The organism is Vibrio hyugaensis (assembly GCF_002906655.1).
Taxonomy (GTDB): domain Bacteria; phylum Pseudomonadota; class Gammaproteobacteria; order Enterobacterales; family Vibrionaceae; genus Vibrio; species Vibrio hyugaensis.
Genome location: NZ_CP025795.1, coordinates 807,399 through 922,741, shown reverse-complemented (window position 1 = coordinate 922,741; position 115,343 = coordinate 807,399). Strand labels below are relative to the sequence as shown.

General features: G+C 45.5%; 89 protein-coding genes, 1 tRNA gene and 1 pseudogene (2 of these 91 cut by a window edge). 28 read left to right on the top strand and 63 right to left on the bottom strand.

Going from position 1 to position 115,343, the window contains the following annotated elements; translation table 11 throughout:
• Both C1S74_RS21295 and C1S74_RS21290 read right to left on the bottom strand, forming a co-directional pair.
• Positions 1-846: the 5' portion of a tetratricopeptide repeat protein gene (locus tag C1S74_RS21295; protein ID WP_045402757.1), read on the bottom strand. The gene continues 228 nt to the left of window position 1, outside the view; only the first 846 of its 1,074 coding nucleotides appear in the window; its start codon is at positions 844-846; its stop codon lies off the left edge, out of view.
• Between the two features lie 9 nt (positions 847-855).
• Positions 856-2,178: an anaerobic sulfatase maturase gene (locus C1S74_RS21290; RefSeq protein ID WP_045402756.1), complete on the bottom strand. Its 1,323-nt coding sequence runs from the start codon at positions 2,176-2,178 to the stop codon at positions 856-858.
• A gap of 176 nt (positions 2,179-2,354) precedes the next feature.
• Here C1S74_RS21290 and C1S74_RS21285 point away from each other — a divergent pair, with 176 nt between their 5' ends.
• The 4 genes from C1S74_RS21285 to C1S74_RS21270 all read left to right on the top strand — a co-directional run bounded on the left by C1S74_RS21285 (position 2,355) and on the right by C1S74_RS21270 (position 5,453).
• Positions 2,355-3,143, top strand: a complete 789-nt coding sequence (locus tag C1S74_RS21285) for a formylglycine-generating enzyme family protein (protein ID WP_045402754.1) — start codon at positions 2,355-2,357, stop codon at positions 3,141-3,143.
• Positions 3,144-3,331: 188 nt separating this feature from the next.
• Positions 3,332-4,312 carry an HAD family hydrolase gene (locus tag C1S74_RS21280; protein WP_045402752.1) on the top strand — a complete coding sequence of 327 codons (981 nt, stop codon included), beginning with the start codon at positions 3,332-3,334 and terminating at the stop codon, positions 4,310-4,312.
• A 141-nt stretch (positions 4,313-4,453) separates the two neighbouring features.
• Entirely contained in the window at positions 4,454-5,101 is a 648-nt protein-coding gene (locus tag C1S74_RS21275; protein ID WP_045402750.1) for an AcfA family outer membrane beta-barrel protein, read from the top strand.
• A gap of 16 nt (positions 5,102-5,117) precedes the next feature.
• Positions 5,118-5,453 carry a YgiW/YdeI family stress tolerance OB fold protein gene (locus C1S74_RS21270; RefSeq protein WP_045402748.1) on the top strand — a complete coding sequence of 112 codons (336 nt, stop codon included), beginning with the start codon at positions 5,118-5,120 and terminating at the stop codon, positions 5,451-5,453.
• A 63-nt stretch (positions 5,454-5,516) separates the two neighbouring features.
• Here the strand turns inward: C1S74_RS21270 and yegS are convergent, their stop codons facing one another.
• From yegS to C1S74_RS21170, 20 genes are all read right to left on the bottom strand, one after another.
• On the bottom strand, positions 5,517-6,425 hold the full coding sequence (gene yegS / locus C1S74_RS21265) for a lipid kinase YegS (RefSeq protein WP_045402747.1): 909 nt from the start codon (positions 6,423-6,425) through the stop codon (positions 5,517-5,519).
• Positions 6,426-6,438: 13 nt separating this feature from the next.
• Complete coding sequence (locus C1S74_RS21260; protein ID WP_045402745.1) at positions 6,439-7,341, bottom strand: LysR family transcriptional regulator; 903 nt, start codon at positions 7,339-7,341, stop codon at positions 6,439-6,441.
• Positions 7,342-7,483: 142 nt separating this feature from the next.
• Positions 7,484-7,909 (bottom strand): bifunctional diaminohydroxyphosphoribosylaminopyrimidine deaminase/5-amino-6-(5-phosphoribosylamino)uracil reductase RibD, encoded by a 426-nt coding sequence (locus C1S74_RS21255; protein ID WP_045402790.1) that lies wholly within the window; start codon positions 7,907-7,909, stop codon positions 7,484-7,486.
• Positions 7,910-8,116: 207 nt separating this feature from the next.
• Complete coding sequence (locus C1S74_RS21250) at positions 8,117-8,554, bottom strand: F0F1 ATP synthase subunit epsilon (protein WP_005431788.1); 438 nt, start codon at positions 8,552-8,554, stop codon at positions 8,117-8,119.
• Between the two features lie 15 nt (positions 8,555-8,569).
• Positions 8,570-9,955 carry a F0F1 ATP synthase subunit beta gene (gene atpD / locus C1S74_RS21245; protein ID WP_038878841.1) on the bottom strand — a complete coding sequence of 462 codons (1,386 nt, stop codon included), beginning with the start codon at positions 9,953-9,955 and terminating at the stop codon, positions 8,570-8,572.
• A gap of 23 nt (positions 9,956-9,978) precedes the next feature.
• The gene (atpG, locus tag C1S74_RS21240; RefSeq protein WP_039976906.1) at positions 9,979-10,839 is read right to left on the bottom strand and encodes a F0F1 ATP synthase subunit gamma; all 861 of its coding nucleotides are present in this window, start codon (positions 10,837-10,839) and stop codon (positions 9,979-9,981) included.
• A 21-nt stretch (positions 10,840-10,860) separates the two neighbouring features.
• The gene (gene atpA, locus C1S74_RS21235) at positions 10,861-12,399 is read right to left on the bottom strand and encodes a F0F1 ATP synthase subunit alpha (RefSeq protein WP_045402742.1); all 1,539 of its coding nucleotides are present in this window, start codon (positions 12,397-12,399) and stop codon (positions 10,861-10,863) included.
• A 12-nt stretch (positions 12,400-12,411) separates the two neighbouring features.
• Positions 12,412-12,954: a F0F1 ATP synthase subunit delta gene (locus C1S74_RS21230; RefSeq protein ID WP_045402739.1), complete on the bottom strand. Its 543-nt coding sequence runs from the start codon at positions 12,952-12,954 to the stop codon at positions 12,412-12,414.
• 8 nt (positions 12,955-12,962) lie between these two features.
• Positions 12,963-13,433 (bottom strand): F0F1 ATP synthase subunit B, encoded by a 471-nt coding sequence (locus C1S74_RS21225; protein ID WP_045402738.1) that lies wholly within the window; start codon positions 13,431-13,433, stop codon positions 12,963-12,965.
• 43 nt (positions 13,434-13,476) lie between these two features.
• The gene (gene atpE, locus C1S74_RS21220; RefSeq protein ID WP_004730405.1) at positions 13,477-13,713 is read right to left on the bottom strand and encodes a F0F1 ATP synthase subunit C; all 237 of its coding nucleotides are present in this window, start codon (positions 13,711-13,713) and stop codon (positions 13,477-13,479) included.
• A gap of 48 nt (positions 13,714-13,761) precedes the next feature.
• The gene (gene atpB, locus C1S74_RS21215) at positions 13,762-14,529 is read right to left on the bottom strand and encodes a F0F1 ATP synthase subunit A (protein ID WP_045402735.1); all 768 of its coding nucleotides are present in this window, start codon (positions 14,527-14,529) and stop codon (positions 13,762-13,764) included.
• Positions 14,530-14,928 (bottom strand): ATP synthase subunit I, encoded by a 399-nt coding sequence (locus C1S74_RS21210; RefSeq protein WP_045402732.1) that lies wholly within the window; start codon positions 14,926-14,928, stop codon positions 14,530-14,532.
• A gap of 605 nt (positions 14,929-15,533) precedes the next feature.
• Entirely contained in the window at positions 15,534-16,856 is a 1,323-nt protein-coding gene (locus C1S74_RS21205; RefSeq protein WP_045402729.1) for a BatD family protein, read from the bottom strand.
• A 5-nt stretch (positions 16,857-16,861) separates the two neighbouring features.
• Positions 16,862-18,598 carry a vWA domain-containing protein gene (locus C1S74_RS21200; RefSeq protein ID WP_045402728.1) on the bottom strand — a complete coding sequence of 579 codons (1,737 nt, stop codon included), beginning with the start codon at positions 18,596-18,598 and terminating at the stop codon, positions 16,862-16,864.
• The gene (locus C1S74_RS21195; protein WP_045402720.1) at positions 18,591-19,682 is read right to left on the bottom strand and encodes a vWA domain-containing protein; all 1,092 of its coding nucleotides are present in this window, start codon (positions 19,680-19,682) and stop codon (positions 18,591-18,593) included. The genes C1S74_RS21200 and C1S74_RS21195 overlap by 8 nt, the downstream gene beginning before the upstream one ends.
• Entirely contained in the window at positions 19,675-20,226 is a 552-nt protein-coding gene (locus tag C1S74_RS21190; protein ID WP_045402718.1) for a DUF4381 domain-containing protein, read from the bottom strand. The genes C1S74_RS21195 and C1S74_RS21190 overlap by 8 nt, the downstream gene beginning before the upstream one ends.
• Positions 20,227-21,189, bottom strand: coding sequence for a DUF58 domain-containing protein (locus tag C1S74_RS21185; RefSeq protein ID WP_045402716.1), 963 nt, complete (start codon positions 21,187-21,189; stop codon positions 20,227-20,229).
• Between the two features lie 12 nt (positions 21,190-21,201).
• Entirely contained in the window at positions 21,202-22,185 is a 984-nt protein-coding gene (locus C1S74_RS21180; protein WP_038867926.1) for an AAA family ATPase, read from the bottom strand.
• A 65-nt stretch (positions 22,186-22,250) separates the two neighbouring features.
• A complete protein-coding gene (locus C1S74_RS21175) occupies positions 22,251-23,567 on the bottom strand; it encodes an anaerobic sulfatase maturase (RefSeq protein WP_045402713.1) in 1,317 nt (438 codons plus the stop codon).
• Between the two features lie 360 nt (positions 23,568-23,927).
• Complete coding sequence (locus C1S74_RS21170) at positions 23,928-25,445, bottom strand: arylsulfatase (RefSeq protein ID WP_045402711.1); 1,518 nt, start codon at positions 25,443-25,445, stop codon at positions 23,928-23,930.
• 126 nt (positions 25,446-25,571) lie between these two features.
• On the opposite strand from C1S74_RS21170, the gene C1S74_RS21165 reads away from it, so the two are divergent.
• The gene (locus C1S74_RS21165) at positions 25,572-26,441 is read left to right on the top strand and encodes a LysR family transcriptional regulator (protein WP_045402710.1); all 870 of its coding nucleotides are present in this window, start codon (positions 25,572-25,574) and stop codon (positions 26,439-26,441) included.
• Here the strand turns inward: C1S74_RS21165 and C1S74_RS21160 are convergent.
• Both C1S74_RS21160 and C1S74_RS21155 read right to left on the bottom strand, forming a co-directional pair.
• Positions 26,428-28,746, bottom strand: a complete 2,319-nt coding sequence (locus tag C1S74_RS21160; RefSeq protein ID WP_045402708.1) for a multiheme c-type cytochrome — start codon at positions 28,744-28,746, stop codon at positions 26,428-26,430. The two genes, C1S74_RS21165 and C1S74_RS21160, sit on opposite strands and share 14 nt — an antisense overlap.
• Positions 28,747-28,897: 151 nt before the next feature.
• A complete protein-coding gene (locus tag C1S74_RS21155) occupies positions 28,898-30,445 on the bottom strand; it encodes an arylsulfatase (RefSeq protein WP_045402705.1) in 1,548 nt (515 codons plus the stop codon).
• Between the two features lie 466 nt (positions 30,446-30,911).
• Here C1S74_RS21155 and C1S74_RS21150 point away from each other — a divergent pair, with 466 nt between their 5' ends.
• The 6 genes from C1S74_RS21150 (at position 30,912) to C1S74_RS21125 (ending at position 39,526) form a co-directional block, all read left to right on the top strand.
• Positions 30,912-32,477 (top strand): arylsulfatase, encoded by a 1,566-nt coding sequence (locus tag C1S74_RS21150; protein WP_045402703.1) that lies wholly within the window; start codon positions 30,912-30,914, stop codon positions 32,475-32,477.
• 220 nt (positions 32,478-32,697) lie between these two features.
• Positions 32,698-33,456, top strand: coding sequence for a response regulator transcription factor (locus C1S74_RS21145; RefSeq protein ID WP_045402702.1), 759 nt, complete (start codon positions 32,698-32,700; stop codon positions 33,454-33,456).
• Complete coding sequence (locus C1S74_RS21140; protein WP_045402693.1) at positions 33,453-34,793, top strand: sensor histidine kinase; 1,341 nt, start codon at positions 33,453-33,455, stop codon at positions 34,791-34,793. Before C1S74_RS21145 ends, C1S74_RS21140 begins: the two co-directional genes overlap by 4 nt.
• 108 nt (positions 34,794-34,901) lie before the next feature.
• A complete protein-coding gene (locus C1S74_RS21135) occupies positions 34,902-36,827 on the top strand; it encodes a TonB-dependent receptor domain-containing protein (RefSeq protein ID WP_082039099.1) in 1,926 nt (641 codons plus the stop codon).
• Between the two features lie 131 nt (positions 36,828-36,958).
• Complete coding sequence (locus tag C1S74_RS21130; RefSeq protein ID WP_045402691.1) at positions 36,959-39,316, top strand: fatty acid cis/trans isomerase; 2,358 nt, start codon at positions 36,959-36,961, stop codon at positions 39,314-39,316.
• 18 nt (positions 39,317-39,334) lie between these two features.
• Positions 39,335-39,526, top strand: coding sequence for a hypothetical protein (locus C1S74_RS21125; RefSeq protein ID WP_045402688.1), 192 nt, complete (start codon positions 39,335-39,337; stop codon positions 39,524-39,526).
• Between the two features lie 82 nt (positions 39,527-39,608).
• Here the strand turns inward: C1S74_RS21125 and torS are convergent, their stop codons facing one another.
• The gene (torS, locus tag C1S74_RS21120) at positions 39,609-42,572 is read right to left on the bottom strand and encodes a TMAO reductase system sensor histidine kinase/response regulator TorS (protein ID WP_045402686.1); all 2,964 of its coding nucleotides are present in this window, start codon (positions 42,570-42,572) and stop codon (positions 39,609-39,611) included.
• 64 nt (positions 42,573-42,636) lie between these two features.
• Between torS and torT the strand changes: the two genes are divergently transcribed.
• Positions 42,637-43,665, top strand: a complete 1,029-nt coding sequence (torT, locus tag C1S74_RS21115; protein WP_269425172.1) for a TMAO reductase system periplasmic protein TorT — start codon at positions 42,637-42,639, stop codon at positions 43,663-43,665.
• A 64-nt stretch (positions 43,666-43,729) separates the two neighbouring features.
• Positions 43,730-44,185 carry a methylglyoxal synthase gene (locus C1S74_RS21110; RefSeq protein ID WP_005431754.1) on the top strand — a complete coding sequence of 152 codons (456 nt, stop codon included), beginning with the start codon at positions 43,730-43,732 and terminating at the stop codon, positions 44,183-44,185.
• Between the two features lie 102 nt (positions 44,186-44,287).
• Here C1S74_RS21110 and helD read toward each other — a convergent pair whose 3' ends face one another.
• Positions 44,288-46,357 (bottom strand): DNA helicase IV, encoded by a 2,070-nt coding sequence (gene helD / locus C1S74_RS21105; RefSeq protein WP_045402679.1) that lies wholly within the window; start codon positions 46,355-46,357, stop codon positions 44,288-44,290.
• A 293-nt stretch (positions 46,358-46,650) separates the two neighbouring features.
• Here helD and yccS point away from each other — a divergent pair, with 293 nt between their 5' ends.
• From yccS to C1S74_RS21090, 3 genes are all read left to right on the top strand, one after another.
• On the top strand, positions 46,651-48,804 hold the full coding sequence (gene yccS, locus C1S74_RS21100; protein ID WP_045402677.1) for a YccS family putative transporter: 2,154 nt from the start codon (positions 46,651-46,653) through the stop codon (positions 48,802-48,804).
• A gap of 232 nt (positions 48,805-49,036) precedes the next feature.
• Complete coding sequence (locus tag C1S74_RS26555; protein ID WP_167391154.1) at positions 49,037-49,198, top strand: hypothetical protein; 162 nt, start codon at positions 49,037-49,039, stop codon at positions 49,196-49,198.
• Between the two features lie 114 nt (positions 49,199-49,312).
• Entirely contained in the window at positions 49,313-49,579 is a 267-nt protein-coding gene (locus C1S74_RS21090; protein ID WP_045402670.1) for a hypothetical protein, read from the top strand.
• 130 nt (positions 49,580-49,709) lie between these two features.
• Here the strand turns inward: C1S74_RS21090 and C1S74_RS21085 are convergent, their stop codons facing one another.
• Together C1S74_RS21085 and C1S74_RS21080 are read right to left on the bottom strand one after the other, a co-directional pair.
• Positions 49,710-68,366 (bottom strand): retention module-containing protein, encoded by an 18,657-nt coding sequence (locus tag C1S74_RS21085; protein ID WP_103415362.1) that lies wholly within the window; start codon positions 68,364-68,366, stop codon positions 49,710-49,712.
• A gap of 288 nt (positions 68,367-68,654) precedes the next feature.
• Positions 68,655-68,918: a hypothetical protein gene (locus C1S74_RS21080; protein WP_045404126.1), complete on the bottom strand. Its 264-nt coding sequence runs from the start codon at positions 68,916-68,918 to the stop codon at positions 68,655-68,657.
• Positions 68,919-69,240: 322 nt separating this feature from the next.
• Between C1S74_RS21080 and C1S74_RS21075 the strand changes: the two genes are divergently transcribed.
• Together C1S74_RS21075 and cueR are read left to right on the top strand one after the other, a co-directional pair.
• Positions 69,241-69,489: a YgjV family protein gene (locus C1S74_RS21075; protein WP_005431786.1), complete on the top strand. Its 249-nt coding sequence runs from the start codon at positions 69,241-69,243 to the stop codon at positions 69,487-69,489.
• A 133-nt stretch (positions 69,490-69,622) separates the two neighbouring features.
• A complete protein-coding gene (gene cueR, locus C1S74_RS21070; RefSeq protein ID WP_045404124.1) occupies positions 69,623-70,009 on the top strand; it encodes a Cu(I)-responsive transcriptional regulator in 387 nt (128 codons plus the stop codon).
• 24 nt (positions 70,010-70,033) lie between these two features.
• On the opposite strand, the gene vctC is transcribed toward cueR, so the two are convergent.
• From vctC to C1S74_RS21050, 4 genes are read right to left on the bottom strand one after another with little or no spacing between them, the layout of a single operon-like run.
• Positions 70,034-70,789, bottom strand: coding sequence for an iron chelate ABC transporter ATP-binding protein VctC (gene vctC / locus C1S74_RS21065; RefSeq protein ID WP_045404122.1), 756 nt, complete (start codon positions 70,787-70,789; stop codon positions 70,034-70,036).
• 2 nt (positions 70,790-70,791) lie between these two features.
• The gene (gene vctG, locus C1S74_RS21060) at positions 70,792-71,742 is read right to left on the bottom strand and encodes an iron chelate uptake ABC transporter permease subunit VctG (protein WP_045404120.1); all 951 of its coding nucleotides are present in this window, start codon (positions 71,740-71,742) and stop codon (positions 70,792-70,794) included.
• Positions 71,735-72,670, bottom strand: coding sequence for an iron chelate uptake ABC transporter permease subunit VctD (vctD, locus tag C1S74_RS21055; RefSeq protein WP_045404118.1), 936 nt, complete (start codon positions 72,668-72,670; stop codon positions 71,735-71,737). Before vctD ends, vctG begins: the two co-directional genes overlap by 8 nt.
• A gap of 22 nt (positions 72,671-72,692) precedes the next feature.
• Positions 72,693-73,601, bottom strand: a complete 909-nt coding sequence (locus tag C1S74_RS21050; protein WP_045404116.1) for a siderophore ABC transporter substrate-binding protein — start codon at positions 73,599-73,601, stop codon at positions 72,693-72,695.
• A gap of 248 nt (positions 73,602-73,849) precedes the next feature.
• Between C1S74_RS21050 and C1S74_RS21045 the strand changes: the two genes are divergently transcribed.
• Entirely contained in the window at positions 73,850-74,005 is a 156-nt protein-coding gene (locus tag C1S74_RS21045; RefSeq protein ID WP_082037683.1) for a DUF3012 domain-containing protein, read from the top strand.
• A gap of 55 nt (positions 74,006-74,060) precedes the next feature.
• Here C1S74_RS21045 and C1S74_RS21040 read toward each other — a convergent pair whose 3' ends face one another.
• The 10 genes from C1S74_RS21040 to rbsD all read right to left on the bottom strand — a co-directional run bounded on the left by C1S74_RS21040 (position 74,061) and on the right by rbsD (position 82,987).
• Entirely contained in the window at positions 74,061-74,741 is a 681-nt protein-coding gene (locus tag C1S74_RS21040) for a Crp/Fnr family transcriptional regulator (protein WP_045404114.1), read from the bottom strand.
• A gap of 121 nt (positions 74,742-74,862) precedes the next feature.
• Positions 74,863-75,594 (bottom strand): nucleoside phosphorylase, encoded by a 732-nt coding sequence (locus tag C1S74_RS21035; protein WP_045404112.1) that lies wholly within the window; start codon positions 75,592-75,594, stop codon positions 74,863-74,865.
• Positions 75,595-75,598: 4 nt separating this feature from the next.
• Positions 75,599-76,336 (bottom strand): nicotinamide riboside transporter PnuC, encoded by a 738-nt coding sequence (gene pnuC, locus C1S74_RS21030; RefSeq protein ID WP_045404110.1) that lies wholly within the window; start codon positions 76,334-76,336, stop codon positions 75,599-75,601.
• 159 nt (positions 76,337-76,495) lie between these two features.
• Positions 76,496-76,714 carry a hypothetical protein gene (locus C1S74_RS26930; protein ID WP_045404108.1) on the bottom strand — a complete coding sequence of 73 codons (219 nt, stop codon included), beginning with the start codon at positions 76,712-76,714 and terminating at the stop codon, positions 76,496-76,498.
• A gap of 225 nt (positions 76,715-76,939) precedes the next feature.
• Positions 76,940-77,947: a substrate-binding domain-containing protein gene (locus C1S74_RS21020; RefSeq protein WP_045404106.1), complete on the bottom strand. Its 1,008-nt coding sequence runs from the start codon at positions 77,945-77,947 to the stop codon at positions 76,940-76,942.
• Between the two features lie 17 nt (positions 77,948-77,964).
• On the bottom strand, positions 77,965-78,882 hold the full coding sequence (gene rbsK, locus C1S74_RS21015; RefSeq protein WP_045404104.1) for a ribokinase: 918 nt from the start codon (positions 78,880-78,882) through the stop codon (positions 77,965-77,967).
• A 204-nt stretch (positions 78,883-79,086) separates the two neighbouring features.
• Entirely contained in the window at positions 79,087-79,965 is an 879-nt protein-coding gene (gene rbsB, locus C1S74_RS21010; protein WP_005435748.1) for a ribose ABC transporter substrate-binding protein RbsB, read from the bottom strand.
• A 92-nt stretch (positions 79,966-80,057) separates the two neighbouring features.
• On the bottom strand, positions 80,058-81,041 hold the full coding sequence (gene rbsC / locus C1S74_RS21005) for a ribose ABC transporter permease (protein WP_045404102.1): 984 nt from the start codon (positions 81,039-81,041) through the stop codon (positions 80,058-80,060).
• The gene (rbsA, locus tag C1S74_RS21000; RefSeq protein WP_045404101.1) at positions 81,038-82,543 is read right to left on the bottom strand and encodes a ribose ABC transporter ATP-binding protein RbsA; all 1,506 of its coding nucleotides are present in this window, start codon (positions 82,541-82,543) and stop codon (positions 81,038-81,040) included. Before rbsA ends, rbsC begins: the two co-directional genes overlap by 4 nt.
• A gap of 24 nt (positions 82,544-82,567) precedes the next feature.
• Positions 82,568-82,987, bottom strand: coding sequence for a D-ribose pyranase (gene rbsD, locus C1S74_RS20995; protein ID WP_045404099.1), 420 nt, complete (start codon positions 82,985-82,987; stop codon positions 82,568-82,570).
• 515 nt (positions 82,988-83,502) lie between these two features.
• Between rbsD and C1S74_RS20990 the strand changes: the two genes are divergently transcribed.
• Positions 83,503-85,839 (top strand): EAL domain-containing protein, encoded by a 2,337-nt coding sequence (locus tag C1S74_RS20990; RefSeq protein ID WP_045404098.1) that lies wholly within the window; start codon positions 83,503-83,505, stop codon positions 85,837-85,839.
• Positions 85,840-85,935: 96 nt separating this feature from the next.
• On the opposite strand, the gene C1S74_RS20985 is transcribed toward C1S74_RS20990, so the two are convergent.
• The 3 genes from C1S74_RS20985 to C1S74_RS20975 form a co-directional block, all read right to left on the bottom strand.
• Positions 85,936-86,691 (bottom strand): 5'-methylthioadenosine/adenosylhomocysteine nucleosidase, encoded by a 756-nt coding sequence (locus tag C1S74_RS20985; protein ID WP_045404097.1) that lies wholly within the window; start codon positions 86,689-86,691, stop codon positions 85,936-85,938.
• A 333-nt stretch (positions 86,692-87,024) separates the two neighbouring features.
• Entirely contained in the window at positions 87,025-87,723 is a 699-nt protein-coding gene (locus C1S74_RS20980) for an aspartate/glutamate racemase family protein (protein WP_045404096.1), read from the bottom strand.
• 259 nt (positions 87,724-87,982) lie between these two features.
• Entirely contained in the window at positions 87,983-88,393 is a 411-nt protein-coding gene (locus C1S74_RS20975; RefSeq protein ID WP_045404095.1) for an NUDIX hydrolase, read from the bottom strand.
• A gap of 563 nt (positions 88,394-88,956) precedes the next feature.
• Here C1S74_RS20975 and C1S74_RS20970 point away from each other — a divergent pair.
• The 4 genes from C1S74_RS20970 (at position 88,957) to C1S74_RS20955 (ending at position 92,191) form a co-directional block, all read left to right on the top strand.
• Complete coding sequence (locus C1S74_RS20970; RefSeq protein WP_045404094.1) at positions 88,957-89,598, top strand: murein L,D-transpeptidase catalytic domain family protein; 642 nt, start codon at positions 88,957-88,959, stop codon at positions 89,596-89,598.
• Between the two features lie 316 nt (positions 89,599-89,914).
• Complete coding sequence (locus C1S74_RS20965; RefSeq protein ID WP_231565432.1) at positions 89,915-90,214, top strand: hypothetical protein; 300 nt, start codon at positions 89,915-89,917, stop codon at positions 90,212-90,214.
• 94 nt (positions 90,215-90,308) lie between these two features.
• Positions 90,309-90,626 carry a hypothetical protein gene (locus tag C1S74_RS20960; RefSeq protein WP_045462966.1) on the top strand — a complete coding sequence of 106 codons (318 nt, stop codon included), beginning with the start codon at positions 90,309-90,311 and terminating at the stop codon, positions 90,624-90,626.
• Between the two features lie 167 nt (positions 90,627-90,793).
• On the top strand, positions 90,794-92,191 hold the full coding sequence (locus C1S74_RS20955) for an IS1182 family transposase (RefSeq protein WP_103415361.1): 1,398 nt from the start codon (positions 90,794-90,796) through the stop codon (positions 92,189-92,191).
• A gap of 124 nt (positions 92,192-92,315) precedes the next feature.
• Here C1S74_RS20955 and C1S74_RS20950 read toward each other — a convergent pair whose 3' ends face one another.
• The 3 genes from C1S74_RS20950 to C1S74_RS20940 all read right to left on the bottom strand — a co-directional run bounded on the left by C1S74_RS20950 (position 92,316) and on the right by C1S74_RS20940 (position 94,119).
• Positions 92,316-92,996, bottom strand: a complete 681-nt coding sequence (locus tag C1S74_RS20950; RefSeq protein ID WP_045399730.1) for a DedA family protein — start codon at positions 92,994-92,996, stop codon at positions 92,316-92,318.
• 49 nt (positions 92,997-93,045) lie between these two features.
• Positions 93,046-93,453, bottom strand: a complete 408-nt coding sequence (locus tag C1S74_RS20945; RefSeq protein ID WP_045399728.1) for a hypothetical protein — start codon at positions 93,451-93,453, stop codon at positions 93,046-93,048.
• Between the two features lie 147 nt (positions 93,454-93,600).
• Positions 93,601-94,119 (bottom strand): DUF4136 domain-containing protein, encoded by a 519-nt coding sequence (locus C1S74_RS20940; protein ID WP_038868008.1) that lies wholly within the window; start codon positions 94,117-94,119, stop codon positions 93,601-93,603.
• Between the two features lie 313 nt (positions 94,120-94,432).
• On the opposite strand from C1S74_RS20940, the gene C1S74_RS20935 reads away from it, so the two are divergent.
• Positions 94,433-94,507: transfer RNA gene (locus tag C1S74_RS20935), tRNA-Gly, on the top strand.
• A gap of 171 nt (positions 94,508-94,678) precedes the next feature.
• Here C1S74_RS20935 and C1S74_RS20930 read toward each other — a convergent pair.
• The 7 genes from C1S74_RS20930 to C1S74_RS20900 all read right to left on the bottom strand — a co-directional run bounded on the left by C1S74_RS20930 (position 94,679) and on the right by C1S74_RS20900 (position 102,063).
• On the bottom strand, positions 94,679-95,086 hold the full coding sequence (locus C1S74_RS20930) for a hypothetical protein (protein ID WP_045399726.1): 408 nt from the start codon (positions 95,084-95,086) through the stop codon (positions 94,679-94,681).
• A gap of 102 nt (positions 95,087-95,188) precedes the next feature.
• Entirely contained in the window at positions 95,189-96,046 is an 858-nt protein-coding gene (locus C1S74_RS20925; RefSeq protein WP_045399723.1) for a sterol desaturase family protein, read from the bottom strand.
• A 9-nt stretch (positions 96,047-96,055) separates the two neighbouring features.
• On the bottom strand, positions 96,056-97,066 hold the full coding sequence (locus C1S74_RS20920) for a DUF2804 domain-containing protein (protein ID WP_045399721.1): 1,011 nt from the start codon (positions 97,064-97,066) through the stop codon (positions 96,056-96,058).
• Between the two features lie 150 nt (positions 97,067-97,216).
• Positions 97,217-98,098 carry a LysR family transcriptional regulator gene (locus C1S74_RS20915; RefSeq protein ID WP_045399720.1) on the bottom strand — a complete coding sequence of 294 codons (882 nt, stop codon included), beginning with the start codon at positions 98,096-98,098 and terminating at the stop codon, positions 97,217-97,219.
• 86 nt (positions 98,099-98,184) lie between these two features.
• Positions 98,185-98,652 (bottom strand): OsmC family protein, encoded by a 468-nt coding sequence (locus C1S74_RS20910; protein ID WP_045399718.1) that lies wholly within the window; start codon positions 98,650-98,652, stop codon positions 98,185-98,187.
• Between the two features lie 80 nt (positions 98,653-98,732).
• Positions 98,733-101,096 carry an ATP-binding protein gene (locus C1S74_RS20905; RefSeq protein ID WP_045399716.1) on the bottom strand — a complete coding sequence of 788 codons (2,364 nt, stop codon included), beginning with the start codon at positions 101,094-101,096 and terminating at the stop codon, positions 98,733-98,735.
• Positions 101,089-102,063 (bottom strand): cytochrome-c peroxidase, encoded by a 975-nt coding sequence (locus tag C1S74_RS20900; RefSeq protein ID WP_045399713.1) that lies wholly within the window; start codon positions 102,061-102,063, stop codon positions 101,089-101,091. The genes C1S74_RS20905 and C1S74_RS20900 overlap by 8 nt, the downstream gene beginning before the upstream one ends.
• A 371-nt stretch (positions 102,064-102,434) precedes the next feature.
• Between C1S74_RS20900 and C1S74_RS20895 the strand changes: the two are divergent.
• Both C1S74_RS20895 and C1S74_RS20890 read left to right on the top strand, forming a co-directional pair.
• A pseudogene (locus tag C1S74_RS20895) lies at positions 102,435-104,250 on the top strand (hybrid sensor histidine kinase/response regulator); the annotation flags it as partial.
• 160 nt (positions 104,251-104,410) lie between these two features.
• Complete coding sequence (locus tag C1S74_RS20890) at positions 104,411-106,078, top strand: response regulator (protein WP_045399711.1); 1,668 nt, start codon at positions 104,411-104,413, stop codon at positions 106,076-106,078.
• 295 nt (positions 106,079-106,373) lie between these two features.
• Here C1S74_RS20890 and C1S74_RS20885 read toward each other — a convergent pair whose 3' ends face one another.
• Positions 106,374-106,778, bottom strand: coding sequence for a globin family protein (locus C1S74_RS20885; protein ID WP_045399709.1), 405 nt, complete (start codon positions 106,776-106,778; stop codon positions 106,374-106,376).
• A gap of 295 nt (positions 106,779-107,073) precedes the next feature.
• On the opposite strand from C1S74_RS20885, the gene C1S74_RS20880 reads away from it, so the two are divergent.
• A complete protein-coding gene (locus C1S74_RS20880) occupies positions 107,074-107,730 on the top strand; it encodes an NAD(P)H-dependent oxidoreductase (protein WP_045399707.1) in 657 nt (218 codons plus the stop codon).
• Between the two features lie 155 nt (positions 107,731-107,885).
• On the opposite strand, the gene choV is transcribed toward C1S74_RS20880, so the two are convergent.
• The 7 genes from choV to C1S74_RS20845 form a co-directional block, all read right to left on the bottom strand.
• A complete protein-coding gene (gene choV, locus C1S74_RS20875; RefSeq protein WP_045399703.1) occupies positions 107,886-109,070 on the bottom strand; it encodes a choline ABC transporter ATP-binding protein in 1,185 nt (394 codons plus the stop codon).
• Between the two features lies 1 nt (position 109,071).
• On the bottom strand, positions 109,072-109,914 hold the full coding sequence (gene choW, locus C1S74_RS20870; protein ID WP_005425967.1) for a choline ABC transporter permease subunit: 843 nt from the start codon (positions 109,912-109,914) through the stop codon (positions 109,072-109,074).
• 62 nt (positions 109,915-109,976) lie between these two features.
• The gene (locus C1S74_RS20865) at positions 109,977-110,915 is read right to left on the bottom strand and encodes a choline ABC transporter substrate-binding protein (RefSeq protein WP_045399701.1); all 939 of its coding nucleotides are present in this window, start codon (positions 110,913-110,915) and stop codon (positions 109,977-109,979) included.
• A gap of 29 nt (positions 110,916-110,944) precedes the next feature.
• Entirely contained in the window at positions 110,945-112,645 is a 1,701-nt protein-coding gene (betA, locus tag C1S74_RS20860) for a choline dehydrogenase (RefSeq protein WP_045399699.1), read from the bottom strand.
• A 19-nt stretch (positions 112,646-112,664) separates the two neighbouring features.
• Positions 112,665-114,125 carry a betaine-aldehyde dehydrogenase gene (gene betB, locus C1S74_RS20855; protein WP_045399696.1) on the bottom strand — a complete coding sequence of 487 codons (1,461 nt, stop codon included), beginning with the start codon at positions 114,123-114,125 and terminating at the stop codon, positions 112,665-112,667.
• Positions 114,126-114,141: 16 nt separating this feature from the next.
• Positions 114,142-114,741, bottom strand: coding sequence for a transcriptional regulator BetI (gene betI / locus C1S74_RS20850; RefSeq protein WP_045399693.1), 600 nt, complete (start codon positions 114,739-114,741; stop codon positions 114,142-114,144).
• Between the two features lie 403 nt (positions 114,742-115,144).
• A protein-coding gene (locus C1S74_RS20845) for a sensor domain-containing diguanylate cyclase (protein WP_231578838.1) crosses the window boundary here: on the bottom strand, positions 115,145-115,343 show its end. It continues 755 nt past the right edge of the window; only the last 199 of its 954 coding nucleotides appear in the window; its start codon lies beyond the right edge, outside the window — the gene reads right to left on this strand; its stop codon occupies positions 115,145-115,147.

Below are 115,343 nucleotides of genomic sequence, written 5' to 3'. Positions count from 1 at the left end.
GCCATTTAAATACCAGAAATAGCTGTTGTTCTTGGCCATGTCTGCAGCTTTTTCGATTTCCTGCGCTGCATTCTGTTTCTCATCTAAACGAACGAGTGTGAGTGCTTTAGAGTAGTGTAACGAAGCGTTGTCAGGATGAAGCTCAATCGCTGTCTCTAACGTTTTGACTGCATCTGCATCACGTTGTTGAGCGCGGTAATTATCTGCCAAACTCAACCAAACTTGTGGGTTCTCAGGTGTTTTTGTGACCAAAGATTGATAGATCTTATCTGCACTATCGAATTGGTGGTGCCAGCGATAAACGTCAGCAAGAAGCAACTTTGATGCGTCGTCTTTCTTCGTTTCTAAATATTTTACAAGTTCAGAAACTGGCCCTTCTAGCGTTTCTTGCTGTTCACTGCTTACGTTAGAGAAATCACGCACTAAGTTCGTTGCGGCAGTAATACGAACCATCGCTTCTGAATCACTCAATAATGGCTCAATCATGCGCCAGCGGTGTTCAATGGTATAAGGTTCAGCAGCGACAATGGCCGCTTCACGAATTGCAGGGTCTTTGTCTTGTAAGCTGCGTGCTACTGCAACCAATGCATTTTGGCTTGGATAATTTGCCAAATTCCGCAACGCCTCAATGCGTTTCTCTGTAGGCTGCTTAACGTCTTGTGCTTGATAAGAAAGCTTCGCCACCACTTGTTGCGGTGTCATTTGTGTTGAATTGGCTTCTTGTGCGCTCGTAATACTCGTAGAAGAAACTTGATCTGGTACTAATAGGGTTTCATCTTGAGCCATCACAGACTGGCTCACAGTAACACCTAGTGCGAGCGCCAATAATGTTTTTGAGAATGTCATATCAACCCCTTAAAATTTGGTTTCAAATACTGGACGCTTCGCAGCTTGCTCACGTAATACTGCATCACTATATTTTCCGTGTGCCACAGGGTTACCAGTTGCACGGAGAATGTATGCCATTGCCTTATCTGCATGAGAAAAGAACTTTTTCCAACCCGCACACAAGTAGTTCAAACCCGGCTCGCCATCTTTGGTGCGAATGAATCGGTTTTTCGGACACTCGCCGTAACAAGCGAATTGGTAATCACATTGTTGGCATTGCTTTGTCAAAGAGCGCGTTTTTGCAAAGCCAAACTTTTGTTGCTCAGGGCTGTACGCCAAATCATCTAACTTTTCGTGGTGAATGTTGCCGATCTTGTATTCAGGATAGACGTAATGGTCACAAGCAAAGACATCACCATTCGGTTCTATCGCAAGGCCTTTACCGCAGATTTCGCCGAGTGTACAAAGCGGGTTTCTGCGTCCCATCCACGCCTCTACACTCGCTTCGAAATATTGAACGAAGACGTTACCAATGTCGTTTTGTACCCACTCATCGAAAATAGCGATAAGGAAGTTGCCCCAAGCCTCGTCTGCGACACACCAAGATTCAACAACCGAATCTTTATGACCAGGAATGAGTCGCTTGTCGCCTTGCTTTAACTGCTCTTGTGGTTGCCAAGTTTGTGGAGCTGTCGTGCGGAACGTCTTTTGCTCGACAATCGGGATAAACTGCATTTGAGGAGAGCGAACTTCATCACGTAGGAATCGGTACACTTCAAGTGGGTTACGGCTCGTAAGGTTGTTTACACAAGTCAGTGTCGCGAACTTTACTTCATGAGCGTGTAAAAGCTCCACCGCGTTCATCACTTGCTTGAACGTACCTCGCCCTGCTCGGTTGGTGCGGTAAGCATTGTGCAACATCTCTGGCCCGTCGATACTCAAACCGACCAAGAAATTATTCGCTTTTAAGAATGCACACCAATCATCGTTCAGCAATGTACCGTTGGTTTGTAAATCGTTAGAAATTATCACACCTTCCGGCTTGTACTTCGCTTGAAACTCGACAATCTTTTTGAAGTAATCCAAGCCCAACATCGTTGGTTCACCACCCTGCCAAGAGAAGATGATTTCAGGCGTGTTTTGTCCTTCAATATACTGTCGGATGTAGGTTTCCAGCGTTGCCTCATCCATTACGGGTGTACAACCTTTTTTGTACTCAAGTAAGTCCTGTTTGCTGAGGTAATAACAGTATGTGCAGTCTATGTTACATGCTGCGCCAATTGGTTTCGCCATGACGTGTAAACGTTTGGACGCTTTACCGTTGAACTGAGGACCTTGAGTAATATGCATAAGTCACCTTTAGCGTTATGAAAGTAAAGGTAAAGTAGCCAGAAAAACGCCATCTTAACCTTGATGACCTAATCATAAACCCCATTAATACAAGAGGCTTGTTATACCGTTTATAACCTTTTTTCATAGCGTTTATTGCTAATATTTATCGTGACTTTTTTGGCGAGAAACTATTGATGAAATCATTTAAAAGCAAATCGTTAACTGCACTTTCCATTCTATCATTCAGCGTATTAATGAGTGGTTGTGCGACTCAATCACCGCACCCTATCGCGCTCAACATTGATCAAGACATGGTGTTGGTTGAAGGCGGTTCATTTGTCATGGGATCGGACAGCGACTCCGCCAAGAAGGCAGAAACACCAGCTCGTGAAGTCTCTGTCGATGGTTTCTACATTTCCAAATTTGAAGTCACTCAAGAATTGTTTGAATCGGTCATGGGTTCTTCAATGAGTTACTTTCAAGGTGCTAACATTCCAGTCAACAACTTGAGTTGGCAACAAGCAAACTACTTCATCGAAAAACTCAATGAACTCACGGGTGAAGAGTACCGTTTACCAACAGAAGCTGAATGGGAGTTCGCTGCAAAAGGCGGAAACAAGAGCCAAGGCTTTATTTACGCGGGATCAAACAATATTGCAGATGTGGCTTGGTATGCCGACAACTCGAAGAACCAAGCCCATCCTGTTGGTCAAAAACAACCTAACGAGCTTGGTCTTTACGACATGACGGGCAACGTCGGTGAGTTTGTGATTGATTCCTTCGATGACACCTTCTATCGCTATGGCCCAACCGACAATCCAAAAAACGCGAAAGACGAAAAAGCAGGCTTAGCACATAAGTCCGTTCGAGGCGGCAGCTTTGCCTATGATCCTGATGAGTCAGAGAATTTCCGTCGCGATTTTGCAAGTCAGTCTATAATTATGTCGGACATGGGACTTCGCCTTGCGAAAGACGCAGACTGAGCTCTATTACGCGTGTACGCATGAGAAGTAACGTTACTGCCGCTTTGCGCTTTCTTAACAAATAACTCGTCTCTTGGTTAGGGGAATGGTTAGCAAAATAGTTAGGGAAAGAGGCTAAATCCGCGTTGTTCTCATTTACGTTTAACCTCAAATGTATTGGATACATACAAACTTAGGTAAATAATAATATGAAGAAACACATCTGTGCCCTTGCAGTCTTATCTGGTCTATCGTTTTCAGCGATGGCTTTAGATTGTGACCCAAATCTGCTGCCTTCTTGGAAAGATGGTGATAGCAAAGCTGCGATTGTGAACTACGTGGATCAATCCATGGATACAACCAAATCGACGTTCATCCCTGAGAAAGACCGTATCGCAGTGTTCGACAATGACGGTACATTATGGTCAGAAAAACCTTTCTACTTCCAGCTGGCGTATGCCCTAGACGAAGTAAAAGTCATGGCAAAAGACCATCCAGAATGGAAGACGCAAGAGCCGTTCAAATCCGTATTGAATGACGATATCGAAGGCGTATTCAAAGGCGGCGAGAAAGCCCTACTTGAGATCGTTAAAGTCACTCACAGTGACATGACGGTTGAGGAATACCAAAAGAAAGTTGCAGAGTGGTTGAAAGCTGCGAAAGACCCACGTTTTGGCAAGGCTTATACAGAACTCACTTACAAGCCGATGCGTGAAATGGTGACTTACCTGCAAGAACACGGCTTTAAAACTTACATCGTATCAGGCGGTGGGGTGGACTTTATGCGTGTTTGGGCACCAGAAGTATATGGCATCCCTGAAGAACAAATCATCGGTAGTGCGTTGAAATACAAGTACGACTATAACAACGGTAATCCAACTGTCACCAAACTCGGTGAAATCCTCACCATTGATGATAAAGCGGGCAAAGTTGAGAATATCCAACACATCATCGGTAAGAAACCGGTCCTAGCGATTGGTAACTCAGACGGTGACCACGCGATGATGCAATGGGCGACCAGTCAACCAAACTCTATGGCGATGATCGTTCATCATACCGATGAAGCGCGTGAATGGAAGTACGACCGTAAATCGAGTGTGGGCCATTTAGACAAAGCAATGGACGAGGCCAACCAACGTGATAACTGGCACCTTATTGATATGAAAAATGAGTGGTGCACGGTTTATTAATCACTTCTTTGCAACTTAGAAACTCCCCCACTTTTTGTGGGGAGTTTTTTATTTATTTTCAAACGTTAGAATTTTCTTCACGAACACTTCACGACTCTTCACCCACAATGCCTCTCATCAAAACAAAGAGGTAAAACGAAAATGACAAGAACACTCCTGACAATTCTAGCGGCAAGCTCTTTCTCGGTTGCAGCAGCGCCTTATGTCGGTTTGGAATATGGATTCGGCACGACTGATCACGATTTTGAAACTTCTTTTGAAACAGACGGTGTGAATCTAAATCCAGAATTGGAAGATGGTATTTTCGGTGGTTTTGTTGGTTACTCAATCAATGATTCTTGGGCAGTAGAATTGGGTTACAGCCAGTTTGAACTGGATGATAGTCGTTCTAAAAACCTAGGCATCGTCGATATCAATGGCCAGAAATATCATCATGAGATGGATTGGGACTCTTCGGTCAAAGCCAAACAGATCACACTTGCTCCTGTGTTTAGCTATGCATTAAACGATAAATGGACAACAAAAGTAAAAGCTGGCTTGACGTACACTCAGTACGAATCAAAAACCATTAAGTCTGAAGAACACGAGCTTGTGACGAACGATGATGTAGAAATGGATACCACTCTGTTCCACAGTTCCGAGAAAAACAATGAGCTTGGCGCGATGTTATCTATCGGTGCGGAATACAAAATCTTCCCACAACTGACCATTGGCACAAACGCTAAATACCAACTTGATAGCTACGCAAACACTGCATCCATTAACATAGGTTCAACCTACTACTTTTAACTAGGAAGCCATTAGTATGAAGAAACTGATCTTTACTACAACGCTGGTTCTTTTATCAGGTTCTGCGTTAGCCGCTTTTACTGGCCCAACAACATCTGCCATTAACACCGTCAAAGAAGCGCAAAACGCTGCGGATGACAGCTTTGTATTGTTAACGGGTAATATCGTCCAAGCACTGGGCGATGAGACTTACTTATTTAAAGATGATACGGGCGAAATCCAAGTCGAAATCGACAACGAAGATTGGATGGGCCAAGACGTGTCACCACAAGATAAGGTCGCGATTCGTGGTGAAGTTGATTCAGAATGGACAACAATGCAAATCGACGTTGATACTATCCAAAAAATCTAAGCGCTCTGCGCTAAAAACAACAAAGCCACCTCACTTAGGTGGCTTTTGTGTATGGGTTTGAGTTTATTGCGAATCGACACATAAGCAAGGGCAATTCGGTGGAAGTACCAACTTGATACTTCTAGCTTGAACATCAAAACGAATTTTATTCGAGCGATAAGGCTCACCATCTAAGTTGAGCGGCAGCATTTTAGGAAAATCGATTTCTAACCAGCTTGCTCGTGTGTGTTTGACGAACTGACCGACTTCCGTTGGGTTTTGAATCTCATTGATCACTTGTGGCAGTTCATGAGGCAAGAATGGATGAACGAGTGTGATATCCATTAGGCCATCGTCAATAAAAGCGTTCGGTGCCAGTTCTTGTCCTCCACCCGCGAGACGGCTATTGCAGAAAGCCCCCACCAGGATTTCTCCTTTATAGCTGCCTTGTTCAATCACGAGCGTGCCATCATAAGGTTTGAAACCGAGCGCTTTGACTAAGCCTGTTAGGGTATATGCACCACCACCTAAAAAGTTCTTAAGCTCAACAGGTGTCTCGGCGGTGATTTCCGCACCAAAGCCCGCAGCGGCGACGTTCATAAAGTAACGGTTATTGGCCTGAACGCTATCTACTGCCACCGCGTCACCGCTAACGGCAAGCTTTAATGATTCACGAATCGTCGTAGGAATTCGCGTCGCGGTAGCAAAATCGTTCGCCGTTCCCATCGGGATGATGGCTAGCTCTGGTCGAGCATTCGCTTCAATTTGGTTAAGCGCTGTTACCGCTTCATTGACAGTGCCATCGCCACCAGCAACAACAATACGCTTTATGCCTTCATTGACCGCTTCCGCCACTAAGCGAGCCATATCTTGCGATTCCCATGTTACTCGAACTTGCAACTCCACCCCCTGCTCTCGCATTCGGAAGATTTCACTACGAAGCTCTGGGATTCCGGCTTTTTTGCCATTAAGAATGGCGCGTATTGTCTTCATGCTTGTTCCTTATCTACTTTATTAATTTACCTGCCTGCTTGATTTGTGTTCTTAACCACTGGTGGGCACTTTCGTTGTTGCGGCTAGAATGCCAAATCGCGCAAAGGTCATGAATTCGATCGCTGAACGGTAAAGGAACCGCTTTAATATTATAAGTTTTAGAAAAGTGCTCGATCGTTGAAAGCGGAAGCATAGCAATGTAGTCACTGTCATCAATCACAGGCAACATTTCCATCGCACCAGAGGCTCGGTAAACGATTTCTCGTTGAGCAAGATCCTCAATATCCTCTTCGTTGAGCAAGCTTTTTCGGGCATGCCAGCGAGACACAACAACGTGCTTTTCAGCTAGAAATTGATCAACGCTACATGTATCTTGAATACGAGGATGATCGGCACGACAGACCACCATTAAACGCTCAGAGAAAATCGGTTCTGTTTTTAACACAGTACGGCCACGCGGTGGCAAATCGATGATCAAGTCATAGCGTTGTAAACGTAAGTCGCTCTCATAATCTTCAGTAAACAGTGGATGCACTTCAAGCGTAACCTTTGGTGCTTGTTCTCTAATTTGACGCATAAGCTGTGGCATCAATTCATAACTGGCTACCGAAACACAAGCGATCGAGAAAATGCGATTTGAAACTTTTGGATCGAAACTGCTTGAGGCCGAGAGTGTAGAGGTGAAGTTTTTCAGCGCTGCTACCATGGCAGGATAAATGTCCATCGCAAAGCTAGTTGGTTCTACACCAGACGTGCTGCGATGGAATAATGGTTCATCATAAATATCGCGTAGGCGTGCCAGCGCTTTGCTAACAGCTGGTTGACTTATGTCTAATCGAGCAGCGGCCTTGGATAGGTTCTGCTCTTCATAAATTGCAACAAAAATGGGGATGAGGTTTAAATCAGTACTTTTCATTTCGCCAACACAAAACGGGAATATGTTCTCATTTTAGCTAACAGTCTGATCTGAAACGAGTCCAAGCATCGGATTTGAGCGTCCATGCATGTTTTTTCTCAAGTTTTAACCTCGCACTGACGAAGCGTCCACTGAGTTAGACTCAGGATTTACCTAAATAAGGCATGAGGAACGAGTTAGCCTCTTCACCACACAAGCCGACTTCCACTTCCACACCACCCTCTTTAAGGATTTCAATACCACGACCTGCGTTACGAGGGTCAGGATCCAGCATAGCGACCACCACTTTCTTGATGCCGCAAGTCACCAAGGTTTTAGCGCAAGCTGGCGTGCGACCAACAAACGAACATGGCTCTAGTGTTACGTACGCGGTCACGTCACTTAAATCGCCGCTGTAAGCCTTGAGAGCCTCAACTTCTGCATGATTGCCGCCTATCGCCTGTGTATGCCCCTCTGATACGATTTCACCGTCTTTGACCAGCACACAACCAACAGGTGGGTTTGGTTGACAGGCAGGCAGCGCGTTGCGTGACACTTCCAACGCACGAAGCATAAATTGTTGGCTCATTTGGATCTGATACTCGTTATTCAAAATTTGGGTGATGGATTCTAACGCCAGCATGCTTTCCTCGCTATATAAAAGTGTTTGCAAAGCTATTACGTTTGGCCTCCCCTAACAAATCAATCCCTTTCTGATTTTCACAAAAAATAAAACGGGGCGAACCGAAGTTGCCCCGTTGATTACCACTCTTCAGACCGCATTCCGAAAAAGTGACTAACGAATTCTCATCGTTAGTTCTACTGCACGAAGTTGCGCCAATGCTTTGTTCAACTCCATGTGTGCCTGTGCAAAGCTGATGTCGTCCACATGCGCGCGAATGTTTTCCTCCGCGGCTCTGCGAGCTTCTTCAGCCCTTGCTTTGTCGATGTCTTTACCATGAAGCGCAGTATCCGCTAGCACAGTAACCACATCAGGTTGGACTTCGACCAAACCACCAGAGACGTACAGAATCTCTTCAGGCTTGGACAAGTCACCGGTAATACGAGCAACACCCGGCTTGATTTTGCTGATCAGCGGTGAGTGACCCGGACGAATACCTAACTCACCATCCGCACCTGCTACCGCGATAGCATGTGCCGGACCTGAGTAAAGTGTGCCCTCTGCACTTACCACATTCAGCTGAAACGTATTTTGTGAAACCGCAATGGCCATAGTGCCTCCCGCGCTTTACAGTTTGTTCGCTTTTTCAAGCACTTCGTCAATGCTGCCGCAGTACATAAACGCTTGCTCAGGAATGTCGTCGTATTCACCCGCCAACAATCCTTTAAAGCCACGTATCGTATCCGCCAGAGAAACATAAACACCAGGGTCGCCCGTAAAGACTTCTGCTACGTGGTATGGCTGAGTAAGAAAACGTTCAATCTTACGTGCACGTGATACCACTTGTTTGTCGTCTTCAGACAGTTCATCCATGCCTAAAATGGCGATGATGTCTTTCAATTCCTTATAGCGTTGCAATGTCTGCTGCACACCACGAGCGATGTCGTAATGCTCTTGACCTACCACTAATGGGTCCAATTGACGAGACGTCGAATCTAACGGGTCAATCGCTGGGTATAGGCCCATTGCCGCGATGTTTCGGTTAAGTACCACCGTCGCATCCAAGTGTGCAAACGTGGTTGCAGGAGACGGGTCAGTCAAGTCATCCGCAGGCACATAAACCGCTTGAATAGAGGTGATAGAACCATTCTTAGTTGACGTGATACGCTCTTGAAGCACACCCATCTCTTCTGCCAGTGTTGGTTGGTAACCTACCGCAGATGGCATACGACCCAGCAACGCCGATACCTCAGTACCAGCCAACGTGTAACGGTAAATGTTATCCACGAACAACAGTACGTCACGACCTTCATCACGGAAACGTTCTGCGATGGTCAAGCCTGTTAGCGCAACTCGTAGACGGTTACCCGGTGGCTCGTTCATCTGACCATAAACCATGGCTACTTTGTCGAGAACACCCGCTTCCTTCATTTCATAGTAGAAGTCATTACCCTCACGAGTACGTTCACCAACACCGGTAAAAACCGACAAACCTGAGTGAGCTTTTGCGATGTTATTGATAAGCTCCATCATGTTTACCGTCTTACCAACACCTGCACCACCGAACAGACCGATTTTACCGCCTTTCGCGAACGGGCAAATCAAGTCGATAACTTTCACACCCGTTTCGAGCAACTCAGTGCTGCTTGATTGTTCTTCATAGCTCGGTGCTTCACGGTGAATCTCGTAAGACACTTGCTCGCCAATAGGACCACACTCATCGATTGGATGACCCAACACGTTCATGATACGACCTAGCGTTTCTTCACCCACCGGAACCGTGATTGGATGACCTGTTGACTCGACTTCCAGCCCACGTTTAAGGCCGTCGGAAGACCCCATTGCGATACAGCGAACCACACCGCCACCCAACTGTTGCTGCACTTCCAGCATCAGTGAGCCGTTGCTGCCGTCGTTTACTTTCAGTGCGTCGTAGACTTTCGGGCCTTCACCTTGTTCGAACTCTACGTCTACCACCGCACCGATGACTTTGACGATTTTGCCAATACTCATAATCTAAACCTCAAATTCTCTCTCTAAACCGCTTGTGCGCCGGATACAATTTCACTCAACTCTTGAGTAATCGCCGCTTGGCGCGCTTTGTTGTAAACCAGTTGTAGGTCTTCAATCAGTTGCGCTGCGTTATCAGTCGCGGCTGACATTGCCATCATCCGCGCGGCTTGCTCACAAGCGATACTCTCAACCACACCCTGATAAACCAGTGATTCGACATAGCGTTGAATCAGGTGGTCGAGAATGTCTTGAGGAGACTGCTCGTAGAGGTAATCCCAACGAGCCTCTTTATCACGTGAAATGTCTTCTTTCGGGAACGGCAGCATTTGCAATACCGTAGGTTTTTGCACCATGGTGTTTACAAACTGGTTGTAAACGAGGAACAAACGGTCAATTTTGCCTTCGGAGTAGTGCTCCATCATGGCGTTAACCGCGCCCAACATGTCTTCCAGTTTTGGTGCATCACCAAGGCCAGAAGTTTGCGCCATTACTTTCCCGAGAGACTGGAAAAAGCTGATTGCTTTCGAACCGATGAGCGTTGTATCTACTTCAACGCCCTTCTCTTGCCAGCCTTGCATTTCTGCCAATACTTTTTTGAACAAGTTACTGTTCAGGCCACCACACAAACCTCGATCGGATGAGATGATGATGTAAGCCACACGCTTTACTTCGCGTTCTTGAAGGAAAGGATGACTGTACTCCAGCGTACCGGATGAGACGTGACCGATAACCTTACGCATGTTCTCCGCATAAGGACGGGACGCCTGCATGTTCTCCTGCACTTTGCGCATCTTGCTGGCGGCGACCATTTGCATCGCACTCGTAATTTTTTGCGTGCTACTCACGCTAGCAATTTTGGTGCGAATCTCTTTGGTATTTGCCATAACGGACTCCTGTTAGTGGTCCTACGATTGCAGCGCAGTGAACTCTGTCAGCAAGCTGTGTAGCTCACTCTCGATCTCATCGTTGTAATCACCAGTTTGGTTGATTTTATCAAGCAACGGTTGTGCGTTAGTTCGACCAAATGCCATCAGTTCTTCTTCATAACGGGACACTTGATTCAGTGCCACATCGTTGAGGAAGCCTTTCTCCGCTGCGAATATCGCCAACGCTTGCTCTGCGACCGTCATTGGTGCGTATTGTTTTTGCTTCATCAGCTCAGTCACTTTCTCACCGTGATCGAGCTGACGACGTGTCGCTTCATCTAGGTCAGAAGAGAACTGAGCAAACGCTGCCAATTCCCGGTATTGTGCCAACGCGGTACGAATACCACCCGAAAGCTTCTTGATCACTTTGGTTTGCGCTGCACCACCAACACGAGATACCGAAATACCTGGGTCAACCGCTGGACGTAAGCCCGAGTTGAATAGCTGAGTTTGGAGGAAGATCTGACCATCAGTAATCGAAATTACGTTGGTTGGTACGAAGGCCGATACGTCACCCGCTTGCGTTTCGATAATTGGCAGTGCGGTTAGAGAACCCGTTTTGCCTTTCACTTCGCCGTTAGTGAATCGCTCAACGTATTCTTCGTTTACACGTGCAGCACGTTCTAGAAGGCGTGAGTGGAGGTAGAAAACATCACCCGGGAAGGCTTCACGACCTGGTGGGCGTTTTAGTAGTAGTGAGATTTGACGGTAAGCGACCGCCTGTTTGGATAGATCATCGTAAACAATCAAAGCATCTTCACCACGGTCACGGAAATATTCGCCCATGGTACAACCTGCGTATGGTGCAAGGTATTGTAGCGCTGCGGCTTCTGAGGCAGACGCCACGACCACGATGGTGTTTTCTAATGCGCCGTGCTCTTCCAATTTACGAACCACGTTTGCAATGGTCGATGCTTTTTGACCAATCGCGACGTAAATACACTTAACGCCCAATTCTTTTTGGTTGATGATGGCATCAATCGCCATCGCGGTTTTACCAGTCTGACGATCACCGATGATCAACTCACGTTGACCACGACCGATTGGCACCATTGAGTCGACTGCTTTATAGCCAGTTTGAATCGGTTGGTCTACCGATTTACGGTCGATTACACCAGGTGCAATCACTTCGACTGGGTCCATACGGTCAAACGATACAGTACCTTTCCCATCAATAGGCTGACCAAGCGTGTTTACCACACGACCTAGAAGTCCATTACCCACTGGTACTTCCAAAATGCGGCCAGTACCTTTTACTTTCATTCCTTCAGACAGGTCCGCATAAGGCCCCATCACTACCGCGCCGACGGAATGACGCTCTAAGTTTAGTGCCAACGCAAAGCGGTTGTCTGGCAGCTCTAACATCTCACCTTGCATAACATCTGCAAGGCCGTGAATTGTGATGATGCCGTCACTTACAGAGACAATCGTACCTTCATTTCTCGCTTCACTTTCGAGGTTGAAGTTATCAATTCGCTCTCTGATTAATTCACTGATTTCATTTGAATTTAATTGCATTTCTATACCCCGTTACACATGTAGGTTGGTCGCCAATCGGCTGAGATTGGTAAGAACACTGCCGTCATACACGGTCTGTCCTGCTGTAATTACCACACCACCTACAAGGGATGGATCCAGTTGTGTTTCTAACGTGATGGCTTTACCGTACTTTTCGGTTAACGCTTGTTTAAGCCTTGCCATTTGTTCCTCATCCAGAGGTTCTGAAGCACGCACTGTTACTGTCATGGTTCGCTCGTATTCCGCCTTCATTTCAAGGAACTGAACCGTCACTTCACCCAGCGCTTTTAAACGCTTGCTCTCTTCCATAATGCGAAGAAAGTTCTCGAAACTTTGATTTAGCCATTCGCCACCAGCGTGAAGAATCAAATCAAGTAATGGTTGTTCCGAGCCTTCTTCACTGAGATTATCCAGAATCAGAAGTGTGTTTGGTTGTTCCATAATGACTTGAGTAATGGCAAACATCTGTTGCCAGTCATTCAAGCATTCTGCGTCACGAGCGTAATCAAACGCCGCTTTCGCGTAGGGTTGAGCCACTATTGTCAAATCGGACATGTGCCCTCCTACATTTCGTTGATGAAGCGGTTCACCAAGTCGCGGTTAGCCGAGCTATCCAGATTGCGATTGATCAGCTTACTGGCACTTTCAATCACCAGATCCACCATTTCATCTTTCAGCTCTTGGCGAACTTTGCTGCGTTCGCTTTCCACTTCCGCTTTGCCTTCTGCGACAATGCGCGCTTTCTCTTGATTCGCCAGCTCAACCGCATCGGCAACCATTTGATCTTGACGTTGCTTACCTTGGTTGATGATAGCCTGAGCTTTAGAGCGAGCTTCTGTCAGTAGCGCTTCACCATTCGCTTTTGCCAATTCCAACTCTTTTGCTGCTTTTTCAGTTTGTTCAAGACCTTGAGCAATTTCAGCACGACGCTCATCAATCAGTTTTACAAGTGGTGGCCAGACGTATTTCATGCACAGCCAAACGAAAATCACGAAGGAGATCGCCTGACCAAACATTGAGGCATTTAAGTTCATAGCACCCTCTCTTCTATAACGTTATGAAATTGATTAATTCGAATTACGCTACAGCGAAGATGATGTACAAACCGATACCCACACCGATCATTGGCACCGCATCCACAAGACCCATCATGATGAAGAACTGAGTGCGAAGCATTGGGGTTAAATCAGGTTGACGAGCCACACCTTCAAGGTATTTACCTGCAAGGTTACCGATACCCGATGCAGCACCTGCCGCACCCAAACCAATCAGTAATGCACCCGCCACGTAAAGAACTGCGCTAACGATATCCATAACAACTCCTAGAATTGAATTTTTTAATTAAGAAATAAATTTTTTGATTTAGTGCTCTTCAACAGCCATTCCGAGGTAAACCACGGTCAGAACCATAAAAATAAACGCTTGAAGCACAACAATTAGAATGTGGAATAGTGCCCAAGGAACACTGAGTGCCCATTGCATCCACCATGGCATTAACGCTATTAGAATGAAGATCATTTCACCTGCGTACATGTTGCCAAATAATCGAAGACCTAAAGATATTGGTTTAGAAATTAACGTCACCAATTCAAGAACTAAGTTCACCGGGTATAACAGAGGATGAGAAAATGGTTGAGTAGTTAACTCTTTAATAAACCCTTTCACGCCTTTGTTTTTAAACGTATAACCTAACACCAAAATAAATACGCCTAATGCCATCGACATCGTAATATTGACGTCGGCTGAAGGTAAGTCACGGAAGTGTTCAACGCCTACTGAACGAGTCAGTGCAGGAATCAAATCAATCGGTAACAAATCCACGGCATTCATTAATAATACCCAAACAAATATTGTCAGTGCTAATGGGCCAATAACCTTATCTTTAGCCAAGAATATTTCTTTTACGATATTATCGACGAACTCAAATACCATCTCGATCAAACACTGGAATCGTCCCGGAACTCCTTTTGTACCTTTCGTTACCGCAAAGCGGAATGAAAGAATGAAAACGAGACCTGTCAACCAAACCATGATCATGGAATCAATATTAATTCCAAACCAACCGTTACCGGCGGTGAGAAAGGTCAGGTGGTGCTCAATATACTCATGAGCGGACTGGACAGTATCCATTTATGCCTTCCTTTCGAAGCGGTCTCTGAACAGCGGCGTTAAGAAGTGACCAAACATCGTCACACAAAAGCCTACCAGGACCACGATGTTGCGAAGAGCCATAAATCGAAACGTCAAAACAAACATTACAATGGTGTAGATGACTTTGATATTTCGACTCAGATGCATGAGGTCACGCAAACTCTCTTCTGGTTTCACCCTTGATTTAATGGACGCGAATACCATGCCGAACAGAGAAGGCAAGATCGCGATGAGCACCCCAGTAATCGCTGACTCAGCACTTAGAGAGCCACTTCGCATGTATTCATACGCGATGAATACCAAACCCAACATTGCTTGAGCAATAAGAATCCTTTTACCAGCTACCAATATTGGATCGTCGTGAATATTAGCTTCCATAAATCACCCTTTAAAATAATTTCGAATTAAACTTCTGATAATTAAACTTCACAAAATAGAGCTGCCAAGTGACGACAAATTATATTCTGATAAATTCACTCAACAGAATTAATTTAACTTGATAATTATTATTCACATATTAAAAAACCAAAACGGATTCATCCCGCATTTCCGTTTCCTAAGAAATATACACTGATAATTTTAATAATCTAAATCGAAAAACTTGCAAATTATCATTCCATTTTTGATGTGTTATTTTATTTGAACTCAACAAAAATGAAATATACATTGATTAAGCCGTCTTTATCAGGGTTAAGACGAAAAGCTTGTCACATGGAAGTGACACTCCATCAGAAAGGAATTAAAGTGATTTAAGGTTATATATTTTCAAATATAATAGTTGCAAATATATAACCGATTAATAAACCTGTTTAATATCGCAATGAAATATCTTTTAAATAAAAGCTTAAAAGATAAGAATTAAATATATTTGAAATATATTATTTCTTTACGCAGGCTGTAGCACGTTAAAATAGATATCTCATGTGCTTATTGCGATTAAAAAGAACAAAAAAAGGACGCTGAATCAGCGTCCTTTTTCGTTTTTATTTCTTATTACTTGCCTGCTTATCGAGTTGCGGCAAGGCCTTTGGTATCGCCCACTTAAGGCATTTTGGCTTCAGCGCTTGTATCCCTTTCCAAAGGGCATTCATCAAGCTTGCGTCCTCTTGCCCTTCTTGTAGGCGCTGTGAACGCTTCTGCCAAACGTCAGAGTCACTGGCTTTGCTCATTTCAAGACCACCTGTATTGCTTCTTAGCTGCTTATACAAACTTGCTCGAGCTGCGCCCCAACGGTTGGCTTTTACCATTCTTCTGAACACAAGCCATGGCGGCGTAGGACGAGAACGATAATAACGGTGAATGCTCAAGACTGCGATAGCGAGAACAAATAGCGTCACGGCGCTGCCAATCAACCAACCAGAATACGCTTTAACAAACGATTTAAAGGTATGCTTGGCTTTGAAGGCCTTCCCCTCAATAACGACCGTTTCCAACTGTTTGGTTTTGCTATTCCACCACTGGAACTTATGCTCTGGTAGTGTGAACTCACCGCCCTGTTGAATGACATACACGCTCTCTTCAATGCGACTCGATTGGTAATCGCCACGTGTTTGCTTATCATCTAAACGATTTGGTTGTGGGTAGGCTTGATAACTAGCGGTAGAATCATTGGATAGCAAGTCTGGAAGCAATACTGACAAGCTGTCTTGTGCATTGATCGTAATGGTGCGAGTGATCGCATCACCAACTTTCAACTCATCGTTAGACGTTGTCCATTTCTGATCCACACTCACCTTAGTCGCGGTAAACCAAGGAGACTCATCACTGAGCAGTCCAGAAGGCATAGACGCTTCGAACTTAATTGGCTGCGTATAAAGCGTACCAGCCACTTTCGAACCATCAGGCGCAGAGACTTGCACACCAACGGCGACAGGTGGAATCACAAACTGCCCTGAGGCTTGTGGATACAAGGTTATTTCCCAACGCTGACGAGACCACGTTTGCCCCCCTTTGCGCTCGGTATAGTTGGTCGCTAATTGGTTACGCTGCTTCGCAATCACGTTAGGGATTTCTACGCTGCCAATTCGTGTACCACCAGTGAACCAACGAGGCGTTGCGACTTCGATGTACAAGATCACCTGCTCATTCACACTGAACTTAGGCGCTTCTTTCGTATCTGCCCTTTCCCCCGGCTTGCCAACCCACGCTAATAGCTCGACGTCACTTTCTTTAGGTAGAGACGGGCGCTGCAAGTCTTGAATCTCTTGTGCGTTCGCCAAACCAGTAAAAAATAAAGTAAACACCATTAAGATAGTGCTCAGACGTCCAACCATGGAGTCAGCGCCAAGTTTGAATGCATTCATCATTGTGCTTACTCCTCTTCTTGTTGTAGTTGCGGTTGTGGCTCCGTTTTGACGGGCTCACGCAGTTGAATTTGGAATTTAGCGCGCAAGAAGTACTTAGGATCGGCCTCTACGCGTTTTAACCACTTATCCGCCAGTTCTTGGCTGCCAAGGATTTCGTTCGCATTGAGTTTCTCTTTCAACATTAATTCAGCAGCGGTTTTTTCGTCGGCTCCATCCGCCGTTTGCGGGTTGTCACCCAGTTCAAACGATTCTTCTGGTCCATCTGTGGTTCCGGCTTGGCTTTCACTGGTACGGTTAATCTCTTCGACAATGCCACCAATGACTTTTAGGTTGTGTTCGACATCTGGCCGTAATTGCTCACTTAACGTGTCTTTGTCTGCCAGTGATTGCAATAGATTACGTGCAGCCAAGTATTCACGTTGACGAGCCAACGCACTCGCGGCGTTATACAAGCCATAATCTTTCACTGCATCTGAAGGATCGTTTTGCATCTCCAAGAAAGCCGTATGAGCCAGTTTGTATTCACCTGCGTAGTAATAAGCCGCCCCTTTACGCAAAGGATCCGTAAAGTGCTTTGCTGCCTCAAGGTATTCGTTTTTGTTGAACAAACGTTGCCCTTGTTGATTTGACGTGAGCCATAAATCCCACCACCATTGAGACGCTTTATCCCAGACTGTTACCTCTTGCACCACTTCAGGTTTGTCCGCTTTGAGCGAGACCGTTTCCGCCATTGCTTTTGGCGTCATAAACAAAGACGTTGATACCATAGCCACCACACACCATTGCACTAGCCATCCTTTGCGGAACCAAAGCATCATAATGAGAGCAATTGGGAACAACAGTTGATAGCCCATGTCTTTCCAAGGCATTGATGACTCGCCATTGAGTTGCATGTTTCGCTCAACAAAACGATTCAGCTTTTCTATATCGCTGTTGTCTACCGTCACTTCAACAAGACGTCCACCAGTCGCGCTGGCAAGATTATTTAAAGAGTCCAAATCGACAGGGTTGTTAGAAACAATGTCCGAGTTACCCGCAGCTAAGATAAGCAATTGATAAGGCTTGTCAGAAAAGTAGTTTTTGTAAGCGGCAATGGTTGCAGGATTGACGCCATCCGTTACCAACAGAACCGTAGAACCCGGTTGGCCTTGTAATTGTTGGTCAATCAAAGGCAACGCCGTTTCAGCAAGTTTGCCTTCAACTGGCATGATTTCTGGTGTTATCGCCGCTAGAAACGGTTCGAATACTTTGCTGTCCTGCGTCACCGGCATCGCTACATGAGCAGAACCTGCATAGACAACCAACCCAGTGCTACCACCTTTTCTTGCTGCCAAGAGGTCGCGGATTTTTTGCTTTGAGCGTTCCAAACGGCTTGGCGGAAGGTCTTTTTGCAGCATTGAATCGTTGTTGTCTAACACCACCAGCATCGAAGCTTTATCTTCGCCAAAAGGAGAAGCTTGGCGCTCCCAAGACGGCCCTGCACAAATGATGATGGCAATTGCCACTATCACCATAAGTAGCTTGAGCGGCAGTTGCTTTCGCCAACCATAGTCGCCAATCGTTAAGGCTTTACGTAAATGCTCAGGAAGAATGTCTTTCCAACTTGGCTTGGATTCCTCTCGCCACCTTAACCAAAGCAAAAGAAACATTGGGATGAACGCCAATAGCCACATTGGACGAATGAAATGGAACTGTGTGACAAACTGTTCTAGCCCCATGCTAGAGAAAGGAGAATCAAACATGGCGCTCTCCTTTTACGTTGTCTGCTTGTGCAGAACCTTCACTGTTCACCGAAAGTCGGCGACGTTTAAATGTCGCCAACGAGAATGCGGTTAAGTACATCGCAACCACCAAAGCCATTAAGTAATGATGCAAACTTTGCTTAGGACGGTAAGTGGTACTTTCATAAAGCTGTGGCTCTAACTTACCAATCTCATCATAGGCTTTAGCAAGTTCGTCACGGTTGAGCGCTTCAAACGCCTCACCACCGGATTCTTTGGCAATACGTTTGATCGTATTCATATCTAGCGCAGTTTCACCCACAGTTTGTGGGTCACCCATGGCAATCACGTGGATACGTACATCTTTGGCTTTCGCGACTTTCGCCGCATCAATCGGCTCAACGAAGCTTCCAGTGTCATTGCCATCCGTTAGAACAATGGCGACTTTCTCTTTGCTCTCTTCTACGTCGGTACGCGACTTTTCGCTTTGCTCAAACACCTTAATCGCCAAACCAATTGCATCACCTAAGTGAGTGCTTTGCCCAGCCATCGCCACATCCGTTTGGTTAAGCAGCTCTAACCATACTTTTTGGTCTGGTGTGAATGGGGTTTGCACAAATGCCGCATCGCCGAACAAGATCAAACCTAAGCGGTCGCCTTTGCGCGTTTTGGCAAAGTCACTCAAAACTTCTTTGGCTGCATCGAGACGAGAGATCTTTTCACCGGTTTTGGACGTGAAGTCTTGCTCTGCCATTGAGCCAGACAAATCGACGACGACCATAACATCTCGGCCTAAGCTTTCACGCACCTGTGGCTCGCCAAGCACTGTCGGCTTTGCCATTGCGGTCACGACCAAAAGCCAAGAGATGATGAGCGTTGCGCGCTGCCACCAGCTAGGAGTGAGTTGGCTTGCGCCTTCTGATGGGGTTTCACCAATGGCGTCCACAAGCTGACTAAAGAACGGCACTTTGATGGCCATTTGTTTGGTACGGTAAGCAGGAACGAGAAAATACACCACCAAGGGCAAAGGCAAGATGATGAACCAAAGCGGATGCTCAAATTCAAAACTGCTCATGCCAAGCCATGATGCAAGGAGATCACCCATGGCGACCTCCTTTTAATGCCCGCGCTTTGTAAGCAAGTGTGCGCTTTTCAATGTTGTGAGCGTTCTCATCGTGCTCTTTCACCCACTCAGTTGCACGTTCAAGCAGTTGTAAACGCTCTGCTTGTTCTAGTTCAACACTTGGGTCAACGATACTTTGTAGCCATCGCTTGGAGACTTCATCATCAAACACTTTATGTTTAGGGTTGAGTTCATCTAACTTGCGCAGGAACGCGGTATCAAATAAACGAGCATGACTGCTATCGAGATGAATCAAAACGATTTTCAAAATCGAGAACAACGCTTTAGGCATACTTGCGTCAGCTGGGGTCAAACGAGAAATCGCTTCGATGGCTTCTTTTCGGTAACGGTTATCCCACCAATGGTGCGCCAGTCGGTAACCGACATACATGAGGACAATCGCACCGACGATTGCAAGGATCTTCCAACCAATGGTTTGTGGCACCCAGCTTACGCTTTCTGGCACCGCAACGTCATGCAGCTCACGCAGAATATACGTGCTTGGAGGCGTGTGTAAGTCTGTCATTTATCGACCTCCAACAAGTTTTTGGAATTGAGTAATGTGGTCACCTGTTGTATCGATTTCGATATGAGGCAGCTTTTTGATTGCCATGAGTTGTGCCAGTGATTGACGTTGTAACTGGGCTTTCTCAACCAAACTGGCGCTGGCTGCATCGACTTTGGCTTTACTGTCTAAGTTGAGTTGGTAACGACCATCACCAATCACCCATTTTACTTTCGCCAAATCTTGAGGAAGCGACTGCTCTAAAGGATCGCTTACCATCACCGCGAGGACATCGTTGTGCTGTTGAAGCTGCTTAAGGTGATCAAGGTGGTGCTCTTCGCAATCGCGCCAATCGCTAATAAAAATCAATGTGGATTGTTTTAGCTTCATCCGTTTGATGAGCTCAATCCATTTGCTGAACGTCACTTTGTCTGAATCAAGCGAGTCTACATTCAAGCGCTGGTTGGCTTGAGAGAGTCGTTTAAGTTGAGCGAGTAAATCGTTTTGCGAGCGCTGTGCTTTACTGTGGTATAAGGCGCTGTCAGAAGCGATAACAAATCCCACACGATCGCCATCTTTCAATATTCGCCAACCACACATTGCAGCAACTTCAGCAGCAACCACGGACTTCATTACCTCGGTCGAGGCGAAAAACATCGCACTGCGTTGATCAACACAGACAATCACATTGCGATCTTTCTCTTCGGTGTAACTGCGAACATGGGGTTTGCCTGTGCGCATGGTGACTTTCCAATCTAGGTTTCGGATGTCGTCACCCAGTTGGTAGTGACGCAGTTCTTCAAAGTTCAAACCACGTCCACGGAATAAGGAATTATGTCGCCCAGAGAGCACACTGCCCGCTTTGAGGTGCGGCAGTAGGCTGAAGGATTCGGCTTGAGCTTGTAAACGTACTAAGCGGGAGTAATCGCAATACAAGCGAGGGTCTAGCCCTTGGGATTGAGGAGCAAGCGTTGGCTTTGCCATAGTCCCTCCTGCTTATCCGATTTCTACACAATCAAGCAACTCTTGCACCACGCGCTGATGATCAACACCATCGGCAAGTGCATCGTAAGAAAGTGAGAAGCGATGTCCCAGCACCGATGGCACCATTGCACGCACGTCATCAGGCGTGACGTGGTCACGGCCTTGCAACCAAGCATAAGCTCGCGCACATTTGTCTAACGAGATAGATGCACGAGGACTCGCACCGATTTCGATCCATTTTTGTAGCTGGGAATCGGCGTAACGCTCTGGTTTACGTGTCGCCATTACCAACGCTACGATGTAGCTTTCGACTAATTCAGACACGGCTATAGAAGGAAGTTGGCGACGCGCTTCAATCACTAATTCAGGCTCGATGTGTTTTGGCGTCACTAGCTCATTACTGGTTTCTGAACCCAACTCTTCACTGCGTACCAGACGAATGATATCGCGCTCGGCTTCATCTTCTGGGTAATCAACAGTCACTTTCATGATAAAACGGTCCATCTGCGCTTCTGGCAATGGATACGTCCCCTCTTGCTCCACAGGGTTTTGCGTTGCAAGCACCATGAACAACTCAGGCAAGACGTGTGTCTTATCACCCACTGTGATCGTACCTTCTGCCATTGCTTCTAGCAGTGCGGCTTGTACTTTTGCTGGCGCACGGTTCACCTCATCCGCCAACACAATACTGTTGAAAATTGGACCCGGCTGGAAGTGAAGCTGAGGCTTGCCATCCAGCTCTTGGTACACTTCGGTACCTGTTACGTCAGAAGGTAATAAGTCTGGGGTAAACTGAATACGACCAAAACTGGTATTAAGTAGGTTCGCAAGCGACTTCACCGAGCGCGTTTTTGCCGTTCCCGGTAAGCCCTCTAAAAGTACGTGACCATTGGTCAGTAACCCTATCACCAAAGCCTGAACCACATGGCTTTGTCCAATGACGCTTTTTTCAGTTTGTTCGATTAATTCATTAATGGCTTGTTGTGCGTGGTTCATAGTCTACCTATTGAGTTTACGGGAGCCTGAGCGTTAAAAGTTGAGTATAAGACTGAAAGTAATAACTAAAGGTTATATTCGCTATATTCACCTGAGTTGTAAGACTTTATTAACCTTGATATGCCAACCAGAATTGGCAGCGAATGATCAAAGAACATTTTTATTCCCGGACACAAGTAGTTTAGACCAGCCTCACCATTCGGCGCGGTAAGTAGCCGATTTTTTGGGCATTCTCCCCAGCAATACTGCAAATATGGGCAATCAAGGCAGTATTGCGGCAAAGAAGACTTTTTCGCCATGCCAAAGCTGTATTGACGAGTTGAGATTGCAATTTCATTCAGAGATCGGTCATGAATGTTAGCCAGTTGGTATTCCGGATAAACGTAGTGATCACAGCTAAACACATCCCCATTGTGTTCAATCGCTAGGCCTTTGCCGCAGAACTCTGCGCTAACACACAACTGCGAAGGCATCCCCATCACTTGCGCGACAGCGGTTTCGAAAAGGTTGACCAAGACTCTGCCAAGATCGTTGTTCACCCATTCTTCAAATACAGCAATCAGAAACTCGCCCCACTCTTCTGCATCGACCGACCAGTCCGTAACCACTGACATCAAATGTCCCGGCTTTGCTAATTCGCTGCCAAGTTTTGGAGACATGTTTTCTTTCCAGAAATGCGGAGCGGTTTGAGTGAAAGAGCGTGGCTCGACACAAGGTGTGAATTGGATATAAGTAACACCGAGCTCTTGAGTAAGGAAGCGATACACTTCCAGAGGGTATTTGGCATTGAAGCGGTTTACTGTCACCAGAGCATTGAATGACACCTTATTACGCTTCATTAGATCAACGGCTTGCATGACTCGTTGAAACGTCGGTTTTCCACTTCGGGTTTTACGGTATTTGTCGTGAATAAACTCAGGACCATCTATCGATAACCCAACCAAAAACCCATGGTCGTGGAGAAACTGACACCAAGCTTCATTCAATAACAGACCATTAGTTTGAAGGTCGTTTTCGATGCGAACACCTTGTTTAGCGTGTTTGTTCTGCAGCTCTACAATCTTCTTGAAGTAATCCAAGCCCAGTAATGTTGGTTCGCCACCTTGCCAAGAAAACACAATCTCGTCACCATCTTGGCTTTCGATATAGCTCTTTATGAATGCCTCAAGTGTTGCATCATCCATTTTTGGCTGAGTACCTTGATTGAGTAATTCATCTTTGTGCAGATAAAAACAGTACTGACAATCGATATTGCATTTTGCCCCGCCCGGTTTCGCCATCACGTGAAAACGTCGTTCGACTTTATCACTATTAGATGCAAACGCCGTTTTGAGGGGTGTTAATGCCATTTGAGTAGTATGAATGTGAGTTTGTTTTTTCATAAAGAGCGATCTCGAAAGCAAAAGAAAGTCAGCGCCCAAGTTGGGCGCTGTATTTAAGGACAATAACTAGGGTCTATATACCCAAGTGACTTCAAGATGTAGGATTCAGAGCGTTGTCATTGAGTCGAGTTCAAGGAAAACAACGCAGCGTAATAGCCAGCTCTTTCCAAGTTGTTTGACGCAGCAATCGGGTCAATGACACGCTCCCGAAGGGCGAGTTGCCTTGGCTTGCATACTTTGTTGCCGATTCTTGATTTAGACCCACTAGACCTTTAAATCGGCGCCGCGTCTACAAACCAAGTCATTCTCGCTGAACCTAGCATCTCGAGGTTACTTGGGTATAGACCTATGGACAAAACGTTATTTCGGAACAAACGAGCCCGGAGCCATACGCGGTGGGTACTCTTTGAAGGTATCCATGACCTCTTTTACTTTTTCAACCGCTGGCATCATCAAGAATGAACGTTCGTACATCCAACGGTCGTAACCCATGCCAGTATCGCCACGCTCAAATGGGTCGATACTCAAATCATAGATTTGTGGTACGCGGAGTTTGGTAAATGGTTTCTTCCAGATATCCAAACCCGTTTCGTTTTCTTGAATCAAGAAGTGATATTTGTATTTACCGTAGCGTAAAGCCAGCAAATCACCGTCGTCACTCCAGTAAACAAACTCGTTACGAGCAGACTTGTCCGTTTTACCCGTTAGGTATGGCAGTTGGTTGTAACCGTCTAAGTGAACGTTGTAGTTCATGTCGCCCACTTTCTTGCCTTTCAACAGTTCTTCTTTGACGTTGCTGTTGCCTGCAGCAGCCACCAAGGTTGGTAAAAAATCTTCCAGAGACACAATGCCATTAAGCGTTGTACCCGCTTGGATATGGCCCGGCCACTTGATCACTGCAGGAACGCGGAAGCCACCTTCCCAACCGGTGTTTTTCTCACTGCGGAATGGTGTCATACCCGCGTCCGGCCACAAGTTGATCATTGGGCCATTATCTGTGGTGTAAACAATGATGGTGTTATCATCAACGCCAAGATCTTTAATCTTATTGAGCAAGTGACCAATTTGGTCATCGTGTTGCTTCACACCATCGGCATAGAAACCTGCGCCTGTTTTTCCTTTGTAGTCGTCTGGAACGTGCGTGAAGTTGTGCATGCGCGTGGTGTTAAACCACGTAAAGAATGGTTTGTCGGCTTTGACTTGTTTCTCGATAAACTTCTCAGCTTCATCTAGGAACTCGTCATCGACCGTTTCCATGCGTTTGCGCGTCAATGGGCCCGTGTCTTCAATCTTGCCATCCGCATAAGAGTGGATCACACCACGAGGACCGAACTTCTTCTTAAATTCAGGATCTTGTGGGTAGTCTACGTTCTCCGGCTCTTCTTCCGCGTTTAAGTGGTAAAGGTTACCGAAAAACTCGTCGAAACCGTGGTTGGTCGGCAAGTGTTCATCGCGATCGCCAAGGTGGTTTTTACCAAATTGACCCGTTGCGTAACCGAGGTCACGTAGCAGTGTCGCGATGGTTGGATCTTTCTCAGAAATCCCCTCTTTCGCTCCTGGCAAACCCACTTTAGACAAGCCAGTACGTTTTGGCATTTGTCCTGTGATGAACGCAGAGCGCCCAGCGGTTGAGCTTTGCTGAGCGTAGAAGTTCGTAAACTTAGCACCATCTCTTGCAATGCTATCAATATTTGGTGTGCTGTAAGCCAGCATGCCACCGTTGTATGCACTCAAGTTCCAGTAACCGACATCGTCACCAAAGATAACGAGAATGTTTGGCTGTTCTGCCGAATAAGCGGTCGCTGATGCCGCTCCGATCGCAAGCGTACAAGCGTTTAATACCAGCTTCTTGCCGCGTTTTTTATCGTGGTTTGCCATAAAGGGCTCCATAAATCCGTTGCTGCTAATCTTGGTGAAAACTCAGATACCAAGATTTGATTAAGATAAAACTTGTTATTTGACGGATAAATAGAGTTCAGATACGTTGATATATAAATTTAGTTTATGGGTAACAAGATGGACTTAAACTTGATTCAAACTTTCTTGGTGGTTGCTGAGTATCAGTCCTACACCAAAGCGGCCGACCATTTAGGCCTTACGCAACCGGCTGTGAGCGCTTCGATTAAGCGGCTTGAACAGGTGGTAGGAAAACAGCTTTTCGTCAAGCAAGGACGAGGGATCGCACCAACTTCAACCGCGTATCAACTCATGCCACAGTTTCGTCAAGCTGTGAGCATCGTAGACAACGCCATTTCTGAGCGAACTTCTTTTCAAGTTTCCTGCTCTGAAACCCTGCTCCATAGCTTAAATCCGATTGATAATGTGGTATTTCACGAATCCCCACCTGAAAAGTACTTGCTGTTTGAGCAGATCCGTCAGCAAAAAATGGACTTAGTGATCGATACAATCATTACCAAAGATTCGTCATTCGTGATTGAAACAGCCTATGACGAACCAGCCGTGATCATCTGTCGTCAAAATCACCCAAGAGTCCAAGGTTCACTGAGTAAAGAAGATTTCTATCGCGAAAGTCACTGCATGTTTTCCGGCAAGTGGAACAACACTTCTGGCTTTGAACAGTTGGCAAAAGAGCCAATTCAGGAGCGAAATGTCGAGATCGTGACATCATCGTTAGCAGGAATGGCCATGTATGTGGCTCAACGTGATTGCCTTGGCGTGGTATCGCGTTCATTTGCTATGAAATGGAGTAAGGCACTCAAGTTGCAAATCCTTGAGTGCCCGATTGAAATTGACCGAATCCCCTACAAATTCGTTTACCACAAACGCGATGAGCGTAACCCCGCTCATCAGCGCTTGAGGGAACAGATTAAGCAGCAACTAGAGTTTGCTCACGCGGCACCTATTGATTTATAGAAGCTCTCAAGCGTTGAACGACATCTGCGGGCGCAAACTCACCCAATTGCTTGACACATTGCTCGAATGCAAAGGCAACCGCACCTTCTTTGTAGTTGCGCGCTAATACTTCACACTCCGCAAACAGGTGCTGTGGGTTGCCTCCCACTTTGTAAGCGGTGTTCAACGCTTTACTGGCAGCAAGCACATCTGATTTCTCCAGAGCGAGCCCATAAACATACCAATATTGTGGGTTTTGCTCTGAGGTTTCCGCCGCTTGTTTTAAGTATTGGTTTGCTTTCACACTGTCACCCACTCGTAACCAAGCTAAACCCGCGCTGTATGGCAATGCACTCGATTTTGGCTGAGCTTCAATCCCTGCCATCAGGGTTTCTAATGCTTTTTTGTCGTTGCCCTGAGCACGATACAAGTCGGCTAAGTTGGCGTAGCTGTTCTCAAAATAAGGCTCTATTTCAATGGCTTTTTGGTAAGACGCAATGGCTTTGTCTGTTTCACCAAGGTCTCGATAGACATTCGCAAGGTTCGTTCGCCCAAAGCCTCGGTCAGTGTTAAAGCGTTGGATTGCGATGTAATCTTCCAACGGCTGTTTGATCTTGTCACGTTGCAGCGGATTCATCTCTGGATAATGGCGAACCAGTGCGCCTGCGGCTTCTGCACGTACTGATAAGACTGGGTCGCTGAGTAATGGTTCGAGGATTTGCCAGCGGTCACTGAACTCATAACCAGAAGACCCGGCAACAGCCCCTAGACGAATCATATCGCTGTCATGTTTCACAGCTCTTGCCAATGACACTAAGGTGTTTTGTCCGGTATTGCCGCCCATGCGCTCTAACGCGGAGGCACGAATAATGTCACTTAACGATGCGTCTTGAGCGGAGTAAGCTAACGCATCAGGCGCACCGCGATGACCAATAGAATCGGCGTAGAATGCTACTGCAAAGTGTTGTTGATTGCGGTATTTCGAATTCGGGAACCATTCGCCTATTTTCTGAACAGCCCACTGATTGGTTTCGTCTTCATGACATGATGTACAGACGTTTGGCGTATTGATGTGCTGGCTCAGATCCGGACGCGGCACATGCCAGCTGTGGTCACGACGCGGGTCAACTTGCATGTAGGTCGTTTCCGGCATGTGACAAGTTGTGCATTGGGACGCCTCAGTATTTGCCTCATGGAAAGTGTGATTCTCCGGCATGTAGTCAGACGCAATATGGCACTGAGCACAAACCGCTTCTTCAGGGATTTTTAGCTCTGCGGTATGAGGATCATGACAGTTGGTACAGGTTACCCCTTTCTCTGCCATGGCAGACTGCAAAAATGAACCGTAAACGTAGTCTTCATCGTAAATCTGACCATCATGATAATAGAGCTCTGGTGTAATTAGGCTGAGGCGATATTTATCTAAGAAGGAGCCTTTAACGTGGTCTGCACTTTCATTTAACTGTGTACGACGGCTATGGCACTGCGCACACGTTTGAACTTGATGAGTCATCGCAATTTCTTTCGGTTGCAGCGTGCTGTGCCCCTCTTCATAGACCCATTCTTTTACTGCCATTCCTAAATCTCGGTCAAAACCATAATGGTTCGCTGAGGCGATGGTATTCCCAGATTTTTCCGCTTGTTTGGCAAGTTCTATATGTTCGCTAGCAGGGCCATGACACGCTTCACAACCGACATTAATTTCCGACCAAGTCGTCGCATAGGTATTCGCTTTGGCATCATAGTTCTTTTCTAGATTGGTTGAATGGCAATCCGCGCACATGAAATTCCAGTTTTGGCCAGTATTGGTCCAATAGAATTCGTCTTTTGGCGTCGTATCTGGATAGAGATGGAACCAGCGCTGTCCGCCTTCTTGCTTGGTTCTCGAATCCCAAGCGAAAGGAATTAACTGCACACGTCCGTCTTCGAATTCCACCATGTATTGTTGAAGCGGCTCCCACGCAAAGGTGTAGCTGATTTTGTAGTCGTGCCACTCCCCATCAGGCCCTTGGATGTTGACCCAATACTCTTCCCCTTTGCGGTAGAAGCGGTTTGGTTTACCTTCAAAAGTAAACGTGTGGTCATTGAAATCACCGAGAACGGATTCCGCATCAGCATGACGCATCGCCATATCGTGATGAGAACCTTGCCACGCTTCGGTTTCTTTCTTGTGGCAATCAACACACGCTTCACTGCCTACATACGTTAATGTTGAAGATTGGATAGATTTTGGGGTATTCGACGTTACTTCCTGAGCAAACAGAGAAAAACTGACGAGCGCCGCAAGACCGATTACAGCCTGCTTCCAACATGCCCACTGAGTCATAACTGTCCTTGTGTGTGATTCTTTTAATTCTATGATCAAAGATAGAAGCATTTTTTCTTTTTAGACAAACAATTACATGAGTTTTAGAAGAAACTTAAACACGGCGCAAAAAAAGAGGCTCCGAAGAGCCCCACGTTTAGTTGCAATCAATTTATTTATTAGGGTTTTCCTGCAACTTCTCCATCACTTGATCAAGTGAGAAGCTTGCTGCTTTTTGTCGTGGTGGGAATTCTTCGAACGTAGCCAAGAATTTACCCACATACGCTTGTGCCGGTACCAACATGTAAGCGTGGTCAATCAACCAGTCATAGTAAGTGTTCGACGTAATGTCAGCCACTTCGTATGGGTCCATACGTAGGTTGAAGATCTTAGGCACACGCAATGGAGTAAACGGTTCAGCCCAAATACGAAGCGTGCCTTTCGCGCGCTGCTCTAGGAATACAATCTTCCAGTTATGGTAACGAAGTGAACTCAAGTCGCCATCGTCTGTAAAGTAGAAAATCTCTTCACGCGGGCCCTTTTCTTCTTTACCCGTTAGGTATGGTAGGAAGTTGTAACCATCTAGGTGAACTTTGAACTTCTTATCTCCTGCTGAGTAACCTTTCAGCAGCTTCTCTTTGATTTGATCATCACCGGCTGCGGCTACCAACGTTGGCATCCAGTCCATATGGTGCATGATCTCATTAGAAACGCTGCCTGGTTCAATCTTACCCGGCCAACGAACCATGGCTGGGACACGGAAAGCCCCTTCCCAGTTAGTGTTCTTCTCACCACGGAATGGCGTTGTGCCCGCATCTGGCCACGAGTTCATGTGTGGGCCATTATCGGTTGAGTAAAATACGATGGTGTTATCTTTAATGCCCAGGTCGTCGACTTTTTTCAGCAGTTGACCGACGTGATTATCGTGTTCAACCATACCATCAGCATAGAAGCTGATGCCTGTTTTTCCTAGGTTATCTTCTTTCACGTGAGTACGGAAATGCATACGAGTCGCGTTCCACCATACAAAGAATGGTTTATCCGCTTTAACTGCACGATCCATAAAGTCTAATGCCGCGTCTAAGGTTTCTTCATCGACGGTTTCCATACGCTTACGCGTTAGAGGCCCGGTATCTTCGATTTTTCCGTCAGCAAAAGACTTTATCACCCCACGAGGACCAAACTTCTTGCGGAACTCAGGGTCTTTCGGGTAATCCACATTCTCAGGTTCTTCCTCGGCGTTCAAATGGTAAAGGTTGCCAAAAAATTCGTCGAAGCCGTGGTTTGTTGGTAAATGTTCGTCCTTATCACCTAAATGGTTTTTACCAAATTGGCCCGTCATGTAGCCAAGTGGTTTTAGCATTTCTGCAATGGTCGCGTCTTCCGCTTGCAAACCTAGATCTGCACCCGGTAAGCCTACTTTACTCAAACCAGTTCTCAATACAGTTTGACCAGTAATGAAAGTTGAGCGACCTGCAGTACAAGACTGCTCACCGTAATAATCGGTAAACATCATGCCTTCTTTTGCGATGCTATCAATGTTGGGTGTCTTGTATCCCATTAAACCAAATGTATACGCGCTGATATTCGACTGACCGATATCATCACCCCAGATCACCAAAATATTCGGTTTCTCTGCTGCGATACTGCTACTCGTCGCACCAATGAAAGCAGCGGTAAGAATTGCTAATCGACGCTTCACGCCATATTTCGCTGTCATATAAACCTCTGTGTGTACTAGAAAAATGCTTCCTGCACAAAAACGTATAGCTCACAAAATCAACTAATGCGAATCTGATGGCATAAATAAATAAGGAATAAAATCAGGGCCTGCTAACCTTTCGAGCTGATTTTTCCAGCCGTTTAAGGGAACGCTTAATACGGCGAGAGACTTTGAAAGCTAGTTTCCCTACCTGATAAGCCGATAACGCAGTAGAAAGGAGACACTAATGTCCAATAACCACTTAAAAAGTAAGAGCAACGTGACCTAAGTCTCGCTTCGATTTTTCCTCATTTAACAGTGTTTCAGTATTCAGCCTTACAAAACAACAAGTTATATCGTCACATAACCTATGGTTATAACAACTATAAAGCGACATTCTCCAATAACATCATTAACTTAGTCGCGAACAAAGTGTGGGCGGTACCTATGCTTTTTTACAACTTACAACCAATTTGGAGTTTTTATGGCTAACCAAATGAGCAAGCTGGCTGTCGGTCTCGGCGTACTGGCAACCTCAAGTGCTGCAGCGGCGGCAGACAAACCAAATATCCTAGCGATCTTTGGTGATGATGTTGGGTACTGGAACATCAGTGCATACAACCAAGGTATGATGGGTTACCAGACCCCTAATATCGACCGCATTGCAAACGAAGGGGCACTATTTACTGATCACTACGGTCAGCAATCTTGTACCGCTGGCCGTGCAGCATTCATCACAGGCCAAGAACCGTTCCGTACTGGCTTGCTTACTATCGGTATGCCAGGCTCCACACACGGTATTCCGGATTGGGCACCGACTATTGCCGACCTTCTTAAAGGTCAAGGTTACATGACTGCTCAGTTTGGTAAAAACCACTTGGGCGACCAAGATCAACACTTACCAACAAACCACGGTTTCGACGAGTTCTTCGGTAACCTTTATCACCTCAACGCTGAAGAAGAACCAGAAACTTATTACTACCCTAAAGATCCAGAGTTCCGCAAAAACTACGGCCCTCGTGGTGTAATCAAGTCATTTGCTGACGGTAAGATTGAAGATACCGGTCCTATGACACGTAAGCGCATGGAACACGCAGATGAAGAGTTCCTAGAGACGTCTCTTGCATTCATGGAAAAAGCCGTGAAAGCAGACAAGCCGTTCTTTATCTGGCACAACACTACACGTATGCACGTTTGGACTCGTCTACAAGAGAAGTACCAAGGTAAATCAGGTGTAAGTATCTACGCTGACGGTATGCTTGAGCACGATGACCAGGTGGGTGTTCTACTGGACAAACTTGACGAGCTAGGTGTTGCTGATAACACCATCGTTATCTACTCAACCGATAACGGTGCAGAAACCGTAACATGGCCTGACGGCGGTGCTACCCCATTCCATGGTGAGAAAGGTACCACTTGGGAAGGCGGTATGCGTGTACCTCAGCTTGTTCGTTGGCCTGGCGTGATTGAACCAGGAACCAAGATCAACGACATGATGGCGCACCAAGATTGGCTACCAACACTAATGGCAGCCGCTGGCGTTCCTGACGTAAAAGAGAAGCTAGCGAAAGGCTACAAAGCGAACGGTAAAGACTGGCGCGTACACATTGATGGCTACAACTTCATGCCTTACTTCCAAGGTAAAGAAGAGAAAGGCCCTCGTGAGTCACTGCTTTACTTCACTGCAAACGGTGAGCTAAACGCAGTACGTTGGAATGACTGGAAGCTGAACTTCGCGGTTCTTGAAGGTGATATCTCTAACGCGATTCGCTTCTCTCCAAACTGGCCACAGATCATTCACCTACGTGCAGACCCATTTGAGAAAGCGCCACACGAATCTGGTATGTACCTGCGCTGGATGGCAGACAACATGTGGTTGTTCGTACCAATCCAAGATGTGCTAGGCGAGTTCTTCAAGACACTGCCAGATTACCCAATGCAGCAAGGTCAGATGATGAACCCTGCGTCTATCAGCTACCAATCTCTAGGCCTACAAGGCAAGATGAAGCAGCTTGAGCAACTTCAGCAAGAAGTTAAGAAAATGAACTAGTTTCTTTTGCAACTACCGAAAAACCCACCAAGTTTAGGTGGGTTTTCTTTTCCCCCCATCCAATTCATCACTGCTTGTTTACCACTGAAAAATCTTCTAGATAGGTCGCACTTTAACCTTTCAAACCTAATAACTGATAGCTTTCTCATTCATCACATTGATTTTCATTCAGCCATTATTGATAATAGTTCGCATTATCAATAATGAGTAAAATGTCAATATGTTCAGCCCAACGTCAGTGAATGTTCAGCACCAAAATCATTGGTCATCAAACTCATCAACTCCGATCCAATCCATTTTGCTCGTCGAGGATGATCCCGACCTCAACCTTCAACTAACTGGCCTACTCAAAGAACAAAAATATCACGTCATTTCCATGTTCAGTGGCGATGACGGCGTTAACGCATTTCAGCAACAATCTTTTGATTTGGTTATTTTGGACGTTAATCTTCCGAACCTCGATGGATTCGAAGTGCTCAACGTGATTCGCTCGCAGTCACAAACACCGGTCGTGATGCTGACGGCCTATGGCGCAGAAGAATATCGAATTCAGGGGCTTAAATGTGGCGCAGACGATTACATCACAAAACCCTGTAACTTCACCGAGGTCAGCTTACGTATTGAAGCGATTTTACGTCGCACACAATTAATAAAACAAACCAATTCCGCCTCTCACCTTAGCGATAGAGAGTTACTGCTCGATAAACAAACTCACACGGTCACGCTGCATCATCGCCTAGATATGGAACCCATTCGGCTAACACCAATTCAATTTAAGTTACTTTGGACCTTGATAGAAAACCGCGAAGAAGTGTTGACTAAGCCTTTCCTTTACCAAAGCGTTTTAGAGCGCCAGTTTAGCCAATATGACCGAGCACTCGACATGCATTTAAGTCGTGTCCGTAAACGTCTTATCGCAGAAGGCATGTCGAACGACCGTATCCAGACCGTGCACGGTAAAGGGTATATTTTCAAGTGAAGAAGATGTTGTTCTGGCGGCTGTTTGTCGTCTTGTCTTTAGGCGTTGTGATCTTTTTCTCCTTGATTCACAGCGCCGCCATTCTTTCTAACGAAAAAATGAGTTACTTAAAAAAATCTCACCGACAACAGATTCTTGATTGGGGTAGCACTGCGCAACGCTATGTTGAACATGAAGATTGGCAAGGATTAGACCTGTGGCTCGAAGCACTTGCTCTTGAGGAATCGACATGGGCAACCGTGGTGCAATCACAATTGGATGTCAAAGGCGGTAACCCACTCAATGAGCGCTTCTGGGAAGGTTACGGTATTGGCCGAAGTGTAGAATGGAAAATCCACCTCGACTTCCCTGAGAGCCCAATTATGGAGGTGCCACTTTCTCCGTTTGGTTATCACTTTCTCATCCTGCTACCTGACCGAATGCGCCCTGGCACTTACATGTCTCATGCGTTCTGGCTGTTCCGTTTTGTGATTCCATTTCTCTCTTTACTGGCACTTACGGTGTATTTGTACCGTTACGTCATGCGTCCATTGCAGCAGTTCCACCGAGCAAGCCAAGCTTTCAGCCAAGGGGATTATTCGGCGCGAATTGGGCAAACCATGAAGTTAGGCAACGATGAAATAAGCCAAGTCGCGCGGACTTTCGACAAAATGGCGGAGCGAACTTCAGATGTGATTCAACACAACAGAAACTTAATCGCCGATATGTCCCATGAGATACGTACCCCACTAGCACGGATAGAAATGGCCATAGACTGTGTGGATAAGAACATCGAACGTGAACAGATGTTGCAACGCATCAAAACTGACACACATAAGATGCGCTCAACCGCTGAAGATACGTTAACACTGGCGTGGATCGAAAACGAACAACCCAACTTAAGAACAGAATCCTTCGACTTGGCAGAACTGATTGAAATCATCGCCGAAGATGCCAGATTTGAATATCCGGATAAACTCCTCGAGCTTTCCCAAGACGAGCCTCTCCCTATTGAAGACTCTAACCAAATGGCACTGAGTCAGTCCTTGGAAAATGTCATTCGCAATGGGCTGCGTTACACACAATCGAATGAGACATTAATGATCCGCGCATTAGCGAAAAGCAGTCATTACCACATCTTAATTACCGATTCCGGTCCAGGCATCGACCCAAGCTTATACCAACAAATCTTTAAACCTTTCTTCAAGGCAAACAACCAAGTCGCATCACGTAAAGGCTTTGGCGTTGGGCTAGCTCTTGCCAAGCGACATATAGAAGCGGTTGGCGGCACCATTAAGGCCTATAACGCACCAAACCAAGGTTTAACCATGGATATTACTTTACCGAAAAAACGCTAAGTACAGTTGCAAACAAGGATTGTAACAGTTGTAAAAGTCGTTTACTCAGCGTGGAAGAATCACCAAAATCCCACTCGATAATAATTCTCATTAACAATGGAGGTTACGGTGCCTGCTTCAACCGTATTTAAGCTAAGCCCACTTACCATCGCGCTATTAGTAACGTCACAAGCGACTTACGCCAAGGATGATATTGAAGTTATCGAGGTGACCGGTCATACACCTGAGGCCGTTGACATCTCAATAGACTCTGACCAACTCGCAAAATCTCAAGCCCAAGATTTGAATGATATCTTCCGTAAAGATGCGGAAATCAGTGTTGGTGGTTCTTCGGGTATCTCTCAGAAGATCTACGTGCGTGGATTAGAAGACACCATGCTCAATGTCTCTATCGACGGTGCGGAACAATCAGGTAACCTATTCCATCACCAAGGTCGTTTATCGATTGAACCGGAACTGCTTAAACAAGTCGATGTCAGTGCTGGCGCAGGACGCGCTACCGATGGCCCCGGAGCACTTGGCGGCGCGATTAAGTTCACCACTAAAGACGCCCACGATTTACTCGCCGCGGACGAAACTTACGGCGCAATGCTAAAAGGTGGTTACTACACCAACAATGAAGGCTACAAAGTCTCTGCTAGCTTGTATGGTGAGGTGGCAGACCAACTCGGCCTGTTAGCGTCATTTGGTTATGTGGATGGCGACAATATTCAAGACGGCAAAGGTGAAGAGCAACCTTATACAGCGCTGGAACAGCAAGTTGTCCTCCTTAAGCTATCCGGTCAACTCAATGACGAACACTACCTCTCGGTAAGCTACGACTACCGTAATGACGATGGACGACGCTTGAATCGCCCGCACTTCCAACCAAGTTTCAAAAACGAACCTTTAGACCAAGAGACGGACCGCTCGACGTTCACACTTAATCACAAATACAGTGCAAGTGACTTGTTCAATCTCGACACCACTTTTTACTACACCGATAGCCGACTTGCGCATAAAGATCACCCTCGTTGGGGCACCAGTGATGGCTCCATCCAGACCTCTGGTGTGAAGATCTTCAATACCAGCAAGCTCACCGACCATACCTTGGTTTACGGATTGGATTACAAGAAAGACAAATCTGAATTTGAAACCAACTACGATGGCAAGCTTGACGATGAAGAAAAAGGGACGGTTTATGGGTTGTTTGTCCAAGATGATCGGATGCTAACGGAAGCGCTGATTCTCACCGCGGGCGCTCGCTATGATTGGTATGAATTAACGGATAACATCGATCAAGATTTTGACTCTAGCGGCTTTAGTCCGAATGTCGGCATCAATTACAACGCATTAGAAGGACTGAACCTGTTCGCTAGCTACGCAGAGGCGTTCCGTGGTCAACAAATTAAAGAGTTGTTTGTCATCGACTACCGCGAAAATGATCCAAACCGTAAGCCAGAGGAAGCGCGCAACCTAGAACTGGGCGCAAACTACCAGTATGACGATTTCTATGCTGGCTTGACCTTCTTCGACAGCACAATCAAAGATGTCGTCACCAATCAAGGTGCGGTGTACACCAATGTTGGCGATTTAGATAACCAAGGCATTACCGCTTACCTAGGCTATGCGATTTCAGATGTGTCAGCTCGCTTGAGTTACAACCAATCGCGTCCGGAACTGAATAGCACACCGCTTTCGGATGAGGACTCAACCCTAGGCACATCTATCGGTGATACTTGGGTACTTGATCTTATCTACCAACCGATAGAAACACTGGAGTTTGGTTGGAATGCAAGATTTGTTGAGCGTTTAACCGACGTGGCGGACCCGACGGTTCATCCAGAAAAGCCAGGCTACGGTGTACATGATGTATACGCATACTGGATGCCATTAGTCGATGAAGAGCTTTCTTTGACTCTTTCAGTGAAAAACGTGTTTGATAAGTACTACTTTGACCACGCGTCATACATGGAATACATCGGCAGCCCGGTTGCACAAGGCTATGCTAGCCCAGGTCGAGACTTTCGCTTTAACGTGACTTACGCGTTCTAGGTTTGTCTCTTAACTTTGGCATTAGCCTAACAATAACAACCCGGAAATCGGAGCAATTTGCTCCGATTTTTGGTATTTGGCGACTTATTTTGCTTTAATTAACGCAAATTCAATTTACTCAAAATAACTCAATGAATTTACGTTTAATTTTCACACTGTGTATCGCTACTCTGTTTGCAGGTTGTGCGACCTATGCGGGCCTAAACTACGACAAACTGTTTGGTCCTGAAGAAGTGCGTGAGCGCACCGTTGCTCTGGATACACCTCAAGCTGACTTCTTCCAACATGACGTTAAACCTATCGTCGATAATCGATGTGTGGTTTGCCATGCCTGCTACGATGCGCCTTGTCAGTTAAAACTTTCTTCCGTAGAAGGCATCGACCGTGGTGCAAGCAAAGCTTTGGTTTACGAAGGCACACGCTTGACCGCAGCGGCCCCAACTCGCTTATTTGAAGACGCGCAAACTACGCAAGAATGGCGTGATGCTGGCTTCCATCCTGTGCTCAACGAGCGTGAGCAGAGCATGGCGGCTAATATGGATGCAGGTTTGATTGCTCGTATGTTGCAACAAAAGGAACGTCATCCACTCCCTGATCAAGTTCAATTAGAAGGCTTCGATTTTTCCATCGACCGTGAACAAACGTGTCCGACGATTGAAGAGTACGCAAAATACGAACAAGACAACCCGACATGGGGGATGCCTTTCGGAATGCCGAATCTAACGGCCATAGAATATCAAACGCTCATGCTTTGGCTGGAAAATGGCGGCATCATGAATGCGCATGTCCCGCTTACCGAGCAACAAAAAGCTGAGGTACAGAAATACGAGACGCTGCTGAACAAGAGTTCTCGCAAAAACCAACTCGCAGCTCGTTATATTTACGAACATCTTTTCTTATCGCACCTGTTTTTTTCTGAACTGGATGGTGAGCAACCACGCTTCTTTACTCTCGTGCGCTCTTCAACGCCACCGGGAGAGCCAGTAAAACGCATCACAACGCGTCGCCCGTACGATGATCCAGGGGTGGATCGCGTGTACTACCGAATCATTCCTGAGCAAGGCACTATTGTCGATAAGACGCACATGCCGTTTGCGCTGAACAAACAACGTATCGAGAACTGGAAAAAATGGTTCATTGATGCCGATTACGAAGTGGCGAAATTACCCAGCTACGAGCCTGAAATCGCCGCTAACCCGATGACCGCATTCATTGATCTACCAGTGAAATCACGCTTTAACTTCATGCTGGATAACGCTCAGAACACCATCATGGCTTATATCAAAGGTCCTGTTTGTCGTGGTCAACTTGCATTGAACGTAATAAACGATCGTTTCTGGGTTTTCTTCTTAGACCCAGATAAAGCCGACATCCCAGAAGTTAATGAGTTCTACCGTTCACAAGCGGACAATTTAAAACTTCCGGGTGAATTGGAAAGCAATACCGTACCAGTGACAAATTGGGTGAAATACTCACGTCAGCAAGCTCGGTACCTAGAGGCAAAATCTGAGTTCATCAACAAGTGGTTTAAGAACGGTGAACACCTTTCTACCGATGTGATTTGGGATGGCAACGGCACCAACCACAATGCCGCGTTGACCGTCTTCCGACACTTTGACAGCGCGTCTGTCGTGCAAGGCTTAGTTGGTGAACAACCTAAAACGGCTTGGATACTGGATTACGCTCTATTGGAACGAATTCACTACTTATTGGTCGCTGGCTTTGATGTTTATGGTAATTTCGGCCACCAGCTTATTACACGTATGTTCATGGACTTCTTGCGCCTTGAAGGTGAGAGTAACTTTATTGCGCTGTTGCCTGCCGACATGCGCCACCAAGAGCACTCCAGTTGGTACCAAGATCAACCACGCCAGTTAAGCGACTTTTTACAACGCAATGTGGCACCATTTAGCCAGCCAACGAGCGTCGTGTACCATACTGACGATCCTAAGTCGGAGCTATTGGATATTATGCGTAAACAAGTCTCTCCTATCTTGTTACCACGCTATGACATCATAGACACCGCTTTGTCTGTAGAAGCTGAGCAGCAACTTGCCAGCATAAATCAAGTTCGTGGTGAAGGGCTCAAAACCGTTCCACAAATCACCATGTTGATGGTACGCAGCAAAGCAGGCGATGACGAGTTGTTTACCCTGCTTCATAATAATGCGCATATCAACATCTCAAGCCTATTCGACGAGAACAGTAATCGCGATTTCGCCAACGATGACATGACGATTGTTCGCGGTGTTGTTGGTAGCTATCCAGCTGCATTTTTCGCTATCGAAGAGGATCAAGTAAAAGAATTTGTCGATCAATTTAGCGCCCTTAAATCTGAGGCCGATTACGTTAAGTTACTGGATAGTTTTGCGATTCGTCGAAGCTCAGAAAAGTTCTGGCCATTTAGCGATCGTCTTCACGCTTGGTATCGTACAAAACAACCGATCGAATTTGGTTTACTTGACTATAATCGTTTTGAGAATCGATGATGATTTAAGGGGGTTCTCATGAGTATCCGAGATAACATTGCCGCTCTTGAACAACAGATATATGTTGCATGCTCAGAGGGTGATTACGATACGGTCAACATGCTTGAGCACCAACTCGAATACTTGCGTCGCAGAGTGGAGCATCCGTTTGAAGATGATCCTTATGCCCTAGACACTCGGTTCGAGTGGGAAGATGACATGACCGAATAGAAAAAACCTCCGGCGCAAACCGGAGGTTTTTGTTTTTATCTAGAGAACAAGTCGCGAGATACAAGGCAAATAATGCGCCTTTTTATTCCGCCATCAATTCGTCAAGTGCCGTTACAGAGTCTGTGACTTGCTTCTTGATGACATCTTGCTCTTGAGAGTAGATCTCTAGTGGTTCGGATGCAATTTCAATGTTTTGGCAGGTATTCATCAATGCTGTTAACCCTAAACTGCCTGCGCTGCCTTTCAATTTATGAGCGAGATCTTTCACTGCTCGGCTATCACCATTATCCGCAGATGTTTCCATCTGACTCAGTACATCAGCACTGGTTTGTCTAAACAAGTCGATAATGTGCAGCATTTTCTCTCTACCCAAGATCTTCATGTCTGACTGAATTACATTCGGATTGATGATAACCATTGCTGGCTCCTCTGCTATCGGGTCATTGATGACCGGAGTATCGTTAATATCAGTGATTGTTATCGTCTCATCCTGAGGGTCGCACTTGCTCGTTTGAGGTAACAGAAGTTGTTTGCCATCCAACATGTCTTGAATAAGCGCAGCAAGTGCTTCTTTTTCCATTGGTTTCGGCAAATAACCATCGAAACCCGCAGCTAAGTAGCTTTCCACTTCTTCAGCAAATACGTGAGCAGAGACCGCAACCATTGGCGTTGGCGCAAGTGCTTTCTCTGCTGGTTTATTAGTTTCTATTTGTTTCAGTCGATGAATCAAGTCAGTGCCATTACAATCAGGCAAGTTAATATCGACTAATGCGATATCGAAGTCCTGTTTTTGTATGATTCGTTCCGCTTGTGCACCATCTTCCGCCATGACGACTTCATGACCCATGCTTTCTAAGAAACCTTCCGCAACGACGCGGTTTACCGGATTATCTTCGACAATGAGCACCTTCGCTTTGATTTTGCACCGTGCACTCGCGATAGACACCGTTTCAACGGGTTCGCTTTCTTCCAAAGGAATCGAGAACCAGAAACGGCTACCATGACCCTCATCAGAATCGACATCCAGATGACCACCCATGGCTTGAATAATACGGCGGCTAATTGCTAAACCTAAACCTGTACCACCAGTTTGATTTAACCCACCTTCCGCTTGAGTGAAGGCATCAAACAACGTCTTCTGGTCTTTTTTCGCAATGCCGATTCCGGAATCAGAGACTTCAAACAGCACTTGCGATTCGTCCTCTGGGTTCAGGCTGACGTAGATATCAACCTCCCCCTCTTCCGTAAACTTAATCGCGTTACCGACTAAGTTATTCAACACTTGGTTGATACGTGTCACGTCGCCTTTCCAATACCGACCTACATCGCTTTCAATATGGTAAGAAAAGAGCAACTTCTTCTCTTGCGCCTTACCGTTCATTAGCTGGAAGGTATCTTCTACTATCTGATGCAAGTCAAAACCTAAACTGCGTATCTCTAAGTGCCCTGCTTCAATTTTTGAGTAATCTAGAACGTCATTTAGGATCGCCAACAGGGTTTTACCACTGCGGTTGATGATCTCCGCATAACGCTTTTGAATTGGGTTTAGCCCTGAGTCTATCAGCAGGCGAGCAGTCCCGAGCACTCCGTTCATCGGTGTCCGAATTTCATGGCTCATTGTTGCCAAGAAAGCAGATTTCGCACGGCTAGCTTGTTCGGCTTGTTTACGCGCTTTTGCGTGGTTGAGTACCTCTTCGTTCAAACGGCGGTTTGCCTGTTTCAACTGAGAAGTACGTTGTTCAATAAGTTCTTCTAAGTGTTCTTTGTGTTCTTCTAATTCACGCTTGGCTTGCGCTTCCCCTTCTGCCACGACTTTGAGCGCTTGCGCAGTATTACGAGCCGTAATGATCGCCTGCCCCATGTGCGCCAGTTCGTCTTTGCCTTTCACTTCTAATTCAACCGCCAAATTACCTTGTGCCACTGACAATAGGGCCGCCGAGTATTCACCAAGTCGCTTAACAACCGACACGTACACAACACGCCATAGAATCAACACTACGATGATCAAACCAATGATAGAAATCACCGTCAGCGACCATTGGGCAAACTTCAAAGTATTGGTTAACTCATCTACGGCAACACGTGTGGTTTGGTTAGAGTCATCCACCAACTTGTTAACGGTGCCATTCAATTCAGAGAAAAGCTCCAGAGTGCCCTGCATTAACTCTTGAGACTGTTCATTGTTCTCGTATTGCTGAAGCAAAATGGTAAATACGACTTGTCGCTTGCCGAGTTCTTTTAGTAGTTGACTCATCTGTTCTGAACGAGTCGGGTCTTCTACCGCCAATACACGTCGCTTCATTATTTTCAGATTGTCTTCAAACTCGGTTTGGATTTGTTGAATGCGGTCGACATTGGTTAGTGTTCGAGCTTCTTCAATCTGATTGAGCATCTTAAACGCCAATAAATGCAATTCATGCAGTCGCTCGGTCAGGTCGAGGTCGACTTCCACGAGTGCATCCAGTGCTTGGTAGACTTGATCTTTTTTGTTGGTTTCAAGAAGGTCATAGATATGAGTTACGTTCGCAACCGCGATCGTACTGGTGTTTTGAACTTGGGTGCGTGTCAGCTGCTCTAGCTCTTCACTCAATAAACGCATTTCTTCTACGCGTGTATCAATTTCTTTGGCAAGCCACAGTTTTCTTTCTACCGTCACACCAAGTTCAGCTAGGTTATTAATGACGTTCTGAACGTGGTTTTCTAAGGCTTCGAGTAAATCGGCATCAAACGACTCGCCACCCAGTTCTTTGATGTGAGTAAGCAGAGATTCAAGCTGTTCAAACAGCACTCGGCCCGCTTCTTTACGTTCCTGTTCATTTTGCGCATTCGACAGCATTTGCACCGATGAGATAATGCGAGTGCTGAGCTCCGAGACTTGTCGAGCTTCAATCATTGCCGGAATGGCAGCGTCCACCACATTCCTTTCTGTTTTTGCCACCAGAGAAAACCCTGAGACACCGATTAACGCAGACAACATGACCAACATTGCCATCGCAATGAAAGACAATAACAGTTTACGCCCGATGCTTGCGGTAGCTAGCAACATATTTTCCTGACCTTAATATTCGTGTTCTGCGACATATTACGTTATATTTTGCAGTGTTTACTTAATCTATGCCAACGAACTTCATTTCATGGTTATAAATCAGCGCTCATTTCGCACAATTTTCAAGCATTCAGCTCTCGCAATGTCACTTTTCGCTTCAGTGCCAACTTTTGCGGCAGAGAAAATTTGTGCTATTTACCCTCATTTAAAGGACTCATATTGGTTATCAGTAAACTATGGAATGGTTTCCGAAGCGGAAAAACTTGGTGTCACCCTGCGCGTTTTAGAGGCAGGCGGCTACCCAAACAAAACGCGCCAAGAGCAACAGTTGGCGTTATGTACCCAATGGGGTGCAGATGCGATCATCCTTGGCACGGTGGATCCACAAGCCTACGAACACAACCTTAAAAACTGGGTAGGCAATACGCCCGTCTTTGCGACCGTCAACCAACTGGATCTAGACAACGAGCAAAAACCACTGCTCAAAGGAGAAGTTGGTGTTGATTGGTACTGGATGGGGTATGAAGCCGGAAAGTTCCTTGCTGCCAAACATCCTAAAGGCTCAGGAAAAACCAACATTGCCTTATTGCTTGGCCCAAGAACACGCGGTGGAACGAAGCCAGTAACGACTGGCTTTTATGAAGCAATCAAAGACAGCGATATTAACATCGTCGATTCTTACTGGGCGGATAACGACAAGGAATTACAGCGTAACTTAGTCCAACGTGTGATTGATATGGGCAACATCGATTATATCGTAGGTAGCGCCGTCGCTATTGAAGCTGCGATCAGTGAATTACGTAGCGCAGAAAAAACCAAAGACATTGGCTTAGTTTCTGTGTACCTCAGTCATGGAGTTTACCGTGGCTTGTTACGCCACAAAGTGTTGTTCGCGCCTACCGATAAAATGGTGCAACAAGGTCGTTTGTCTGTGATGCAAGCCGCGCATTATTTGCGTCAACAACCGTATGAAGAAGATGCGTCGCCAGCCATCAAAGCACTGACTCCAAAGACCCTTCATGATGACACCATTGAAGAATCGTTATCTCCGTCAGAATATAGGCCGACATTCAGCGTTAATGCAGTTGATTGATAGACAGAAAACGTGTTTTATTGGGCAACAATGAATTTAAAATCATAAAAACGGAAATAACTTGATGCAAAAAACGACTCGTACCATGCCGGCGCACAAACATGTGGCATTGGTTGCCCACGACAACTGCAAGCCTGAGCTACTTCGTTGGGTTAAAGAGAATAAAGAGAAGCTGCAAAGCCACTTCTTGTACGCAACAGGCACCACTGGCCACATGCTAAGTAAAGAAACAGGCCTAGCAATCAAGAGCATGATCAGTGGCCCAATGGGCGGCGACCAACAACTTGGCGCTTTGATCTCTGAAGGTAACATCGATGTACTTGTTTTCTTCTGGGACCCACTTAATGCAGTACCGCACGACCCAGATGTAAAAGCGCTGCTGCGTATTGCAAGCGTGTGGAACATCCCGGTTGCGACAAACCGTGCGACCGCTAAATTCTTATTTAACTCTCCACTGATTGACCAAGAAGTGGATATTGAAGTACCCGACTACGATGCTTACCTAGCAGAGCGTACTTAAGCTCTACACGGTAAATCACACACATAAAACAAAGGCGGTACTCAGTATCGCCTTTGTTGTTTCTAATATGAGGTAAACGCTTCTAACGTGAGCTGATCTTTTCTAACGAGAAGTGACAATAGGATAATCGCCGTTCACCAGTTCTTGAACAAACCCAGAGCCAGCACCAGTGTGCGTGATCCACACTTTCTCTTTAGCACGAGTCAAAGCAACGTAGAATAGACGACGCTCTTCCGCATAAGAGAATTTGTCTTTCGATTCTGTTAAAGCGCCATCAATGTGTGCTTGCTTTTTCTTGGCAGGGAACTGCCCTTCGTCCACAGACAAGATAATCACAAAGTCAGCTTCCCTACCCTTACTTGCATGACAGGTCATAAAGCGGATATCCAAATTCGGGAAACGTTCTAACCAGTCGTCGTACAAATCTGGTTTATGGTAATGGTTACGCCCGAGTAACAGTACCGATTTCGTTTTCTTCGCTTGCTGGTTAAGTTGATCAAGGATTTTCTCAACTTGATTGCTTGGTGCAGTATGTACGCTCTTTTGTTTACGCTGTTTATGACTGTTGAGCGTTTTTGGCAATTGCGATGGGTTTTCTTGGATGAAAGTATTCGCAACGTCGCCAATTTGATTGTTGAAACGATAAGTCGTATCAAGGTGATGAACGGTTGAGTGAACAAAACGGTCTTGGAACCCAGTAGTTAAATCCACGTCCGCTCCAGCAAATTGATAAATCGCTTGCCAATCGTCACCCACAGCAAACAAGGTAGCGCCTGTTTGCTTCTCTGTCGATGCACACAAGGCTTCAATTAAGGCCAAACGGTCTGGAGAAATGTCTTGGTATTCATCCACCATCACAAAGCGCCAAGGTGAAATAAATTTACCTTTAGTCACGTAGTCCGTCGCGCGACTGATCATGGTCGGAAAATCGACCTGATTGGTTTCTTTGAGCATTTTTTGCCACGCACTAAAACATGGCCAACACAAAGCCAGTTCGCTGTTCAAGCGTGTGTAATCTTGGTGATTCACCAACTTCTCTTGCACTTGTTTCTTAGTTAAGCCTACCGCAGCAAGTTGCGAAAGCTGGCTATCTAACCATGCAATCAGTTTTGGGTTCTCTGAATGACTGCCTAGTTCATCATCACCTTTTAAGTAAGCAATCGGCCATTTGTCCAAGTGCTTCTGCCAACGCTTAAAGTTGGTTGGGGTCATCCAATGTTTCTTAAGCCAGTCAATACACCAAGCCGAACGTTGATTGTCATCCAGAGCGAGTGGGCTGATCTCAACAGGTTGAGGCTCAACTTGATTAAGAATACGCAATCCAAGCTGGTGGAAAGTATTCACACGTACGTTTTCTGCCGCTAGACCCACTTTATCAACCAAACGCTCTTTCATCTCTTTAGCTGCATCACGGCCAAAAGCTAACATCAACAACTCTTCTGCTTGCGCTTGGTGGCTTTGTAGCAGATATGCCACGCGTGCCGTCAATACACTCGTTTTACCGGAACCGGCTCCCGCTAACACGAGATTATGGTCATCATTGAGTAAGACGGCATGCTGCTGTGAAAGGTTCAAAGGTGACGATTCAATACGACTAAACAACACTTCCCAATTTGGGCGCTCGTTCTCTAGCCACTCATGATTGCGTTCACTCAAGGTTTGCGACGTTTCTGAAATCCAAGGTTCGATTTCAGCCATGCGTTTCGGCATACGCATTTTCGCTTCAGCGAGACTGGTTTTAATCTCAACCAATTCGTTATTGAGCTTATCGACCCAATTTTGAACTTGAGAATGCGGTAAGTAAGCAGGCAGATGCTTGAGTTGGTATAGCTCGTCTTCCCACTTAGGCAGGTACTCGGCAAGTTTACGACACTGAGTATTGTGCCAATCTTGATATTGGCGCACGGCTTCTACAGCAAACTTGCGGCATTGTGGCCAAGGAAGGCCTTGAACTAACCAGCTTTGCTGTTTGCCATCTTGCTCATGAGCAAAGAACTGAAGTGAGCTCCAAAGTAAACCGCGTTTGACGCTAACTTTGCCATTCCAAATCGTAAATGGGATGTGTTCTTCACTACCCACTGAACATAATAAAACACTGTTTTCTTTTATTTCGACTTGGTAATACTCATTTTGAATAAAAAACTGTGCTTTATTAGAGGCAGTAAGCTGCATGAAAGGTGCGCCTTTTGATATAGAAGTTCCCGTTTTATATCATTTTAGACGGTTAAATTGTAGCGATGGATGAAGCACAAATCACCTTCTGTCTGTATTCTTAATTAAAATTCACATTACTGTTGAATTTGTGAACAAGGGTTGTGGTTCCTTTGTAATACTCACTCGGTAAGTCAATGACAATTCTGTTGATTTCCTGACCAATTGACGATTTTTATTAAATTAGGTCATAAACGCGTTATAGTGAGTTTGTTAAAATTCTCTCGTTTTCCACCGGCAACGAAAGGCGCATTGTGCAAGCTGCTTTAAAACTTCGCCTCTATTGGGCAAACAAAACCATCAACTACAGCATTCTTATTTTGATCACCTTACTTGGTGTAGTGATCCCTGCTTGGTATTACGGACAAAATACGCTGATTACACCGCTTATCTTAGGTGTCATAGCCGCTGCTTTGGCAGAAAGTGATGATAGTTTTACAGGTAGGATTAAGGCATTAATTATCACATTCATCTGTTTTGCCGTCGCCGCATTCTCTATAGAGATATTGTTTGACACACCATGGGCATTTGCTATCGGGCTGTTTGTCTCGACCTTCGGCTTTATCATGTTAGGCGCTATTGGCCCCAAATACGCCAGCATCGCTTTTGGTTCTTTGCTTATCGCGATCTACACCATGCTCGGAGCACACGAAAGTACCAACATTTGGTTCCAACCACTTTTGTTGTTAACAGGCGCAGCTTGGTATTACTTTATGTCGATGATTTGGCAGATGTTCTGGCCACTTCAGCCGGTTCAACAAAGCCTCGCGACCGTCTTCTTACAAATCGCAAACTACCTAGACGCCAAAGCAAAACTATTTCATCCAGTCACGAATCTTACGCCACAACCAATGCGTATCGAGGCGGCGAAACTTAATGCCGCAACCGTAAATGCACTCAACGCATGTAAAGCGACGTTGTTAAGCCGCTCTAAGCGTGGTCATATTGACGGCCCGAGCGACCGCTTCTTGAACATTTACTTTATCGCACAAGATATCCATGAGCGCGTCAGCTCAAGCCACTATCGATACCAAGATCTTGCGACAGAGTTCGAGCGTTCCGATGTCCTGTTCCGCTTTAAATACTTGCTTGAGTCACAAGCGCAAGCGTGTCGGGATATAGCCCATGCGATCCGTTTGGGTAACGAATACACCCACACTGACCAATCGATTCTGGCTTTAGCGGAACTGCAAAACGCATTGGGTTATTTGGAAGATCAGCAGCAAAGCCACTGGAAACGACTATTGGCTCAATTGACTTATTTATTCAACAACCTAGCGACCGTTGAAAAGCAGCTTAGCAACATCAACAACCCAGATGCTGAACGCTTAGAAGAAGATGTGCTCGACGACACCAACCCACACACTTTCAAGGCGATGTGGCAACGTATTGCAGCTAACTTACACAAAGACTCGATGTTGTTCCGTCATGCACTACGCATGTCGATTGCGTTGACGGCAGGTTACGGAATCATTCAAGCGTTTGATATCGACCGCGGTTACTGGATTCTGTTGACCACCTTATTCGTGTGTCAGCCGAACTACAGCGCGACCAGACAAAAGCTCACTGCTCGTGTGGTTGGTACGTTGACCGGGTTGCTGATCGGCGTTCCGTTGCTAACCTTCTTCCCGTCCCAAGAAAGCCAATTGGTGTTCATTGTAGTGTCGGGCGTGATGTTCTTTGCTTTCCGCATAAATAATTACGGCTACGCGACGGGTTTTATTACTTTACTGGTACTGTTCTTATTCAATCAATTGGGCGAAGGTTATGCCGTTGTTCTCCCTCGCCTCGCAGATACCTTGATTGGCTGTGTGTTAGCAGTCGGGGCGGTTCTGGTGATTCTGCCAGACTGGCAGTCTAAACGCTTACATAAAGTGATGTCTGATGCCATTGACGCGAATAAGCAATATCTCGGGCAGATCATTGGCCAGTACCGCATTGGCAAAAAAGACAACCTCAGCTACCGTATTGCTCGTCGTCAAGCGCACAACAATGATGCAAACCTATCTTCCGCTATCAGTACTATGTTGGCGGAACCCGGCAAGTACCGCACTGCGGTAGACGAAAGTTTCCGTTTCTTGACACTTAATCATGCGATGCTCAGTTATATCTCAGCATTAGGCGCACACCGCACGAGAATTGAAGACGAGGCTATCCATCAGCTGGTACTCGATGCACACCGTTGTATCCACCAGCACTTAGACGTACTTCACCAACAGTTGCATCAACATTGTGAAGAGTGTGATTTGTCTTCGATTGACGATACGAACATAGAGCAACGCTTGAACGAGTGGCGAGACGAAGACGATCACTCAGCCCGCATGGTGCTTCAGCAGCTGCACCTTATCTACCGTATGTTACCGGAACTGCATTCACTTGCATCTAAGTTTGCCGTTCGTGTGAACTAACTCTTTCTGGCTGTGTTTAAAGGGGTAGACTATGATTCTACCCCTTTATGATTACGCCATTTATCTATAACAAAAGTCTTACAAGCTATTTGACGCTTACTGACATTACTCGGACAAAAAAACACCGCTCAAAATCTAATCTAAACGTATTAGAACAGTGTTTGATTGTGACCATGGAGGTCACTGAGGTGGGTGGATGAAGGAGAAGCCCAAGAAATGTAGGGAGGTCGAGATGACTACTCAACAGTTTAATGAACTAAGACAGAAGATTAATGATCTGACGGCGAGTCAATTAAAGTCGCTTCAAGGTGACATTAGTCATTCATTGAATAAGAAAGAAAGCCCACTCTTGTCGAATGAAGAACGTGAAATGCTTTCAAAACTGTTTGCTTAATCAAGCCGTTTAACAAAAGCACTTGCATGAATTTGCAACACTTCCTATGCTAGTAAAAGCATATCAAGTGAGAGACGCAGCATGCCAATATCAGGGGTTCAATCCGGATACCAAATGATTCAGCTATCGCAAAAGATGACTGAAGATGCTGCGCATGATATACAAAAAGACTTTGTTAAAGAGAACGACCTTGACTTCAACAAGGTTGAATTAATCAAAGATTCCGATCTCTCATTCAATACTCCAGACTCTGACACCTCTTCCAATGCAATCGAACCTTTAGTTAACTTGACTCAAGCGGCAAGTTACAACCGAATTGGTGCGTCTGTTGTCGATAGAAATAATGAAGTGATCGGCAGTCTACTTGATATCCACGTTTAAATCTCTCAAATCCACCTTATTGATTAAAGCTAACCCGAAAATACTTCTAGCTCACTTTAGTGTGGGTATGTTTCAGATACTAAAAAGCGCGATGACTCTTTGAGCTATCGCGCTTTTGCTTTATGCACTTTTAACCGTTAGACAGTATATTATTGTTGAGTAATGATTCAACGATTTCATTCGAGCTCAAGCCGTTAAAATCAATCGTGTCACCTAGGTGCTCAACCACAATGGTTTGGTGTACATTCGCATCGGTAGTGATGTTCAGCGATACTGCTTCTGTCGCTGCATCATAATCCGCTGAGATGTGGCCTAACAAATCATCCATATCTACCATCGGGCTATTCAGATCCGAGATCACTTCGCGTAAGTCGATCATGTCTTCATTCACTGTGAAGTCAGTGATCGTATCCACTGCTCCCTCATCAACAGAATCCAACGTCCACTTGAAGATATCGCTACCGTCACCACCGGTTAAGATGTCAGAACCTAAACCGCCGATCAGAGTATCATTGCCATCGCCACCGACAATGAGGTCATCTCCATCACCACCCGTTAGGTTAATACCCGTATCGCCGCCAACTAAGTAACTGTCGTCCGTTGCCGTTGATTGGTTGATATCATCGTTGTCGTCTGTCACTTCTAAGCTGATTTGAATAGAAGAAGATTGCGCTTCATCACCGTTCGTCTCTGTTGAAATTGCCGTCAGCGTAATATCATGCGAACCAATATCAATGCCCACATTGGTGTCGGTCGCAATGATTTCCAATGTATCAATTTCATCGGCTGGCACTGACCATGTCGTACCGTCAAAAGTGATATTTGAAGGAGACACACCACTGGTCACTGCTGCGCTGCTTGGCACGCCAGAGAGCTCAAGTGACAACACTTCATCAATATCCGTCAACGCGGCCATAATGCCAACAATCGCTAAGCCTTGGCTGCTCGCAGTTTGGCTAGCGGCAATTTGGCGAATGTAATTGAACTGAGGATCAATACCTAACGTCGGTGCATCTGCCATTGGAGTAACATTAATGGTGAAGTCTTGATTCGCTTCAAGTGCCGTACCTGCGGTGTTTTCGAAGTACACACCATTGTCTTCCGCTTTTACCGAAAGGGTAATCGACGCGCTGTCTACGTCACCTGCATCCACGAATACACCCTCAGCAGCATCTGTCGCTCCTAGAACGGCACTAATGTCACCAGGGGTACCCATCAGAATAACTTCGCCCGCCATTCCGCTGCCAACCGTTACACCACTGCTAGTCGGCGCTTCAACGCGAACATCGCCTTCACTTACGCTTAAGGTTACTGTCATGATTTCATTCGCTTGCGCACCAGTGAAGTCAATGTCACTGACGCTGATGCCAGTGATTTTCTGACCGTCTGCCTCACTGATTGTGTCGGTAACTGAATTTGCCGAAATTTCTGGCGCATCGTTTGTCGCTTCCACATTCAGCACAGCCGTTCCCGCAATGGTAATTGGGTCTGGTGCACCATTGGTGGTTCCATCATCGGTGATTTCGTAAGTAAAGTTCACGTCACCGAAAAAGTCCGCCGCAGGCTCAAACGTCCATTCTGTCGCATTCACAGGTGTAAGGGTACCCATGGATGGGTCCGCTAGCGCAAGGTTGCTGATGGTCAAGTTATCGCCCTCAGGGTCACTTGCGTTGCTTAGCAACTCGGTAGCAGTAATGGTTACCGCACCACCGTCTTCTTCGGTACTGGTTAAGGTGACTTCAGATGTTACCGGCGTATCATTGACTTCTGTTACTTCAAAGGTTGCGGTTCCTGGCACCGTTTGAGGGTCAGAAGCGCCGTTCGTTGTGCCATCATCAGTAATGTCATACGTCAGATTCACCGTACCGTTATAGCCTGGCGCTGGAGTGAATGACCACGTACCCGTATTGCTATCGAAATCAAGCGTGCCGCTACTTGAGTCTGCCAATTGAACGTTACTTACCGTCAGCGTGTCGCTCTCAATATCAGAGGCATTCGCTAATAATTCAGCCTCAGTAATCTCAATTGCTGGACTGTCTTCTGCTACATCTGTCAGTGTGACTTCAGACGTTGTTGGGGCATCATTGACTTCTGTAACATTAAACGAAGCACTGCCATTGACTGATTTAGGATCAGATGAGCCATCCGTCGTGCCATCATCGGTAATGGTATACGTTACTTCTACTGGACCGTTATAGTCTGGTGCAGGGGTGAATTCCCATTCGCCTGTTCCGCTATTAAAGCTAATGCTGCCGGTACTCGGATCCGTTAACTGAACATTGCTAACCGTTAAGTTATCGTTCTCTACGTCCGTCGCATTGGCAATAAGATCCGCTTCAGAGATAGAGAACACACCACTGTCTTCTTCAATATCCGGTAGCGTCACTGGCGTAGTTTCTGGGGTATCGTTCACCGCTGTCACTTCAATATTGAAGCTGCTGCTGTTGGTATTTAGGGTGTCATCTACCCCACCAATCACCAGACCTTCATTGCCTTGGTCATCTACTGTCACGTCTACCTGAACGTCACCAAAGAAGTTCAGGTCTGGATTGAACTCAATCAGACCATCTGCAATGGCATTGTTTAGATCAGCTACAGTACCTTTCAGCTCAACTGAATCCGTACCATCACCGCTCACGGTTAAATTGTAGGTAGTGATGAGCGTTGGGTTGAGCTCCAAGGTACCGCTGTCAACAGTAACATTAAGCACATATTCCGCATTTGGATCGTCCAGTACAGCGTCTACATCGGTAATACTGAACCCATCAAGTAATAATGGGGTATCTTCTGGCGTTTCAACATCGACAGTATTGACGAATTCAGGTCGGTCATTAACCGCTTCGACTTCAACATTCACATCGAACTGTTTTGGCGTGCCAAGGCTTTGGCTGCCATCTAAGCCAGTGTCTACAGCTTGCACTGTAAACTCTAGCGTTCCATTCCATGAATTATCGTTGCGATCGCCCGAGTTAAAGACCACTTTATCCAAATCTTGAGCGTCAATCTCTAGGACAAAAACACCACTGCCTTGATCGATAAACGCTGTGCCATCAGACAAAGATAAGCTTGCGCCATCAGGGACGTTCGAAATCTCTACTCGTAGTGTTTCAGGATCGTTCTCTTGGTAAGTACCACCGTCACCAATCGATTCTTTATTGTCGACGACAAGCGCGTTGACATTGATATCGATATCTTCACCTTCGTTACCCGAAACAAGAGTGTCTGGGTTTACGTCAACGTCATCACCAATTGGATTGATGACAATAGTGAAACTATTAGTGTGTTCTGTCGGCACTTTAAGCAATTCTTCTTGCGTAAAGACGGTAATACCAATATCCGCTTCACCACTAAAGTTCTTAGGCGGCTGTATTTGAATCGCACCCAAGTCAACTGACGTTTGTGTTGGGTCGTTGAGCTGGATGCTCCACTCACCACTACCGTTGTTTTTCACCGTGTAATCAGAAGAGCTAGAGGTAACAATAAAGTCCGTAGGTAAACCTGTCAGCTTCAAGGAAACGAACTGCTCTGAGCCATCATTATCATTTAGGCTGACAGATACGCCAGAGCCTGACTGCGTCAACGAAATAAGCGTATCTTCATCACCTGTAACAACAATAGGCTGAGTAGGATCGGCACCACTGACCGTAATGTCATCAACCACTGGTGTGATTTCAAATGACACATTATCGTTGAAGGTTCGCACATCAATATCGTCACCAGGATTTGTCAACGTCGTTTGGTCAATGATGGCAGTATCTGTAATCTCACCTTCAATGTTAATTTGAACCGTGTTTTGACCACCACCGACCGGGTAGTTTTCTTTCGGCTTGAATAACACTTCATCCAAAGCTCCCGCTGCAATTTCAGCTGCACTGAACTCGACGCTTGTGCCTAATGAATTACCACTCGAATCAACAAACTCACCCAGTGTCGTATCATCAAGCGTCAACTTGACATTGGTGAGCGTTTCTCGTCCTGCTAATATGCCGTTTCGGTTATCCGCAAAATCGATATTCAAGTTCAGTTGAATCAAACCATCTTCGTACCCGACACCGTCATTGGTTGGAACATCAATGCTCAGGTCATTAACTGGTTGCTTATTGGCATCTAGGCCAAGTGTGCCGGTAATATCTACCGTGATATCTGGCGTTACATCACTATCAAGTGGCTGGTCACCGGAAGAGCCCGGAACATCCGCAACGGGCAAGATTTGAATAGGAAGAAACTCAAGCGTAGAGTTTTCATCGCCCGACTGTGTATCTGTCGTTACGAAGTAGACTGGCAAGGTAAAGTCACCCGCCCAGTCTTCTGCTACACGTAAAGTAAGGCCGTCTAAACCGGTGATGTTCCCACTCGCGTCAATCGACGCCTGGAAGACATACTTGCCATCAACAAAATCAAGGTCAGTACCACCGATCACGAGGCCAGGGGGAACGCCCGCAGATGATGGGTCAATCACTAACGTCAACACATCTTCCACGCCATCCGCATTAATAGTGTTCACTTTCGACGCTAATTGAGTACCAAGGTCGACAATGTTGTCCTCATCGCCATCAATTTGAACCGTGTTATCAAGTTCAATTTCCGCAGCTACACTCGTTTGAGGCGTAATATCCGTCGGGAATTCAAGCGTAATATCTGTTTGACGCGTAACCGTTGCATCTTCTTCTATGGCGTCCTCACCCAAGTCATTCACTTGCGCATAGATAGTTAAGCCGATAGATGAATAACCGCCATTATCACCATCATCAGAGTCATCATTTGGCGTCAAATCCAAGCCTGCTGGGGCGATGATTGAGAAATTCTCCTCATCTGTGATTGTCCAACGCCCCCCACCTTCATTCGATGCACCGACAATGACTAACTGATTCAAAATATCTGAGTCAGTATTGCTGAACTGAACCACTAGCTGAGTAACAACTTCGTCTGAAGAGTTATCAAACTCTTGGTATTTGATGATGTTTGCACCCGTTTGACCACCAGCAGACGTGTTAATGGTAAAGTCGATATGACCTTGAGTATCCGAACGCACCACATCAGTGGAAGCACCACCCGACGCTTCCACAAGAAGACGCGTTTGATCCGCTACCGGTCCCGTTAGGTCTTCCGGTTCAACGACAGGGTTCACTTGAACATTAACCGTACCGTTAATGACCGTTGATGCAATACCCTCACCTGGGTTGCCTGAATCAACGTATTCGGCATCGATCTCTTTCACCGTCACTTGAGTGCTCAAGCTAAAATCCGTACTCGAATCTGACTCTAGTTGCACTTGGATGTATCCATCTTGAGTAACTCGAGCAGAGAAATCTTGTTCTGATTCGTTTGCAGCAGGAGTCAGTGTGATACTGCCTCCAACCACCGTTTGAGCAACGCCATCGACATAGACGGTGCTACCGCTAGGGAAACCACTGATTGTAAGTGCTGCAAAGAATTCATCAGAATCTGGACTTTGAGTCGCGGTTGGCTCCCAGTCGATATTTATACGTGCATCTTCGTTGCCCTCTGAACGCACTACATAGTTATCTTGAGCATCGATTACAGGCGCAACTTTAACTCGGATTTCACGAGAAACTTGACGGGTATGGCCGTCGTTTTCCGTGACGATTGCGGTTGCCGTAATAACGATATTTTCTGTCGATGAGGTTTCAGGACGAATGACAATGCCCGAATTCACGTTCGCATTGGTAATGTTCGCTTCGTAAATCGGTTTACCAGAGCCGTCATATCCAACGAAAGTTAAGTCGATAGATGAACCGTCACTATCAAATAGCTCAATACCATCTGGAATATTCGACAGCAGAACCGTGATAGATTCAGAACTGTCTGCAGGGTTATCTTTCAACTCTCCCGAAACAACACTAAATGCCAGGCCGACTTCACCATTTTCATCGATTTCCGCTTCAATGCCGCGAACATTACCATTACCATCGTCGAATACGTTCCAAATACCCGTTTTGTCATTCAGTTCGATATCAGGAATATCGGCAACACCTTTCACCGCAACAATCACGGTTTGTGTTCCTAGAGAGCGAACATCTTGAGCTGCGCCCGTTGAAAGTAGCGCATTGTCTTTTACGATACCCTCGACATCAAACGTGAAGTCCTCATTACTGTGTAACGGAGGAAGTACTTCAACATTAGAAAGGCTCGATTCCGGAATTTCGTAGTATAGAACGTTACCGCCACTGTCTGTGACCGTATTAATTTGGCTTGGATTCGCCGTATCGAGCCAAACGAGTGTGACACCATCAATAGAGAAGTTGTCGATGCGCACGAACAGTTCTTCCGACCCATCAATATCCGCAGACGGCGTCATCTTAATCACTTCGCTAAGTTGAAGCGAATCGTGGTCTGTGACAGGGTCTACGGTATCTTGTGTTCGAGCGTTATCCTCAAAGATATTGATACGATTAACCACGAAGTTTGCTTGGTCAGCAACCGGATTAACGTCGATCACAATTTCTTCAGTGTCAGAGCGCGCGGTTTCTTTACCCGTTAACGGGTTCGTGTCTTCGGTTGTGATGGCAGTAACATCGAGTTTGATTTGACCTGAGAAATGCTCCGAAGGATCAACTTCAACCTCATTGATACGGCTTGCGTCAACAAGGTATTTGCCCCCAACCTCAGTGACTGGAGTACCATCTGAGTACACTAGCGTTGCGTCTGCGCCACCTTCGGTGAACACTAATTCATAAACAATCGCTTCAGGGTTGCTGAGGTCTTGAGTGTTGGCTTCGATATCCAGTTCAACGTTGTTACCATCTTCATCAACGGTGTAATCGAAAGTGCTGCTTGCATTCCACGTCGCGATATCGGCAACCGCATCAACTTCAATATCTAAGCGACCATTAATCGTATGATCTGGCGTACCATTGTTCAGGATTTCTACTCGGATACGTGGGTCGATACCCGAAGCATCCGTAGATGAATGACGATCCGGCACGAAGTACAAGTTGTCCAACGAGACAAACTCGCCATTGAATGACTGCTCTACATTCGAGGCATCGAGAACAACCGTATTGCCTACAGGCGTTAATTCAATGTAGTTACCGCTGCCATCTCTGTAGTAGAAGGTACCATTATGCGTGTTCGCATCACGAATGGTGATATCACCTAAGCTTTCAGTACGATCGATATCGTGCAAGTTCACGACAAGATCGACTTTCGCTGGTGTCACATCCAAGGTCGATAGATTATCTTGCGTATTCGCCGAATCGACGCCTGCAACGACACCTCCACGGCCTTGATCCTCAAAGGCAGTAACGGTAGACGTATCAATTTGTGCGTTGCGGTCCGTGATTGAGATATCAACATCGGCATCACTGGTATCGCCGTCGCCATCGGTTGCTACAACGTTAATGGTGAAATCAATCGAGTCTGTTTCAGTATGATCAAGATCGTCATTCGGACGGAAAGCCACGCGCCCATCGGTTAGAACAATTAAGCGACCGATCTCGGTATCCACACCATCAAGAACCTTATGAACGAACACGACTTGGTTGCTGCCGTTCAAATCAACAGAATCAGAGTCGACGCCGTTTTGCTTGAAGTAAATACCAGAATCATCAGCTGAGAACGAGGTCACTTGCGCGCCATCTGCACCAAGATCATCATCACCTTCCACAGGGTCTCGGAATAAGCGAACTGTACGGTTACCTTGTCCCTCAACACGCGAAATAGACGCATCGTACAAGGTTGGAACATCATCGGCAATCGTCACTGGTAAGTTAATACCAGCCGTATCGCCATCGACATCGGTCGCGAAGACTGGGAGATCGAGTATGAGTGTATCTTCCCCTTGCGTTGAGTGGTCTAACGCACCTTCAAGGGTAAACTTGTAAGAACCATCAGCATTCAAAACCAAAGTGAACACTGAGTTACCATCAGGCGTTTGACCTTGATAGGTGAAGTTGTTGTTGCTTACCGCGGTTTGAACTAACGTCACCGCGAGACCACCGGAAGTCACCCCAGGGATCGGGTTAGAGGTAAGATCCAACTGATAAGAAACAACGGTATCAGCCCCTTCCACGGTATCGAAATTACCCGTTGCTTCAAGGCTGTCTTTGTTAATTGCCTGAGAGCCATTAGCGAGGTCATCCTCGTCAACAGCCAAAGCATCCGCTGATGTGATTTCAGGAATGTCATCCACGATGGTGATCGGCAAGTTCAATGAAGAAGAGGTATCCCCGTCAAAGTCCTTTACGGTAATTGGGATATCAATAACAAGGTTGTTTTCACCCTGAACCGGATCGTGGTCGATTGGCCCCAGTAGCTCAAATTGGTAACTGTCGTTATTCGCATCAAGAGACAGCGTGAAGATCTTGGTTGATGTGCCAGTAATCACTGCTTCGTAACTGGTTACACCACCAACCGAGCTCACCACATTCAACTCAATGTTGCTGCCGTTCGAGGTCAAACCAGACACGACAGCATTCAAGTCAGAAACTTGATAGCTGACAATCTCATCTGCGCCATCAACTACTTCAAATCCACCAGTCAATACCGTTGAGTCACTACTTGTCGTGTCAGAGCCACCAGCAAGATCATCTTCATCGACTGTTTGTTGGCTAGAGTCTGTCACTTTCACAATCGTTGGAACATCGTCCACAACAGTAATCGGCAAGGTGATGTTATTAGACACATCGCCGTCAAAATCGGTCGCGTTGACTGGGAAGTTGATGACTAACGAGTTTTCACCGTTGCCCGCTGGATGGTCAAGTGCACCCAACAATTCAAATTCATAGCTGTCTGCCGAACCATTCAACGTCAATTTGAAGACGGTATCCGTCGTACCTTGAACGTAGGCTCGGTATTCAATCACGCCATTTGAATTTGAGAACTCAACCAGTTCAAGCGCTTTACCCCCTGAAGTAAGCCCAGATACTGGCGAGGTTAAGCTGTCCAACTGGAAGCTTACAATAGAGTCTGCACCATCGGTAACATCGAAGTTACCTCCAATGACATTAGACTCTGGTGTGTCGTCCGAACCTTGGCTTGGAATGTCATCTTCATCCACCGATAAGGTACTGCCAGGACGAATAGCATCAATGGTTGGCTTGTCATCAACAATGGTCACTGGCAACGTCGCAGTGATGGCATCGTTGTCGCCATCCGTGATCTTCACGGGTAGATTCAACAAGATTTCATCAGAGTTAAGTGCGTGGTCCAATTGGCCAGATAACTCAAAGTCGTATTTACCATCTTGATGAAGTGTCAGCGTGAAGACAGTAACCCCGCTTGGGGTTTGTCCCACATAGACCAGTGCATCAGCAGTTGAAGCACTGACGTCTTGAGAAAGCGTAACCTCTTCTCCACCCGATTTCAGATTCGGGATAGGATTTGAACTCAGATCCAATTCGAGGGCATCAATACCATCTGCACTAGTAACGTCAAACTCACCCGATACCGTTAATGGCTCTTTGCTACCATCTGAACCAAGAGGTAAGTCGTCTTCGTCGACACGTAGACTTTCGATGTTGGTAACAACCGGAACATCGTCCACAACGGTAATTGGCAATGTGAAGGCTGGTGAAGTATCACCATCATTATCCGTCGCTGTCACAGGAAGGTTGATGACGATCTCGTTTTGCTGATTACCATCTGGATGATCGAGCGGCTTTTGTAGGTCGAATTCGTACGAATTATTCGTTGCATCCAAGGTCAGTTCAAACACAACTTCAGCAGGAGTACCAACGACGCCTTGGTAAACATTTACGCCGTTTACACTAGAAGAGAGTACTAACGTGATCGCTTCACTATCCGATGTAAGTGACGCGACAGGCGTGGTCAGGTCACTGAGCTGAATAGAAGCAACTTGGTCAGCACCTTCGGTGATATTGAAGGTACCTGAAATGACGGTATCTTCTGGGCTTGCGGCATCGGTACCAGCAGGAAGATCATCTTCATCAACCGTTTGTTCACTGCCCGTTGCCAAACCGTCGATAGTCGGAACATCATCCACAACCGTAATTGGTAAGGTGATGTTGTTCGATACGTCTCCGTCAAAATCGGTCGCGTTGATCGGTAAATTGATGACCAGTTCATTTTGTCCATCAGCATGATCGAGCGGTGCAAGCAAGTCGAACTCATAACTGTCATCCGATGCATCGAGCGTCACTCGGAAAACAGGAGTATTCGTACCATCAGTTCGCGCTTCATAAACTGAAACACCACCCGCGTTTGACACTTCAACCAGAACAAGCGTTTGGCCACCAGAGGTCAAACCTTGGACTGGCGCACTTAAGTCAGACACCTCGTATTCAACGATGCCATCAGACCCATCCGTTGCGATGAAGTTACCAGCAATGCTGTTAGATTGCGTACCATCTGAGCCAACTGCAGGTATATCGTCTTCATCGACCGTCTGCACACTTGTCGCTTCGATGCCTCCGAGTGTTGGCTTATCATCGATAATCGTGACCGGAATGGTTTCGGCGGATGTATCACCATCAAAATCCGTTGCAATGATTGGGAAGTCAATCTGCAAGCTATCACTGTTTAGAGGGTGGTCAATTGGTCCTTGTAACGTGAAGGTGTAATTACCGTCAGCCTTCACCACCAGTTCAAATACAGGGCTGCCATTTGCGGTTGCCGTGTAAGTGTAACTGCCGTCTAGGTTTAACACCTCCGACATAGTGACAGCGTCACCTTGAGACGTTAATCCAGAAACAGGATCGGCTGTAGCATCAAGCTGGTATTTAACGACCGAATCTGAACCTTGCGTTGTGGTGAATACGCCGGACATAAAGGCATCATCACTTTGGTCAGACCCAATGGTATTTAAATCATCTTCATCAAGAGTAAGCGCATCAACATTCGTGATTGTTGGTACATCATCGACAATAGTGACCGGGATCGTTTCTGTGGTGGTGTCACCATCAAAGTCCGTCGCAATGATTGGGAAGTTCAGCGTCAATTCATCGCTGTTTACTGCGTGGTCAATTGGACCTTGCAGGGTGAAGTTGTACGAGCCATCAGTGTTTACTGTCAGTGTAAAGACGGCTTCCGTTCCTGCTGTCGCTTCGTAAGTGTAGCTGCCATCACCATTTGCGGTTTCAGTCAGCGTCACGGCTACACCCTGCGATGTCAGGCCATCAACTGGCGTTGCAGAAGCATCCAACTGGTAGCTCACTACACCGTCAGAGCCTTGCGTCGTGGTGAAATTGCCATCAATGGAAATTGGATCAGAGCCATCAGAGCCATCAGAGCCATCAGAGCCATCAGAGCCAATGGTCGCTAGATCGTCTTCATCAACACGGATCACATCGACATCTGTGATGGTCGGTTTGTCGTCTACAATTGTGACTGGCAACGTCTTCGACGAGGTATCGCCATCAAAGTCGGTCGCGATAATCGGGAAATCAATTTGTAGGCTATCGCTGCTGGCCGCATGATCAATCGGCCCTTGCAACGTGAAGGTGTAGTTACCATCTGGTTTCACCACCAACTCAAACACTGGGTTGCCATTGGCTGTTGCGGTGTACGTATAACTGCCATCAGCATTTGCAGTCTCAACAAGAACAACGGATTCACCGTGTGATGTTAGCCCGCTAACCGGATCCGCAGTCGCATCAAGTTGGTATTTAACAACGCTGTCTGAACCTTCTGTCGTGCTAAACGAACCAGACATAAACGCATCGTCATTTTGAACCGAACCAATTGTGGCGAGATCATCCTCGTCTACCGTCAATGGAACAACAGTATCGATACTTGGAACATCATCAGTGATGGTGACAGGAATGGTCGCTGTGGTCGTATCGCCATCAAAGTCCTTTGCAATGATTGGGAAGTTAAGTACTAGCTCATCACTGTTTAAGGCGTGGTCAACAGGCCCTTCCAAACGGAAGTTGTACGTACCATCCGCATTCACATTCATGGTGAAGACAGGATTGCCATCCGCAGTAGCAACGTAAGTAAAGCTGCCGTCTGCATTTGCGGTTTCAACCAATACGACCGCCTCGCCTTGCGAGGTTAAGCCCGCAACAGGGTCGGAAGTTGCATCAATCTGGTAACTGACGACACGGTCAGAGCCTTGCGTCGTCGTAAATGCACCCTCGACATAAACCGAATCATTTTGATCTGAGCCGATAGTCGCAAGATCGTCTTCATCCACAGATAACGGCACGACGTTATCGATGATTGGTGCATCATCTGTAATGGTAACCGGAATGGTTGCCGTCGTCGTATCACCATCAAAATCTGTGGCAATAATCGGGAAATTAATCGTCAGACTGTCGCTGTTTGTGGCGTGGTCAATCGGACCTTGCAGCGTAAAGTCGTACGTACCATCCGTCGCTACATTTAACGTAAAGATAAGATTGCCATCTGCGGTCGCGACATAGGTAAAGCTGCCGTCACCATTAACAGTTTCCACCAAGGTAATCGCCTCACCTTGAGACGTCAGCCCCGCTACAGGGTCGGCTGTTGAGTCAAGTTGGTAGCTCACCACTCGGTCAGAGCCTTGGGTGGTGGTAAATGCTCCTTCAACAAACAGATCGCCGCCTGGGTCAGAACCCACACCGCTAAGGTCATCTTCATCCACACTCAACGCATCAACCGCTGTAATGGTCGGTACGTCATCAACAATGGTGACTGGAATGGTTTCAGTGACTGTGTCACCATCAAAGTCTGTTGCCACAATTGGGAAATTCAGCGTTAGCTCATCGCTACCTACTGCGTGGTCAATTGGACCTTCCAGCGTGAAGTTATACGAGCCATCGGTATCCACAGTTAATGTAAATACTGTATTGCCACCTGCTGTTGCTTGGTAAGTAAAGCTACCATCACCGTTTACAGTTTCAGTCAACGTAACAGCCACACCTTGTGATGTTAAACCATCAACGGGTGTTGCAGAGGCATCTAACTGGTAACTCACCACTCGGTCAGAGCCTTGCGTGGTGGTGAAGTTACCATCAATAGAAATCGAGTTGCTTTGGTCTGAACCGATTGATGCTAGATCATCTTCATCAACCGTAATTGCATCAACGTCAGTAATAACTGGCTTATCATCCACGATGGTGACAGGGATAGTGGCGTTTGTGGTGTCGCCATCAAAATCCGTCGCGATAATTGGGAAGTTCAGCGTTAGCTCATCGCTATCCACGGCATGGTCGATTGGACCTTCAAGCTTGAAGTTATAAGAGCCATCAGTGTTCACCGTCAGCGTAAAGACCGCTTCAGTGCCGGCCGTTGCTTCGTAAGTAAAGCTGCCGTCGACGTTTGCTGTCTCTGTTAGCGTCACCGCCACGCCTTGTGAGGTCAGGCCATCCACTGGTGTTGCAAAAGCGTCAAGCTGATAACTCACCACTCGGTCAGAGCCTTGCGTGGTGTTGAAGTTGCCGTCGATTGAAATTGGGTCAGTTTGGTCTGAGCCAATCGACGCTAAGTCATCTTCATCAACCGTAATTGCGTCAACATCCGTGATTGTTGGTACATCATCGACAATAGTGACCGGGATCGTTTCTGTGGTGGTGTCACCATCAAAGTCCGTCGCAATGATTGGGAAGTTCAGCGTCAATTCATCGCTATTTACTGCGTGGTCAATTGGACCTTGCAGGGTGAAGTTGTACGAGCCATCAGTGTTTACTGTCAGTGTAAAGACGGCTTCCGTTCCTGCTGTCGCTTCGTAAGTGTAGCTGCCATCACCATTTGCGGTTTCAGTCAGCGTCACGGCTACACCTTGCGATGTCAGGCCATCAACTGGCGTTGCAGCAGTATCCAATTGGTAACTCACTACCCCGTCAGAGCCTTGTGTCGTGGTGAAGTTGCCATCGATTGAAATTAGATCTGAGCCGTCAGAGCCAATCGTCGCTAAGTCATCTTCATCCACACGGATGGCATCTACGTCAGTGATCGTTGGTTTATCGTCAACGATAGTGACAGGCAATGTTTCTGCCGACGTATCGCCATCAAAATCTGTTGCGATAATCGGGAAGTCGATTTGCAGGCTGTCGCTATTCACTGCATGGTCTAGTGGGCCTTGCAGAGTAAAGGTGTAGCTGCCGTCTGGCTTAACAACCAATTCAAATACGGCATTGCCATCTGCTGTGGCTGTGTAAGTAAAACTGCCGTCGCCGTTAGCAGTTTCAGCAAGCACGACAGGCTCACCATGAGAGGTCAACCCTGCAACTGGATCTGCCGTTGCATCAAGCTGGTATTTAACAACGCTGTCTGAACCTTCTGTAGTAGAGAAAGAACCCGACATAAACGCATCATCGTTTTGGTCAGAGCCAATTGTGGCGAGATCATCTTCATCCACCGTAAGTGGAACAACGTTATCGATGGTTGGAACGTCATCAGTAATAGTGACTGGAATGGTCGCGGTAGTCGTATCGCCGTCAAAGTCTGTTGCAATGATTGGGAAGTTCAGTACTAACTCATCGCTATTCAAAGCATGATCAATCGGCCCTTCCAAACGGAAGTTGTATGTGCCGTCTGGATTCACATTCATGGTGAAAACAGGGTTGCCATCAGCAGTAGCAACGTAAGTGAAGCTACCATCGGCATTCGCAGTCTCTACCAAAGTAACTGGCTCACCTTGCGAGGTTAAACCCGAAACAGGATCAGCCGTTGAATCAAGTTGGTAGCTCACCACACGGTCTGAACCTTGGGTGGTCGTGAATGCGCCTTCAACAAACACTGCATCGCTTTGGTCTGAGCCAATACCTGATAAATCATCTTCATCCACAGCCAGAGGCACGACATTATCAATGATTGGCGCATCATCCGTGATCGTAACTGGAATGGTCGCCGTGGTCGTATCACCATCAAAATCGGTGGCAATAATTACGAAATCAATCGTCAGGCTGTCGCTGTTGGCTGCATGGTCAATCGGGCCTTGCAGCGTAAAATCGTACGTGCCATCTGTTGCTACATTTAACGTGAAAACAGGATTGCCGTCAGCGGTCGCAACATAGGTAAAGCTACCGTCACCATTAGCGGTTTCCACCAAGGTAATCGCCTCACCCTGAGACGTCAGCCCCGCAACAGGATCAGCCGTTGAATCCAGTTGATAGCTCACCACTCGGTCAGAGCCTTGAGTGGTGGTAAACGCGCCTTCAACGAACAGATCGCCGCCTGGGTCAGAACCCACACCGCTAAGGTCATCTTCATCGACACTCAACGCATCCACCGCTGTGATGGTCGGTACATCATCAACAATCGTGACTGGAATGGTTTCAGTGACGGTGTCGCCATCAAAGTCTGTCGCGATAATTGGGAAGTTCAGTGTCAACTTGTCACTATCAACCGCGTGATCAATTGGCCCTTCTAGCGTGAAGTTGTAAGAGCCATCAGTACTCACTGTCAACGTAAAGACCGCTTCAGCCCCAGCTGTTGCTTCGTAAGTGAAACTACCATCACCGTTTGCAGTTTCAGTCAGCGTGACCGCTACACCTTGCGACGTTAAACCGTCAACTGGTGTTGATGAAGCATCGAGTTGGTAGCTCACCACTCGGTCTGAGCCTTGCGTGGTGGTGAAACTGCCATCAATAGAAATAGGATTGCTTTGGTCTGAACCAATTGACGCTAGATCATCTTCATCAACCGTAATTGCATCAACGTCAGTAATAATTGGCTTATCATCAACAATCGTGACTGGGATCGTTGCGTTTGTGGTGTCGCCATCAAAGTCCGTCGCGATGATTGGGAAGTTCAGCGTTAGCTCATCGCTATCTGCTGCGTGGTCAATTTGCCCTTCAAGCGTAAAGTTGTAAGACCCATCAGTATTCACTGTCAGCGTAAAGACCGCTTCAGTGCCTGCCGTTGCTTCATAAGTAAAGCTGCCGTCGCCATTTGCTGTCTCAGTTAGCGTTACAGCTACACCTTGAGAGGTAAGGCCATCAACTGGTGTTGCAGAAGCATCTAGCTGGTAGCTCACCACACGGTCAGAGCCTTGGGTGGTAGTGAAGTTACCGTCAATTGAAACTGGATCAGTTTGGTCTGAGCCAATCGACGCTAAGTCATCTTCATCAACGGTAATAGCGTCGACGTCAGTAATGGTTGGCTTATCATCCACAATGGTGACCGGCAGTACGATTTGGCTTGTGTCACCATCGAAATCTGTAGCAATAACACTAAAATCAAAGGTTAAGCTGTCGCTATCTGCCGCATGGTCGATTGGACCTTGCAGCTCAAAACTGTACGAGCCGTCAGTATTCAAAATCAATGTGAAGACTGCGCTGCCATTTGCCGTTGCGCTGTAGGTGTAGCTACCGTCTGCATTTTGCGTTTCGGCAATGGAAACGGTTTGACCTTGAGATTGCAGACCATTCAAAGGATCTGCGTTTACATCCAACTGATACTGTACAACGCCATCAGAGCCCTGAGTTGTCGTGAACTGGCCTTCAACCAGCGCCGGCTGTGATTGGTCGGAGCCAACCGAACTTAAGTCATCTTCATCGACGGTAAGAGCAACAACGTCGTTAATGGTTGGCACATCATCAGCAATGGTAATCGGTAGAACAAGTGAACTGGTGTCACCGTCAAAGTCCGTTGCAACAATAGTGAAGTCCAGAGTTAGGCTATCGCTACCCACAGCATGATCGATTGGACCTTCAAGGGTAAATGAATAAGAACCATCAGGGTTCACTTGCAAGGTAAAGATCGCTTCACCTTCTGCCGTTGCAGAATAGGTAAAGCTACCGTCTGAGTTGACTGTTTCCGTCAGAGAGATAGATCGACCCTGTGATTCCAACCCATTGAGTGGATCAGTGCCGCTCTCTAATTGATAACTTACAACACGGTCTGAGCCCTGAGTAGTCGTGAAACTACCTTGCGCGAGCACAGAGTCACTTTGATCGGAGCCGATGCTTGATAAATCATCTTCATCGACGGCTAGCGCATCAACGCCATCAATCGTAGGAACGTCATCTTGAACTTGAATGACAATTTGCGCCGCTTCTGGTGCGTTCGAACCTTCGGTAATCGAGGAGCGGTCACCATCCGCATCAACCGCGTAAACTGGCAATGAGAAAGTGAGAGAGTCATCGTTAGCACCCGTATGGTCGAGTTGTTCATACAAGTTGAATTGGTATTCGCCCAATGCAGGGGCATCAATCGCCACATCAAATACTGTGACACGCACACCATCCAGCTCGATGAAGCCTTCGTAAGTACGCACGCCGTTACTCTCGGACGCAAGTTCCAGTTGGACAACCTGCCCCTGAGACTGAAGTTCTCCACCAACATTAAACTCTGTAGGTTCCAACTCATAGTGATCAATGATATCACTACCGACCGCTGTCGTGATCGACCCAGTGCCACTTGTTACTACCGCGCCTTCCTGTGAACCTTGGTCAACACCCGCCTCGTCTAAAGACAATCCCGTCACGTTTTCAATCACTGGATTATCGCCGTCAAGGATGGTCATCGTAAAGGTGTTGCTTGCCGTATCTTGGTCGAAATCGACGATTGTGGTTGGCAAAGAGAGCTCAATCGTATCTTCACCGTTTGTTTGTTCTAACGGCTTAAATTGCTCAAATTGGTAGGTACCATCAGTATTCAGACTGATGGTTAAGACGGTTTCATTAGAGCCCGCAATGGACAGGGTGATAGTACTGCCGTCTTCAGAGAGTACCGCTTCTGTGGCCTGATTATCACTCAATAGGCCATCAAATTGACTAAGTCCTTCTTGATTAAATGTGACCGTTGCCAATTGATCACTGCCAATATCAACAAAGGTGCCAGTAATCGGGGTAGAAGAGGATTCAACGTTTTCGAAAGTAACGTTTTGCGGCGCAGGATCATCGCCATCAATAACGGTTGTCGTAAAGTCGATAGGCGCTTGAATGCTGTTACTACCAATATCTGCGCCTGTAATATCAAAAGCGATATTGATTTGATCACCGACGATCGATACTTGGCCATCAGCAACAGACGCGACATGGTCAATGCCCTGGCTGATCGTGGTAACGACCTCTAACTCTAAATCGCGGCCTAGCGAGGTCGCTTCAATCTCGATGCGTAGGACTTCATTACCTTCTTGTGTACCGATGATCGCATTCTGCTGTTCGTCATAAACAAAGCTAACCGCTTCGCCACCCGAAGTAAGATCAGAGTTTAACTCTAACAGTAAAGATTCGAGCGACGTCGTTTCTGGGACAAAAGAAGTCGTATCAAGTGGAAGGTCACCAGCTTCTACAAGAACACTCGCTGAAATGGTTTGTGGGTAACTAGACTGGGAAATAGAACCCTCAGTGACCTGTGAAGAAAGGGACTGACCACCATCAGCAAAAATTGTAATATCAAGTCCATCTAAGTCTTCATCATCCTGTGAATCACCGATTGGCGCAGAGGTTTCAAAAAACGTTGAGGCTAGAACTTCTGGGTTGTTGTACTCAACTGTAACAAAGCCTGCATTAGCAGAACCAGAACCACCGCCCCCACCGGGACCTGCGGCAGTTGCCTCTAGGATGGCTGTTGGGTCGGCACCGTCTAAAATGGCCTGCTGAATCGCAGCAACGTCTTCTGCCCCAAACTCAGCATTCTCTGCTGCGGCTGGATCGACATTAATCTGCCCGTAAATTGGAGCTTGCACAATGGCGTCGGTTTGCGCTGATTCCAAAGACGGCGCAGGAATACAAGCGACACAATTTTCAGCAACAAGGAAGAGGGAACCTTCAGCAATTACTTCAATCTCTGAGCCATTCTCAGTGATGACCACATCACCGGAAACCAATACATCTCCGACATTAATCACTCTGACCTTCCCCTCTAGGTCTAAAGCGTAAACATCCCCTTTGACAGCATCTACAACTACTTCCTGTGGCACAGTTTGTGTACTCATTTGACCCCCGTTCTATGGTCAATATGGCTAACGTATCTTCGTTAGCCTTTATAAATTATTTTAGTTTATAGGAATGTGATTCACATTTTCTCATACGCTGATTTAACTAACTATTGAGTCAATAAACAATCATATTTTGCACTTTCGTTAACCACTCGAAACGAAATACGCATACAGTCACAACAATGTGACAACCAAACCGGCATAAAAAGCAAACCAAGCATATGAAAATAATAGCTTATTAAGAAAGTTTAGTCGTTCTCGATGAAAACAGGTAATGCCAAAATTTTAATAACTTAACACTAACCCGCCGGTACCAATCAATAGCGGTAAAAACGCAAACAAGATGTCATAACTAGGAGACTGCTTAGCAAGCCGAATAAGAAAGGGAGAAGAGAAAAACATGACCATCAAGTATTGGATTACGTAATCCGCAGGAATCAAAACCAACATTAAGACATGAGTTAGAACATGTATCGCAATCCCCCAAGAATGAGGTTTGGTACGCATCATCAAAGCAAATGAAAACAGAAAACTAATCGCAACAGGCATAAAACAAACTTAATTAATAATAATTCTCATTCGTAAATATATGTTATTGAAAGCGCAGCTTCAACTCTGTTTTATCAATCATTTCAATTGTTATTATCAATCAACACAATAAGTAAAATTATCAATAATTTCACTCCTAAACGTTTGCGTAATCGCTAACCTTCTCTTAACCTTGATTTGAGGCTTTCATCACGATTTTTCCATTGCTATAGTTCATTTATCAAAATAAACAAGACCATTCGAGGCATGGAGCTTCCTCATTAATCTCAAGATGAGAAGAATAGGTACCGAGAGAATTCGGCAGATTTAAGAGGGTCAAATAATGGAAATGAATATGGTTGAGATTTTGGGCTACGCGGCTTCAATCATGGTTGCGATCTCGCTAACTATGAAAGACATCGTTAAACTACGTATCCTAAACTTCATCGGCTGTGCACTGTTCACTGCATATGGTCTAATGATTGATTCGTGGCCAGTTGTACTAACGAACGGTTTTATTGCATGTGTTAACGTGTACTTCCTAGCGAAAATGCAGCAGGAAAAAAAAAGCCTAGCGCCTGAAGAAGCCTAGTCAAATGAATTGAGAGAGCCCGTAAGTGTCTAACTTACGGGCTTTTTTGTTTTTTGGGAGGCAATTTCATTTAGATAAATTGCGCTTGGGTATATACTCGCGAAAAACAACATCTCAAATACAGGGGCGAACTATGAATATTGGTGCGGTTGCTACTTTAACGGGGCTCTCTTCTAAATCAATCCGTATGTATGAAGAGAAAGGCATTATCTCCCCGCCAGCTCGTAGCGACTCAGGCTATCGCGAATATTCTGACAAACACATCCAAGAGCTCAATCTCGTGTCCAGAGCAAAAAACGCAGGATTTTCACTACAAGAATGCAAAGAGTTTGTTCAGTTAGCGCATAATCCACATCGTAAAAGTAGCGAAGTAAAAGCACGTACGATGGATAAACTTCAAGAAGTAGAACAAAAGATCGCGCATCTTTTAGAGATTAAAATGCAGTTAGAGAGTTGGGTATCTGCTTGTCCTGGAGATGCTGAAAGCCACTGCCCAATCATTGACGAACTCACTAAATAAGCTAGCCAAAGCCTCAAAATAGACTTAGTGGTAAGTACACATACGCTTACCATTGAGCTCAATGATGTTGAAAGGCGTCTCGTAAATATCTTCTAGCGTAGATGCTTGAATCACCTCTTCCACCTTGCCACTTGCAACCACTTTGCCCTTCTTTAACGCTAGGATTTCGTCAGAATAACAAGCCGCAAAGTTAATATCGTGAATCACCACCACCATAGCTTTGTTCATATTGTGGGCAAGACGTTGAACCACTTTCATGATCTGCAACGAATGCTTGATATCAAGGTTGTTCAATGGCTCATCAAGAAAAACGTAGTCCGTATCTTGGGCAATCACCATCGCAATGAACGCCAACTGCCTTTGACCACCACTCAATTCATCTAAGAACTTATCTTGAATTTCTTTCAGATCTAAGTAGTCAATTGCTTGGTTAATAATCGCATGATCATTGTTGGATAAGTTACCTTTCGAATAAGGGAAACGTCCAAACGAGACCAGTTCTTTTACGGTAAAACGCATCGTAATCGTGTTCGCTTGGCGCAACACCGCGAGTTTTTTCGCAAGCTCTTTGGTGTCCCATTCCGCAATCTCTTTGCAATCGATCATGACACTCCCGCCATCTCGCTCGGTCAATCGCGACGCAATCGACAGCAAGGTGCTCTTTCCTGCGCCGTTCGGACCAATAATCGATGTCACTTTCCCTTTTTCAAATTGGGTATCCACTTCCTCAACGACTTTTTTGGAACCAAATGCTTTGGTTAATTTATCTATAATAATCATGTTTATACAACTTTGTTTTTCAGCAGTAGATACAAGAAGTAAATACCACCAATAAAGTTAATCACTACGCTAAGCGTCGTCTCGAATGAAAATACGTTTTCAATAATCCATTGGCCTGATAACAAGGCACAAATCGCCATCAATGAACAACCCACTAGCAGGGTGCGATGCTGGTAAGAGCGGAACATCTCACGGCTCAAGTTAGTCACCAACAAACCAAAGAACATGATGGGACCAACAAGAGCGGTGGAAACTGCAATGAGAACCGCAGACAGAATAAAAACGTTGCGCGTTACTTTTGGCACATCAACACCCAAACTCTTTGCGTTGTCTTGATCCAGCCAAAACACATCTAAGGTGCGGTGCATGCGATACAACAACCAACATGCCAATAGCAGTATTGGCGAACTGAGATAAACCAAATTCACCTTCACATTGTTGAAACTGGCGTAGAGCTTAGATTGCACAAACGCAAAGGTATTTGGGTCCATCAAAAGCGAAAAGAACACCGCAACATTGCTAAATAGTTGCCCAAAGATCAGCCCGACTAACAGCAAAGTAATGAGGTTGCGTCCGCCTTTTGAAAAGTAGAACCCAAACAACAGCAGTGAAAAGCCCACCATAACCAATACGGCAATAGAGAAGTTGATATAGACATTGAGTACGAGTGCGCTCAATCCCCCAAACAGCAGAACAATCAGCACTTGAGTCAAAATATAGAGTGCATCAAACCCCATGATGCTTGGGGTTAGAATTCGGTTATGAGTGATGGTTTGAAACACCAACGAAGATTGTGCAATAGCGACACCCGCCAAAACCATAGCTAACACTTTAGGTACACGTCGTGACAAAAAGTACTGGTAGTTGTCGGCGGTTAAGCCAATACCGATAAACAAAAACGCGAAAAGCAGTGCAATGGCTGTCAATAAGAGAAGTTTTTTTGAATCACGCACTCGGTTTACCTCGCAACAACATCGCGATAAACACAACACCGCCCAAAATACTAATTACGATTGAAATCGGCATTTCATGAGGGAAAATAATCAAACGGCTAACGAGGTCACAGCCAAGCACAAGGATCGCCCCATACATGGCAGTAAACGGGATATTACGTTTGAGATTGTCACCGTAGAAGTAACTGACTAAATTTGGCACGATAAGTCCAAGAAATGGAAGTTGCCCAACTATCATCACCACACTCGCTGACATCACGGATACCAAGAGTACACCTAACGTCACCACTTGTTGGTAGTTAAGACCAAGGTTTACTGCAAAGTCCTTACCAATACCAACGGCAGAGATACGCGCCGCAAATAGATAGCTCAAAATCGCAACAGGTACTGCAATATAAAGCAGCTCAAAATCACCGCGCAAAATGTTGGCAAAGTTTGCCACACTCCATGCTGACAGGCTTTGTAGCGCATCGTATTTGTAGGCGATAAAGGTGGTAACAGCATCAATAACGTTGCCAAAGATGATGCCGACTAAAGGAACAAATACAACGCTTTTGAATTGAATCCGCTGGATGAACTGGACAAACATTAAAGTGCCAAGAATGGAGACAGCAAAGACAAGCCATAACCGCTCGCCATTACCAAAAAACACCACACTCATTACGTAACCGAGCATGGCACATTCAATGGTGCCTGTTGTTGACGGTGCAGCGAATCGGTTTTGACTGATTTGTTGCATCACTAATCCAGCAATGCTCAGCCCCGCCCCAGCAAGAAGAATGGCAAATAAACGCGGAATGCGGCTAGTGAAGAAAAGTTCTAGTGCTTTTGCATCACCTGAAAACAACTGTTGGGGCGTCATATTTGCCACCCCAACAAACAACGATGCGACGCTTAGAACAATAAGAACAAGCAATAACTTTTTCAAAGTTAACCTCAGCTAGCTTCGCTTACAGATCGATCGTGTGTTTAATTTCACTCACCATCTTTTCCGTTGCCGTTACGCCGGACATTGCTAAGTACCAAGCATCAACGTCTAGGAAGGTAATTTTCTTGTTCTTGTAAGCCGAAGTTGCTTTAACCAGATCGTTATCCAACGCTTTGGCTAGATCGTTATCCGATTTTGCATGTAGAGAGTTGCGATCGATCACTAAGATATTTTTCGGATTGGCTTCGCGAATAAATTCATAAGAAATGACGTCGCCGTGTGTGCCTGTTTTAAGGTTTTTCACGGTTTCCTTAAAACCAAAGTCCGTGTAAATCGCACCAAAGCGAGACTTTTCACCAAACGCGCTGATGTTGTCGCCAATACTCAAGATCGTCAAAGCGTCGTTATTATTGGCTTTGTTGTAATCACGTATCGCTTTAAATTGAGCGTCTAGCGACTCGATTTTCTGCTCAACTTTACCCTCAATATCAAAGATCTTCCCGAAGTTGCGCCATTGCGCTTTGGTACCGGTCCAGTAATCCTCATTTTCACCCGCGGCCAATACCACGGTCGGAGCGATTTCACTCAGGTCATCATATTTTGCAGAACCACGAGGGCCGACCAAAATTAAATCCGGCTTTTGCATATAAATGGTTTCGAAATCAGGCTCAAATAAACTGCCTGCCGAGGTGTAGTTGTCTTTGCTGTATTTTGAAAGGTACTTAGGAAGATGAGAGGCATTAGAAACCGCAACAGGGTCGATACCAAAGCTATCCATCATATCTAATGGACCAAAACCAATAACAACCACCCGTTTTGGCGACTGTTCTATTTCTGTTGTCCCCATGAAGTGGTCAATTTTGACGGTATCAGCAAAAGCGGGAGAGATTGTGAGCAGCAAAAAAAGAGCCACACTGACGAGTTTTTCCATTATTTCAAGCCTTAAATGAGATCCGTTATCATACGCATTCGCAATATATCGTTACTCACTCAGGCATTCAACTGATTATTTAACAACTTTACATTCGTTACACTTCTAAATTGGCTTAATAAATCAACAAATTACACTTGGTCTATATCGAATTTGAGACGAAAAGCTCAAAACTATAATTTTCATATTTATCACCCCATTGAATGCTTATACTTCATTTCAAACAACTCACTAAAAAGGATTAGAAAATGAAGAAGTTAGCTTTGATGATTTTTGTAGCAGCGCAATTGATGGCATGTACCGAGGTAGGTAGCGAAGCATGGTGTAACGACATGAAGGAAAAACCAAAAGGTGAATGGACAGCTAACGAAGCCTCTGATTTTGCAAAACACTGCGTATTTTAAGCACTCGGTACTAACCGAAAAAGGTAAATACCATAACCCGCGCTCCTGTCGCGGGTTATTCGTACGCGTCGAGAAAAGCTTTTAACGCCGATTCATCCACAATCTCTAGACCCTGTTCACCCTTTCGAATCAACTCTTTATCCATTAGATCTTTTACCGCTCGGCGATAAACGCGCCCCGATGTACCAAATCGCTCTGCTTCTTGGTTTACTTTACCGAACCCACCTAATAGAGTATTAGCCTGCTTTTGCACCAACAAATCATAAGCAATGTTGTAGGTGATGGGGTGTAATAAGCGGTTGGTGTAAATATCCATCGAATCTTGGTAGTCCTCAGCTAACGCAGACGCAAAAAAGAACATCATCTCTGGTCGGCTATGTAACGCCTCAGTGAGCTTTTGAATACAGATGATATCGACCTGCATGTGCTCATCTGCCACCACATTCCACTGACAAGGCGTCTGTGTGAAGTACTCCATCTCCCCATAAATATGATAATCACAGTTCGCTTCACCAAGTTGAAATCGACGGCCATTGGCGGCAATGATGCTCATTGAAACTCGGCCAACGGGCACAACGTAAAGGTGCTTAAGCTGCTCACCCTGACGGAGAATCTCTTCACCAGAGTCAAAATATCGGCTGCCAATTTGGCATTGATAGATAAGGTCACGAAACTCCGTGCTTTTTTGCTCTAGAAAGCTTTTGAAACGTCCATTTTGGTAAGGGCTTATTTTCACGTGAGTTTCTCTTTAGTAGCAACTATCTCAAATAAATTGTACTCGCTAGGCTGGTTCGATAACAGCCAATAAAAAAGCGACACAGAGTGCCGCTTTAGAAATTTGTTGAGCTGTGATCCAGTTAGCTTTGCGCGACCAAGGCTTCCAGAGCGGCATAAGATGCCAAACGCTCTCCGTCCATCATCACTTGCGCTTCGTCTACGTACTGCCCTACGCCTTCCTTCACATCTTGCTGATAAAGGACCACATTATTCAGAATTGAAGCAACGTTTAGACCACGGAGGCGCCCCACGGTAAACAGTGCTGAAGTTTCCATATCCGCCCCAAGAATCCCTTTCTTGTTCCAATATTGGCAGATCGCTTCTTCATCATCGGTGTAGAAGCTGTCATGAGAGCGAACCACACCCAAATGATAACGAGCGTCTTGTCCTGCCAAATAGCTGTCCAATGCTTTCAGCAGCGGAAAGCTCGCGTAGCCAGGGTAAGAAGAACGAACGTAAGCTTTTGAACCACCTTCGTCTCTTACCGCACCTTCTGCGACGATAAGTTCACCGAGTCGAATGCCAGACTGCATTGCGCCAGCCGATCCCACACGAATAACATCTGTCACGCCACACTGTTTCAACTCTTCAACGGCAATGATCATCGATGGCGCGCCAATTCCGGTACTGCACACTGAGACTCGCTGACCGTTGTATGTCCCCGTAAATACCCGATACTCGCGGTTTTCAGAGACCAATTTGGCGTTATCGAAGAGTGCAGCAATGCGGTTTGCTCGGTCTGGTTCACCACACACGATGACTCGTGGCGCAATCTGGGTGCTGTCTATGCCAATATGAGGTTGTTTCATCATTGGCTTAACCTTGCGCTGTCGCTTGAGTTAGCGTTTTCTCACTATTGCGTTTCGCGCTGCGTGCCCATTCTCTCGTGCCGTTAGCTGCGATGAACATCAGAATCGCATATTGAACCGACATAGCGTACACACCTTGTGTTGCATAGATACCAACACTGATGATGTTGATAACCACCCACAGGATCCAGTTTTCAACGTATTTGCGGGTCATTAAGATTTGAGCAACCATAGAAAGCACCGTCATGGTTGCATCCCAGAACGGGAACGCATCAGGTTCTAATACTGGCTCAGCTAATCCAGCACCGAACACATTCAACGTATCAACAGCGATGTTTGCTAGCGCAAAGAAGAATGGGTCAATAAAAATCGTTAACAGCGCAATTGTAACAACACTGACTGAGCCTGTCGCGATCAGCTTCTGTTTGCTTAACCAACGCACCTCAAGAGTCTCACCTTGTGCATTTGGTCTTGTCCATGCATACCAGCCATAGATGTTGGCACAGAAGAAGAACAGTTGTAGCAGAAGCAATCCGTAAAGCTGAATCTGGAAAAAGATAACGGCAAAAAGTGTCACGTTCAGCAAACCGAACAAGTAGTTGATGGTTTTTTCTTGGCTCGCAAACCAGATACAAAGCAGACCGAAAACCGTACCAAAGGCTTCGATCCAGCTCATTGCATAGCCATCACCAATAGGAATGTTAACGAGGGTGTTGTTGATGTCTAACAGGGCAAGTAAGTCCATGAGTATGTCCTTTATTATTGTGCTTGGAATGCGCTCATCTTATGGCGTAGCAACATACATAAAGGAGGACTTTTGTCCTCCCTTTGATGTATCCGATCATAAATCAGACCAATACTTGCTTTAAAGTAACCGAATTCTGCTCATCTAAGCAGAAGGACGTTAGGATTCGTGCCCTAAGTAGCGTTTTTTGAAAGATGACGCAGATGCAAATAATGCAGTAGCTAAAAAGGTAAAAGCGACACCCAATAAGTAAATGAATTCTTCGTTTTCGAGCAACTCATAAGCACTCACTACAAACACCAATAATACTAAGAGAATATTGATTCGATGAAACCACGGTCTCTTGACTGAATACTGTGCGTATCTCTTAACAAACATAAAAATTTCCATTCACTACAATAATTTATAAATCTATCTATAGGCCCTTCTAATAATAAGCTTTCTTGTGTATTTCTACACGAAATCTTTCACTTTACTCGCAAAAAATCACACTTTGTCGGGCTTATTATGCAAAAAGAAGGCATTTACTTTCCAAATCCCTATAGAAAGCACTACCAATAAAAGCATAGAAACATAACTTATTGATAATAAATAAATTTTCAGCTAGGAGAGATACTTCACACTTTTACGTTCAACCAATGTTGGTTCCAATTGAACAACCTGCGATTCATCAGACTTGTCGTTTAATTTACGCAGTAGTGTTTCGACAGCAGCTTGACCTAAGCGATATTTAGGCTGGTGAATAGTGGTCAGAGAAGGCGACATAAATTTAGCAATGTGAATATCATCGTAACCTATGATAGAAAGCTGCTCTGGGATTTGAATACCGAGTTCATTTGCTGCGTTGATTACACCCATCGCCATCATATCGTTTGAGACAAAAATAGAACTTGGTAGTATTCCCCGCGCGGCCATTTTCTTAAAGGCTTGATAGCCACCTTCACATTCAAAGTCAGATTCCACAATCCAGTTCGCATTGAACTCAAGATCAGCTTCTATCATTGCGCGCTTATATCCTTCATAGCGCATTTGTGCTTGATGCTTGATTAGTGGACCGGTAATACAACCAATCTCTTGGTGGCCGCAGTCGATAAGGTATTTAGCTGCAAGATAACCACCACGAAGCGAGTTATCTTGGATCTTATCGCTTGTGAACAGCATTGGGCCCCAGTCCATCACCACAACTGGAATGTCTGGGTAACGCTCGAAGACATCAATACGCTCCCCTTCTAACGATGAACACATCAAAATCAAACCATCGACGCGCTTTTGCAGCAACGTATTAATCGACTCACGCATGCGCTCGTTGTCGCCTTCGGTGTTACATAAAATCAAACTGTAGCCTTTGTGGTAACAACTGCGTTCGACGCCTTTTACGACTTCGCCAAAAAATGGGTTGGTTGAGGTGGTCACCAGCATACCAATGGTTTTGGTGCGGTTCACTTTGAGGCTACGCGCCAAAGCCGATGGCGCGTAGTAATTGAGCTCTTTGGCAGCGTTGTTAACGCGCTCCGAGATCTCTTCGCTGACAAAGCGAGTTTTGTTAATAACATGGCTCACAGTTGAAGTGGAAACCCCTGCCAGTTTTGCGATGTCTTTCATCGTTGCCATGTTATTTCTCCTTTTGATTATTGTTGTTCAAGGAACTCCTCAACCTCTTTGCGGGTTGGAATGGAGGTTTGCGCGCCAAAGCGAGTGACTGAGATCGCCGCTGCTGCGTGGGCAAACTTAATCGCTGATTCTAAAGGTAAGTCTTCCAATAAACCAGTGACTAATGCCCCATTAAACGTATCGCCCGCCGCTGTGGTATCTGTTGCTTCTACGCGGAAGCCAGGAATGACTTCACCACGACCGTTTTGACTCAGCCAAACTCCTTTCGCACCGAGCGTGATCATGACGATTTCAATGCCTTTCGAATGCAGGATGTTCGCCGCTTCTTGTGCGCTGTCATCGTCTGTTACCATCACACCTGTTAGCACTTCAGCTTCGGTTTCGTTTGGTGTGATAACATCAATGCAAGATAGCAACTCATCCGACAATTCACGCGCCGGCGCTGGGTTCAGAATCACATTAGTTTTTGCATCTTTCGCGATTCGCGCTGCTTTCTCGATACCGCACATTGGCGTTTCTAGTTGCATCAACAAGTAATCTGCCTGACGAATGCGTTCTAGATCAGGCTCAATCGCCTCTGCAGTCAGCTTTGCGTTCGCTTCTGCAGAGATACAAATGCTGTTCTCGCCGCTGTCCGCCACTTGAATCATGGCAATGCCCGTTGGGCAGTTTGGCTGCATCTTCACACCAGTGATGTCGATGCCATCCATTTTGAAGTTCTCGCGAATGTTGATGCCGAATGAATCATCACCCACACACGCAATAAACCCGATGTCGGCGTTTAATCGAGCTGCCGCCACAGCTTGGTTGGCACCTTTGCCACCTGGGATAACTTGATAGTTGCGACCATGCAGCGTCTCGCCTGGACGAGGGAAAGAAGGCACTTGAAGAACATGGTCAGCGTTTACACTACCTAACACCACTAACTTATTCATACGGTTATCCTCGGTTCTGTTTGAACCCTTTATATTTGAACAGGAGTAATAGGTTTACGCTCTTTGAAAAAACGTATGCGTATTACCATTCAGCAAGATTTAATTTTCTAACGTACCGCTTTCGTTGTTTGGAATGACCCAGCACATTTACTGGGTCATTCCGTTATCTTCAACAAAGAAGAATCACTGAGTCGAACGTTAAACTTACTTAGTCACAACTTTAAGCGGAACAGGAATGTACTCCTCAACCTTCTCGCCTTTCAATACTTTCGCTGCAGTTTCTACACCCAACGCACCAATAAGATCTGGCTGCTGTGCGATCGTCGCAGCTAGCTTGCCACGGTTAACTGCAGCGATACCATCATCAGTACCGTCGAAGCCAACGATCATAACGTCTTTACCTGATGCTTGTACTGCGCGAAGCGCACCCAGTGCCATCTCATCGTTCTGAGCAAATACCGCTTGAACATCTGGGTTCGCTGCAAGCAAGTTTTCCATTACGTTCAGACCTTTAGTACGGTCAAAATCAGCAGGTTGGCTTGCTAGTAGCTCCATGTTACTACCCTTAACTGCTGTCATGAAACCTTCACCACGCTCACGCGCTGCAGACGTACCTGCAATACCTTCTAGTTGGATAACTTTCGCTTTCTCACCTACTTTTTCCATGATGTAGTGACCAGCCATTTCACCACCAACTACGTTGTCAGAAGCGATGTGGCTCACTACGTCACCACGGCTTGCACCACGGTCTAGTGTCAACACAGGGATCTTAGAACGGTTCGCCATACGAATCGCGTTTGACACAGCGTCTGAATCTGTTGGGTTAATCAGAATTGCTTTTACGCCACGAATCGTTAGGTCTTCGATGTTTGACAGTTCTTTACTCGGGTCATTTTGCGAGTCCAGTACAATCAAGTCATATCCCAGTTCTTTCGCTTTCGCTTCTGCACCGTCTTTCATCGTTACGAAGAACGGGTTATTCAGTGTAGAAACTACAATCGCCATTGTATCTTGAGCTTGCGCCGCTACCGATACGGTTGAAGAAAGAAGTGCAGCAGAGATAAGAGTTGCGAGTTTTTTCATCGTTCTAGTCCTTTGTGTAGGGTGAGCCAGCACACGTCCTCTGGCTCGATTTGTATTCAGGATTTAGTGGAGCTCTTTATTTTAAATATCAATTACTTGTTTTTATTGTCTACCAGTACTGCTAGCAAGATAACCACTGCTTTCGCAATCATTTGGTAGTAAGAAGAAACATCGAGTAGATTCAGCGCGTTGTTTAGGAAGCCGATGATCAGAGCACCAATCAATGTACCCATGATGCGACCTTTACCGCCCATCAAGCTGGTGCCGCCAAGAACGACCGCCGCGATAGCGTCTAGCTCATAGCCCATACCTGCTGTTGGTTGTGCCGAAGACAGACGAGACGTCACGATAATACCCGCAAGTGCTGCCAACATACCGCAGATGGCGTACACACCGATCTTCACACGGTCAACATTGATACCAGAAAGGCGTGTTGCTGATTCGTTGCCACCAAGTGCGTACACGTAGCGACCAAAGCGAGTGTGGTTCAGTAGGTACCAAGCCGCAGCAAAGACAATCACCATCAACCAAACAGGAACTGGGATACCAAGTGCGTAACCTGTACCGAACCATGCAAATGCGTCTGCTGTATCAGTAAAGCCCATAGAGATAGGACGACCGTCTGTGTAAACCATGGTTACACCGCGCAATAACGTCATAGTAACCAGTGTTGCGATAAAGGCTTGAACCTTACCTTTCGCAATGATGATACCGCTGATCGCACCCAGTGCCGCACCAGCAAACAATGCCGTCGGAACCGCAATAAGCACTGGCACTTCTAACGCAATCATGCTCGCCGCGAAAGCACCACATAGCGCGAGTACAGAACCTACGCTTAGGTCGATACCCGCAGTCAGGATAACCAACGTCATACCTACCGCGATGATCGCATTGACTGAGGTTTGACGAAGAATATTAAGAATGTTGTCTACCGTAAAAAAGTTCGGGTTCAAGAATGACACAACAACAATCAAGAAAATCAGTGCAATCAGTGACTTTTGTTCAATCAGCCATTCTTTGGTGAACAACTTTTTGCTGTTCGCTTCGGTTGGTTTGCTCATGGTCTTAGTACTCATGCTGCTTCCTCATTGATCTTTCTGCCTACGGCACAAGCGAGTAGTGTTTCTTGGTCGGCGTCTTTCGCATCGAATTCGCCAGTAATACGACCTTCGTGCATCACCATGATGCGGTCACTCATGCCCAGCACTTCAGGCATCTCAGAAGAAACCAAGATGATGCTCATGCCATCGGCTTTAAATTTATTGATTAGCTGGTAGATTTCTTTCTTCGCACCCACGTCAACACCGCGAGTAGGCTCATCCAGAATCAGAACTTTAGGTTTGGTCATCAATCCTTTTGCGATGGCTACTTTTTGCTGATTGCCGCCAGAGAGATTGCCAATGATTTGGTCACGGGTTGGCGTTTTGATGTTGAACAGCTTGATGAAGTCTTCTACCGCCACCACTTCTTCGCCATGTTGGATTTGGAAGCCTTTGGTAAGTTTATCCAGTGCACACAGAGACATGTTCTCCTTCACGGATAACCCCAGCACCAAGCCATCGCCTTTACGGTCTTCAGAGATGTAAGCAATGCCATTCGCCAAGCCATCTTGTGGGCTAACCGGGTTAATGGTCTTGTTGTCTAAGTTGATGACGCCACGCTCACTTGGTAACGCGCCGTAAATCACCTTCATCAACTCTGTACGCCCTGCACCCATCAAGCCTGATACGCCAAGGATTTCACCACGTTGAAGCGTGAAGTTAATGTCGTGAACACCGGAGCCCGTCAAACCAATCACTTCAAGACAAACATCACCATGCGTCACATCAATACGTGGATATTGCTCTTCCAATTTACGGCCAACCATCATTTCGATGAGTCCGTCTTCGTTAGTGTCTTTAACTTGGCATTCGCCGATGAACTTACCGTCACGCAGCACAGTAATGTCATCACAGATTTCGAAGATTTCTTTCAGGCGATGTGAGATATAAACGATGCCGCAACCTTGGCTGCGAAGTTCGTTAATCACTTTAAACAGCGACTCCGTCTCTTTATCGGTCAAAGCATCCGTTGGTTCATCCATGATGATGACTTTAGATTCAAAAGACAGCGCTTTCGCAATCTCAACCATTTGCTGTTCACCAAGGCTCAAATCACCAAGCAAAGTTTTTGAAGAGTGCTTTACGTTAAGGCGTTGAAGCAACTTGTCTGCTTCTTCATACATCTTGCCCCACTGAATACGCCCCATAGAGCCGGTAAATTCACGGCCTAGATAGATGTTTTCGGCAATCGTCAGCTCCGGAATCAAGTTCAATTCTTGGTGAATGATACTGATGCCCGCTTCTTGCGAGTCACGCGGGCCTTTAAACGCCGCTGGCTGACCTTGATATTGAATGCTTCCTGCATCCATGTGGTAGATGCCCGTTAGCACTTTCATCAAGGTCGACTTACCTGCCCCGTTCTCGCCCATCAGCGCCATCACACGACCTGGGTAAACATTAAGGCTGGCTTTATCCAGCGCCTTAACACCCGGGAACGCTTTCTCGATGTCGCTTAGTTGTAGAATGGCTTGAGTCATAATTTGTCCTCAATTAGTTCTGGCTTAAAACACCACGCCGGCTTGGAAAATCACGTTCGCGTAAGGTGTGCACTCGCCTGTTCTAACAACAGCGCGGCTTTGTTCTGTGCGAGCTTTAAAATCTTCATGCGATACATAGTTGATCGCGATTTGTTTGCCTGTTTGCTCACTTTCTTTTGCTAGCTCTGTGATCAGTGCATCATGGTGAACTGGACTCACTTTTGCGAATTCTTCAGCAATAATGACCCCTTCAATTTGGGACTCAGAGAGAATCACACGAACCGTGTCTAGGAAACTAGGAACGCCATAAGTCAACGCTAGATCGATGCGTTGCACATGGTCCGGGATTGGCAAGCCCGCGTCACAAATAGTGATTTCGTCGGTATGGCCTAACGTTGCCACCAAGTAAGAAATTTCTGAGTTAATTAGGGTACTTTTTTTCATCTCATCGACCTTTCGGTTACACGTTCATACAACTGTGAGTCTCTATCTTGGGTCATTTTCAATATTGACAAAAAACTCATCGAAACGTTTCGATGCAATAATAGAACGCCAAAGAAAATTGACCAGCAACAGATCAATAAGGTGTGAGAATGATCCGCAATTGAGTGCTAACTAATTAAGAAAAAGGTATTGAGGTCACACTTCATCATCGAAACGTTTCGATGACTTGTATTAATATGAGAAAAGTCATTGGTCTGTTAATCCTGACAGCAAACCCATTCACAACAAAAATGCATTGGATTAATTTGAAACAGAGAAAATCTGTCTAAAGTTTGAGACTTATTCTGGTCAATCTCGTAAAAACCGCACACAGCATCACAAATATAGGAAGGGTGTCTGACTTTCGAAAATCACCCACTTACAATTTGAAAAACACAGAAATACTATCGTCATCCGTTCGGAACCTTTAAGTAGGGAACGTTTGTAGGGACACAAACGGAAGTTGAAGAACCACAATGAAACTAAGCAATAGAGTTGTTTTGCTTGTCGCGCCAGTCATTCTTATTAGCGCGTTGGTGTCGAGTTACATCATTTATAGCATTCAAAAAGTTACACTAATAAAGCGAGAAGACAGCTACATACAGCTTCAAATGGAGAAGCTCGCGGGACAATTTCGTCAGGCCACGATTTTTCTCAACAGTTACGCATACACACTAAGTAAAAGTGAAGTTTTACAAGATTACTTCGTCAACCATGATAATCCGTATCGTGAGAGTCAGTTGTTTAACCGTCTCAATGAAACCGTCGACGTATTAAGCCATGGTTACAAAGGTGATGCAAACATGGCGATCCTCGATGGTAATCAAGAACTGCTCTATTACACCGAAAACCAATTCTATGAGTCCAACGGACGCTTTGACCCAAAGATCCTAGAATATGTAGAAAAAAGCTATGCGCAGCATGGCGAGGTCAGTCACACTGGTTTTATCTACAATTCCAGCGGCCAGAGTATTCTGCTTCAATACGAGCTGTTTGATCAACGAACGGGAGAACACCCCCCAAGCTTTGACCCACAAAATGCCTTCTTTGTGGTGGTTTCAGTCTCTCTAGAAGCTTTTAACGACATCAAGCACGAAATAGAATTCGACACCCACAGCGTCATTACCTTTTCCAACAAGCCTATTATTCTTGATATCCCACTCGCACAAACCATCGAACTATTGCCCCACTTTTATGCCGTACTCTCCCCTGCGGAATACTTAATGTGGAACAAAGTCGATAAAGTATGGCTGGAGCTAGCTTTGTCATTTGGTATTGCGTCGTTCTGCACTATCACTCTGATTGTCCTGATTCTATACCGATACGTACTCAGCCCTGTTTCTCGACTCGATAAACAGTTACGCGAAATCGAAGCGAATAAACGAAGTAATATTGAAAAGCTCGACACAGATGATGAAATAGGGCGTTTGTCATCTCGCTTCTTCGATATGTATGAAGAGCTAAATAATATCTATCACAAAACCAAACGCTTGGCAGAAACCGATCACCTTACTCAGCTGGCAAACCGTCATCGTTTCCATGAATTGGCGATGCGCGAACTGGCTGAACCATCGGAACAACTTTGGGTGATTTATATCGACCTCGATAACTTCAAGTACGTGAACGACAAGTACGGTCATGAGTTAGGTGATAAACTTCTACAAGTGTTTTCAAAGCACATAAAGAATGTCTGCCAAAAGTTCACTCAGCAGCACAATAGCCCATGCTTTGGTGCTCGCTTGTCTGGTGACGAGTTTGCTATTCTTCTCAGCACAAACCGTAAAGACAACGACATTCCTGATCTGTTCGCGGCCGAACTACTTAAGCCTATCCATAACTTGAGCCACTCTTCGGCCAACTCATTTCCTGTTACTTCAAGTGTCGGTATTGCCCAATACCCGAGAGACGGTGGCGATGTGGCGAAGCTGCTTTCTAGTGCAGATGCAGCAATGTATCAAGCAAAACGCGCTGGCAAAAATCAATACGCTTACTATTCAGCCGCCCTCAATATTGAAGCGCAACGCCGTAGCCAGATTGAACGAGCACTACGTAAAAGCTGCGTTGAAGACGAATTCCATCTGGTTTTCCAACCTTATATGAACAGCAATGCCAACGAGATTGAAGGCTTAGAAGTGTTACTACGTTGGGAAGCGGAAGGTATTGGCTCAATACCACCTAAAGAATTTATTCCTATCGCGGAGCAGACGGGATTGTTTGAGAAAATCGACCGCTGGGTGTTCGCTAATGCAATGGAAGAGTACCACCAACTAAAAGCAATCTTCGGCAAAGACATCATTCTGTCCATAAACCTATCGTCAGCGGAACTCAACTCACTTTCGATGGCGGAGTTTATTCATGATAAAGCGAAGCAAAATGGCGTGCCTCCGCGCTGCATTGAATTGGAAATTACAGAAACGTTCGCCGCTGACCAACAAGGCACAGCTCTACTCGATGAGTTGGCTAGGCTGGGATACAAACTTGCGATCGATGACTTTGGTTCGGGTTACACATCACTAACACAATTGGTGCAATACCCAGTGCAGAAGATCAAGTTCGACAGAGAATTCCTGCTGACGTTAATGAACACCGACAACGGCCATGTCATCAAACCAATCATTGAGCTATGCCACGCACAGAATAAAAAAGTGACCGCAGAAGGTATTGAACACAACGTGATGCACGAATGGCTTTCATCATACCGTTGCGATTTTATGCAGGGCTACTTGTTTGGAAAACCAATGGATAAAGAGCAGTTAAATCTGTGGTGGAAATCCGCCATCGACCAGCCTTTCTCTACTACTCATATAGTCTAATTCATCAAACGCGTTAGGATAGACAAAAAAGCAGCACCCGATGTGCTGCTTTTCGTTTGCGTTCTCGAAGATAACTGAAATCGAGTGAAAATTACCTTACATGCGTTTCAGCATATTAAGCGTAATGTTCGCTGAGTTATCAGCGGTTGCCTTCTTAAGGTCAGAGTAGACAACATCTGCAGAGCCATCAGCTTTGTCTGATATCGTACGGATAACTACATATGGCACCTTGAACGCATCCGCCACTTGACCTAACGCCGCACCTTCCATTTCCACTGCCATCGCGTTGTATTCTTGGTAGATGCCCGTAACCTTCACTTTGCTCGCAATAAATTGGTCGCCTGATGCGATAACGCCTCGATAAACACTCTCTTTACCAAGCGTATCGACGGCTGCATCAAACGCGTATTGTTGCAGGTTTTTATCGGCGTAGAAGTAACGCTCTTGATAATCTGGCAGCAAACCTTTTGGCATGTTAAACGCTGTCAGATCGACGTCATGCTGAACTAAACGCGTAGAAACCACCACGTCTAGCGGGTCGAGTTTCGGATCGCTTGCGCCTGCAATACCAGTAAAAATGAGTTGGTCAACGCCAAAAGATTCAATCAGAAGCGTCGTTGTCATCGCAGCGTTTACTTTACCCACACCAGACTTAGTTACCACCACGGGCTTGCCTTCTAATTCGCCAGTGTAAAAACGGTGACTGCCAATTTTCTTTACTTGTTGGTTTTGGATTTTTGGAAGCAAAGCTTCTACTTCAACATCCATTGCGCCAACGATACCGATGGTCGATGCAGCAAAAGATGGCAGAGAGTATGCGGCAAGCATTAGAGCAAGAGATTTCTTCAACATGGGAACCCTGAAATGTAATACGCGCCACCAAAGTGTGACGCAACGCAAATTATACAATACATCCCAAAGCAAGCAATCGTTTGCTTTCGCTCAACGATCTGATTGATTAAAGAATTCTCAAAAAGTGGGAATTCTTTAATCATTTTGGGGTTTATTTTGAGGAGCGACGCGAGCTTTTGCAGAAATGGTCGGCATGAAGTAATCACATGCAGCTCTCTTGGCATCGGTAGGCTGTCCCCACGCGCCACACATGTCGAGCAGACTTCTTTTTTCACGCGTAAATTGGCGGCATTGTCCGCATCGATAGTCCATTATTCGTCCTTGAGCCTTCAATTAATTATCGCGTAATGCCTTATGGACTGCTGCTTTCGCATGGATTTCTGTTGTGTCATACAAGGTGACATTGGTATGTTTCGGCTCGACGAGCATCGCAATTTCCGTACACCCCAAAATCACCGCTTCGATCCCTTGATCGACTAACTTATCGATGATAGTCAGATACCGTTGACGGGAATCATCACGAACTTCGCCTTTACACAACTCGTTATAAATCACTTCATGGACAATAGTTTGGTCGCCTGCACTTGGCACCACTACGTCAATGCCAAACTTGTCTATGAGACGCAGCTTGTAAAAATCTTGCTCCATAGTAAAACGTGTGCCAAGCAAACCCACTCTCTTAACGCCATCCGCCACCAGTTTTTCCGCCGTAGCATCGGCAATATGAACAAGAGGTACATTGACTGCCAACTGTATTTGGTCGGCGACTTTATGCATGGTATTCGTACAAATCAGGATGAAGTCTGCACCGCCCTCTTCTACTGATTTTGCTGCTTGGGCTAAAATGGTAGCGCTATCATCCCAACGGCCTTGATGCTGTAGTGTCTCAATTTCTGCGAAGTCGACACTGTACAAACAAACTTTTCCGGAATGCAAACCACCAAGGCGGGCTTTTACCTCACGGTTTATGATTTGGTAGTAGTTTGCCGTCGATTCCCACGACATACCGCCTATAAGACCTATTGTTTTCATTTTATTCCTTCATCTACTTGTCGTTACCTTACCCAACCTAACCACTTCGACTCTGCGATTTTCTTGTTAAGTTCGCTTTACCAGAAACTAGCATAACCAACTGAAACAAGAGTTTATTTTCGATCAATGTAAGTAAGAATAATGAAAAAGCGCTAGATTAATGCTCGCTATTTTATGACTAATTTATTTATTGCTTTGCAGAATTATTGGCTCACCTTATTTAACGATAAAATAAATTCGACGTCATTTTATTTGAAGCCTAATAATTAGAGTTAAAAATAGTCTGGCACTTTAATCTCTCATATTCACTTAGCGCGATTCTATCAGCTTGTGTTGCGACAGGAGCATTTAATATTGAATACCAATCAACAGACTCAGCCTCTAAGCTATCTATCGTCCCCAGCCAATTTTTCACTATATAATAGTGAATTAATTGCAGCTCGCTCGTAGGGTGATACAAAGAACATAAATAAACGAACGAGGTAGGCTTAATATTGAGTTCCTCTTCAAGCTCTCGATACAGTGTCTCATGTTGAGTTTCCCCCATTTCCATATGACCGCCGGGAATAGCAATCGCTCCAGGATCCGACACTTTCTCTTTTGTTCTCGTTTCTAACAATACCGTATTATTTCTCACTAATATAAACGAGACACACTCATGAACTTCCATCTGCATTCCCCTTTGATTGCTGTTTTTAGCAAACTAACACGAAACATGAAATAGAGAATAATTCAGAGTTAAAATAAGTGAACCAGATACAATGACCTAGAGTTTACGCTCTCAAGATATGCTAAAAGCGCCATAGCCTCACGATGCAGTCTGCGTAATGATTTGTTACGACTAGGATCACAGACTTAAATTTTTTCAACAAATGCCAAGTCAGAAATAAGCTCTTTGAATTCAAAGCATATTTTCACCACCTCGATAATTAAACATCGTTTTATTAAATAACTTGCTCAGTAAATCTCGGTAAACACAGTTTTATTAATTACCCAAATCGGCTAGTATTTGTTCTGAAGTTTTTTAAAGTCATCGATTAACTTCTCAATGTGGATTAAATTCAGTAAGTTAACATCGCAAGCTCTATGAAATACTCTCGAGGGTAAATCAAACTGTGTTGTAACACTCAATAAGAAACATTGAGAATAGAATTAAATTGATGTGCATGCTGTATTAGCGAATGCAAGACGCAATCGTTGAGTTTGTAACACCAAGAGTTTTATTTAGTAAAAATGAAAAAGTTATTTTTATTGTTGATATGGACATCGCTCTCTGTTTCACCATTTGCCTTTGCTCATCACTCTGGCACAAAAACAGAAACCAAAGCCACTCAACAACTGGTTGAAAAAGCCTATAAGCAAGCCAATCTAAGTGGAGTCATTGATTACAAATTATTCAATGATGCATTTTTGGCTTACAAGAAAACCCCAGATCGTAAGAAATCGCTTCTTACCATTATTGACTACAGTAAACCATCTACTGAAAAACGCTTTTATGTGGTTGATTTAGATAAAATGAAGCTGATCTTCAACACCTATGTCTCTCATGGCGTGAACAGCGGTAAGAAAACAGCGACAAAATTCTCCAATGTGGTGAACTCACGCAAGACCTCATTAGGCACCTTTTTAACCGACACAACGTATTACGGCTCTAATGGTTACTCATTACGTTTGGACGGTTTAACCTCTGGCGTTAATGACAAAGCACGTGAACGCTACATTGTGGTTCACGGGGCGGATTATGCGAATCCATCGTTCATTAAAAAGAACGGTTATTTAGGCCGCAGTTGGGGATGCCCAGCTCTACCACAGAAGCTCTCTCGCGAAATCATTGACACCATCAAAGGTGGAAGCGTTATTTACGCGAGTGCTTAAGGTTTCTTGACACAACTTTAAAATGGGAGCGAATATGCTCCTTTTTAATGTGACAAAAAACTGTTCATCCTTTTAGCAAGTCGTTAGTATACGCAAACGCCACCATCAGGTTGCAAACGACTATCGATTCCATATTGTTTTAGGGTTAGTTTTGGTTCATGTCTTTCGCCTTTTGCTTTTGTTGTCACTCTCCCTGTTCTCAGGGCAGATGGTTGCAGCGCAAAATCACGAGTCCGCAAAGCCTCATTACTCATATTCAGAGAAGCTCTACAAGCTCACACAGTACGATTATTATTCGATAAAAGCGCCTTATCGTGTGTGGAATACCCGCGACTCATGGAGCCCAGACGGCTACTTCCACCATTTAAAACGCGATCGACTTGGTCTGCTGCCTTATCGCCGTACATCAGGTAGCGATGGTGATTTACCGTTACACATTACTCCTGACTACCACCTGTTGGTCGCGTTCTTGTCTCCATCACTATTGGACATCGCACTCAAAGCAACCCCTCTTCCCAATGCAACAGATAGTTTGGTAAACAGTCGCTCGTACCATCTTCCAGGGTGGAAACAAGCCAATTTGCTGTACGTGTTCACACACAGTCGCGACGCCTAGCTCGCACATTGACTGTACTGACACAATAGGGAAACCGTCAGTACCAGCCATGGACGATCTCATCTAAATACTGAATTAACTCGAGATCCTGATTATGAAAAAAATCGCGACTATCGCCGTATTGGCATTGATGATTTCATTCGCTGCAACAGCACAAGCAGCAAACCCAGAAGAAATGAGCAATAGCGCTCTGATGGAGTGTGCTAACGCTTCTAACGTGCGTATTGCTATTCCTGAGCACCGCGCAATGTTCCGCCATTACTTAATGGCTAAACGCGGCTATACCTTTAGCCAACTCTCTTCTGCTGAAACTGAGTTCAAAGCAAAAGGCATGGATAAGACAAAGGTGGAACAGTTATACAACCGTGAATGTAAAGAAGCTGGCGAATACCTTTACAACAACGGTTACTGATTCAAACTTGTAGCAAGCCAGGTAGAAAGCAAAAAGGCGCTGTCATAGCGCCTCAGACTGCTGACAAAGGTCTAGCCATCAGGCTAGACCTTTGATCTAATAGGGGTATCGAAAAGTGGATACTCCAATATGCACAAGATCCTTCTCCTCAACAATACGAATTTGAAATGGTGACGATGGAGCAGTTAGTTCCTAAAGACCATTTAGTCCGCAAAATTGATAAAGCCATAGACTTCGAATTTATCCGGGACCAAGTCGCTAACCTCTATTGTCAAGATAACGGTCGACCACCTGTTGACCCTGTTCGACTTTTCAAAATCATTTTTATTGGCTACCTCTTCGGAATCAAAAGCGAGCGACAGCTCGTTAAAGAGATTGAAGTCAATGTAGCCTATCGTTGGTTCTTGCGCATGTCGTTAACGGAGAAGGTTATCCATGCTTCAACACTGAGCCAAAACCGTATTCGCCGCTTCAATAATACCGACGTATTCGAACGTATCTTTATCAACATCGTTGAGCAGGCTATGGCCAAAGGCTTGGTCGCTGGGCAGCAACTCTTTACCGACAGCACTCACCTCAAAGCAAACGCTAACAAAAATAAACACACCAATGAGGTCAGAGACGTTCGAGCCAGTGCTTACCTCGACATGCTTGATGAAGACGTTGCATTAGACCGAGAACGAGAAGGAAAGAAGTCGCTTAAGGCACGAGTATCCGAGCCTAAAACAAAGAATACGAAAGTCAGTACTACAGACCCAGAAAGTGGTTTTATGACGAGAGACAATAAACCACAAGGCTTCTTCTACCTTGACCATCGTACCGTCGATGGCCTGCATGGGATCATCGTCGACACTCATGCTACGGCAGGTAATATCAATGACTCTCAACCCTATATTGAACGGCTGGACTACACGCTAGAGCAGTTCAACCTTAACCCTATAGCTGTTGGTCTCGATGCCGGCTATTTTACCGCTCCCGTGGCAGAGTCATTAGAGCGCCGAAATATCTTAGGTGTGTTCGGCTACCGTAGGCCATCAAGAACAAAGAACACGTTCAAGAAGAAGCACTTTATCTACCACAAAGAGAGTGACAGTTATCGATGTCCAAATGGGCAAACGCTTATCTACAAAACGACGTCACGAGATGCTTATAGAGAGTATCACTCAGACCCGAAAGAATGCGTGCTCTGCCCAATGCGAAATGACTGTACTCAAAGTAAAAACATGAAGAAAGTCATCACCAGACACATCTATACAGATGCAGTGGAGAGAGCGAACCAAATGCGGCTCTCTCCCTATGGGAAGAAGACGTATAGACGAAGAAGTGAGACGGTAGAAAGAAGCTTCGCTGATGCTAAGCAGCACCATGGGCACCGTTATGCCCGCTTCCGTGGGCTAAGCAAAGTGCAAATGCAGTGTTGGTTAGCTGCCGCAGCTCAAAACATCAAGAAGATAGCTCTAGTAATGAGTTATTTACAAAAAATGGGGTTCAATATGGCTCAAATAAGACAAATATTAGCTTCTAAATACTTGTTTAAGAGTTGGAACAGATTAAATCTGGTATAGCGAAAAATATCGCGCTCGCGACCTACGGTCGCTTATAAAAAAGAACCCCACCGAAAAAGGTGGGGTTCGTCATCAATCTGAGGCGCTGTCATAGCGCCTTTTTTCATTTTAGTTCGAACAGAAACTACTGTGGCAATTGTGGTGTGCTTTTCGATTTGCTCCAAGCCTTACGCACTTTCACCAGCACAAAACTCATGATCGCGATGGTTAATGTAATCACTGGAGCCGCCATTAAGCCCATCGTCACAATTTTGTTGAGCTTTTCTGGTAATAACGGCAACAACAAGCCTAAACCGCATAGTAATAGCGTCCACAAAATAGCACTTAGCCAAGCAAAGTAATGGAATTTACTCACACGATTAACACGAAGTCCCATCATCAACGGAAGTAATGAGCGAACGACCGGAATAAATCGTGCACAAAACAGAGCAATCAGTCCATGTTTGCCCAAGAGCACGTCGACTTGCTCTAGACGTTTCGCAGGGACGGCATTCACCCACCCCTGAACTTTAGGTAAGCGATTTAACCATCTCCCTTGTAGGTACGCAGCCCAACTGCCCATTGCGGCACTCACAACAATTACGAGCATAATCACCACAGGGTCTAGCACACCAACCGCAGCTAGCGTACCGGAAAGAACAACAACACTATCACATGGAAACGGCGCAGCCGGGATAAAACCACTTTCCAAGAAAATAAGGGCAGCAACAACAAAATAAATCAGACCAGCGCTACCTGGTGCCATTAAAGCGGTGAAATCTTGGTGCCAAAGCGCGACCAATACCTGAAAAATTGAATCAAACATAAGAACTCCTAAACATCATAACGAATTTGCGAAAACAGACGATTAAGCACTACCTCGCATGCATGAAACGGTAAATCAGGTTGGATTCTTGCCGACCTCCAATTCGATATTTAAAGTGCGGATAAAAGGTTTGCAGAATTGCGGAAACAAAGGACGAAACAAAACGCTTTGTTGATTCTGCCGCTACCGTTAACCAACGCGCGGATAACACGTCGAGATCATTGGTATCAGTGGTCGAGTTAGAATGATTAACTCGCAATGCATTACGGCTAAGCAAACTTGCCGCAACTTTGCGTCTTGGAGAGAATGGTACTTCCTCAAAATGGGCTTCGCCATCAGTAAGAGAGGTAGTAAAAGCAATCGCGTGGGAAAGTTTTGGTGACGGTTGTTCCTGACTCAATTCAAAAGCCATCAGCGCAACAAAAAGCCCTAAGACACAGACTAGGTAAGCACGCACAGAATTCACCTAAACCACAACGATACGCTGTTTTAACTCCATGCGTGCCAATTTGCAATCTAAATTCTCAATCGATAATAAAAAGAGAGTTTTGCAAACCTTTGCTAGGGCAATTTGATGTTCATTTAACCTTTATTTAATAGTCGCTTAATCTTTACCATACGGGTAATTTTCAAACATTTTTGTCACTTCTTCCGAAATCAATTCTTCACGTTTTTCAGTGCTCATCGATTCAGTAAGCTTGCGGCTTGATACCCCTTTCCATACCACTTGATTCGCTTTGGTATCGACTAACTCCACCACTAACTTGCCATACTTCTTTTCTTTGTAACGCTCAGGACTTGAGGTTACAACGCCAAAACTGTTCCAGCCGTAGCCCACACTGAAAGAAGAACCAGAAGAAACGAGCTCCGATTCTTTGATGATGTCGTGGTGCACATAAAGGTCACCACCATTTTTTACTTGTGATAGCCCTTTCGCCTCCAATTGAGAAGCAAGACCTTGCTCAATACGACGAGCATCTAGGCTTGTTGGGGCCTCTGATTGTTCTCCAAAATCAAACGTTTTGTAGGATGAAAAATCCGCTTGTTTATCGACGTCGGTCGTCACGGTTGTACAGGCCGTTATCATAAATACGAAAGACGCCGCCAATAAACCTTTCCACATACTCGTTCTCCTCTCTATTTTGCCGTATTTATCGGCCTTCATTTATTGCAACTGGGAAAAAATTGAATCATTTCAACATTTAGTCTTGACCATGAATGCCAAGTGTTCAAATTCGAGAAACAATAGAAAGTGAGAACAGACGAAAATTCTGCTCGATTGAGTTTAAGAAGTGCCCTCCGCCACGACTTCAAAAGCAACAAATCGAACGCTTTATAAGCAATTTGAGAGTTATTTACGCATTGAGCAACCAATTGATCAAAAAAGACTTTTCTTTTGTCGTTAATGTGGCATATTGAACCTGTCCTATCGATGCGCGGGCATCGTATAATGGCTATTACCTCAGCCTTCCAAGCTGATGATGCGGGTTCGATTCCCGCTGCCCGCTCCAAGCCTTCTTGTTCAAACTCCCTAAACCCTTTCATCATCTCTGCAACTAAACAGCAGTATGACGTTTCCTTTTTTTATTTATCGTGAATCACCCCGAGTTGCAGGCAAGAAAAAGCCCCTGCATGATACAGGGGCGTGTCTTCGTTTTATTTTCTTCCCCATATATTTGGGGTTAATCCAACTGAAGTGTCGTGAACGTGTCGTTTTTCAGCCCGCCACCAGCGCGTTTCTTCATGGTGACTTCAACCGATCGCTTCCCTTCATTAATGCGATATCGTATTGCCTGAGCGAGATATTGATCATTTCGCTTTAGGTCTCTCGCATCAATCTTCAACGTACGATTTTGACGATTCACTGTACAACGGTAATCCCAATCATTTTTGCCATTTTTCAAAGCCAACAAAATACGTTGACCGGAAGAACCTGCAGATTTAATACCACGAGGTTGCTTGTCAATCGCTAATGCCAGTCCTGCTTTACACAGCTGATCCGCACTAAAAGCAGTCGCTGCGTTCGCGTACCCAGAACCCAGCATCGCTACGGTCATCGTTACTATTGAGAAAACTCGATTGAATGTCATCGTCCACCCTTCAAATTTTACAAAACACCATACGTATTAAATCAATATTACCGAACGCTGTCAACAATAAATGGTATGGCGTTTAGTTAACCGTTAATGACACTACTCTACCTTGTCGGTTGGCGGAGCAAACAGACATCGCCAACGCTGACGCCAGGATAAGTTAGGACGAGTGACCTCTCTATACATATCTCGCCATTCGGCAAAGGTCACCGTAATCGGGTTGAAGCTATTAACCGGCTTTGAGATGCCATATCGAACGATTTCATTTTCTGGTTCAAACGTACCAAACAATCGGTCCCATATAATCAATACTCCGGCATAGTTTTTATCAATGTACTGTCGATTAACACCGTGATGAACACGATGATGTGATGGCGTATTAAACACCCATTCTAAAGGCCCGAGAGAGCGAATGGACTGAGTATGAACAAAGAACTGCAATCCTAAATTGAGTAGAACAACGAACACGACCCACTTTGGTTCAAAACCAATAATGACCAAAGGAAGCCAGAACAACCACATTCCTGCCAACGGATACATCAAGCTTTGGCGAAATGCGGTACTAAAATTCATACGTTCCGAGCTGTGGTGCACCACATGCGCCGCCCACATCCAGCGAATACGGTGACTGGCTCGATGGAACCAATAGTAGAAAAAGTCTTGCAGCACCATTAAAAGTAAAAACGTCGATACCGTCATTTCGATATCAAATAACCGCCAACCAAACCACCAAAGATAGAGCTTAGCGATCAGCAACCCTGTAAGAATATCAGCCGCTTGGTGCAGCCCTGCCAGGACAAAGTTACACGCAACTTCAGGCAAATAGTAGCGTGCGCTTTCAGGTAACTTGCCCCCTCGCTGCCCAATCCAATACTCTGCGGCAATGCACAGGAGAAAGATCGGTGCGAGCAGCATCAATAATAAATCAGGGTGTTCAGTAATTCGTGACCATTCCATAGTCTCTTCCTACCACTTCGCGTAGTGATCTTCGGTGAGTCCTATCACCTCATCCAGTTCATGTTTTCTCCCGTTATCATCAATCAGATAACCAGAAAAGTATCCAAGAAACTGACGAAAATTACTCTTTAACAACCAAAAGTTCTTCTTCTCTGAACGCTGGTTTTTAGGACGAAAGACAAGCTCAATACGTTGATCTTGTGAAGTGATGCGCCACGATTGCTCTTGATGAATACGAGAAAACTCAAATTGCACTGGAGGCATTAAATGGCGTTCACCATCAATCCAAACGACATTTTCGCAGTGTCCAGTTTCATTCACACCCGCAGCGAGATTCAAACCGATGCGTCTATCTCCTTCGAGAAAGTTAATACTCGCCCATCGCCAACTGGTTTCCCTTCTCATATAGCCTGCCGAAAAATCATAACCAGCAACCGCCTGCTCTAATTCAACCATCTCACCTTTCACCTTTAATGTCCCCTGTATACCGAGGGCATTATGTTTTTGAGTGTAAGTCCAGCCTGCATAAGCCGTTGGAGTACACAGCATGAGAGGTTCACTTTCGACAAGTGGCTGAAGTTGCAGGTCGGCATGAACCAAGTTTGTTGACAGTTGAACCTGCCATATACCTTGTTCAATGGTGAATCGAATCGCTTCATTGGCTAAATGGGCACGACTTTCCCAACTAGAAGGTTCGGTTTGATAACCGATATTGAGAGGCTTCAACCATTGTTGCTCAACCAATTCATGCGTTTCTGCGTCAAAGACATAGCAAAACCCCGAAGCCAAGTAACGAATGTCCGCAATGGCAACGCCGATGATGTATTTAGGCGTGACGATCGAGACAAATTGAAACTGTTTGTAATCAAACCGCTTACGCCAACTTGACGCAGGACTGTCCATTTCATTGAGGTATCGGAAGGCATCAAGTTGCAGCGATTCAGGTATCGCGTCTAGGTGACCAAACGGGGGTAAACCACTTCGTTGGATAAAGTGTTTAAGAGAGGTTTGCACATCTATGCTCGTTATTAATCAATGGCACACCACTCAAAGCTAACATTAATTTAACAACAAGCACTTGCGCTACCGCACAACATTGCTTTCACTAACCCCATAAAACACGTTGAAATGTGAAACTAATCACCCATATTCAAACCAATAGACGATTTATTAGAGCTTTAACTTCGGTTGAATGAAATCAAGGAAAGCAGAAATACGCAGCGAGACTGACGAGGATTTGTAATACACCGCGTTGATTTGCTCGCGATCAGTATTCGTTATTTTGTTGGATTCTAAAACCGCGACCAACTTCCCTTCTTCCATGTCTTTACGAACCATAAAACCAGATAGGCATGCGATGCCATTTCCTGCTAATGCTAACTGACGAATTGTCTCGCCGTTACTGGAAAGTAAAGTTGGTTCAACCTCTAGCACACCTTTGAATGGCAGTTTGTTGAGGATCTTTGGCTCAGTAAACCCAATGATATCGTGATGAGCGAGATCACTTGGTTTTTGTGGTACTCCTCTTTGCTTAAGATACTCAGGAGAGGCAACCAGATACAGCTCACTCTTACCCAGCGCTCTCGCATGCAAAGTAGAATCGGACAGCTTACCGATACGAATCGCGACATCGGTGCGCTTTTCTAATAGATCAACGAAACCTTCATTAGACGTAATTTCTAAATCAATCTGAGGATACGCTTCACGGAAAGGTTTGATGAGGTCAACAAGTTGATGAAAAACAAATGGGCTTGCCGCATCCACACGCAGTGTCCCTTGCGGCGTTTCCCCCAATGAAAGCACACACTCTTCTGCCTGTTGAATATGTTGCATGGCAGTGCGTACGTGTTCAACAAATCGACGCCCCTCATCGGTTAATTCAACGCGTCGCGTAGTCCGGTATAACAAAGAAACGCCCAGTTGCTGCTCAAGACGACTGACCGAGCGAGAGACTCTTGCTATTTGAATATCTAGCGCGTCGGCTGCAGCAGAAAAACCGCCGCAATCAACAACAGTCAGTAAAATTTCTAAGTCATCAGATCGAGTTAACATAGTCATTCCTCATTTTTGTTGAGATAAACATAATTGAAGAGAGACTTTTGTCAATAATGAAACAATACAAGAACGTCTTTTTCTGCCTAGTCTAGAATTTCAGTCATCACCTCTGTTTTCACCGAGTTGGCGATAAAGCAGTTTTCGTGCGCCATATGATGCAATTTCTCTAGCTGTTCACATGTGGGTTGTTTCTCGCCTAAGAAAACGATTTTTGGTCTAAGCACCACTTTAGAAACCCATTCCTTACCATTTTCGCCAGCAGTCAATTCACCTACCGCTTCATCAAGGTAAGAGTCCACCACATATCGACGCTTCGCTGCAATAGAGAGAAACACCAACATATGACAACTAGAAAGCGCAGCGACAAAAGCTTCTTCAGGGTCTATATTTTCTTCCACAGAAAGTGGCGAAGGGACAACATAAGGAGAAGGAGATGCTGGCACTTGCAACCCACCATCAAACTCCCATATGTGAGCTCGACTGTATTGGTTATCACTGAAGATCTCATCAGCTTCGCGTTGCCATTTAACTCGAGCGATGTGCTGGCTCATAACGAATCCTTGTTATTAAAAGGTTAGTAAAACATATTCAAGGATTCCCCCACAACCTAAATGAGGGATGCATAAAGCATTCATATCACCTGATTGGAATCATTTATTTGCGCTCTCGATTTTTCAATCAAACGTTGACCTTGGTGAACATTGACCTGCAGCCGGTTAATCAGTTTTTGCAACTGTTCAATATCTGGTACTTGCTGGTTTTTAACCTGTGTTTCTATTTCTAACGCTTGATTCGCTAAGGTATCAAGCCCTAAGTTCAACGCCATACCTTTAGTCGTGTGCAAAGTTCTGTATAGCGATTCCAAATTTTCAGCCATAAAGAATTCAATAAGCTCATCTACTGCGGTTTCAAAATCACAAACGATACTTTGCAGCAAGTCCACCAACGCTTCTGGTTCTTCTTTCAATATTTCCACCGTCTCAGAATGGGTAAGCTCTTCCTCAGTTAAGCGCAGTTTTTCTATTGGCTCACGATGCAGTTGAACCACATTATTAGACTGTCCCTCCTCTCCATTTTCTTGAACAGGTAGGCGAGAGGAAAACTGTTTCAATGCATCGGCAAAACTCTCTCGTTGTAGCGGCTTGGTTAATACGTGGTCAGCCCCCGCTTCAATAAAGTTATCGTGTGCTTCTCTGAACACATCCGCGGTGTAAGCAAACAACAACGTCTTCACACCTAGGTTTTCGCGGATGAAGCGCGTGGCTTCGATACCATTCATTTCTGGCATATGGTTGTCCATCAAGATCAGGTCGTAATAGTTCTCTTGAGCTTTTTTCGTCGCAATCAAACCATTTTCGGCAATTTCTACCGTATGCCCCAACTTCTCGCAGAAGCCTTTTGCCACAATGGCATTCACGCGATTGTCTTCCGCCAGCAAGATATGGAGATTGCTTTTGCTTTCTCTATTTGATTCCACTTTCGCTTGTTCTTGTTGAAGAATTTGCCTCTCTTCCCAGGTGATAGGAATATCAACAAGAAACTGAGTACCTATCCCCTCAACGCTTTTAATGTTGACTTCACCCCCCATTAACTCCGTGATCTTTTTCACGATAGCCAAACCTAACCCGGTACCGCCAAATTTACGAGTGGTTGATGTGTCGGCTTGCTCAAAGGAGTTGAAGATACGATCTTGCTTGTCTTCAGGGATGCCTATTCCTGTGTCATTCACTGAAAGCACCAAGTGTCTTCTTTCTTGATCCAGCTCTGAACGAATCAATACGTGTCCGTCGTGGGTGAACTTCACCGCATTACCCGCCAAATTAAACAGTATTTGACGAATTCGAGCACAGTCCCCTTTAAATTCAACCTGATCCGGCACCTCATTTTCAACGAGCAGTTGAATGTTCTTTTCTTCCACTAAGGGCTGAATAGCACTGCATACTGGCGTTAAGACTTGCGATAAACTGAATGGCGCTTCTTCCAAATCGAGCTTGTTCTCCTCCACTTTAGAAAAATCCAAGATGTCATTGAGAATGGTCATCAAATGTTGGCCAGAGTCGAGGATTACTTTTATGTGCTCTTTGGTCTTTGGCTCTTGAGTTTCACTGGCGATGATTTGAGAAATACCCAACACACCATTCATTGGCGTTCTCAACTCATGACTCATGGTTGCCAAAAATTGTGATTTTGCTTTTGCTGCACGTTCTGCTTTGTCCGTCGCTTCAGTTAAATCATCATTTAGTTGCTTGAGCCTATTTACACGGTGTTGAGTTTGCAGCATAAATACCGCCACAAGTAAAATGATAGAAAGCAGCACAAAAAACCATGTCAAACGCGCTTCACGTTGAACAAATTCCAACAGTTGATGCTCGGAATACTCTACAAATTCGAAATAGTGACCTTCCAATATCTTATTGGTCAACAGCTCAATCTTACGTTCACTTTGACGCAGGCGATTCAAAAACAACGAAATGTTCTTACTCTCAGGGTTACTTCCCTGCAACGCGACATGAGTCAGGAAATCAAAATAATGCTCTTCTAGCCAAACGTCCTCGGCTTTAGCCCCAAATTGTTCTTTGTAAATGTTATGCAGCGTCAGCAATTCATATTGATTGGCCACTTGAACCCCAATCAACATATCTAACGTCTGGGTAGCATCACGCACTTTGCCATCAAATTGAGCGACAATGTTTTTCACTCGGGCCTTCGTTGGGGTGAAACTAAACCAAATTGACTGCTCAAAATCCTCACACAATTTCTCGGCGGCAAGTTCTAACTCGACAAGATTTTGGGTGATTTCGTAATTCTTTCTCGAATTAGCATGATAACGATTAACAACTGTATCTCGCTCTTCAATTAAGTGGTGACCAATTTCTGTTAGCGAAGAGTGCAGCGCTTGGGTGTTTTTAGAATTTACATGGGTCATGTATGCCAACACCATCATGACGGCGATGACCAGAAACAGAAGTGCATTAAGTAATCTAAACTTACTCATTTTCAAATACCTCCAGAATCGAAGGTCTCGGTGCGCTTAAAGTATTGAGAAATGCTTCAATGTCCGCCACCTTATCGTCACTCATGGTCACACCCAACTGGGTTTGAGACATAATCTGGATTGCATCAGAAAGCTTGTCGACTTTGCCATTATGAAAATACGGACTGGTTTGCCCGACATTTCGTAAACTTGCTACTCGGAAATAAAACTTGTCCTCTCCATCTATGGTCCTCAAACGGCGTCCTGAATCTAGGTCAACATCTGGCGTTTGGAAGTAAGTAAAACGTTGGATCATCGAACCACCTACATTTTTACCTTGATGGCATTGCACACAACCCACTTCTTGAAAAGTCTGCCACCCTCGTATTGCCTGCTCATCAAGGACATGCGTATAACCAAGTAAATAAGAATCAAAAGGAGCACCAGGGGTTTGCAAACCTTTCACGAACTCAACAATCGCACCTTTGATGTTTCGAGTATTAATTTCTCGCCCATCCGCCTGTTTGAACAGGGCTTTATAGGTTGGCTCACTTTTAACGTATTGCTCGATATCATTCCAACTAGAATCCATTTCAAGCGGATTGAGTACTGGACCATCGATTTGAGCCATAAGTGAGTTCACCGTGCCATCCCATAAAAATCGGTAGTTGAGAGCAGCATTAAAGACGGTAATTGAATTACGAATGCCCAGCCCGTTAACACCAGTAGAAACCGCACTAGGTTCGGCACCATTGGTTTGTAAATCATGACAGGTTTCACAACTAATTTGACCATTGGAAGAGAGTTTGGGATCGCGAAATAGATGCCAACCAACACGTGCCAAATCCATATCCACGCTTGGTTCACCCTCTATCGGTTTTACAAGTTGAAAATTCGCGTTTGATGATGACCCTTCGGCATAAATCGAGCTACTGATTAATACAACTAAACACCCACATAACCCTTTTGTGGTAAGCCTTTTGTACATATTGAGAGTATCCTTACCCAGCCCCTTAATATGAACTTAGTTGCTTTTGGGTATTTTTCCATTACAAGCGATAGGGATATTGAATCTGCTCTCATAACTTTTTGAAAGTCGTTACCCATTTTTCTACATGTCGTTCGACACTAAACCGATGGAAGGTGAATGTTGTCGACAAGATAAACAACGTTAATTGGAAGAGATGGCGAAAACCTATACTATCCGCTCCCCTTGCTGATCTAATTTCGTGATCGTCCCTCTCACAGTAAACTGAAACAATTCGCATCAAAAATTACAGTACGCTATGGTGTCAACAAAGAATTCATCGTGATTTGGGGGGACGGTCAGTTGCTGTCCGCATTCTGTTGCTTGCTATATTGACTAGAGAAACCGTCGATACCAACTCAAAAAGTACCACAACTCCATTGCGCTTTTCGGGAGACAAACACTACCGAGATGCAAACAAGCTGTTAACTATTCATAGAAGGGGCTCAGCATCATATGACTGTGTTTGATAACGTCAGTGAATTGAAGCAGAGAGATATCACATTGAAAGCGTCTAACTTGAAAACCATGCAAGCGATTGAAGCATGTGAACACTTTCTTGCGGTAGTTAGCCATGAGTTGCGTACTCCAATCGCCGCGATGCTGGGTTTAATGGAATTGTTAGAACAAGATTTAGAACGCACAGAGAGTAAAGAGCTACTGAAAAGCGCGATGCAATCTGCTGAGCGATTGCAGTTGCACGTAAATGATATTCTAGATTTTTCGAAGATAGGCGCTAACCAACTTCAGTTGAATATCCAAACTGGCAATATTTATCTAGAGCTTGGATCTACGTTGCGAAGCTTTGAGAAAGCCATCGAGCAAAAGCATTTAGATTTTGAACTGAACTGGACACCAACTCCGCATGCTTTGGTGAACCTTGACTGGTTACGCGTCAACCAAATCATCAATAACTTATTGAGCAACTCGGTGAAGTTTACCGACAAAGGCAAGGTAAGCGTGGGTGTGCACGTGACCCAAAATCAGCTCGAATTATCCGTCCAAGATACTGGATGCGGTATGAACACAGCACAGTTAGGATCCCTCTTCCAACCCTTTGTACAAGGCGACAAGAGCATCAGTCGCCGTTTCGGTGGCACTGGACTTGGCATGTCTATCGTCAAAAGTTTGGTCGATACCATGACAGGCACTATCGAGGTAGAAAGTCAAAGGGGGCAAGGCACAAGCATTACGGTACGCTTACCAATGACCAGTCAACCACTCGATTTAACAAGCGTGGGACCGATTTATACAGAAGATAGACAAATACAGCGTTGGTTGAATACATGGCAAGTCACCCTTGATGAGTTTGAGAGTAAACATCACGTTATCGACTTAGACCCCCATTACTCCAACGTTTATCCCGACTTGATTTTGCAGAAACTGAACAGCAGTTCGATGATGCAAAGCCAGTCGTTGCAAACTACATCTTGTCACTTGCATGGTCGTGTTTTAGTCGTTGACGATGACGCGATTAACCGACAGTTGTTCAAACGTCAGTTTGAAAAACTTGGCATAAATTGCCAACTTGCTACAAGTGGTGTGGAAGCTATTGAGTTATTAAAACAAACACAAAACGCCCCCGAATTCGCACCCTTTAATTTTGTGATGACCGACTGCCATATGCCAGAGATGGACGGTTACCAACTAGCACATACGCTTAAAGCGGACCGCGAATTCTCTTCAATTCCCGTAGTGGCCTGTACTGCAGAAAGCCCGCGAAATGTTATTGAAAAAGCGAAACAAAACGGTATGGAGTCAGTTTTATTCAAACCATACAACTTAGACGACCTCAAAGCCTTGTGTGAAAAGTATTTGTCGGTGACCTTGTACTGCGACGATCAAAACGTTTGGTTGGACGCTTATCATCGTGAGGAAAAAATCGAAATCGCGCACGTGGTATGCGAAGCTCTAACTAATGACATCGCGTTGATTCATTCCGGTGAGGAAAGCCTCAAATCTGTTGCACACCGAATCAAAGGCTCGGCCGCAGCATTGAACTTGACCCAATTAAAACACAGCGCTGAACAATGTGAATCACTGATAGGTACACAACAAGAACAACACGCAAGAACAGCATTGCTTAACGAATTAAGAACCGTCGTTACCACCACGCAGCAGTGGCTGGATATGAATGAGAGTAATTAAATAAACGTTTTGATTGTTGAAGGCGGTCGATTATAAGCAACTGTTTTTTCTCAGATTTTGCTTGACTATTTACTAAGCCGATGTCTCGCCAGCAATTGAGTTAGACCTTAGCGGCTATTCGTTAGCAACCGTTTGGTTCACTTGATGAGTTAACTTTGGAATGAATACAAAACCTTTCTCACAGTACAATGTATTAATCGTCGACGATGCCCCCATCGTGATTCTTACGTTACGTAATATGCTGATTAAGCATGGTTTTTCTGACAAGCGCATTTTCACTGCTCGATTAGCCAAAGGCGCGATTTCCATTGCACACCAAGAGCGTATTGACCTGATCATTTGCGATTACAACTTTGGTCGCGGCATGAATGGAAAACAACTATTTGAAGAGCTAAAACACCTCAAACTGCTCAATCACGATACGGTTTTTATTCTGGTCACAGGAGAGAATTCCGCAACTATCGTACGAGCGATTATTGAACTGAAGCCGGATGAATATCTGCTCAAGCCTTTTAACTCCGTCGCGCTCAGAGAACGTATTTCAGGAGCAATCAAACGTAAAAGTACGTTACAAGCTATCTACCAAGCCGAATTCAACAACGATGCCCATGCAGGCTTAGAAGCATGCGACGAACTTACTCCGTTTCATCCAGAATACTTCTTCGTTATAGAAAAGTTCCGTGCCGACTTTCTAACACGTCTTAAACTACACCACGAAGCCAAAGTGGTGTATGAACAAGTGATCGAGCGCAAAGATGTAAACTGGGCAAAAATAGGCTTGGCGAATACGTTGGTTTCTTTGGGCGAAAGTGATGACGCTCAACGTCTTGTTCGAACCTTACTAGAAGAGTCCCCACATAACGTCGAAGTACGGGAGTGCGCTGCCAACTTCAACATGCTAAATCGTGAAGTACCAACGGCGATTAAGCACTTAGAGTTAGCCAATAACCTAGTCGAAGGTAACTCCGAGCGTGAGCTAGTAATCGTAAACTTGTGTCTAGCGGAGCACGACTATTACCCAGCGTTACAGCACTACCACGCTTACATGGAAATCAACAAAGACACGTACAGAAACAATACCTACGCAAAATTGAACCTAATTCGAATCCTTCTCTATTGCACACGTAAGTTGGAAGGAAGAGAAGACTTATTGGCTCAAGCGAAAACCTTGTTCAAATCCGTCATGACGGGGCCCGAGAATAAGGCATTGAAAGATGAATTGGATTTGATTGCGGCACATATCGCGATTGAAGAAAATCAGTATGTGGCAGCGTTTAAGGTACTTAGTGACCTATATCGCCGTAAACCATTTGCGCATTTTTACGCGCAGTTTCATCTTGCGTGGCTACTGCATGAAATGAACTTTGAATCCGAGTTTACCCATGCGATCACATGGTGCTTTGAGAACTTGCAAACCGACTCTAGTGATACCATTCTGTCGAGTAAAATTACACTTGGTCGCTCGTTGGAGGCGAACAATGTAGAACGACAAGCTTGGATGCAAGAACAATACAAAAAAGTTCGAGCGGCCGAAGAAAACTACCAAGCCTTGATCGACGCATTGATAGAGCTGCAAACCCGCTGCCCTCTGCTTCGTACGGTTTGTATCAACATTATCAAGGTGCTCACTCGAGCATGGCCGACCAACAAGAGCGCGTTAGAAGTAGAGGAATTAATCAAGAAGTGCGATAACATCGTCAAGCAACTGGTGCCTAATGAAGAGTTAGATCAAAGCGGATACGATACGTTTCTGTTCTTAGCACAAGATCGTTGCCAGCAGGTATCTGTCGTAAACAACAACCTTCAAGAACCGGAAATGGCAAACTAGATTGCTAAAAGGGGTACTTCCACCCCTTTCACTTTTCGGATTACAGGTTGAAAAAACGATTAATCCAAGTCACTTCACCGAATGCAATTATGTCGTAAATAGTGAAAAACACCGCACAGATAACGGCCAGCTTCACCAATCGAATCGCAATTAACACCATAATTTCCAACTTATGTTCTTATCTGAATGTCGTCAATTCTTTGTAGTTTACTGGTTTTCCTACGAACCACAACGCATGAAAACCCAGATTGCGTGACAAAGTGTTTCGCCTCCCTCAGGCAAACACGCTTTGTTGTTAAACGTTTTTGCACTCTTTCTTCATGATCGCTAATCCGGTTTCAAAACACTGACGCCATGCGTATTCAACGCTTTCATCAAAATTAGAATCACACTGTTTTACGGTTTCCAGTAAGCTTTCAAACCAAACATCGATATCTTCTGGGGCTACGCCAATATTTCCTTGCCCATGTTTATTGCCGTACTTTCGCATCATGTCGCGGGCGTCTATTGAGGTATCTGCCATCATCACAAACACGATGGAACCTTTGAGCATTCGGATTTGCTTTTTCATGTCTACGCCATCGAACTTTTGCCTGAAGTTCTCGCCTTTCGACCAAAAGTTGCCATAAAACAAATCAAAGAACTCATCGTGTGCAACGCAACGTTCGTAGCTGTCGTTAAAAACTTCGATTACGTTCATTACTTTTTCCTCTCGCTAACTGCGTAGATTATGAACCTAATTTGATAAACAAAGCAAATTACTAAGCTTTTTTCAGGTCAAAGTGACGCTAAGACGAACATTTAAACGCGAAGGTTCGCTTTGTTTGTTTTCATCCGTTAAATTCGATTTTCAATAAAAAATAGAAAGTGATTTAAATGAAACGCGTATTATCAATTCGAAAAAAATCGATATTATGGACTCACTTTCGAGGTACGCATGGTTGTCGATGCTAAGCGCATTCTCATTTGTCTAATAATATTAAGAGGATATAAACGTGTCTCATCAAATCATTACAGACCTAAACAACCGTTACACAGCTAAAAAATACGACGAAGAGAAACGCATCTCTCAAGAAGATATGGCAATCATCAAAGAAGCCATTCGCCTATCTGCGTCTTCTATCAACTCTCAGCCTTGGAAATTCATCGTAATTGAGAGTGACGAAGCGAAACAGCGTTTCCACGACACGTTTGCTAACATGCATAAGTTCAACCAACCACACGCTAAAGCAGCGTCTCACACTATTCTGCTAGCGTACGACCCAAAATTCACTAAAGAGAAATTCGCGAAGCGTGTTGATGCTGAGGTAACTTCTGGTCACCTACCAGCAGATATGTACGACATGTTCATGGGTGCTTACGCATTTGCTGAAGCAAATACAGATGAGAGCGGCTACAACGGCGGTTGGACGAAAGCGCAAGTTTACATCGCGCTTGGTAACCTACTGCACACGCTAGCGCGTCTAGGTATCGACTCTACTCCAATGGAAGGTGTTGACCCAACACTGATCGGCGAAGAGTTCAAAGCAGAACTAGACGGTCACGTATGTGAAGTTGCACTAGCAATCGGCTACCACAAAGACGGCGAAGACTACAACCAGGGTCTACCAAAAGCACGTCTAAATATGGATGACGTAATTACTACTCTTTAATGAGTATGCCTCCTAGCTCCTTAGCTCCTAGCCTAGCTATCTAAATCATTGTTCAAATTGAAAGAGCCGCACTTCTTAGTTTCTTAGTCTAAGGGTACGGCTCTTTTTTTGTTTTGCTGAGGGGGAATCAACAAACGTTTTGAGATAATAGACAGCTACGCCACTTGCTTGGACTTAAAGTTACCAAGCAGCGCATCGTACAACTCGTTATCACTCAATACGCCCACTAACTTATTATCTTCTACCAGCAAGATAGGCTGATTACTGCGTTGCTTCAGCTCGATCGCCTCACGCATGCTGATGTCTGGGTTAGCTTGAACGACTGTGCTTTCGCCAATGTCATCGAGCGTGGTTGAATCGCTTTCCCAATTCACCAACGACTTATCGGAATCCACTAGCGTTACACCTTTCGGTTCTTGCTCGACCCAAATCTGCTTATCTGCACACACCAATACACGGTCATTCTGCTGCTTAAGCTCGGTGCTGGCTTGCATCAGTGAACGACCTTTCAATACGTTAAGCGGATTAGTGTGAGCCACAAAGTCCGCCACATAGTCGTTTTCTGGCGCAAGGATGATTTGCTCAGGCTTGCCGTGTTGAATCAGTTTGCCCGATTCCATAATGGCAATGTTGTTACCGATTTTCAGCGCTTCATCTAGGTCATGGCTCACAAACAAAATCGTCTTATTGAGCTTCTCTTGCAGTTGAATCAATTCATCTTGAAGCTGAGCGCGAATAAGTGGATCGAGCGCAGAGAACGGTTCATCCATTAACAAGATGTCAGTATCCATAGCAAAAGCACGAGCTAAACCAACGCGTTGCTGCATACCGCCAGAAAGCTCATGCGGGAACTTACTCTCCCACTCGCTTAGCCCAACCATTTCTAGTTGTTCACGCGCCTTTTTGCGACGTTCCGCTTTGCCAATACCCTGCATCTCAAGCCCAAAAGCCACATTATCTAATACGGTTAACCACGGCATAAGCGCAAACTTTTGGAACACCATCGATACGCGATGAGTTCGCAAGTTACGTAGAGTCTGTTCGTCACAGTTGGCAAGCTCTACCATGTCGTCGCCATCTTTGATTTTGAGTGAACCGCGAGAGATCTCATTCAAACCATTAACGGCACGAAGCAGGCTGGATTTACCCGAACCGGAAAGTCCCATCAATACACAGATCTCACCTTGCTTGACGCTCATGGAGACCTTATCAACACCAACCACTTGTCCGGTTTCATCAATGATCTCTTGACGAGACTTGCCTTGGTCTAGTAGCGCCAATGCTTGCTCTTGCTGCTGACCAAACACAACATCGAGGTTTTCAATCGTAATTGCGTCCATGTTATGCCTCCTTCTGGTTTGGTGCTTTGCACAAGCGGTCGAGAATAATCGCGACTAAAACAATCGCTAAACCTGCTTCAAACCCTTGAGAAATGTTCACGGTGTTCAGTGCTCGTACGACTGGTTTACCCAGACCGTCGGCACCGACTAGCGCCGCAATCACCACCATGGAAAGCGACAACATAATGCACTGCGTAACGCCCGCCATAATGCTTGGCAATGCTGCTGGGAGTTCGACTTTGAATAGCAATTTCATGCGACTGGCACCAAACGCTTTACCCGCTTCAATCAGCTCTTCTGGCACTTTGGTGATGCCAAGGTAAGTCAGACGAATTGGCGCTGCAATGGCAAAGATAATGGTGGAAATCAGACCCGGTACGATACCCAAACCAAACAGAACCAATGTTGGGATCAGATACACAAACGTTGGTACCGTCTGCATTAAATCGAGTATCGGGCGCAATAAGGTATACAACCACGGGCGATGCGCCGCCATGATGCCAAGCGGCACGCCAATTAATACGGAAATCGTTGTCGCAGCGAAGACGAGAACAAAGGTTTCCAGCATTTCTTGCCAGTAGCCGAGGTTAAGGATAGTCAGCAGCGCCAGCACGATAAACACGACCAAAGGAATGCTGCGGTGTAGGAACCACGCAATCGCTGCGGTCATGATGATTGGTGCTGCCGGTGGCATCCATTTGAAAATATCCACCACGAAAAGAATGATGGTTTCGAGAAAAATAGAGATAGCATCAAAGAAACCCGACGCGTTCATGGTTAACCAATCCACGCCCGTTTCCATCCATTCGCCCAACGGAAGTTTGTTGTCCGTAATAAAATTCACAATAAAACCTTTGTGTTAAAAGGGGGGCATCGCTGCCCACCTGTTCCTTAAGAGAGGAATGATTAAGCGTTTGTTTTTAAGTAAGAAGTAATCGCTTGTTTTGCGTCTTTACCATCCAGCGTCTTCACGCCTTCTAGCCATGCTTCAAATTGTTGTGGGTTGGCATTCAACCATTCTTGTGCTGCTTTCGCTGGCTTCTGTTTTTGGTTCAGAACCGCTTCCATCAACTGGTTTTCCATCTCTAGGCTGAACTCTAGATTCTTAAGCAGTTGACCTACGTTTTGACACTCAGATAGGTAATCTTGGCGCACGTTGGTGTAGACATTCGCACCACCATAGTTAGGACCAAAGAAGTCGTCGCCGCCAGATAGGTATTCCATCTCAACATTGCTGTTCATTGGGTGCGGAGCCCAACCTAGGTAAACGATCCACTGGTTACGGCGCACTGCGCGAGACACCTGAGACACCATGCCTGCTTCACTTGATTCCACTAGGCTGAAGTCTTTCAAACCGAATGCATCACTGTCGATCATATCTTGAATCAGGCGGTTGCCATCGTTACCCGGCTCAATGCCGTAGATGCGGTCTTTAAACTTGTCAGCATGTTTTGCCAAGTCAGCAAAGCTTTTCACGCCCGCGTCGTACACATACTTTGGCACTGCTAGTGTGTATTTCGCGCCCTCTAGGTTTGCGCGAACGGTTTCCACTGTGCTAGCTTCACGGTATTTGGCAATATCGCCTTCCATGGTTGGCATCCAGTTGCCTAGGAATACGTCAATGTCGCCGTTTGCCATTGAAGAGTACGTCACAGGTACAGACAGCAGATCGATCTTGGTTTTGTAGCCCAAGCCTTTTAGCAGTTCAGAGGTAACAGCTGTGGTTGCAGTAATGTCTGTCCAGCCTACATCGGCAAATCGAACAGTTTCACATTGGTTAGCGTAAGCACCTGTCGCCACTGCACTCAGCGCGATAGATGAAAAGATTTTTGTCATCGTAGACATGTTTAAATTCCTTGTAATGATTACTGACTTTATGAGATTGAGCTTAAGTCTCTTTTCGGCGGACGCATTCTTTGCGTCTCTTGCCAGTTCGGAGCAATCCAAACTGGTGTGTTATTTGATTCTTCGAGTACGTTCCCCAAGATCATGTCCGCGGCACGCTCTGCGACCATGATGGTTGGTGCGTTTAAGTTGCCATTCGGAATTGTTGGGAAGATGGATGAATCCACCACACGCAAGCCTTCAATGCCGCGCACTTGACAGGCTTCATTTAGAACTGCCATTGGGTCATTGTCTGCGCCCATTTTGCAGCTACACGATGGGTGGTAAGCACTTTCCACGTTTTGCTTCACCCACTCATCAATCGCTTCATCGCTAGTGATGTTAAGACCCGGTTGGATCTCCTCGCCGCGGAACGCATCCATTGCAGGTTGGTTGAGGATTTCACGCGTTAGACGAATACAGTCTCGCCAATCCTGCTTATCTTGCTCAGTGGAGATGTAGTTGAACTCGATTTTTGGCTTGTCATTTGGGTTGGCAGAAACCACTTCAACGCTGCCGCGACTCTCTGGCTTGTTTGGACCAACATGCACTTGGAAACCGTGACCATCAAACGCAGCACGACCGTCATAACGCATTGCGGCTGGTAGAAAGTGATATTGAATATTTGGCGATTTCAATCCTTCACGAGAACGGATGAATGCACACGATTCAAAGTGGTTGGTTGCGCCCAAACCTTTACGCGTCAAAATCCACTCCGTACCAATCAAGCCTTTGCTGATCAAACCTAACTTGCTGTTAAGCGTGATCGGCTGTTTGCAGTGGTACTGGAAGTACACTTCAAGGTGGTCTTGCAAGTTCTTACCCACACCTTCTAGTGCGTGTTTCACTTCAATGCCTGCTTTCTCAAGCACTGTCTTTGGACCAATCCCCGAAAGTTGCAGCAGTTGTACCGAGCCGATAGAGCCTGCGCTCGACACGACTTCTTTGTTGGCGAAACACTGTTTAATTTTGCCAGATTGTTCGAACTCAATGCCGACCGCTTTCTTGCCTTCAAGCAAAATACGGTGAGCGGTCACGCCTTTCATCAAGGTGAAATTACTGCGTTTTTTTGCACGGCTTAAGTAAGCGTTAGAAGTAGAAGCACGCACGCCTTTGTCTACCGTCATGTGCATGGGACCGAAGCCCTCTTGCTGATAACCGTTGTAATCTTGCGTTTCTGGGTAGCCTGCATCTTTACCCGCTTCAATAAACGCTTGGTAAAGTGGGTTCAACTTCATATCGTTGCCGTTGCACGTCCCTACCGGACCGCTGTCGCCACGGTATTCGTCTGCGCCGCCTGTCCATGTTTCCGCTTTACGAAAGTACGGTAGACACGCTTGGTAGTTCCAGCCTTTCGCGCCTTCTTCTTCCCATTCGTCAAAGTCACAAGCATGACCACGAACATAAACCATGCCGTTGATCGAAGAGCTGCCGCCTAACACTTTGCCGCGTGGACAATGCAGTTGACGTCCGTCTAACCCCTCTTCCGCAACAGTTTCGAACTGCCATGCGTACTTTTCAGTGTTCATTGGGTAAGACAGCGCCGTTGGCATTTGGATGAAGATGCTCTTGTCTGAGCCACCCGCTTCTAGCAGCAATACTTGGTGCTGACCGCTTTCACTCAGACGATCCGCCAAGACACAGCCTGCCGAACCAGCACCGACGATGATGTAATCGTAGTGTTGTTGCATTACAAATCCTCCAGACTGATTAGGCGTAAGGGCTGTCGAAATCGCCCAAATGCACTAACACGCTCTTGGTTTGGGTGTAATGCTTAAGGGTCTCAACACCATTTTCACGTCCAATGCCAGACAGTTTGTAACCACCAACTGGCATTTCAGCTGGGGAATCACCCCAAGTGTTAATCCAACAAATGCCAGCTTGGATTTGACGAATGACGCGGTGTGCACGAGAGAGATTTTGCGTGAACACGCCAGCCGCAAGTCCGTAATCGGTGTTGTTAGCGCGTGCAATCACTTCGTCTTCATCACTGAACTTAAGCACTGACATTACGGGACCAAAGATCTCTTGCTGCACATGCGGCATGTCGTCTTCGCAATCAATGAAAACCGTTGGCACAACAAAATTACCGCTCGCCAAACCATTGTCTGTGACTTTATAGCCGCCAGTCAGCAACGTTGCATTGCTTACTTTCGCTTGCTCGATTGCGGAAAGAACTTTTGATTCGTGCTCTTTGGAAATTAGTGTGCCAATTTGGGTTTGCTCATCAAGCGGATCGCCAACCACCAGCAGCTCGGTACGAGTTTTCAGTTGAGCGACAAAATCGTCATAAATACCTTCATGAACGAATACGCGAGTACCGTGCGTACAAACCTCACCTTGGGTGTAGAAGTTTGCAACCATTGCAGCAGAAACCGCGTCGTCTAGCTTGGCATCATCAAAAATGATCATTGGCGATTTACCGCCAAGCTCCATAGTGACTTGCTTCAGCGTATTAGCACTGTCACCCATCACGACTTTGCCCGTACCAGATTCACCCGTGAAAGAGACTTTAGCGATATCTGGATGTGCGGTGAGCATTTGCCCTACTCGGTAATCACCTTGAATAACGTTGAACACGCCATCTGGCAAACCAGCTTCGCTGTAGATTGCTGCCAGTTTGAGTGCAGTTAACGGGGTTTCTTCTGATGGCTTGAAGATCATTGCATTACCCGCAGCAAGCGCAGGTGCCGACTTCCACATTGCGATTTGGATTGGGTAGTTCCATGCACCAATGCCCGCACAAATGCCCAGAGGCTCGCGGCGAGTATAGAAAAACTGTGATTCATTCAGCGGTTGCTGTTCGCCATGCATGCTAGGTGCAAGACCTGCGTAGTATTCGATCACATCCGCACCCGTTGCAATGTCTACGCAATTCGCCTCTTGAATCGGTTTGCCTGTATCCGCAACTTCTAGTGCCGCCAATTCGTCGTTTCTTTCACGAAGTAACGCCACCGCTTTAAGCAAAATGCGGCTTCGTTCTGTCGCCGTCATGGCAGACCAAATCGCAAAACCGCGCTTGGCTGATTCAATTGCCGCTTGCATATCTTGCTGGTTAGCCTGCTTCACATTCGCAAGCGGCTCACCATTGGCGGGATTGTATGTGGTGAAGTGTTCTTCTGAGCATCCTAGGTGCATCGCACCATCGATGTAGTGTGCTTTCATATCCATTTGAAGGTTTGACTCTTTATTTTTGTTTTGAGTAGAACGTGAGTTGTTTATCGAGATAGTCGTTAATAATGACGCGTGCTTTCTCTGCATCGATGCCTTGCGGGTTGAGCGTTCCGCGCAGCCAAATGCCATCAATCAGTGACGCAATACCATGCGCCACCAGCTCTGCTTGGTCTTGATCCAACAAAGCTTTTAATTCTTTTTTTAGGTGAGAAAGGAGGCGTCGTTCATTCACTCGTTGCAGACGTTTGAGCTGCGCGTCATGCATGGAGTACGACCAGAATGCCAACCAAGTTTTTGCCACTTGGTTCTCGGCTTGGAAACCCACAAAGTTGCCGTCGATGATGGCGTTAATACGTTGATGATGCTCATCAGCAGGTAACTTGCTTAGGTTCTCTTTGATGGTAGCGGAGAGCTGGCGCAGGATTTCACGCATAGTCTCTTCTAACAGACCGTGCTTACCACCGAAATAGTGATTAATGATCCCCGTTGATACTCCAGCTTCTTTGCTGATCAACGAGATACTCGCGGCGTGCAAACCTACTCTGTCAATGACCGACATCGTCGCTTTGACCAGCTGCGGTTTTCTGATTTCAGGCATCCCAACCTTGGGCATTTTGCATCCTTGTTATTTTTAATTGAACGGTTAGTTAAATATAAAATGCCTTAAAATTAGTTCGAACTCAAACCAATTATCTAGAAAAAAGATCAGAAACAGCTGAATACTTTCGATAATAATCATTACTAAAACATTGGTAAAGTGAGATTAACGGAGTGTTAACAATCGAAAATGAAAGAGTAAAATTATTATAAATCAATAATTAAAGTCAATTAACCAATATTTATCGACACAAATCGGCATGAGCAACACATACACATCAAAAGCATAAACAAAGATAAATACATCGAACTCAAATAATTTCTACTCTTTTAATTTTAGAGATATCAATTGAGCAAGGAATGCCGAACCGTTCTCCAACGTGTTATCAAATGTAAACAAATCAACCTTCATAAATAGACTATTTATTATTGATTACCGTCAGATCTTCCACCTCAGAATGATGTCTACTCACTTGTTCACGCTCAGCGCTACAAACTCGGTTTCGCCCTAAGGTTTTCGCCCTATACAATGCCTTGTCCGCCATACGGTAGCTTTGCTCAACCGAGCGATTGATCATGGTAATACCGCTACTGATAGTAATGCCCAATACGCTTTTC

What these genes read in the sequence shown, in the direction of transcription:
- C1S74_RS21290 (WP_045402756.1), bottom strand. Translation starts at nt 2,178, where the DNA reads ATGCATATTACTCAAGGTCCTCAGTTCAACGGTAAAGCGTCCAAACGT.
- C1S74_RS21285 (WP_045402754.1), top strand. Translation starts at nt 2,355, where the DNA reads ATGAAATCATTTAAAAGCAAATCGTTAACTGCACTTTCCATTCTATCA.
- C1S74_RS21280 (WP_045402752.1), top strand. Translation starts at nt 3,332, where the DNA reads ATGAAGAAACACATCTGTGCCCTTGCAGTCTTATCTGGTCTATCGTTT.
- C1S74_RS21275 (WP_045402750.1), top strand. Translation starts at nt 4,454, where the DNA reads ATGACAAGAACACTCCTGACAATTCTAGCGGCAAGCTCTTTCTCGGTT.
- C1S74_RS21270 (WP_045402748.1), top strand. Translation starts at nt 5,118, where the DNA reads ATGAAGAAACTGATCTTTACTACAACGCTGGTTCTTTTATCAGGTTCT.
- yegS (WP_045402747.1), bottom strand. Translation starts at nt 6,425, where the DNA reads ATGAAGACAATACGCGCCATTCTTAATGGCAAAAAAGCCGGAATCCCA.
- C1S74_RS21260 (WP_045402745.1), bottom strand. Translation starts at nt 7,341, where the DNA reads ATGAAAAGTACTGATTTAAACCTCATCCCCATTTTTGTTGCAATTTAT.
- C1S74_RS21255 (WP_045402790.1), bottom strand. Translation starts at nt 7,909, where the DNA reads ATGAGCCAACAATTTATGCTTCGTGCGTTGGAAGTGTCACGCAACGCG.
- C1S74_RS21250 (WP_005431788.1), bottom strand. Translation starts at nt 8,554, where the DNA reads ATGGCCATTGCGGTTTCACAAAATACGTTTCAGCTGAATGTGGTAAGT.
- atpD (WP_038878841.1), bottom strand. Translation starts at nt 9,955, where the DNA reads ATGAGTATTGGCAAAATCGTCAAAGTCATCGGTGCGGTGGTAGACGTA.
- atpG (WP_039976906.1), bottom strand. Translation starts at nt 10,839, where the DNA reads ATGGCAAATACCAAAGAGATTCGCACCAAAATTGCTAGCGTGAGTAGC.
- atpA (WP_045402742.1), bottom strand. Translation starts at nt 12,399, where the DNA reads ATGCAATTAAATTCAAATGAAATCAGTGAATTAATCAGAGAGCGAATT.
- C1S74_RS21230 (WP_045402739.1), bottom strand. Translation starts at nt 12,954, where the DNA reads ATGTCCGATTTGACAATAGTGGCTCAACCCTACGCGAAAGCGGCGTTT.
- C1S74_RS21225 (WP_045402738.1), bottom strand. Translation starts at nt 13,433, where the DNA reads ATGAACTTAAATGCCTCAATGTTTGGTCAGGCGATCTCCTTCGTGATT.
- atpE (WP_004730405.1), bottom strand. Translation starts at nt 13,713, where the DNA reads ATGGATATCGTTAGCGCAGTTCTTTACGTGGCGGGTGCATTACTGATT.
- atpB (WP_045402735.1), bottom strand. Translation starts at nt 14,529, where the DNA reads ATGGATACTGTCCAGTCCGCTCATGAGTATATTGAGCACCACCTGACC.
- C1S74_RS21210 (WP_045402732.1), bottom strand. Translation starts at nt 14,928, where the DNA reads ATGGAAGCTAATATTCACGACGATCCAATATTGGTAGCTGGTAAAAGG.
- C1S74_RS21205 (WP_045402729.1), bottom strand. Translation starts at nt 16,856, where the DNA reads ATGATGAATGCATTCAAACTTGGCGCTGACTCCATGGTTGGACGTCTG.
- C1S74_RS21200 (WP_045402728.1), bottom strand. Translation starts at nt 18,598, where the DNA reads ATGTTTGATTCTCCTTTCTCTAGCATGGGGCTAGAACAGTTTGTCACA.
- C1S74_RS21195 (WP_045402720.1), bottom strand. Translation starts at nt 19,682, where the DNA reads ATGGGTGATCTCCTTGCATCATGGCTTGGCATGAGCAGTTTTGAATTT.
- C1S74_RS21190 (WP_045402718.1), bottom strand. Translation starts at nt 20,226, where the DNA reads ATGACAGACTTACACACGCCTCCAAGCACGTATATTCTGCGTGAGCTG.
- C1S74_RS21185 (WP_045402716.1), bottom strand. Translation starts at nt 21,189, where the DNA reads ATGGCAAAGCCAACGCTTGCTCCTCAATCCCAAGGGCTAGACCCTCGC.
- C1S74_RS21180 (WP_038867926.1), bottom strand. Translation starts at nt 22,185, where the DNA reads ATGAACCACGCACAACAAGCCATTAATGAATTAATCGAACAAACTGAA.
- C1S74_RS21175 (WP_045402713.1), bottom strand. Translation starts at nt 23,567, where the DNA reads ATGAAAAAACAAACTCACATTCATACTACTCAAATGGCATTAACACCC.
- C1S74_RS21170 (WP_045402711.1), bottom strand. Translation starts at nt 25,445, where the DNA reads ATGGCAAACCACGATAAAAAACGCGGCAAGAAGCTGGTATTAAACGCT.
- C1S74_RS21165 (WP_045402710.1), top strand. Translation starts at nt 25,572, where the DNA reads ATGGGTAACAAGATGGACTTAAACTTGATTCAAACTTTCTTGGTGGTT.
- C1S74_RS21160 (WP_045402708.1), bottom strand. Translation starts at nt 28,746, where the DNA reads ATGACTCAGTGGGCATGTTGGAAGCAGGCTGTAATCGGTCTTGCGGCG.
- C1S74_RS21155 (WP_045402705.1), bottom strand. Translation starts at nt 30,445, where the DNA reads ATGACAGCGAAATATGGCGTGAAGCGTCGATTAGCAATTCTTACCGCT.
- C1S74_RS21150 (WP_045402703.1), top strand. Translation starts at nt 30,912, where the DNA reads ATGGCTAACCAAATGAGCAAGCTGGCTGTCGGTCTCGGCGTACTGGCA.
- C1S74_RS21145 (WP_045402702.1), top strand. Translation starts at nt 32,698, where the DNA reads ATGTTCAGCCCAACGTCAGTGAATGTTCAGCACCAAAATCATTGGTCA.
- C1S74_RS21130 (WP_045402691.1), top strand. Translation starts at nt 36,959, where the DNA reads ATGAATTTACGTTTAATTTTCACACTGTGTATCGCTACTCTGTTTGCA.
- C1S74_RS21125 (WP_045402688.1), top strand. Translation starts at nt 39,335, where the DNA reads ATGAGTATCCGAGATAACATTGCCGCTCTTGAACAACAGATATATGTT.
- torS (WP_045402686.1), bottom strand. Translation starts at nt 42,572, where the DNA reads ATGTTGCTAGCTACCGCAAGCATCGGGCGTAAACTGTTATTGTCTTTC.
- C1S74_RS21110 (WP_005431754.1), top strand. Translation starts at nt 43,730, where the DNA reads ATGCAAAAAACGACTCGTACCATGCCGGCGCACAAACATGTGGCATTG.
- helD (WP_045402679.1), bottom strand. Translation starts at nt 46,357, where the DNA reads ATGCAGCTTACTGCCTCTAATAAAGCACAGTTTTTTATTCAAAATGAG.
- C1S74_RS26555 (WP_167391154.1), top strand. Translation starts at nt 49,037, where the DNA reads ATGACTACTCAACAGTTTAATGAACTAAGACAGAAGATTAATGATCTG.
- C1S74_RS21090 (WP_045402670.1), top strand. Translation starts at nt 49,313, where the DNA reads ATGATTCAGCTATCGCAAAAGATGACTGAAGATGCTGCGCATGATATA.
- C1S74_RS21085 (WP_103415362.1), bottom strand. Translation starts at nt 68,366, where the DNA reads ATGAGTACACAAACTGTGCCACAGGAAGTAGTTGTAGATGCTGTCAAA.
- C1S74_RS21080 (WP_045404126.1), bottom strand. Translation starts at nt 68,918, where the DNA reads ATGCCTGTTGCGATTAGTTTTCTGTTTTCATTTGCTTTGATGATGCGT.
- C1S74_RS21075 (WP_005431786.1), top strand. Translation starts at nt 69,241, where the DNA reads ATGGAAATGAATATGGTTGAGATTTTGGGCTACGCGGCTTCAATCATG.
- cueR (WP_045404124.1), top strand. Translation starts at nt 69,623, where the DNA reads ATGAATATTGGTGCGGTTGCTACTTTAACGGGGCTCTCTTCTAAATCA.
- vctC (WP_045404122.1), bottom strand. Translation starts at nt 70,789, where the DNA reads ATGATTATTATAGATAAATTAACCAAAGCATTTGGTTCCAAAAAAGTC.
- C1S74_RS21050 (WP_045404116.1), bottom strand. Translation starts at nt 73,601, where the DNA reads ATGGAAAAACTCGTCAGTGTGGCTCTTTTTTTGCTGCTCACAATCTCT.
- C1S74_RS21045 (WP_082037683.1), top strand. Translation starts at nt 73,850, where the DNA reads ATGAAGAAGTTAGCTTTGATGATTTTTGTAGCAGCGCAATTGATGGCA.
- C1S74_RS21035 (WP_045404112.1), bottom strand. Translation starts at nt 75,594, where the DNA reads ATGATGAAACAACCTCATATTGGCATAGACAGCACCCAGATTGCGCCA.
- pnuC (WP_045404110.1), bottom strand. Translation starts at nt 76,336, where the DNA reads ATGGACTTACTTGCCCTGTTAGACATCAACAACACCCTCGTTAACATT.
- C1S74_RS26930 (WP_045404108.1), bottom strand. Translation starts at nt 76,714, where the DNA reads ATGTTTGTTAAGAGATACGCACAGTATTCAGTCAAGAGACCGTGGTTT.
- C1S74_RS21020 (WP_045404106.1), bottom strand. Translation starts at nt 77,947, where the DNA reads ATGGCAACGATGAAAGACATCGCAAAACTGGCAGGGGTTTCCACTTCA.
- rbsK (WP_045404104.1), bottom strand. Translation starts at nt 78,882, where the DNA reads ATGAATAAGTTAGTGGTGTTAGGTAGTGTAAACGCTGACCATGTTCTT.
- rbsB (WP_005435748.1), bottom strand. Translation starts at nt 79,965, where the DNA reads ATGAAAAAACTCGCAACTCTTATCTCTGCTGCACTTCTTTCTTCAACC.
- rbsC (WP_045404102.1), bottom strand. Translation starts at nt 81,041, where the DNA reads ATGAGTACTAAGACCATGAGCAAACCAACCGAAGCGAACAGCAAAAAG.
- rbsA (WP_045404101.1), bottom strand. Translation starts at nt 82,543, where the DNA reads ATGACTCAAGCCATTCTACAACTAAGCGACATCGAGAAAGCGTTCCCG.
- rbsD (WP_045404099.1), bottom strand. Translation starts at nt 82,987, where the DNA reads ATGAAAAAAAGTACCCTAATTAACTCAGAAATTTCTTACTTGGTGGCA.
- C1S74_RS20990 (WP_045404098.1), top strand. Translation starts at nt 83,503, where the DNA reads ATGAAACTAAGCAATAGAGTTGTTTTGCTTGTCGCGCCAGTCATTCTT.
- C1S74_RS20985 (WP_045404097.1), bottom strand. Translation starts at nt 86,691, where the DNA reads ATGTTGAAGAAATCTCTTGCTCTAATGCTTGCCGCATACTCTCTGCCA.
- C1S74_RS20980 (WP_045404096.1), bottom strand. Translation starts at nt 87,723, where the DNA reads ATGAAAACAATAGGTCTTATAGGCGGTATGTCGTGGGAATCGACGGCA.
- C1S74_RS20975 (WP_045404095.1), bottom strand. Translation starts at nt 88,393, where the DNA reads ATGGAAGTTCATGAGTGTGTCTCGTTTATATTAGTGAGAAATAATACG.
- C1S74_RS20970 (WP_045404094.1), top strand. Translation starts at nt 88,957, where the DNA reads ATGAAAAAGTTATTTTTATTGTTGATATGGACATCGCTCTCTGTTTCA.
- C1S74_RS20960 (WP_045462966.1), top strand. Translation starts at nt 90,309, where the DNA reads ATGAAAAAAATCGCGACTATCGCCGTATTGGCATTGATGATTTCATTC.
- C1S74_RS20955 (WP_103415361.1), top strand. Translation starts at nt 90,794, where the DNA reads ATGGTGACGATGGAGCAGTTAGTTCCTAAAGACCATTTAGTCCGCAAA.
- C1S74_RS20950 (WP_045399730.1), bottom strand. Translation starts at nt 92,996, where the DNA reads ATGTTTGATTCAATTTTTCAGGTATTGGTCGCGCTTTGGCACCAAGAT.
- C1S74_RS20940 (WP_038868008.1), bottom strand. Translation starts at nt 94,119, where the DNA reads ATGTGGAAAGGTTTATTGGCGGCGTCTTTCGTATTTATGATAACGGCC.
- C1S74_RS20930 (WP_045399726.1), bottom strand. Translation starts at nt 95,086, where the DNA reads ATGACATTCAATCGAGTTTTCTCAATAGTAACGATGACCGTAGCGATG.
- C1S74_RS20925 (WP_045399723.1), bottom strand. Translation starts at nt 96,046, where the DNA reads ATGGAATGGTCACGAATTACTGAACACCCTGATTTATTATTGATGCTG.
- C1S74_RS20915 (WP_045399720.1), bottom strand. Translation starts at nt 98,098, where the DNA reads ATGTTAACTCGATCTGATGACTTAGAAATTTTACTGACTGTTGTTGAT.
- C1S74_RS20910 (WP_045399718.1), bottom strand. Translation starts at nt 98,652, where the DNA reads ATGAGCCAGCACATCGCTCGAGTTAAATGGCAACGCGAAGCTGATGAG.
- C1S74_RS20905 (WP_045399716.1), bottom strand. Translation starts at nt 101,096, where the DNA reads ATGAGTAAGTTTAGATTACTTAATGCACTTCTGTTTCTGGTCATCGCC.
- C1S74_RS20900 (WP_045399713.1), bottom strand. Translation starts at nt 102,063, where the DNA reads ATGTACAAAAGGCTTACCACAAAAGGGTTATGTGGGTGTTTAGTTGTA.
- C1S74_RS20890 (WP_045399711.1), top strand. Translation starts at nt 104,411, where the DNA reads ATGAATACAAAACCTTTCTCACAGTACAATGTATTAATCGTCGACGAT.
- C1S74_RS20885 (WP_045399709.1), bottom strand. Translation starts at nt 106,778, where the DNA reads ATGAACGTAATCGAAGTTTTTAACGACAGCTACGAACGTTGCGTTGCA.
- choV (WP_045399703.1), bottom strand. Translation starts at nt 109,070, where the DNA reads ATGGACGCAATTACGATTGAAAACCTCGATGTTGTGTTTGGTCAGCAG.
- C1S74_RS20865 (WP_045399701.1), bottom strand. Translation starts at nt 110,915, where the DNA reads ATGTCTACGATGACAAAAATCTTTTCATCTATCGCGCTGAGTGCAGTG.
- betA (WP_045399699.1), bottom strand. Translation starts at nt 112,645, where the DNA reads ATGCAACAACACTACGATTACATCATCGTCGGTGCTGGTTCGGCAGGC.
- betB (WP_045399696.1), bottom strand. Translation starts at nt 114,125, where the DNA reads ATGGATATGAAAGCACACTACATCGATGGTGCGATGCACCTAGGATGC.
- betI (WP_045399693.1), bottom strand. Translation starts at nt 114,741, where the DNA reads ATGCCCAAGGTTGGGATGCCTGAAATCAGAAAACCGCAGCTGGTCAAA.